At 71.6% G+C, this 113,442-nt stretch carries 107 protein-coding genes (1 of these 107 running past the window's edge); 65 read left to right on the top strand and 42 right to left on the bottom strand.

Translation table 11 applies throughout. The features are described 5' to 3' along the window. Positions 1-56: 56 nt before the first annotated feature. The 15 genes from uraD to ASC77_RS21460 all read left to right on the top strand — a co-directional run bounded on the left by uraD (position 57) and on the right by ASC77_RS21460 (position 16,276). A complete protein-coding gene (gene uraD / locus ASC77_RS21530; protein ID WP_082575160.1) occupies positions 57-551 on the top strand; it encodes a 2-oxo-4-hydroxy-4-carboxy-5-ureidoimidazoline decarboxylase in 495 nt (164 codons plus the stop codon). Beyond that, complete coding sequence (gene uraH, locus ASC77_RS21525) at positions 548-865, top strand: hydroxyisourate hydrolase (RefSeq protein ID WP_056157700.1); 318 nt, start codon at positions 548-550, stop codon at positions 863-865. The genes uraD and uraH overlap by 4 nt, the downstream gene beginning before the upstream one ends. 1 nt (position 866) lies before the next feature. Beyond that, a complete protein-coding gene (gene pucL, locus ASC77_RS21520) occupies positions 867-1,709 on the top strand; it encodes a factor-independent urate hydroxylase (RefSeq protein ID WP_056157696.1) in 843 nt (280 codons plus the stop codon). Further along, positions 1,710-3,047, top strand: a complete 1,338-nt coding sequence (gene allB, locus ASC77_RS21515) for an allantoinase AllB (RefSeq protein ID WP_056157695.1) — start codon at positions 1,710-1,712, stop codon at positions 3,045-3,047. Then, positions 3,044-4,249, top strand: a complete 1,206-nt coding sequence (locus tag ASC77_RS21510) for a pyridoxal-phosphate-dependent aminotransferase family protein (RefSeq protein ID WP_056157691.1) — start codon at positions 3,044-3,046, stop codon at positions 4,247-4,249. The genes allB and ASC77_RS21510 overlap by 4 nt, the downstream gene beginning before the upstream one ends. Continuing rightward, entirely contained in the window at positions 4,246-5,478 is a 1,233-nt protein-coding gene (locus ASC77_RS21505; RefSeq protein WP_056157688.1) for an allantoate amidohydrolase, read from the top strand. The genes ASC77_RS21510 and ASC77_RS21505 overlap by 4 nt, the downstream gene beginning before the upstream one ends. Beyond that, positions 5,475-6,287, top strand: coding sequence for a MurR/RpiR family transcriptional regulator (locus ASC77_RS21500; protein WP_056157684.1), 813 nt, complete (start codon positions 5,475-5,477; stop codon positions 6,285-6,287). The genes ASC77_RS21505 and ASC77_RS21500 overlap by 4 nt, the downstream gene beginning before the upstream one ends. Continuing rightward, a complete protein-coding gene (locus ASC77_RS21495) occupies positions 6,287-7,048 on the top strand; it encodes an FAD binding domain-containing protein (protein ID WP_056157682.1) in 762 nt (253 codons plus the stop codon). The genes ASC77_RS21500 and ASC77_RS21495 overlap by 1 nt, the downstream gene beginning before the upstream one ends. A gap of 94 nt (positions 7,049-7,142) precedes the next feature. Further along, entirely contained in the window at positions 7,143-9,734 is a 2,592-nt protein-coding gene (locus ASC77_RS21490) for a molybdopterin-dependent oxidoreductase (protein WP_056157814.1), read from the top strand. Next, positions 9,731-10,198, top strand: a complete 468-nt coding sequence (locus ASC77_RS21485) for a nucleoside deaminase (RefSeq protein WP_056157679.1) — start codon at positions 9,731-9,733, stop codon at positions 10,196-10,198. Before ASC77_RS21490 ends, ASC77_RS21485 begins: the two co-directional genes overlap by 4 nt. 73 nt (positions 10,199-10,271) lie before the next feature. Continuing rightward, positions 10,272-12,461 carry an RNA polymerase recycling motor ATPase HelR gene (gene helR / locus ASC77_RS21480; RefSeq protein WP_200945083.1) on the top strand — a complete coding sequence of 730 codons (2,190 nt, stop codon included), beginning with the start codon at positions 10,272-10,274 and terminating at the stop codon, positions 12,459-12,461. A 260-nt stretch (positions 12,462-12,721) separates the two neighbouring features. Continuing rightward, positions 12,722-13,840 (top strand): ABC transporter substrate-binding protein, encoded by a 1,119-nt coding sequence (locus ASC77_RS21475; protein WP_056157673.1) that lies wholly within the window; start codon positions 12,722-12,724, stop codon positions 13,838-13,840. A gap of 32 nt (positions 13,841-13,872) precedes the next feature. After that, a complete protein-coding gene (locus ASC77_RS21470; protein WP_056157670.1) occupies positions 13,873-14,709 on the top strand; it encodes an ABC transporter ATP-binding protein in 837 nt (278 codons plus the stop codon). Further along, positions 14,709-15,491 (top strand): ABC transporter permease, encoded by a 783-nt coding sequence (locus ASC77_RS21465; RefSeq protein WP_056157667.1) that lies wholly within the window; start codon positions 14,709-14,711, stop codon positions 15,489-15,491. The genes ASC77_RS21470 and ASC77_RS21465 overlap by 1 nt, the downstream gene beginning before the upstream one ends. Then, positions 15,488-16,276 carry an ABC transporter permease gene (locus tag ASC77_RS21460; RefSeq protein WP_056157664.1) on the top strand — a complete coding sequence of 263 codons (789 nt, stop codon included), beginning with the start codon at positions 15,488-15,490 and terminating at the stop codon, positions 16,274-16,276. Before ASC77_RS21465 ends, ASC77_RS21460 begins: the two co-directional genes overlap by 4 nt. 12 nt (positions 16,277-16,288) lie before the next feature. Here the strand turns inward: ASC77_RS21460 and ASC77_RS21455 are convergent, their stop codons facing one another. Next, positions 16,289-16,843 carry a TetR/AcrR family transcriptional regulator gene (locus ASC77_RS21455; protein ID WP_056157661.1) on the bottom strand — a complete coding sequence of 185 codons (555 nt, stop codon included), beginning with the start codon at positions 16,841-16,843 and terminating at the stop codon, positions 16,289-16,291. Between the two features lie 58 nt (positions 16,844-16,901). On the opposite strand from ASC77_RS21455, the gene ASC77_RS21450 reads away from it, so the two are divergent. Beyond that, positions 16,902-17,225 (top strand): DMT family transporter, encoded by a 324-nt coding sequence (locus ASC77_RS21450; protein ID WP_056157657.1) that lies wholly within the window; start codon positions 16,902-16,904, stop codon positions 17,223-17,225. Positions 17,226-17,266: 41 nt separating this feature from the next. On the opposite strand, the gene ASC77_RS21445 is transcribed toward ASC77_RS21450, so the two are convergent. Further along, entirely contained in the window at positions 17,267-18,067 is an 801-nt protein-coding gene (locus tag ASC77_RS21445; protein WP_056157654.1) for a sensor domain-containing diguanylate cyclase, read from the bottom strand. 242 nt (positions 18,068-18,309) lie between these two features. Here ASC77_RS21445 and ASC77_RS21440 point away from each other — a divergent pair, with 242 nt between their 5' ends. Then, positions 18,310-21,468 (top strand): EAL domain-containing protein, encoded by a 3,159-nt coding sequence (locus ASC77_RS21440; protein WP_056157651.1) that lies wholly within the window; start codon positions 18,310-18,312, stop codon positions 21,466-21,468. A gap of 21 nt (positions 21,469-21,489) precedes the next feature. On the opposite strand, the gene ASC77_RS21435 is transcribed toward ASC77_RS21440, so the two are convergent. Genes ASC77_RS21435 through pilM form a run of 7 tightly spaced genes read right to left on the bottom strand, consistent with a single transcriptional unit; the run spans position 21,490 to position 28,396 of the window. Then, on the bottom strand, positions 21,490-23,082 hold the full coding sequence (locus ASC77_RS21435) for a diguanylate cyclase domain-containing protein (RefSeq protein WP_056157648.1): 1,593 nt from the start codon (positions 23,080-23,082) through the stop codon (positions 21,490-21,492). Then, the gene (locus ASC77_RS21430; RefSeq protein ID WP_056157645.1) at positions 23,079-23,897 is read right to left on the bottom strand and encodes a prepilin peptidase; all 819 of its coding nucleotides are present in this window, start codon (positions 23,895-23,897) and stop codon (positions 23,079-23,081) included. The genes ASC77_RS21435 and ASC77_RS21430 overlap by 4 nt, the downstream gene beginning before the upstream one ends. After that, entirely contained in the window at positions 23,894-24,709 is an 816-nt protein-coding gene (locus ASC77_RS21425; protein ID WP_056157642.1) for a hypothetical protein, read from the bottom strand. Before ASC77_RS21425 ends, ASC77_RS21430 begins: the two co-directional genes overlap by 4 nt. A 19-nt stretch (positions 24,710-24,728) precedes the next feature. Then, positions 24,729-25,841 (bottom strand): hypothetical protein, encoded by a 1,113-nt coding sequence (locus ASC77_RS21420; RefSeq protein WP_056157639.1) that lies wholly within the window; start codon positions 25,839-25,841, stop codon positions 24,729-24,731. A 16-nt stretch (positions 25,842-25,857) separates the two neighbouring features. Then, positions 25,858-26,496, bottom strand: coding sequence for a hypothetical protein (locus ASC77_RS21415; RefSeq protein ID WP_056157636.1), 639 nt, complete (start codon positions 26,494-26,496; stop codon positions 25,858-25,860). Then, positions 26,496-27,272 carry a hypothetical protein gene (locus ASC77_RS21410; RefSeq protein ID WP_156391224.1) on the bottom strand — a complete coding sequence of 259 codons (777 nt, stop codon included), beginning with the start codon at positions 27,270-27,272 and terminating at the stop codon, positions 26,496-26,498. The genes ASC77_RS21415 and ASC77_RS21410 overlap by 1 nt, the downstream gene beginning before the upstream one ends. Continuing rightward, positions 27,269-28,396, bottom strand: a complete 1,128-nt coding sequence (gene pilM / locus ASC77_RS21405; protein ID WP_056157631.1) for a type IV pilus assembly protein PilM — start codon at positions 28,394-28,396, stop codon at positions 27,269-27,271. The genes ASC77_RS21410 and pilM overlap by 4 nt, the downstream gene beginning before the upstream one ends. A 160-nt stretch (positions 28,397-28,556) precedes the next feature. On the opposite strand from pilM, the gene ASC77_RS21400 reads away from it, so the two are divergent. The 5 genes from ASC77_RS21400 to ASC77_RS21380 all read left to right on the top strand — a co-directional run bounded on the left by ASC77_RS21400 (position 28,557) and on the right by ASC77_RS21380 (position 34,471). After that, positions 28,557-29,702 (top strand): PilT/PilU family type 4a pilus ATPase, encoded by a 1,146-nt coding sequence (locus ASC77_RS21400; RefSeq protein WP_321163715.1) that lies wholly within the window; start codon positions 28,557-28,559, stop codon positions 29,700-29,702. Positions 29,703-29,709: 7 nt separating this feature from the next. Beyond that, complete coding sequence (locus ASC77_RS21395) at positions 29,710-30,225, top strand: hypothetical protein (protein WP_056157626.1); 516 nt, start codon at positions 29,710-29,712, stop codon at positions 30,223-30,225. Positions 30,226-30,227: 2 nt separating this feature from the next. Continuing rightward, entirely contained in the window at positions 30,228-31,913 is a 1,686-nt protein-coding gene (locus ASC77_RS21390; protein WP_056157621.1) for a GspE/PulE family protein, read from the top strand. 82 nt (positions 31,914-31,995) lie between these two features. Further along, the gene (locus ASC77_RS21385; RefSeq protein WP_235547884.1) at positions 31,996-33,216 is read left to right on the top strand and encodes a type IV pilus twitching motility protein PilT; all 1,221 of its coding nucleotides are present in this window, start codon (positions 31,996-31,998) and stop codon (positions 33,214-33,216) included. Between the two features lie 31 nt (positions 33,217-33,247). Next, positions 33,248-34,471 carry a type II secretion system F family protein gene (locus ASC77_RS21380; RefSeq protein WP_056157618.1) on the top strand — a complete coding sequence of 408 codons (1,224 nt, stop codon included), beginning with the start codon at positions 33,248-33,250 and terminating at the stop codon, positions 34,469-34,471. 60 nt (positions 34,472-34,531) lie between these two features. Here ASC77_RS21380 and ASC77_RS21375 read toward each other — a convergent pair whose 3' ends face one another. The 4 genes from ASC77_RS21375 to ASC77_RS21360 all read right to left on the bottom strand — a co-directional run bounded on the left by ASC77_RS21375 (position 34,532) and on the right by ASC77_RS21360 (position 40,343). Further along, positions 34,532-36,457 (bottom strand): AAA family ATPase, encoded by a 1,926-nt coding sequence (locus ASC77_RS21375; RefSeq protein WP_200945081.1) that lies wholly within the window; start codon positions 36,455-36,457, stop codon positions 34,532-34,534. A gap of 159 nt (positions 36,458-36,616) precedes the next feature. Next, positions 36,617-38,320, bottom strand: a complete 1,704-nt coding sequence (locus tag ASC77_RS21370; protein ID WP_056157615.1) for a hypothetical protein — start codon at positions 38,318-38,320, stop codon at positions 36,617-36,619. 8 nt (positions 38,321-38,328) lie between these two features. Then, positions 38,329-39,063, bottom strand: a complete 735-nt coding sequence (locus ASC77_RS21365) for a hypothetical protein (RefSeq protein ID WP_056157612.1) — start codon at positions 39,061-39,063, stop codon at positions 38,329-38,331. Beyond that, positions 39,060-40,343, bottom strand: a complete 1,284-nt coding sequence (locus ASC77_RS21360) for a carboxypeptidase regulatory-like domain-containing protein (RefSeq protein WP_056157609.1) — start codon at positions 40,341-40,343, stop codon at positions 39,060-39,062. Before ASC77_RS21360 ends, ASC77_RS21365 begins: the two co-directional genes overlap by 4 nt. Positions 40,344-40,541: 198 nt before the next feature. On the opposite strand from ASC77_RS21360, the gene ASC77_RS27830 reads away from it, so the two are divergent. From ASC77_RS27830 to ASC77_RS21330, 6 genes are all read left to right on the top strand, one after another. Then, positions 40,542-41,042 carry a prepilin-type N-terminal cleavage/methylation domain-containing protein gene (locus ASC77_RS27830; RefSeq protein WP_321163714.1) on the top strand — a complete coding sequence of 167 codons (501 nt, stop codon included), beginning with the start codon at positions 40,542-40,544 and terminating at the stop codon, positions 41,040-41,042. 212 nt (positions 41,043-41,254) lie between these two features. Beyond that, positions 41,255-41,677, top strand: a complete 423-nt coding sequence (locus ASC77_RS27825) for a prepilin-type N-terminal cleavage/methylation domain-containing protein (RefSeq protein WP_082575153.1) — start codon at positions 41,255-41,257, stop codon at positions 41,675-41,677. A 171-nt stretch (positions 41,678-41,848) separates the two neighbouring features. Then, the gene (locus tag ASC77_RS21345; RefSeq protein ID WP_056157606.1) at positions 41,849-42,244 is read left to right on the top strand and encodes a hypothetical protein; all 396 of its coding nucleotides are present in this window, start codon (positions 41,849-41,851) and stop codon (positions 42,242-42,244) included. A gap of 33 nt (positions 42,245-42,277) precedes the next feature. Then, the gene (locus ASC77_RS21340) at positions 42,278-42,682 is read left to right on the top strand and encodes a hypothetical protein (RefSeq protein WP_056157603.1); all 405 of its coding nucleotides are present in this window, start codon (positions 42,278-42,280) and stop codon (positions 42,680-42,682) included. Between the two features lie 30 nt (positions 42,683-42,712). Beyond that, positions 42,713-44,776 (top strand): peptidoglycan DD-metalloendopeptidase family protein, encoded by a 2,064-nt coding sequence (locus ASC77_RS26330; protein ID WP_082575151.1) that lies wholly within the window; start codon positions 42,713-42,715, stop codon positions 44,774-44,776. A gap of 62 nt (positions 44,777-44,838) precedes the next feature. Further along, positions 44,839-45,573, top strand: a complete 735-nt coding sequence (locus ASC77_RS21330; protein WP_056157601.1) for a FliA/WhiG family RNA polymerase sigma factor — start codon at positions 44,839-44,841, stop codon at positions 45,571-45,573. A gap of 15 nt (positions 45,574-45,588) precedes the next feature. Here ASC77_RS21330 and ASC77_RS21325 read toward each other — a convergent pair whose 3' ends face one another. Then, a complete protein-coding gene (locus tag ASC77_RS21325) occupies positions 45,589-47,250 on the bottom strand; it encodes an FAD-binding dehydrogenase (RefSeq protein ID WP_235547882.1) in 1,662 nt (553 codons plus the stop codon). A gap of 143 nt (positions 47,251-47,393) precedes the next feature. Here ASC77_RS21325 and ASC77_RS21320 point away from each other — a divergent pair, with 143 nt between their 5' ends. After that, the gene (locus tag ASC77_RS21320) at positions 47,394-48,650 is read left to right on the top strand and encodes an MFS transporter (protein WP_056157595.1); all 1,257 of its coding nucleotides are present in this window, start codon (positions 47,394-47,396) and stop codon (positions 48,648-48,650) included. A 56-nt stretch (positions 48,651-48,706) separates the two neighbouring features. Beyond that, positions 48,707-51,274, top strand: a complete 2,568-nt coding sequence (locus ASC77_RS21315; RefSeq protein ID WP_156391223.1) for a response regulator — start codon at positions 48,707-48,709, stop codon at positions 51,272-51,274. A 4-nt stretch (positions 51,275-51,278) separates the two neighbouring features. Here ASC77_RS21315 and ASC77_RS21310 read toward each other — a convergent pair whose 3' ends face one another. After that, on the bottom strand, positions 51,279-52,262 hold the full coding sequence (locus ASC77_RS21310) for an alpha/beta hydrolase (RefSeq protein WP_156391222.1): 984 nt from the start codon (positions 52,260-52,262) through the stop codon (positions 51,279-51,281). A gap of 34 nt (positions 52,263-52,296) precedes the next feature. Here ASC77_RS21310 and ASC77_RS21305 point away from each other — a divergent pair, with 34 nt between their 5' ends. Continuing rightward, positions 52,297-53,247, top strand: a complete 951-nt coding sequence (locus ASC77_RS21305; RefSeq protein WP_056157586.1) for an acyl-ACP desaturase — start codon at positions 52,297-52,299, stop codon at positions 53,245-53,247. A gap of 3 nt (positions 53,248-53,250) precedes the next feature. On the opposite strand, the gene ASC77_RS21300 is transcribed toward ASC77_RS21305, so the two are convergent. Continuing rightward, positions 53,251-53,586, bottom strand: coding sequence for a YciI family protein (locus ASC77_RS21300; RefSeq protein ID WP_056157802.1), 336 nt, complete (start codon positions 53,584-53,586; stop codon positions 53,251-53,253). A gap of 86 nt (positions 53,587-53,672) precedes the next feature. Between ASC77_RS21300 and ASC77_RS21295 the strand changes: the two genes are divergently transcribed. After that, positions 53,673-54,413 (top strand): LLM class flavin-dependent oxidoreductase, encoded by a 741-nt coding sequence (locus tag ASC77_RS21295; protein WP_056157799.1) that lies wholly within the window; start codon positions 53,673-53,675, stop codon positions 54,411-54,413. 38 nt (positions 54,414-54,451) lie between these two features. Then, positions 54,452-54,658: a hypothetical protein gene (locus ASC77_RS21290; RefSeq protein WP_056157584.1), complete on the top strand. Its 207-nt coding sequence runs from the start codon at positions 54,452-54,454 to the stop codon at positions 54,656-54,658. Positions 54,659-54,678: 20 nt separating this feature from the next. On the opposite strand, the gene ASC77_RS21285 is transcribed toward ASC77_RS21290, so the two are convergent. Continuing rightward, entirely contained in the window at positions 54,679-55,080 is a 402-nt protein-coding gene (locus ASC77_RS21285; RefSeq protein ID WP_056157582.1) for a hypothetical protein, read from the bottom strand. Between the two features lie 124 nt (positions 55,081-55,204). On the opposite strand from ASC77_RS21285, the gene ASC77_RS27760 reads away from it, so the two are divergent. Next, entirely contained in the window at positions 55,205-55,330 is a 126-nt protein-coding gene (locus ASC77_RS27760; RefSeq protein ID WP_268788435.1) for a hypothetical protein, read from the top strand. Here the strand turns inward: ASC77_RS27760 and ASC77_RS21280 are convergent. The 6 genes from ASC77_RS21280 to ASC77_RS21255 form a co-directional block, all read right to left on the bottom strand. Next, complete coding sequence (locus ASC77_RS21280) at positions 55,315-55,686, bottom strand: hypothetical protein (RefSeq protein ID WP_056157578.1); 372 nt, start codon at positions 55,684-55,686, stop codon at positions 55,315-55,317. The two genes, ASC77_RS27760 and ASC77_RS21280, sit on opposite strands and share 16 nt — an antisense overlap. A gap of 157 nt (positions 55,687-55,843) precedes the next feature. After that, complete coding sequence (gene ychF / locus ASC77_RS21275) at positions 55,844-56,920, bottom strand: redox-regulated ATPase YchF (protein WP_056157575.1); 1,077 nt, start codon at positions 56,918-56,920, stop codon at positions 55,844-55,846. A gap of 52 nt (positions 56,921-56,972) precedes the next feature. Beyond that, positions 56,973-57,830 carry an MOSC domain-containing protein gene (locus ASC77_RS21270; RefSeq protein ID WP_056157571.1) on the bottom strand — a complete coding sequence of 286 codons (858 nt, stop codon included), beginning with the start codon at positions 57,828-57,830 and terminating at the stop codon, positions 56,973-56,975. 4 nt (positions 57,831-57,834) lie between these two features. After that, positions 57,835-58,251, bottom strand: a complete 417-nt coding sequence (locus ASC77_RS21265) for a hypothetical protein (RefSeq protein ID WP_056157569.1) — start codon at positions 58,249-58,251, stop codon at positions 57,835-57,837. Next, on the bottom strand, positions 58,248-59,474 hold the full coding sequence (locus tag ASC77_RS21260) for an MFS transporter (protein ID WP_056157566.1): 1,227 nt from the start codon (positions 59,472-59,474) through the stop codon (positions 58,248-58,250). The genes ASC77_RS21265 and ASC77_RS21260 overlap by 4 nt, the downstream gene beginning before the upstream one ends. Beyond that, on the bottom strand, positions 59,471-60,019 hold the full coding sequence (locus ASC77_RS21255) for an ArsR/SmtB family transcription factor (RefSeq protein ID WP_056157563.1): 549 nt from the start codon (positions 60,017-60,019) through the stop codon (positions 59,471-59,473). Before ASC77_RS21255 ends, ASC77_RS21260 begins: the two co-directional genes overlap by 4 nt. A gap of 72 nt (positions 60,020-60,091) precedes the next feature. On the opposite strand from ASC77_RS21255, the gene ASC77_RS21250 reads away from it, so the two are divergent. After that, positions 60,092-60,886, top strand: a complete 795-nt coding sequence (locus ASC77_RS21250; protein WP_056157559.1) for an exodeoxyribonuclease III — start codon at positions 60,092-60,094, stop codon at positions 60,884-60,886. Here ASC77_RS21250 and ASC77_RS21245 read toward each other — a convergent pair. Beyond that, a complete protein-coding gene (locus ASC77_RS21245; RefSeq protein WP_056157557.1) occupies positions 60,876-61,484 on the bottom strand; it encodes a dihydrofolate reductase family protein in 609 nt (202 codons plus the stop codon). The genes ASC77_RS21250 and ASC77_RS21245 overlap by 11 nt on opposite strands. An 80-nt stretch (positions 61,485-61,564) precedes the next feature. Between ASC77_RS21245 and ASC77_RS21240 the strand changes: the two genes are divergently transcribed. Beyond that, complete coding sequence (locus ASC77_RS21240; protein ID WP_056157554.1) at positions 61,565-62,614, top strand: DNA recombination protein RmuC; 1,050 nt, start codon at positions 61,565-61,567, stop codon at positions 62,612-62,614. Then, positions 62,611-63,075: a DUF6542 domain-containing protein gene (locus tag ASC77_RS21235; RefSeq protein ID WP_200945080.1), complete on the top strand. Its 465-nt coding sequence runs from the start codon at positions 62,611-62,613 to the stop codon at positions 63,073-63,075. The genes ASC77_RS21240 and ASC77_RS21235 overlap by 4 nt, the downstream gene beginning before the upstream one ends. On the opposite strand, the gene ASC77_RS21230 is transcribed toward ASC77_RS21235, so the two are convergent. Both ASC77_RS21230 and ASC77_RS21225 read right to left on the bottom strand, forming a co-directional pair. Further along, positions 63,018-63,644, bottom strand: coding sequence for an L-threonylcarbamoyladenylate synthase (locus tag ASC77_RS21230; protein WP_056157552.1), 627 nt, complete (start codon positions 63,642-63,644; stop codon positions 63,018-63,020). The genes ASC77_RS21235 and ASC77_RS21230 overlap by 58 nt on opposite strands. 9 nt (positions 63,645-63,653) lie before the next feature. After that, complete coding sequence (locus ASC77_RS21225; protein ID WP_056157549.1) at positions 63,654-64,655, bottom strand: 4-hydroxy-3-methylbut-2-enyl diphosphate reductase; 1,002 nt, start codon at positions 64,653-64,655, stop codon at positions 63,654-63,656. Positions 64,656-64,701: 46 nt separating this feature from the next. Here ASC77_RS21225 and xseA point away from each other — a divergent pair, with 46 nt between their 5' ends. The 4 genes from xseA (at position 64,702) to ASC77_RS21205 (ending at position 67,544) form a co-directional block, all read left to right on the top strand. Beyond that, positions 64,702-65,946, top strand: coding sequence for an exodeoxyribonuclease VII large subunit (xseA, locus tag ASC77_RS21220; RefSeq protein WP_056157546.1), 1,245 nt, complete (start codon positions 64,702-64,704; stop codon positions 65,944-65,946). Beyond that, entirely contained in the window at positions 65,930-66,148 is a 219-nt protein-coding gene (locus ASC77_RS21215) for an exodeoxyribonuclease VII small subunit (RefSeq protein ID WP_056157544.1), read from the top strand. Before xseA ends, ASC77_RS21215 begins: the two co-directional genes overlap by 17 nt. A 76-nt stretch (positions 66,149-66,224) precedes the next feature. Further along, positions 66,225-66,722: a SigE family RNA polymerase sigma factor gene (locus ASC77_RS21210; protein ID WP_235547879.1), complete on the top strand. Its 498-nt coding sequence runs from the start codon at positions 66,225-66,227 to the stop codon at positions 66,720-66,722. A gap of 18 nt (positions 66,723-66,740) precedes the next feature. After that, positions 66,741-67,544: a hypothetical protein gene (locus ASC77_RS21205; RefSeq protein WP_056157541.1), complete on the top strand. Its 804-nt coding sequence runs from the start codon at positions 66,741-66,743 to the stop codon at positions 67,542-67,544. On the opposite strand, the gene ASC77_RS21200 is transcribed toward ASC77_RS21205, so the two are convergent. Next, positions 67,541-68,116, bottom strand: coding sequence for a DUF4245 family protein (locus ASC77_RS21200; RefSeq protein WP_056157538.1), 576 nt, complete (start codon positions 68,114-68,116; stop codon positions 67,541-67,543). The genes ASC77_RS21205 and ASC77_RS21200 overlap by 4 nt on opposite strands. A gap of 193 nt (positions 68,117-68,309) precedes the next feature. On the opposite strand from ASC77_RS21200, the gene ASC77_RS21195 reads away from it, so the two are divergent. Genes ASC77_RS21195 through glpX form a run of 5 tightly spaced genes read left to right on the top strand, consistent with a single transcriptional unit; the run spans position 68,310 to position 73,197 of the window. Then, positions 68,310-69,545 carry an SLC13 family permease gene (locus ASC77_RS21195; RefSeq protein ID WP_056157536.1) on the top strand — a complete coding sequence of 412 codons (1,236 nt, stop codon included), beginning with the start codon at positions 68,310-68,312 and terminating at the stop codon, positions 69,543-69,545. Further along, complete coding sequence (modA, locus tag ASC77_RS21190; RefSeq protein WP_056157533.1) at positions 69,542-70,303, top strand: molybdate ABC transporter substrate-binding protein; 762 nt, start codon at positions 69,542-69,544, stop codon at positions 70,301-70,303. Before ASC77_RS21195 ends, modA begins: the two co-directional genes overlap by 4 nt. Before the next feature lie 3 nt (positions 70,304-70,306). Continuing rightward, positions 70,307-71,092 carry an ABC transporter permease gene (locus ASC77_RS21185; RefSeq protein ID WP_056157531.1) on the top strand — a complete coding sequence of 262 codons (786 nt, stop codon included), beginning with the start codon at positions 70,307-70,309 and terminating at the stop codon, positions 71,090-71,092. Continuing rightward, positions 71,089-72,144 carry a sulfate/molybdate ABC transporter ATP-binding protein gene (locus tag ASC77_RS21180; protein WP_056157528.1) on the top strand — a complete coding sequence of 352 codons (1,056 nt, stop codon included), beginning with the start codon at positions 71,089-71,091 and terminating at the stop codon, positions 72,142-72,144. The genes ASC77_RS21185 and ASC77_RS21180 overlap by 4 nt, the downstream gene beginning before the upstream one ends. Before the next feature lie 30 nt (positions 72,145-72,174). Further along, a complete protein-coding gene (gene glpX / locus ASC77_RS21175; protein ID WP_056157525.1) occupies positions 72,175-73,197 on the top strand; it encodes a class II fructose-bisphosphatase in 1,023 nt (340 codons plus the stop codon). Here glpX and ASC77_RS21170 read toward each other — a convergent pair. Continuing rightward, positions 73,162-73,995, bottom strand: coding sequence for an esterase/lipase family protein (locus ASC77_RS21170; RefSeq protein WP_156391220.1), 834 nt, complete (start codon positions 73,993-73,995; stop codon positions 73,162-73,164). The genes glpX and ASC77_RS21170 overlap by 36 nt on opposite strands. Positions 73,996-74,117: 122 nt before the next feature. On the opposite strand from ASC77_RS21170, the gene ASC77_RS21165 reads away from it, so the two are divergent. Further along, positions 74,118-75,068 (top strand): alpha/beta fold hydrolase, encoded by a 951-nt coding sequence (locus tag ASC77_RS21165; protein WP_235547877.1) that lies wholly within the window; start codon positions 74,118-74,120, stop codon positions 75,066-75,068. Positions 75,069-75,145: 77 nt separating this feature from the next. Here ASC77_RS21165 and ASC77_RS21160 read toward each other — a convergent pair whose 3' ends face one another. Further along, positions 75,146-76,228 (bottom strand): ABC transporter ATP-binding protein, encoded by a 1,083-nt coding sequence (locus ASC77_RS21160; RefSeq protein ID WP_056157514.1) that lies wholly within the window; start codon positions 76,226-76,228, stop codon positions 75,146-75,148. A 159-nt stretch (positions 76,229-76,387) separates the two neighbouring features. Here ASC77_RS21160 and ASC77_RS21155 point away from each other — a divergent pair, with 159 nt between their 5' ends. From ASC77_RS21155 to ASC77_RS21140, 4 genes are read left to right on the top strand one after another with little or no spacing between them, the layout of a single operon-like run. Beyond that, the gene (locus ASC77_RS21155) at positions 76,388-77,665 is read left to right on the top strand and encodes an extracellular solute-binding protein (RefSeq protein ID WP_056157511.1); all 1,278 of its coding nucleotides are present in this window, start codon (positions 76,388-76,390) and stop codon (positions 77,663-77,665) included. Further along, complete coding sequence (locus ASC77_RS21150; RefSeq protein ID WP_056157508.1) at positions 77,662-78,594, top strand: carbohydrate ABC transporter permease; 933 nt, start codon at positions 77,662-77,664, stop codon at positions 78,592-78,594. The genes ASC77_RS21155 and ASC77_RS21150 overlap by 4 nt, the downstream gene beginning before the upstream one ends. Further along, positions 78,594-79,466, top strand: coding sequence for a carbohydrate ABC transporter permease (locus tag ASC77_RS21145; protein ID WP_321163713.1), 873 nt, complete (start codon positions 78,594-78,596; stop codon positions 79,464-79,466). Before ASC77_RS21150 ends, ASC77_RS21145 begins: the two co-directional genes overlap by 1 nt. A 4-nt stretch (positions 79,467-79,470) precedes the next feature. Then, a complete protein-coding gene (locus ASC77_RS21140) occupies positions 79,471-80,694 on the top strand; it encodes an ABC transporter ATP-binding protein (RefSeq protein WP_056157505.1) in 1,224 nt (407 codons plus the stop codon). On the opposite strand, the gene ASC77_RS21135 is transcribed toward ASC77_RS21140, so the two are convergent. From ASC77_RS21135 to ASC77_RS21115, 5 genes are all read right to left on the bottom strand, one after another. After that, positions 80,691-81,335 carry a DUF1707 domain-containing protein gene (locus ASC77_RS21135; protein WP_056157502.1) on the bottom strand — a complete coding sequence of 215 codons (645 nt, stop codon included), beginning with the start codon at positions 81,333-81,335 and terminating at the stop codon, positions 80,691-80,693. The genes ASC77_RS21140 and ASC77_RS21135 overlap by 4 nt on opposite strands. A gap of 27 nt (positions 81,336-81,362) precedes the next feature. Next, complete coding sequence (locus tag ASC77_RS21130; RefSeq protein ID WP_056157499.1) at positions 81,363-82,409, bottom strand: ABC transporter ATP-binding protein; 1,047 nt, start codon at positions 82,407-82,409, stop codon at positions 81,363-81,365. After that, a complete protein-coding gene (locus ASC77_RS21125) occupies positions 82,406-83,185 on the bottom strand; it encodes an ABC transporter permease (protein WP_235547875.1) in 780 nt (259 codons plus the stop codon). Before ASC77_RS21125 ends, ASC77_RS21130 begins: the two co-directional genes overlap by 4 nt. Continuing rightward, positions 83,182-83,868, bottom strand: a complete 687-nt coding sequence (locus ASC77_RS21120; protein ID WP_235547873.1) for an ABC transporter permease — start codon at positions 83,866-83,868, stop codon at positions 83,182-83,184. Before ASC77_RS21120 ends, ASC77_RS21125 begins: the two co-directional genes overlap by 4 nt. Positions 83,869-84,056: 188 nt before the next feature. Further along, positions 84,057-85,190, bottom strand: coding sequence for an ABC transporter substrate-binding protein (locus tag ASC77_RS21115; protein WP_056157490.1), 1,134 nt, complete (start codon positions 85,188-85,190; stop codon positions 84,057-84,059). 127 nt (positions 85,191-85,317) lie between these two features. Here ASC77_RS21115 and ASC77_RS21110 point away from each other — a divergent pair, with 127 nt between their 5' ends. Beyond that, on the top strand, positions 85,318-87,006 hold the full coding sequence (locus ASC77_RS21110; protein ID WP_056157487.1) for a fumarate hydratase: 1,689 nt from the start codon (positions 85,318-85,320) through the stop codon (positions 87,004-87,006). Positions 87,007-87,062: 56 nt separating this feature from the next. Here ASC77_RS21110 and ASC77_RS21105 read toward each other — a convergent pair whose 3' ends face one another. After that, positions 87,063-87,992 carry a DUF559 domain-containing protein gene (locus ASC77_RS21105; RefSeq protein WP_056157484.1) on the bottom strand — a complete coding sequence of 310 codons (930 nt, stop codon included), beginning with the start codon at positions 87,990-87,992 and terminating at the stop codon, positions 87,063-87,065. 227 nt (positions 87,993-88,219) lie between these two features. On the opposite strand from ASC77_RS21105, the gene ASC77_RS21100 reads away from it, so the two are divergent. Genes ASC77_RS21100 through ASC77_RS21090 form a run of 3 tightly spaced genes read left to right on the top strand, consistent with a single transcriptional unit; the run spans position 88,220 to position 90,583 of the window. Next, positions 88,220-88,468, top strand: a complete 249-nt coding sequence (locus ASC77_RS21100) for a zf-TFIIB domain-containing protein (protein ID WP_056157482.1) — start codon at positions 88,220-88,222, stop codon at positions 88,466-88,468. A gap of 28 nt (positions 88,469-88,496) precedes the next feature. Next, positions 88,497-89,195, top strand: coding sequence for a spermidine synthase (locus tag ASC77_RS21095; protein WP_235547871.1), 699 nt, complete (start codon positions 88,497-88,499; stop codon positions 89,193-89,195). Then, positions 89,192-90,583: a class II fumarate hydratase gene (locus tag ASC77_RS21090; RefSeq protein WP_056157477.1), complete on the top strand. Its 1,392-nt coding sequence runs from the start codon at positions 89,192-89,194 to the stop codon at positions 90,581-90,583. The genes ASC77_RS21095 and ASC77_RS21090 overlap by 4 nt, the downstream gene beginning before the upstream one ends. A gap of 119 nt (positions 90,584-90,702) precedes the next feature. On the opposite strand, the gene ASC77_RS21085 is transcribed toward ASC77_RS21090, so the two are convergent. From ASC77_RS21085 to ASC77_RS21075, 3 genes are all read right to left on the bottom strand, one after another. Further along, on the bottom strand, positions 90,703-91,362 hold the full coding sequence (locus ASC77_RS21085) for a lytic transglycosylase domain-containing protein (protein WP_056157474.1): 660 nt from the start codon (positions 91,360-91,362) through the stop codon (positions 90,703-90,705). A gap of 189 nt (positions 91,363-91,551) precedes the next feature. Then, a complete protein-coding gene (locus tag ASC77_RS21080) occupies positions 91,552-92,973 on the bottom strand; it encodes a PhoH family protein (protein WP_414813203.1) in 1,422 nt (473 codons plus the stop codon). 269 nt (positions 92,974-93,242) lie between these two features. Continuing rightward, a complete protein-coding gene (locus ASC77_RS21075; protein ID WP_268788434.1) occupies positions 93,243-94,016 on the bottom strand; it encodes an isoprenyl transferase in 774 nt (257 codons plus the stop codon). 98 nt (positions 94,017-94,114) lie between these two features. Between ASC77_RS21075 and trhA the strand changes: the two genes are divergently transcribed. After that, complete coding sequence (gene trhA, locus ASC77_RS21070) at positions 94,115-94,846, top strand: PAQR family membrane homeostasis protein TrhA (RefSeq protein ID WP_056157471.1); 732 nt, start codon at positions 94,115-94,117, stop codon at positions 94,844-94,846. A 24-nt stretch (positions 94,847-94,870) separates the two neighbouring features. On the opposite strand, the gene ASC77_RS21065 is transcribed toward trhA, so the two are convergent. From ASC77_RS21065 to ASC77_RS21055, 3 genes are read right to left on the bottom strand one after another with little or no spacing between them, the layout of a single operon-like run. Then, on the bottom strand, positions 94,871-101,494 hold the full coding sequence (locus tag ASC77_RS21065) for a carboxypeptidase-like regulatory domain-containing protein (RefSeq protein WP_235547903.1): 6,624 nt from the start codon (positions 101,492-101,494) through the stop codon (positions 94,871-94,873). A 5-nt stretch (positions 101,495-101,499) separates the two neighbouring features. Beyond that, positions 101,500-104,106, bottom strand: a complete 2,607-nt coding sequence (locus tag ASC77_RS21060; protein ID WP_056157464.1) for a carboxypeptidase regulatory-like domain-containing protein — start codon at positions 104,104-104,106, stop codon at positions 101,500-101,502. Between the two features lies 1 nt (position 104,107). Continuing rightward, on the bottom strand, positions 104,108-106,417 hold the full coding sequence (locus ASC77_RS21055; RefSeq protein WP_056157461.1) for a carboxypeptidase-like regulatory domain-containing protein: 2,310 nt from the start codon (positions 106,415-106,417) through the stop codon (positions 104,108-104,110). Between the two features lie 201 nt (positions 106,418-106,618). Here ASC77_RS21055 and ASC77_RS21050 point away from each other — a divergent pair, with 201 nt between their 5' ends. Genes ASC77_RS21050 through ASC77_RS21040 form a run of 3 tightly spaced genes read left to right on the top strand, consistent with a single transcriptional unit; the run spans position 106,619 to position 108,075 of the window. Beyond that, on the top strand, positions 106,619-107,185 hold the full coding sequence (locus ASC77_RS21050) for a DUF4255 domain-containing protein (protein ID WP_056157457.1): 567 nt from the start codon (positions 106,619-106,621) through the stop codon (positions 107,183-107,185). Then, positions 107,178-107,669: a septum formation family protein gene (locus tag ASC77_RS21045; protein WP_056157455.1), complete on the top strand. Its 492-nt coding sequence runs from the start codon at positions 107,178-107,180 to the stop codon at positions 107,667-107,669. Before ASC77_RS21050 ends, ASC77_RS21045 begins: the two co-directional genes overlap by 8 nt. 16 nt (positions 107,670-107,685) lie before the next feature. After that, positions 107,686-108,075 carry a DUF4280 domain-containing protein gene (locus ASC77_RS21040; RefSeq protein ID WP_056157452.1) on the top strand — a complete coding sequence of 130 codons (390 nt, stop codon included), beginning with the start codon at positions 107,686-107,688 and terminating at the stop codon, positions 108,073-108,075. Between the two features lie 35 nt (positions 108,076-108,110). Here ASC77_RS21040 and ASC77_RS26325 read toward each other — a convergent pair whose 3' ends face one another. Continuing rightward, entirely contained in the window at positions 108,111-109,112 is a 1,002-nt protein-coding gene (locus ASC77_RS26325; protein ID WP_082575145.1) for a helix-turn-helix domain-containing protein, read from the bottom strand. A gap of 156 nt (positions 109,113-109,268) precedes the next feature. Here ASC77_RS26325 and ASC77_RS21030 point away from each other — a divergent pair, with 156 nt between their 5' ends. The 6 genes in view from ASC77_RS21030 to ASC77_RS21005 are tightly spaced (at most 53 nt apart) and all read left to right on the top strand, a layout consistent with a single transcriptional unit that may run on beyond the window. Beyond that, positions 109,269-110,843: a phage tail sheath family protein gene (locus tag ASC77_RS21030; RefSeq protein WP_056157448.1), complete on the top strand. Its 1,575-nt coding sequence runs from the start codon at positions 109,269-109,271 to the stop codon at positions 110,841-110,843. 53 nt (positions 110,844-110,896) lie between these two features. After that, positions 110,897-111,370 (top strand): phage tail protein, encoded by a 474-nt coding sequence (locus ASC77_RS21025; RefSeq protein WP_056157446.1) that lies wholly within the window; start codon positions 110,897-110,899, stop codon positions 111,368-111,370. Positions 111,371-111,384: 14 nt separating this feature from the next. Continuing rightward, positions 111,385-111,891, top strand: coding sequence for a hypothetical protein (locus tag ASC77_RS21020; RefSeq protein WP_235547869.1), 507 nt, complete (start codon positions 111,385-111,387; stop codon positions 111,889-111,891). Positions 111,892-111,932: 41 nt separating this feature from the next. After that, positions 111,933-112,112, top strand: coding sequence for a DUF6760 family protein (locus ASC77_RS21015; RefSeq protein WP_028644986.1), 180 nt, complete (start codon positions 111,933-111,935; stop codon positions 112,110-112,112). Then, positions 112,099-112,581, top strand: coding sequence for a phage tail protein (locus tag ASC77_RS21010; RefSeq protein ID WP_056157443.1), 483 nt, complete (start codon positions 112,099-112,101; stop codon positions 112,579-112,581). Before ASC77_RS21015 ends, ASC77_RS21010 begins: the two co-directional genes overlap by 14 nt. Continuing rightward, a protein-coding gene (locus ASC77_RS21005) for a hypothetical protein (RefSeq protein ID WP_056157441.1) crosses the window boundary here: on the top strand, positions 112,578-113,442 show its beginning. 2,450 nt of this gene lie beyond the right edge of the window; the window shows 865 of its 3,315 coding nt (coding positions 1-865); it begins with the start codon at positions 112,578-112,580; its stop codon lies off the right edge, out of view. The genes ASC77_RS21010 and ASC77_RS21005 overlap by 4 nt, the downstream gene beginning before the upstream one ends.

The following is a 113,442-nucleotide window of genomic DNA, read 5'->3' as shown; positions in this document are numbered from 1 at the left end:
GCCTTTACATCGGATCCCTAGTGTCACGACGCAGTGTCATCGCCGGAGGAGGAACGTTGCAGCTGGAGGAGTTCAACGCGATGACGGCCGCGGATGCCGGCGACGCGGTGCGCCCGTGCGTCGACATCGATTCCTGGGTGAGCGGCGTCGTCGCGGGCCGCCCGTACGCCGGACTCACCGACCTGCTGGGCAACGCCGACGCGCTGGCCCGCGCATGGTCGCCGGCCGAGGTCGAGCAGGCGCTCGCGGACCACCCCCGGATCGGTGAGCGACACGCCGGCTCCGGCACCAGCGCGCAGATGTCCGGCAGCGAGCAGGCCGGGGTCGACCCGCACGACGCCGACGTCCAGCGGCGCCTGGCCGCGGGCAACGCGGCGTACGAGGAGAGGTTCGACCGGATCTACCTGGTCCGCGCGGCCGGGCGCAGCGCCGAGGAGATCCTGGCGCTGCTCGAGGAGCGACTCACCCACGACCCGGACACCGAGCTCGCCGTCACCACGGAGCAGCTGCGCGAGATCGCCCTGCTCCGCCTGGAAGGACTTCTCTCATGAGCACCTTGTCAACGCACGTTCTCGACGCTGCGTACGGCGTGCCTGCGGGCGGCCTCGTCGTCGCACTCATCGGTCCCGAGGCCGAGGAGCTCGCCGTCGCGGCGACCGACGCCGACGGCCGGGTCCGCTTCGAGCCACAGCTGGCCCCGGGCGGCTACGGCCTCTACTTCGACACCGGCCCGTGGTTCGCGGCGGCGGGTCGCGACACGTTCTTCCCCGGGGTCTCGCTCGGCTTCGCCGTCGGCGACAACGAGCACTACCACGTGGCGCTGCTGCTGAGCCCGTACTCGTACACCACCTACAAGGGGAGCTGACGTGAGCGGACGCATCGTGCTGGGACCCAACCAGTACGGCAAGGCCGAGTGCCGCCTGGTGAAGGTCACCCGCGACACCGAGCGCCACGTCATCGAGGACCTCAACGTCACCAGCCAGCTGCGCGGCGACTTCGAGGCGTGCCACACCGAGGGCGACAACAGCCAGGTCGTCGCCACCGACACCCAGAAGAACACGATCTACGCCTTCGCCCGCGACGGCGTCGGCTCGCCCGAGGAGCTGCTGCTCCGGCTGGGGCGGCACTTCACGACCGAGTTCGCGTGGGTGAGCGGCGGTCGCTGGGCCGCGGAGCAGTACGCGTGGGAGCGGATCGCGGACGGCGACCACTCGTTCGTGCGCACCGGTCGCGAGACCCGCACCGCCGTCGTCGAGCGGGACGGCGACGAGACGACCGTGACGGCCGGGCTGAAGGACTGCACCGTCCTCAAGTCGACCGGCTCGGAGTTCCACGGCTTCCCGCGCGACCGCTACACGACGCTGCAGGAGACGACGGACCGCATCCTCGCCACCAGCGTCACCGCGTCGTGGCGCTACGCCGGCACGGAGCTCGACTTCAACGCTGCGTACGACGGCATCCGCGACCTGCTCCTGCAGACCTTCGCCGACGTCCACTCGCTGGCGCTCCAGCAGACCATCTTTGAGATGGGCCGGGCCGTGCTCGAGAAGTACGACGAGGTCGTCGAGATCAGCCTCTCCTGCCCCAACAAGCACCACTTCCTGGTCGACCTCGAGCCGTTCGGGCTCGACAACCCCGGCGAGGTCTTCTTCGCGGCGGACCGCCCCTACGGGCTGATCGAGGCCACCGTGCTGCGAGAGGACTCCTGAGTGCGCGTCGACGCCGTGCAGGCGCAGCGGGTGCTGCTCGACGGAGACCTGAAGCCGGCCACGATCGTGGTCGAGCACGGCCGGATCGCGGCCATCGAGGCCGTCGACCACCCCGTCGACGGCGTGGTGCTGCGCGCCCCGGACACGGCGTACGTCGTGCCCGGCGTCGTCGACACGCACGTGCACATCAACGAGCCCGGGCGCACCGAGTGGGAGGGGTTCGTGTCGGCGACCGAGGCCGCGGCGCTCGGCGGTGCGACGACGCTCATCGACATGCCCCTCAACTCCATCCCGCCGACGACGACCGTCGAGCACCTGCGGCGCAAGCAGGAGGCGGCGAGGGACGAGCTGATGGTCGACGTCGGCTTCTGGGGCGGCGCCGTGCCGGGCAACCTGTCCGACCTCGAGCCGCTGTGGGACGCCGGGGTCTTCGGCTTCAAGTGCTTCCTCGCGCCGAGCGGCGTGGACGAGTTCCCGCCGCTCGACGCCGACCAGCTCCACGACGCACTCCGGGAGATCGCGCGCTTCGACGGGCTGATGGTCGTGCACGCCGAGGACGCCGCCGTACTCGACGAGGCGCCGTCACCGCCGAGCCGCGCCTACCAGGACTTCCTGCTGTCCCGGCCCGACGCGGCGGAGACGACCGCGATCGGGCGGGTCCTCGACGGGGCCCGTGAGACCGGCGCGCGGGTGCACGTCCTGCACCTCTCCAGCGCGCGTGCCCTGGGTGCGATCGCGGACGCGAAGGCCGAGGGGCTGCGCGTCACCGTCGAGACCTGCCCGCACTACCTGTGCTTCGCGGCCGAGACGATCCCGGACGGGTCGTCGCAGTTCAAGTGCTGCCCGCCGATCCGCGACGCGGGCAACCGCGAGGAGCTCTGGCAGGGGCTGCGGTCCGGCGTCATCGACATGGTCGTCAGCGACCACTCCCCCGCGACGGCCGAGGAGAAGGGCCGCGGCGACGGCGACCTGCAGCAGGCGTGGGGCGGCGTGTCCGGGCTCCAGGTCGGCTTCAGCGCGGTCGTCCAGGAGGCCCGTCGCCGCAACATCGGCGTCGAGCAGGTCAGCCGGTGGATGTCGCGCAGCACCGCCGACTTGGTGGGCCTGACCACCAAGGGCCGGATCGAGGTCGGCGCCGACGCCGACCTCGCCGTCTACGACACCGGCGTCGAGTTCCGCATCGAGGCCACCCGGCTCGCGCACCGCAACCCGATCTCGGCGTACGACGGGTTGCGCTACGGCGGCCGCGTCACCCGGTCGGTCGTGCGCGGCAACGCCATCGACATCGAGCACCCCGATCACCGGTGGGGTCAGCAGCTGAGGAGGCCCGGCTCATGACGGCACCAGGGATCGGTCCGATCGATCCGCCGCCACGACTGCTGATGGGCCCGGGCCCGATCAACGCCGACCCGCGCGTGCTGCGGGCCATGTCGGCGCAGCTGGTCGGCCAGTACGACCCGTGGATGACCGCCACCATGAACGAGACGATGGCGCTCTACCGCGAGGTCTTCCGCACCGCCAACGAGCAGACGTTCCTCGTCGACGGCACCTCGCGCGCGGGCATCGAGGCGGCGCTGGTCTCGCTGCTCGAGCCGGGCGACCGGGTGCTGGTGCCGGTCTTCGGCCGGTTCGGCCACCTGCTCACCGAGATCGCCGCACGGTGCCGCGCCGAGGTGCACACGATCGAGGTGCCCTGGGGTGAGGTCTTCGAGCCCGAGCAGGTCGAGGACGCCGTACGCCGTGTGCAGCCGAAGGTCCTCGCGATCGTCCAGGGCGACACGTCCACCACGATGTGCCAGCCGCTCGCCGACCTCGGGGAGATCTGCCGGCGCCACGACGTGCTGCTCTACTGCGACGCCACCGCATCGCTCGGCGGCAACGCGTTCGAGGCGGACGCGTGGGGGCTGGACGTCACGACCGCCGGCCTGCAGAAGTGCCTCGGCGGCCCCTCGGGCAGCGCGCCGATCACGATCTCCGACCGGGCCGCCGCGGTCATCGACGCCCGCAAGCACGTCGAGGCCGGCATCCGCTCAGCGGACGACGTCGACCACGGCGAGCGGATCGCCAGCAACTACCTCGACCTGGCGCAGGTCATGGACTACTGGGGCCCGCGGCGGCTCAACCACCACACCGAGGCGACCACGATGCTGTACGGCGCCCGCGAGTGCGCCCGGCTGCTCGTCGAGGAGGGGCTGGACGCCGCGGTCGAGCGGCACGCCCGGCACGGCCGCGCGATGCTCGAGGGCGTCCGCGGCCTCGGGCTCGGCGTCTTCGGCGACGTGGCCCACAAGATGCATAACGTCGTCGCCGTGGAGATCCCCGACGGCGTCGACGGCGACCGCACCCGCGGCGTGCTGCTCGACGACTTCGGGATCGAGATCGGCACCTCCTTCGGACCGCTCCACGGCAAGGTCTGGCGGATCGGGACGATGGGCTACAACGCCCGTACCGACGCCGTCCTGACCACGCTCGCCGCCCTCGAGCAGGTGCTCCGCACGACGGGCGGCGTCGCCGCCGCGCAGGAGGTGTACGCGTCATGACCACCGCCCGCGACGTCCTCGACCGGTGCGCCGAGCTGGACCGGTTCACTGCCACCCCGCCGCAGCTGGAGCGGGTCTACCTCTCCCGCGAGCACGCGAGCGCGAACGCCGTCGCCGGGCGCTGGATGGAGGAGGCGGGGCTGCGCACCTGGCAGGACGCGGCCGGCAACCAGTGCGGCCGCCGCGAGGGTGCCGCGCCGGGGCTGCCCGCCCTGCTCGTCGGCTCCCACCTCGACACGGTGCCCGACGCCGGCTCGTACGACGGGATGCTCGGCGTCGTGATGGCGATCGCCGTCGCCCAGCGACTGCGCGACCGCGAGCTGCCGTTCGCGCTGGAGGTCATCGGCTTCAGCGACGAGGAGGGCACCCGCTTCGGCAAGGCGCTGCTCGGCAGCCAGGCGCTCGCGGGCGTCTGGGAGGAGGACTGGTGGGACCTGCGGGACCGCGACGGGGTCACGCTGCACCAGGCGTTCCTGGAGTTCGGGCTCGACCCACGACGCGTCGGCGAGGCCGCCCGGCGACCCGACGAGCTGGTCGGCTACCTCGAGGCGCACATCGAGCAGGGCCCCTACCTCGAGGCCGAGGACCGTTCCCTCGGCTACGTCACCACGATCGCCGGGGCGCGTCGGTTCCGCCTCTCGTTCATCGGGGAGGCGCGGCACGCCGGCGGCACGCCGTACTCGCGCCGGCGCGACGCGCTCGTCGGCGCCAGCGAGGCCATCGTGCTGATCGAGCGGCGGGCGCGGGCGTCGGACTGCATCGCCACGGTCGGCCGGATCGAGGTCCAGCCCGGCGCCATCAACGTGATCCCCGGTCGCGCCGACATCAGCCTCGACCTGCGGGCCGCCACCGACGACGAGCGCGATCTGATGTGGACGATGCTGCGCAGCGAGATCGAGCGGGCCTGCGCACAGCGCGGGCTGCGGCTCGAGGTGCGCGAGACCCACCACGCGTCGGCGATGCCGTGCGCACCGTGGCTGCAGGAGGCCGTGATGGCGGGCATCCGCAGCACCGGCGACGACGATCCCGTGGGGCTGTGGAGCCGGGCCGGGCACGACGCGATGGCGGTCGGGCTGACCACCGACGTCGGCATGCTCTTCCTGCGCTGCCACGACGGCATCAGCCACCACCCCGAGGAGGACGTCCGCGAGCTCGACGTCTCCGCCGGGCTGGACGCACTGGAGCGTGCGGTCCTGGAGGTCGCGGCACGGATCGAGGTGTCCGCATGAGCGAACGTATCGACGAGCGGATCACCCAGCGGTACGCCGTGCTCTCGCCCCAGGAGCGCCGGGCCGCCGAGACGCTGATGGAGCACCTCGACGACCTCGCGACCTACCGCTCCGCGGAGCTCGCGGACCTCGCCGGGGTCTCGAAGGCCACGATGAGCCGGCTCTTCCGGAGCCTGGGCTTCACCGACTTCGACGAGGTGCGCGACCACCTGCGGGCCCTGCGCACGGCCGGGGAGCCACGGCGGGTCGACGGGGCGTCGACGATGCTCGACCACCTCGCGCACGAGCAGGAGTCGCTGCGGCACGCGCTGGAGAGCCCGGTGCTCGACGACGTCATCACGTTGCTCGCCCAGGCCCCACGGGTGCTGGTCGTCGGGTGGCGCAACAGCCACCCGGTGGCGCTGCACCTGCGACAGCAGCTCGCCCACGCCCGTGGCGACGTCCGGCTCGCCCCGCTGCCGGGGCAGGTGATCGGCGAGGAGCTGGCCGACCTCGGCTCCGGCGACGCCGTCGTGGTCGTCGGCTTCCGGCGCCGGCCCGCGGACTTCGGCGCCTTCCTGGAGGAGGCCGGTCGCTGCGGTGCCACCGTCGTGCTGGTCGCCGACCCGACCGCGCGGCGGCACGCTGCTGCTGCGGCGTACTGGCTGGAGTGCCCGGTCAGCAGCACCCTCGCCTTCGACAGCTATGCCGCCGCGATGAGCCTGGTGAGCGTGGTCGCCGACGGCGTGCTCTCGACGCTCGGGCGGCCGGCCCGCAACCGGGTCGCCGAGATCAGCGCGTCGTACACCCGGCTCGCCGAGGTCGAGTGATGGACCTGGCCACCGTCACCAGCCACCGGCTGGCGCGCGGGCGCGACGACCTGGCGCTCGCGCCGGGCGAGACGCTGCTCGCCGGCGGCACCTGGCTGTTCTCCGAGCCGCAGCCGGAGGTCAGCGGGCTGGTGGACCTGACGACGCTCGGCTGGCCGGACTGGGAGTCCGAGCCGGACGCGCTCCGGATCGGCGCGACCTGCACGGTCGAGCGGGCCCTCGGTGCTCCGTGGGGTCCGGCGGCGTCGTTGGTGTCGGCGGCCGCGGACTCGTTCCTGATGTCGTGGAAGGTGCAGCACGTCGCGACCGTCGGCGGCAACCTGGCCCTGGCGCTGCCCGCCGGCGCGATGGTCTCGCTCTCCGCCGGCCTGGGTGCGTCGGTCGTCATCTGGACGCCCGACGGCGGCACCCGCGAGCAGCCCGTCGTGGACTTCGTGACCGGCGCCGGCACGACCACGCTGGCGCCCGGCGAGGTGATCCGCGCGGTCGACGTGCCCGTGGCCGCCCTCTCGCTCCCGCTCGCCTTCCGACGTACGTCGCTCACCCCGCTCGGCCGGGCCGCGGCCGTCGTCGTCGGCTGCGGGCGCACCATCACCCTGACGGCGTCGACCACCCGCCCCGTCGTGCTCGACGCCGACGACCTCGACGCCGGCCTGGCCGAGGTCGACTGCTGGTACGACGACCCCCACGGCCCCGCCGACTGGCGCGCCCACGTCACCGGCGTGCTGGCCCGCGAGGTGCGCTCGGATCTGGCGCGATGAGCGCGCGTACGCCGGGGAGCGGTGAGCCAGCAACCGTTTCCGCCCGAGGCCGCCGCCGATTCGGTTGCCTGCTCACCGCCGCCCGGTGGCGACCATGAGGATCAACGGCGAGCCGGCCGAGAGCACCCCCGCGCCGGGCCAGTGCCTGCGGACGTTCCTGCGCGACGCCGGTCGCCTCGACGTGAAGAAGGGCTGCGACGCCGGCGACTGCGGCGCCTGCACGGTGCACGTGGACGGCGCGCCGGTGCACTCCTGCCTCTACCCGGCGGCACGGGCGCTCGAGCACGACGTGACCACCCTGGCCGGGCTCGGCACCCCCGAGGACCCGCACCCGGTGCAGCAGGCGTTCGCCGATGCCGCCGGCTTCCAGTGCGGCTTCTGCACGGCCGGGTTCGTGATGACCGCCGCCGGTGCACCGGAGGGGGCCGATGTCGAGCGCTGCTTCAAGGGCAACCTGTGCCGCTGCACCGGCTACCGCTCGATCCGCGACGCGCTGGCCGGGCGCGTCAACGTGGGGCCGGCGACCGCCGACGGCGCGGCCTTCGGGGCGTCGCTCGGCGCCCCTGCCGCGCCGCGCGTCGTCACCGGCACGGAGGCCTACACGCTCGACCTGCCCGCGACCGGCGTGCTCCACATGGCGCTGGTGCAGAGCCCGCACGCCCACGCCCGGATCACCCGCATCGACACCAGCAGGGCGGAGGCGGCCCCCGGCGTACGCCTCGTCCTCACGCACCTCGACGTCCCCGACGTCCTCTACTCCACGGCTCGCCACGAGAGCCGCCTCGACGACCCCGACGACACCCGGATGCTCGACGACGTCGTCCGCTACCGGGGACAGCGCGTGGCCGCCGTCGTCGCCGGGTCCGTGCGCGAGGCGCAGCTCGCGGCGGCACTGGTCGAGATCGAGTACGACGTGCTGCCGGCCGTCCTCGACCCCGAGGCCGCCCGCGCGTCGGGCGCACCGCTGCTGCACGCCGACAAGGGCCCCGAGTCCCGGATCGCCGAGACCCGCCGCAACGTGGTGGCCCAGACCCACGGCGAGGTCGGGGACGTCGCCGCCGGGCTGGCCACCGCGGCCGCGACGGTCAGCGGGACGTGGCGGACGGCGCGCGTCACCCACGCCGCGATGGAGACCCACGGTGCGCGCGGGTGGATCGACGAGGACGGGCGCCTGGTGGTCCGCAGCAGCACCCAGGTGCCGTTCCTGGTGCGCGACGAGCTCGCGCACGTGCTCGGCCTCGAGCCCGACCGGGTGCGCGTGGTCGCGGGTCGCGTCGGCGGCGGCTTCGGCGGCAAGCAGGAGATGCTGGTCGAGGACCTGGTCGCCCTCGCCGTGCTCACGATCGGCGAACCCGTGCAGCTCGAGCTGACCCGCGAGCAGCAGTTCACCCTGGCGCCCTGCCGGCACCCGATGCGGATCTCGGTGACGGCGGCGGCCGATGCCGACGGCGTCCTCACCGCGCTGGTCGTCGACGTCCTCAGCGACGCCGGCGCCTACGGCAACCACTCGATCGGGGTGCTCTTCCACGGCTGCCACGAGTCCGTCGCGCTCTACCGCTGCGCCAACAAGCGCGTCGACGCCGAGGCCGTCTACACCAACAACGTGCCGTCGGGAGCGTTCCGCGGCTACGGCCTGGGCCAGGTCATCTTCGCGATCGAGTCGGCCCTCGACGACCTGGCCCGAGAGCTCGGCCTCTCCCCCGTCGAGCTGCGGCGTCGCAACGTCGTGCGCCCCGGCGACGACTTCGTCGTCAACGACGCCCCCGACATCGACCTGGTCTTCGGCAGCTACGGCCTCGACCAGTGCCTCGACCTCGTCGAGCAGGCGCTCGCCACCGTAGGCGAGGAGGCGCCGGAGGGCTGGGCGGTCGGCGAGGGCATGGCGGCCTCGATGATCGCCACCATCCCCCCGCGCGGGCACCACAGCGAGGCGACGGTCGCGATCGACGACGACGACGACGGCACGGTCACGGTCGGCGTCGGCAGCGCGGAGTTCGGCAACGGCACCGCGACCGTGCACGTCCAGATCGTCGCCGAGGAGCTCGGCGTCGACCCCGCCCGCATCCGGCTTCACTCCTCCGACACCGACGCGGCGGCGTACGACACGGGCGCCTTCGGCTCGACCGGCTCGGTGGTCGCCGGGATGGCCGTCGCGCAGGCGGCCCGCGAGCTGCGGTCGGCCCTGGACGCCGGTGGCGAGCCGCCGCTCTCGTGCACCGGCCGGCACTCCGGGACCCCCCGATCCGTCGCGTTCAACGTGCACGGCGTGCGGGTCGCCGTCGACCCGGTGACCGGCGAGCTGCGGGTGCTGCGCTCGGTGCACGCCGTCGACGCCGGCCGCGTCATCAATCCCGAGCAGCTGCGCGGGCAGGTCGAGGGCGGCGTCGCGCAGGGCCTCGGCAGCGCGCTGCAGGAGGAGCTGCTCGTCCGCGACGGCGAGGTCGTGACCCGGGCGTTCCGCCACTACCGGGTGCCGCAGATCGCGGACGTCCCGCCGACCGAGGTGCTCTTCGCCGACACGTACGACGAGCTCGGCCCGCGTGGCGCGAAGTCGATGAGCGAGGCGCCGTACAACCCGGTCGCCCCGGCGATCGCCAACGCCGTGCGCGATGCCCTCGGCGTCCGCCCCTACGAGCTGCCGATGAGCCGGGACCGGCTCTGGCGACTAGCACAGGAGACCCGATGACCGACGAACCCTGGCTCGCCCGCGCCCTCGACCTCGCCGTGGCCAACGTCGCCGAGGGTGGTGGCCCCTTCGGCGCCGTGATCGTCCGCGACGGCGCCCTGATCGCGACGGGTCAGAACCGCGTCACCCGCGACAACGACCCGACTGCGCACGCCGAGGTGCTCGCGATCCGCGCCGCCTGCGCCGACCTCGGGGACTTCTCGCTGGCCGGCTGCGTGCTCTACACGTCGTGCGAGCCCTGCCCGCTGTGCGTCTCCGCAGCCTTGTGGGCCCGCCTCGACCGGGTCGTCTACGCCGCCGACCGCCACGACGCCGCACGCGGAGGCTTCGACGACCGCGAGTTCTACGAGCTCTTCGCGCGGGACCGGGCGACCTGGCCCACCATCGTGCACGCCGGTCGGCACGCCGACTCGTTCGCGCCGTTCGACGCCTGGCTCAAGAAGCCCGACCGGGTCGACTACTGACCCCTCCCTTCCAAGGTATAGCCGACCCCCGGGCTTGCGGCAAGGCCCCGGGGAGCCCCCAGAATCTCCTGTCGTGACCAGCGCCTTCGCCCTGCCCGACGACCTCGCCGCCAAGGCCGACCCCCGCCTGATCGCGGCCGACGAGGAGCACTTCGCGGCCATCGCGGACTCGCTCGCCAGGTCGATCGCGGACCTCTCCGAACGCCTCGACACGGCCCGCCGCGACCCCGGCGCGCCCGAGGGCGCCCGCGACGGCGAGGCCGGAGGAGCCGGCCAGGTGGCCCTGGACCGCGACCAGGAGGTGCACCGGCTGACGGCCCGCCTGCGCACGCTGCGCCGCTTCGGGCTCGACCTCTGCCTCGGGCACGTGGTCAGCGAGGACGGCGAGGCGGTGTACGTCGGTCGGCTCGGTCTCACCGACAGCACCGGTCGCCGGCTGCTCGTCGACTGGCGCTCGCCGGTCGCCGAGCCGTTCTTCGGCGCCACCCACGCGCACCCGATGGGGTTGGCGAGCCGACGCCGCTACCGCTGGACCCGCGGCCGGATCAGCGACTACTGGGACGAGGTGTTCACCGACGACGGCCTCGACGGCCTCGACGGGCACGCCGCCGCGCTCGACGACCAGTCGGCGTTCATCGCGAGCCTGGGGGGCAGCCGCTCGTCGCGGATGCGCGACGTGCTCGGCACCATCCAGTCCGACCAGGACGCCATCATCCGCGCCGGGTCGCGCGGCGCGCTGGTGGTCGACGGCGGCCCGGGCACCGGCAAGACGGTCGTCGCGCTGCACCGCACGGCGTACCTCCTCTACGCCGACCCGCGCCTCGGCCACCGACGGGGTGGCGTGCTGTTCGTCGGACCGCACCAGCCCTACCTGTCGTACGTCGGCGACGTGCTCCCCAGCCTGGGCGAGGAGGGCGTGCAGACCTGCACGCTGCGCGACCTCGTCCCCGTCACCGGGACCGTCCCGCCGGAGCCGGACCCTGCGATCGCCCGGCTGAAGGCGACCGCGGCGATGGTGCGGGCGATCGAGCCGGCGGTCGGGCTCTACGAGGAGCCGCCGACCGAGGGCATGGAGGTGGACACGGCGTACGCCGACCTGTGGCTGAGCACCGACGACTGGCGCGACGCCTTCGACGCGGTCGCCGGCACGCCCCACAACGAGGCTCGCGACGACGTCTGGGAGGAGCTCGTCACGATCCTCCTCGAGAAGTACGACGACCTCGACGGCGCCGACGCCACCCACGACCAGGTCCGCCGGGCGCTCAACCAGCACACCGGGCTGCGCTCGACGCTGACCCGCGCCTGGCCGCTGCTCGAGCCGACCGACCTGGTCGGCGACCTGTGGGACGTGCCGGCCTACCTGCGTCGGTGCGCGCCCTGGCTCGAGCCCGAGGAAGTGAGCGCCCTCCAGCGCGACGATCCGCAGGCCTGGACCGTCTCGGACCTGCCGCTGCTCGACGCGGCCCGCCGTCGGCTGGGCGACCCGGAGACGTCGCGGATCCGGCGCGAGCGCGCAGCCGACATCGCCGCCCAGCGCGAGCAGATGGCCGACGTGGTCGACCACCTCATCGCCGCTGACGACGACGGCGGCATCGTCACGAGCCTGCGCCAGGACGGCCTGCGCGACGCACTCGTCGACGAGAGCGGCCTCCGCACCGTGGAGACCGACCCGCTCGACGGGCCGTTCGCGCACGTGGTCGTCGACGAGGCGCAGGAGCTGACCGACGCCGAGTGGCAGATGCTGCTGGCGCGCTGCCCGTCGCGGAGCCTCACCATCGTCGGCGACCGCGCCCAGGCCCGGCACGGCTTCACCGAGACGTGGGAGGAGCGGCTGCAGCGGATCGGCCTCGAGCACGTCGAGATCGCGTCGCTGAGCATCAACTACCGCACGCCGGCCGAGGTGATGACCGAAGCGGAGCCGGTCATCCGGGCCGCCCTGCCCGACGCGAACGTGCCGACCTCGATCCGCAGCAGCGGCCTCCCCGTCGGCCACGGCCCGGCCTCCGACCTCGAGCAGGTCCTCGAGACGTGGCTCGCCGCAAACGCCGACGGCATCGCCTGCGTCATCAGCACCGACGGCGCAGCGGTCCCGGGGACCGCGCGGGTGCGGTCGCTGACCCCGGAGCTGTCCAAGGGCCTCGAGTTCGACCTCGTCGTGCTCATCGACCCTACGAGCTTCGGCACCGGCATCGAAGGGGCCGTCGACCACTACGTCGCGATGACGCGGGCGACCCAGCAGCTGGTGGTCCTGACCACCGCCTGAACGCGCGACACGCCGTACGGGGTTTGGCGGCCAGCCGGTGAAACCCGCACGACACGCCGTACCCACCCGGCGCGTCGTGCCGGATTCGGCGGCCAGCCGGTGAAACCCGCAGCCGGCGAGTCGGACTTTTCCTCAGCGAGGCCCGGTGAAACGAGCGTTTTAACGCTCGCGTTACGTCGGCCGCGAAGTCCGGCAACGTGGCGCTCCTACGTTCGGGCCGTCTCGGACACCCGTGATCCGCCGTACCTAGGAGAAGCCCCATGACCTTGTCGTTCCGGTCGCGCCGGTTGTCGCGCAAGGGTGCCCGACGCACCGCGCTCCAGCTCACCGCCGTCCTCGCCGTCGCCACGCTGTCCCTCGCAGCGTGCGGGTCCGACTCCGAGGGCTCGTCGTCCGACGGCACCTCCCCCAGCGCCGGAGCCGAGGGCGGGGACTACGGCGACGTCAGCGTCCAGCTGTCCTGGATCAAGAACTCCGAGTTCGCCGGCGAGTTCATCGCCGACTCGAAGGGCTACTACTCCGACGCCGGCTTCTCCTCGGTCAACCTGCTCGCCGGGCCGGTCGCCCAGGAGGAGATCGTGGCCACGGGCAAGGCGGAGTTCGGGCTGAGCAACGCGGTCTCCACCGCGGCCGCCGTCGCCAACTCGGGCTTCCCGCTGAAGATCGTCGGCGCGACGTACCAGAAGAACCCGTTCAGCATCCTGTCGCTCGCCGACAAGGGCAACATCGCGACGCCCGCAGACCTGTGTGGCAAGAAGATCGGCGTCCAGGACCCGAACCTCAGCCTGTTCAACGCCTTCCTCAAGGCCAACGACATCGACCCGGGCTGCCTGACGATCGTGCCGAACTCGTTCGACATCTCGCCCCTGGAGGACAAGCAGATCGACGGCCTCGTCGCCTACCTCACCAACGAGTCGCTGCTGGTGAAGGGCGACGGCTTCGACACCGTCGACCTGCCGTTCGCCGACAACGGGCTGCCGTTCGTCGCCGAGACCGTGATCACGACCGACGACATGATCAAGAACAACCCCGACGAGGTGAAGGCGTTCCTCAAGGCCGAGATCCAGGGCTGGACCGACGCCTGCAACGGAGACACGGGCTACGAGGAGGGCGCCAAGCTCGCCGTCGACGACTACGGCAAGGACATCGACCCGCCGCTCGAGCTCGACAAGGAGATCGAGCAGTCCAAGCAGCAGTGCGAGCTGCTCGTCCAGAGCGACGAGACCAAGGCCAACGGCCTGTTCACGATGAGCCCCGAGATGATCGACGCCAACATCGCCTCGATCAAGGAGGCCGGCATCGACATCACCGCCGACGACCTCTTCGACAGCTCCCTCGTCGACGAGGTGTACGCCGACAACCCGGACCTCAAGGGCTGAGGCTCGACGGCAGGCTTCGAGAAGCGCGACTCGTGACCGACGCACCAAGGCCGGCCGGAGGCAAGCACGCCCTCAAGGGCGAGCTCGCCTCCGGCACCGGCATCCACATCCAGGACCTGACCAAGACCTTCTCCTCAGGTCGGCGGCAGGTCACCGCCCTCCAGGACGCCACGCTCCACACCGACCGCGGGAGCTTCCTGTCGCTGCTCGGCCCGTCCGGGTGCGGCAAGTCCACGATCCTGCGCATCCTCGCGGGCCTGGAGACCGCCACCAGCGGCCGGGCGCTGGTCGACGGCAAGACCCCGGCCGAGCTGCGTCGCGACCACGAGCTCGGGATCGCCTTCCAGGACTCCGCGCTGCTGCCGTGGCGCAGCGTCGAGTCCAACATCCGCCTGCCGTTCCAGGTCTCGGGAGAGAAGGCCGACGACGCGCTGGTCCGGGAGCTGATCAAGCTCGTCGGTCTCGAGGGCTTCGAGAAGTCGCGACCCGCCCAGCTCTCGGGCGGCATGCGGCAGCGCGTCTCGATCGCCCGCGCCCTGGTCGTGAAGCCCAGCGTGCTGCTGCTCGACGAGCCTTTCGGCGCGCTCGACGACATGACCCGCCAGCGCCTCAACCTGGAGCTGCTGCGGATCTGGACCGAGAAGCCGGCGACCACGCTGATGGTGACCCACGGCATCGCGGAGGCGATCTTCCTCTCCGACCAGGTCGCCGTGATGAGCCCGCGTCCGGGTCGGGTCAAGGAGGTCATCGCCGTCGACCTGCCCCGCCCGCGCACCCCGGAGATGATGCGCACGCCGGAGTTCCACGCCCTGCACGACCACGCCTCCGAGCTGCTCTTCGGCTCCGACGGCGCCGCGATGGGCGACTGATGGCGGCCCGGCTGCGCCGCCTGGTCCCGGGTGCCCTCGGGATCGTGTCGGTCCTCGCGCTGTGGTGGGTCCTGGCCGAGCTGTTCTTCACGCCCAAGCAGGTCCCGCCGCCCCCGGACGTCCTGGCCGTCTTCCGCGACCGCGGCTTCGACTACTACCGCGAGATCTTCTCGGTGACCCTCCGGGAGGCCGCCACGGGCTACGCCTGGGGCGTCAGCATCGCGCTCGTGCTGGCCGTGCTGGTGCTGCTGCTGCCCTTCCTCGAGCCCGTGGTCATGCAGTTCGCGGTGATCACCTACTGCCTGCCGATCGTGGTGCTCGCGCCGATCCTGATCGTCGCCCACGAGATCCCGGTCAAGGGCGGCACGTCCCCCACCGCCATCGACCTGGCCGCGATCTCGGTCATCTTCACCACGGTGGTCGGTGCGGTGCTCGGCTTCCGCAACGTCGACCAGGCGAGCCTCGACGTCGTCGAGGTGTACGGCGGCGGGCGGGTCCAGCAGCTCCGCCGGGTGCGCCTCGTGTCCGCCCTGCCCGCGCTCTTCGCCACCTTGCAGATCGCGGCGCCGGCGGCGTACCTCGGCGCGCTCCTGGGCGAGTGGTTCGACAAGCACCTCGAGATCGGCGTCGGTCCGTCGCTCTACCTGGCCCAGAACAACCGCGAGACGGCGCTGGCCTGGTCGCTCGGGCTCGGCTGCGCGCTGGTGTCAGGCCTGGCCTACCTCGCGATCGGCTGGATCGGGAAGAGCATCACCCCTTGGGCGAAGGGGACCGCGCCGTGACCGCGCTCAAGGCGGTCGGGCGCCCGGTCTTCAACCTGCTCTTCGTCCTGGTCTGTCTCGTGATCGCCTGGCAGGTGCTGCTGAACGTCGGCGGCGTCAACGAGCTCGTCGCGCGTACGCCGGAGCAGGTCCTCACCTGGCTCTTCAACGACGACTCCGCTCGCGAGAACCGGTCGGCGGTGCTCCACCCCCTCGGGCAGACCCTGATCGACGCCGGGATCGGCTTCGCCGCCGGGCTGCTCGCCGCGACGGCGGTCGCGACCGCGACGTACCTCTGGAAGGGCGTCGAGGCGGCGACCATGCCGGTGGCCATGATCGTGCGGACCGTGCCGCTGGTCGCGCTCGCACCGATCATCACGCTCGTGGTCGGCAACGGCTTCTGGACGGTTGCCGCGATGAGCGGGATCGTCGTCTTCTTCCCGGCGCTGGTGACGATCTCCTTCGGGCTCCGCTCGGTGACCCAGCAGATGGTCGACGTCGTGCACGTGTACGGCGGCTCCGAGTCCGCCGTGCTGCGCCGCGTGGCGTTCCCGCACGCCCTGCCGAGCTTCTTCGCCGCGATCCGGATCTCGGTGCCGGGCGCGGTGACGGGCGCGCTGATCGCGGAGTTCTACACGACGCCGGACAGCGTCGGGAAGGCCGTCAACCAGGCCCTCGCGCTCTACCAGTACGACACCGTCTGGGCGCTGCTGGTCGTCACGACGCTCGCCTCGATCCTGCTCTACATGGTCGCGCAGCTGCTCGAGCGGCTGGTGCTCACCCGCTACGGGCACGTCGCCGGCTGAGGGTGCTGCTCCCTACGGCGGGCCGGCGAGCGCCTGGGCCGCGCGGGCGAGGTCGTCGACGCCGCGGGCGAGCTCGTCGGACGGGTCGGTGGCGAGGTCGAGGTGGAAGCCGTAGAGGGCCGAGTCGACGAGCGTGACGATCCGGCGGGCGCGCCGGGCAGGGGCACCGCTGCGGACCAGGTAGGCACGCAGCGCGGCGGACCAGCGCTCGTTGCTGGCCTGGGCCTCGCTCAGGTAGGGCTCGCTCCCGAACAGCCCCGTCGCGGCGGCCTGCACGTACACGTCCATGCAGCGGTTGAGCGGCTCGACGTCGTACGCCGCCCAGAGCCGGTTGACGGCGGTCCGGACGTTCGGCGCCGCCGGCAGCGCGTCGACGGCCACGACGCTGCGCTCGCCCGCACGGGCGACGACGGCGGAGACCAGGCCGTCGCGGCTGCCGAAGTGATAGATCAGCATCCGGTCGCTGGTGCCGATGGCGGCCGCGACCGGGCGCAGCGTCAGGCCGACCAAACCGTGCTCCAGCACGTGGTCGGTGACCTGGTCCAGCAGGTCGTCGCGGCGGCTCACGCCCCTAGCGTAGCGAGTGCTACAGTTGTAGCAGTCGCTACATTCGAAAGGAACGACCATGCTCGCCGCGATCCTGCTCGCCGTCGCCATCGCCCTGGAGGTGACGTCGAGCGCCCTGCTGCCGAAGGCCGAGGGCTTCACGGACGTCCCCTGGACGATCGTGGTGATGGCCGGGTACGCCGCCGCGATCTGGCTGCTCACGATCATCGTGAAGACGGTCCCGGTGTCGGTCGCCTACGCCATCTGGGCGGGCACCGGCACCGCACTGGTCGCCGTCGTCGGCTACCTGTTCCTCGGCGAGTCGCTCGGCTGGGTCAAGGCCGCGTCCCTGGCGATGATCGTCGTCGGCGTGGTCGGCCTCAACCTCACCGGCGCGCACTGAGCGCCTCATACTGAGCGCCTCCCACGGAGCGCCTCAGACCGTCAGCGCGGCGGCCAGTCCGCTTCCAGCGCGACGTCCACCCGCGCGCCGCCGGCCCACTTGGCACGGTAGAGCGCGCGGTCGGCCGCCGCGGCGGCCCTCGTCGGCCCGCGCTCGTCCACGAGGGCGACCCCGACCGAGACCCCGACGCCGGGCCCCTTCTCGGCCCAGACCCTCACCAGGCCCTGCATGCGTTGCTCGGCGATCGACAGCGGGGTGCCGGCGAACACCACGAGGAACTCGTCCCCGCCGTACCGCCCGACGAAGTCAACGTCGCGGACGCTGGCCCGCAGCAGCGCTCCGAAGGTCCGTAGCGCCCGGTCGCCGGCCGGGTGCCCGTGCGTGTCGTTCAGGCTCTTGAAGCCGTCGAGGTCCAGCAGGCACACGACGTCCCCGGAGCTGGCCGCGGCGAGCCTCGTGTCGGTCTCGCCACGGTCGGCCAGCCCGGTGAGCGCGTCGGTGCGCGCCCGGGCCTCCTGCCTCAGATCGTGGTCGCACCGCGCCGCCGCGGCACGCGCGTCCTCCAGCAGGAGAGGGAGCTGCTCCACCAGGAGCTCCCGAGCCGAGTCATCCCCGTTCACGGGGACCACCACCACCGCTTCGCCGACGCCGAGCGACACATCGTCCGGGAGGGCGGCCGGACCAGCGTCGCGGACCTCGACGATCCGGCCACCGAGGTCGCGGAGCGCGTCGTGCAGCGCGGCTGCCGCTTCCGTCCGGGTGGTCACGCGGAGCAGCCTGCGGGCCGCGATCAACGCGACGGCATCACCGACCGTGCCTGCGCGCTCCTCGTTGTCCGTCATCGCACCCCCACTGTCACATCCCTCGGGTGACAGCATGCCTCGTGGCGTGCCGGTCCCGCGAGGCTGCCGGAGGCATCGCGCCACCTACGGACCCGGATGGACGTGGCGGTCTATACACCTGCCTCGCTCCGGCACGCGGACCGCGTCAGGCGTTTTCCCCGATTTGGGCACGACATCGACCCGTCATCCCTAGGGTGTCTCTGGGCCCGGGCCCACAGGATCCCGGCACGAGGGGTGATCCGATGCGCGCACCTGACCCGAGCGCCGCAACGTCGACGCCTCCGAGCAGTGACTCGGGTGTCGTCGAGACCGACGTCCCTGCGGCGTGCGTCGACATAGACGGACGCTTCACCGAGGTCAACAGCGGGCTCTGCCGTCTCGTCGGCCTCTCGACCGACGAGCTGGTCGGCACGCACCTGAACGCGCTCGCCGACTACCCGACCGACGTCCGACGGGGACGGCGCGCGCTCGTCTCGGCCGCCGCCGGCACACCGTGCGGCGGCTTCACCCAGCACTGGACCCTCGAGGACCGGACGTCACGCCGGGTGCGTCTGGTGTGGACGCTGAACCGCGACGCCCACGGCGCGCCGGCCTCGCTCAACGTCTTCTGCCTCGACGAGGCCCGTCCGTCCGCGGGCGAGCGGTTCTGGGAGGCGCTGCTCACCGAGTCCGCCGACATCACCTGGACCGCCGACGCCGACGGCGTGCTGACGACGGCGACCGCCGGGGTCGAGCACCAGACGGGCCTGTCCGCCGCCGAGCTGGTCGGTACGCCGTTGCTGGACCTGGCCCACCCGGACGACCAGGACGTCCTGCGCGAGGCGTGGGACCGCCTGCTCCGCGGCACGGGCCGCGAGGTCGTCGAGTACCGGTTGACCCATCCCGCGCACGGCTGGCGGCTCGTCCGGCAGGTACTGACCGACCACCGCGGCAACCCCGACGTGCGGGCGGTCGTCGGCAACGCGGTCGACGTGCACGAGCTGCGCCGGCTGGAGGCGGCACTCGGCGAGGCGACGACGCTCGGACGGGCGCAGTTCCAGCTGTCGCCCGTGCCGCAGGTCCAGTGGGATGCCAGGGGTCGGGTGACCGACGTCAACACGGCGTTCTGCGAGCTCGTGGGATGGTCCGCCGCGTCGCTCGTCGGCCGGCCGACGGAGGACCTCCTGCACAGCTCCGCCCCCGGGTACGGCGGTGCCTTCGACGGACTGCTCCCTCTCGACGGCGCGGGCGTCGCCGACCAGGTGCTGACCGGTCCGGACGGGCAGCCGGTGCCGGTCGCAGTCACCGGCACCGTGCTCTACGACGAGGACGGCAACCAGACCGGCGTCTTCGCCTCGGTCCAGGACGTCAGCGGCGTGCGCCGGCTGGCCCGCCGCCGCGAACGACAGGAGAGCTTCTTCCTCTCCCTGGCCCAGCGGGCCGGCGACCTGTCGATGGTCACGGACGCGACCGGGCTGGTCCTCTACATCTCTCCGGCGCTGACCGATCTCGTCGACTGGCGGGTGGAGGACCTGATCGAGCTCGCCGGGACCGATCGGGTCCACGCGGACGACAAGCAGGCCGCCCTCGACGCGTTCGACCGGGTGGTGGAGGCGAGCATCACGGAGACCGTCGCGCTGCGCATCCGGGGCGTGGACGACCGGTGGCGGTGGACGGAGGCGACGGCGACGAACCTGCTCGACACCGCCGTGGGGGGCGTCCTCTGGAACCTGCGCGACATCGACGACCGGGTGCGTGCCGAGGCCGCGCTCCGCGCCTCGGAGGCGAGGTACCGCGCGATCGCCGACAACGCCGAGGAGGGGTTGGCGGTCTTCGGGCCGGACGGTCGCATGGTCTACGCCAACCACCGGCTGCTCGAGATCCTCGGGGCCGAGGCGGGGGCGCTCCCCCGGCTCTCGCTGCACGAGCTGCTGCCACCCATGCACGTGGTGGGACTGGACGGACCGGCCTCGTCCGAGCGGCACCCCGAGCGCTACGAGGTCGACTACCGACACCCGGACGGGCGCCGGCGGACGTTGCGCGTCTCCGCAGCCCCTCTCGACGACATCGGCGGCAACGTCGAGGGCTCGCTCGCCATGATCTCCGACGTCACGGACGCACGGCTGCTCGAGCAGCAGCTCCGCCGCGCGGCCCTGCACGACACGCTGACCGGCCTCCCCAACCGTGCGCTGCTCTTCGACCGCCTGGAGCACGCCCTGGTCCGCGGGGCCGACGCCACGGCCGTCCTGTTCGTCGACCTGGACCTGTTCAAGAGCGTCAACGACGGGTGGGGACACGCCGTCGGCGACGAGCTGCTCGTCCTGGTGGCCGGACGCCTGGTCGCTGCCGCCCGCCCGGGAGACACGGTCGGCCGGTTCGCCGGGGACCAGTTCCTGGTCGTCTGCGAGGACGTGGACGAGGCGGCGGCCCGGCAGCTCGCAGCCGACCTGCTGACCGCGCTCGACGGCCCCTACGACGTCTCGGAGGGCCAGGTACCCCTGACCGTGTCGATCGGCGTCGCGACCTCGCCGACGCCGTCGGCGGAGGAGCTGGTCCACCGCACGGACGCCGCGATGCACGCAGCCAAGGCGGCCGGGCGCCACCGGGTCCGCTTCTTCGACGCCAGCCTCGCCGACACCGACGACCACCACCTCGGTGCGGACCTGCGTCGGGCCCTCGAGCGTGACGAGCTCCGCCTCCACCACCAGCCGGTCGTCGACCTCGGCACCGGTCGGGTGCTCGGCACCGAGGCACTGGCCCGGTGGCACCACCCCGTGCACGGTGACGTCGCGCCCAGCCGGTTCGTCGCGCTCGCCGAGCACCTCGGCCTGGTGCCCGAGCTCGACCGATGGGCGTTGCGCCGGGCGCTCGCCGACGCGCGTTCGCTGCGCGAGGACGGAGCCATGGCACCCTCGGCGTACGTCGCGGTGAACATGTCCGTCTACACGCTCGGCGACCCGGACGTCGACAGCTGGATCGCCGACGCCGTCGAGGCGGCAGGGTTCGCACCCACCGAGGTCCTCCTCGAGGTCACCGAGAGCGCGATCATGGCGGACGCACCGACCGCGGTCGGGGTGCTGACCCGGCTGCGCGAGCGCGGGTTCGCGATCGCCGTCGACGACTTCGGGACCGGCCACAGCTCGCTCGCGTACCTCCACCACCTTCCCGTGACGGTGCTGAAGATCGACCGCAGCTTCGTGACGGACGTCGTCTCGGACCCGAGCGCGCTCGCCATCGCGGCGTCGATCGTGGAGCTCGCGCGGGCCGTGGGCCTGAGCGTCGTCGCGGAGGGCGTCGAGACCCAGGAGCAGGCCGACCTGCTGCGCGGTCTGGGCTGCGACGCGGCCCAGGGCTGGCTGTGGAGTCGCGCGGTCTCGCCGGACGAGGCCCGGACGACCGGCGCCCTCACGTCCGGCTACTGACCGGGGCCCGGTCCGCCGACCTCACGGCTGCGCGACGGTCGTCGCGCCCCCACCGGCCCGCTTCGAGCGGTACATCGCGGCGTCGGCCTCCTGGACCAGCTGCTCGACGGGGAACGGCGGTGAGACGGCGACCCCGACGCTCGCGTCGATCCCCACGTGCTCGTGCCCCAGGTCGAACGGCCGCTTGAGGGTCGCCTGGACCCGAGCCGCCACGACCGAGGTGCTCGCGTCGTCGACGTCCTCGCAGACCACGACGAACTCGTCGCCGCCCATCCGGCCGACCGTGTCGGTCGTCCGCACCGCCGCCACGAGGCGACCCGCGACCTGGCGGAGCAGCTCGTCGCCGGCCTCGTGGCCGTGGGTGTCGTTGACCGGCTTGAACCCGTCGAGGTCGATGAAGAGGACCGCGGTCCCCCCGCTGTCGGCGCGCTGCTGACGCGCAGCGGCCATCTCGAGGCGATCGCGGACCAGATAGCGGTTGGGCAGCCCGGTGAGCGAGTCGTAGAGGGCGCGCTGACGCAGGTCGCGCTCCGAGAGACGGGTCTCGGTCACGTCGGTGACGGTCAGCAACGATCCCAGGCCGGCCCCGTCCTCGCCCAGCGGGCTGCTGGTGACGGCCAGGATCCGATCGAGACCTTCCGGGTGCGCGTACACGATCTCCTGGCGTGCCTGCACGCCGACCGCCCGGTCGCCCCCGCCGAGCAGCGCCGGCAGGTCCAGGCCGTAGAGCTCGTCGGAGGAACGGCCCAGGATGCGGGTGGTGGCGACGTTCACGTAGCGGGTGGCACCGTCCTCGCCGATGACCGCGATGCCCTCCTCCGAGGTCTCGACCATCGCCCGGTGCAGCGCCGCGGACAGGTGCGCCTCCTCCTGCGTGCGGATCTGGTCGGTCACGTCGTGGAGCCTCGCCACCAGGCCACGGAGGTCGGGATCGCCGAGGCAGTTGGACAGGGTGACCTCGATCGACCGCCACCGGCCGTCGGCGTCGCGCAGGCGGGTCGTCAGGCGCTCGACGTGCTGCGGGTCGGCCAGGAGCCGGTGCGCCGCCTCACCGACGGCGACCCGGTCGTCCGGGTGGACGATGCGACCGCTCCCCCGCGGGAACAGGTCGGCGGCCGCCAGGCCGAGCAGTGCCGTCGCGGCCGGCGTCGCGTGCCGGATCGCCAGGTCGTACCCCAGGATCAGCACGGACTCCCGGTCCCGCGCCAGGCGACGAGACCGTCGCGAGTGCAGCTCGGCCGTGGCGTCGCGGACGATGGCCGTCGCCCCGGTCACCTCACCGCCGGTGGACAGCTTCGCCGCCAGGTCGACGAAGGCCTCGAACGCGTCCCCGTCGCGACGCACCGCGACGTCCACGACGGTCGTCCCGGCCGCTCCCGCCCGCAGCAGCCAGGCCCGGCCGGCCCGGTCGAGTGCCCTCCCCAGCTGGGGCGCGACGACGGAGACGTGCCGACCCGACAGCTCCGCCGGCGGCCAGCCCAGGACGTCGAGCGAGGTCGGCGCGACCCAGACGATGGTTCCCTCGAGGTCGAGCGAGAGACAGCAGCCCGTGCGTGACGAGCCGACCGGTCGGGACGCTTCCCGGACGGCTGACGGCTCGTCCTCGGGCCTCACCCCAGACCCACCACTCGCAGGTACCCGTCCCACAGCGGGGCGCCCGCGAACAGGCCGACGGCCGCGCCGCTGAGCAGGAACGGCCCGTGCGGGACCCTGGCCCCGCGCTGGTGGCGGCCCGAGGCGATGAGCAGCACCCCGACGACCGCGCCGATCACGAAGCCCATGACGAGGCCGACGACGCTGGTGCCCCAGCCGAGCCAGCCGAGCGCGAGGCCCAGCACCGGGGCGAGGGCGACGTCGCCGAGACCCATCCCCCGCCCGGCCGTGAAGAACCAGATCCCGCCGTACACCGCCAGCCAGATCGCGGTGGACAGGAGTGCCGTCGGCACGGCCGCCGGACCACGCACCACGACGTCGACGACGAGCGCCAGCACGGTGCCGACCGCCGCGGCCCCGGTGACCGCGAACGGCAGCCTCAGGTGGTCGAGGTCGATCATGAACAGGGCGACGCCGGCCGCCATCACGACCAGGGCGGCCGCCGTGTACGGCGACGAGCCGAAGCGCCACGCCGTCAGGGCGAACAGCAGTCCCGTCGCGAGCTCCACCATCGGGTAGCGCAGGGAGATCGGGGCGTCGCAGTCGCGGCAGGAGCCGCCCAGCAGCAGCCAGGACAGCACCGGGACGTTGTCACGCGGCCGGACCGGGTGAGCGCAGGCCGGGCACGCGGACCCGGGCGACACCAACGACAGGCCGGCCGGGACCCGGTGGACGACGACGTTCAGGAACGAGCCGATCAGCAGGCCCAGCAGCCCGAGCAGTACCGGCAGGAAGGCCGGCGGCAGGGCGCTCGTCGCGGCGACGTACCCGGTCATGCTCCTGCGTCCGCGGACTCGAAGGCACGCCAGAGGCTCTCCATCTCGGCGGAGCCGACCAGGGCGATCAGCTCGCGGCGCAGCGTCGCGAAGGGACTCCGCCCCGCGCCGTCGCTCGCCACCTCGGTCGGCCGCAGGCCGCGGGCGAGCTCCCACCTCAGGTCGACCGACGCCATCTGGGCGTCCCCTGCGTGCGCGGCGGCGGCGATCAGGTAGGCCTCGAACGTGGCGACGTCGGCCTGGTGCGACATCCGGTCCGCGGCGGTGAGCTCGCCCTCCACGTCCATCACCTCGCCGACGTGCAGGCAGTCCGTGGCCACCTGACGCAGCTCCGACACCAGCTCCCCGACGGTGAGGTCGCCCAGCCGTTCGCGCACGGGAGCCTCCCGCGCCCGCTCGGGGTCCGTCACCGCGTCGGGCTCGCACGCGTCGAGGTGGTCGAGCGACGGGAGCTGCTCCCTGAGCATCTCGTGCACGGACTCGTCGAACGTCAGGATCATGGCGCGACGGGCTTCCTCGACCACGGCGCGCGGCAGCACCTCGCCGCTGACCCCCGCCGCGAGCGCCTCCAGGGCCCGGGCCACGGACTCACCGACGTCGGCGAGCTGGGCGACCGGGTCCGGCACCTCGGCGAGACCGTGCTCCCAGAGCAGCTCCTCGAGCACGTAGACGTCGGCCGTCCACGACGCCAGCTGCGAGCGGCGTACGTCGCCCTCGGCGGCGTACCGGCTCGCGAGTCGCACGAGCTGTGCCGGCACGCTCAGGCGCTCGGCCGCGTCGTTGGTCCGGTGGTGTTCGGTGACGGTGGTCATGGTCCGACTCCCTCCGGGATCAGCGGGGCTTGCGCGAGAGACCGCGCCGCCGGCCGGGGATCTCCGAAGCGGCGGGCGGGGGCACGGGCAGGACCGCCTCCGCGAGCTGGTACGCCGCGAGGCCGCCGTCCGGGTCCGGCTCGACCGCCTCCGGGTACAGCGCCGTGAGCACGGCCTGGGCCGGAGCCGACACGGCGCCGTAGCCGGCGCCGGACACGTCGCCGGACACGTCGCCGGAGAGGTCGGGCGCCTCGACCGGCGCAGCCACGGGGTGCGCGGCCAGCCCGGCGAAGACGTCCGCAGCGGGAGCCGGCGCTACCGGCGCCGCACCCGCCGCCGACCCGAGCTCGAGCTCCTCGCGACGGTGGCTGGGGTTCGTCGAGCCCTCCTGGTGCGCACGCGCCGACAGCTCCCTGGTCATCGGAAGGATCGGGCGCTCCATCTGGTTCGGGACGCCCAGTCGCTCGACGGCGGCGGCGACCCGGGCCAGGGTGCGGCGGGGGTTCTCGTCCTCGCTGGTGTGGGCGGCGAGGCCGCGCACGACGAGCGAGACCTGGCGCAGGTAGGCCTCCGACTGCTGGGCCGCGACCTCCTCGACCCGGGCGAGGGCAGCGGTCGGGTGGTCGGCCGCCTGCTGCTGGACCACCTGCTCGAGCTCCCGCAGCTGCTCACGCAGGGCCCGCAGCTCCGCCTGGTCCCCGGTCCCGGCACCGGGCTCGACGCCCTCGGCCTCGACCGGTGGGGCCGCGACGTCGTCACGACGGGCGCGGCGGCGGAGCCCGCGGCGCCGGGCGACGACCGGTGCGGCGGTCTCTGCCGGCGCCTCGACCTCCGCCTCGACCTCCGCCTCGACCTCCGCCTCGACCTCCGCCTCGACCTCCGCTGCGACCTCCGCCGCGACCTCCACCGGGACGTCGGGCTCGACCTGCACCGGAGCCTCCGGCTCCGGCTCGACCACGACCTCGGCCTGGGCCTCTGCCTTTGCCTCGACCACGGCCGCGGCCTCGGGTGTCGCGGCGGCCTCCGCCGTCGCACCGCGAGACCGTCGGCGCCCGACGGCTCGGACGAGGAGGAGCAGCGCCAGGAGGGCTACCAGCCCCAGAAGCAACATGGTCTGCGTGGTGGGTTCCATGGTCAACACTCCTCGCTCACTGCTGTGCGGTCGTGACGTCGTCATCGGATGGATCGGCGACCGGGGGCATCACGAACATGCGCCCCGTGATCGACGTGGTGAAGGTGCCGGTGCTGTCGTCGCCCGACCCGGCCAGGTCGACGGACGTGATCAGGTAGGCACGCGCCAGGTGCTCGAGGTTCTCGAGCAGCCGCTGGGTCTGGTCGTAGGTGCCGGTGACCGAGACGGAGACGTCCTGGGTCGCCAGGGTTCCGGTCCCGGCCGCCGGTGGATCGGCGGTGACGCCGTCAGTGCCGGCGCCGATCACGGGCGGCGTCGGCGCCAGGGTGGTCACACCCTGCGGACCGATGCCGGCGTCCACCGCGGCCGCCGTGACCTGCTCGAACAGGCCCGGCTGGTCGGCGGTCGGCGGGAACTTGGTCGCGAGCTCCGCAGCGACGACACGCGTCCTCCTCAGCTCGGTCTTCTGCTGCTGGAGCTGGCCGAGCTGCTGCAGGAGCAGCGTGTTCTGCTCGCGTGTGGAGTCGACCTGGACGCGCGTGTCCGACAGGGCACTGGTCTCCGGTCCGACCACGAAGGTCCAGCCGAGGGCGACCAGGGCGAGCAGGCACAGGGTGCCGACGACCTTGCTGGTGGTGGGGCTGCCGAGGTCCATCAGGACTCTCCTCCCGTGGCGGCGGACGCCTGGTCCGCGCCGTCGTCGGACGTCCCCGATTCCGGGGTGTCGCTCGTCTGGGCGGCCGGGACCGTGCCGTAGCGGTGGCTGTAGACCTTCTCCGAGAGGCCGACGGAGCCACTGAACGCCACGGTCTGGGCGTCGCCGGTCGTCGTCGTCGAGATGAACGGCTCGACGAAGAGGCCCATGCTGCCGAGCCTCGTCACGAGCTCACCGACCTCGGCACGCGACACCGCCGTACCGGACAGCGTCACGCACCCGACGACCGCCTCGGTCTGGAACGGGTCGGGTCCGGGGCACACCGAGGCACCCGCGTCTCCGGCAGCGGCGGAGGAGCCCGCGGCGTCCGCCGCCAGGGTCACGGCGATCGACTGGAGGGTCGTGCCGATCGGGCTGGCGCCGCGGATCCCCGACAGGACCCGCGAGAAGTAGATCTCCTGGCCCATGGTCGCGGCCACGGTCTGCTTCTGGCCGTCGACGCCGGCCACGAAGGTCTTGATGTCCGTCAGCTCCTTGGCCTCGCCACTGAGCCGGTCGGTCTCGGCCTTCTCGACGGTCACGAGCTTCTTCGCGTCGTTGACCCGCTGGTGCTGGACGAACCAGCCCGCGCCGACGAGCAGGGCGAGCGCCACGCCGCCGGCGACGAATCGGGTGCGGAGCCGGCGGACCGCGATCCGGTCCAGGTCCGACTGCGAGAGCAGGTTGACGCGGGGCAGGCCCGGGCGCGGGTGGCTGCCCCCACGGCGGCCCATCATCGTGCCGCTCCTGCGCAGAGGCCGGCCGCGACGGTGAGGGCCGACTCGTCCGCGCGCGTCAGCCTCGAGGTGCGGGATCCCTTCAGGGACGGCTTGACGTCGAAGTGGCTGACCGGCTTGCCGAGGCGGTCCTCGAGCAGCTCGCGGAAGCCCCCGAGCTGCGCCGCACCTCCCGACAGCACGACCCGGGCGACCTCGGCGCGGCTCGGGTCGTTGGTCGCGGCCTCGGCTGCCGATGCCCTGAAGAAGTCGAGTGTGGTGCCGATCTCCCCGACGAGGGCGGTCGCCGACTCGACGACGACCTTCTGTGCGGGGTGCTCGAACCCATCGGTGGGGCCTGTCGTCGCCATGCGCTGCGAGTCGTCGAGCGTCGCGTGCCCCGGCAGCCCGACGAACAGCTTCGTGCGCTCTGCGTCGTCCCAGCTCCACCCGAACGCCTGCTGGACCGCCTGCGTGATCGAACCGCCGCCCATGCCCGGGATGATGCGGACGTAGCGCGGCACGCCTCCGCTGTGGACGACGACCGTCACGACATCGGCGCCGATGTCGACGATCGCCTCCGTTTCCGACGTGGGGCTCAGGCCGCCGGGCGTCCGGGCCCGCACCAGCGCGAAGGGCATCAGGTCGACGGCGGTCGTACGCAGGCCGGCGCGGCGGACCGCCTCGACGAACGGGTCGACGACCTCGCGGGCCGCGGCCACCAGCACGATCCGGACCATCCGTTGCGGGTCCTTGCCGTCCTCACCCAGCTCGAGCTCCTCGATCAGGTGGTAGTCGAGGTTGGCGTCGTCGACCGGCATCGGCAGCGCGTCCTGCACCTGGTAGCGCAGCGCCTGGCGGAAGTCGGCGGGAGGCATCCAGTCGAGGACCATCTGCCGCACCATCACGGCCGAGTTCGCCACCCCGAGCCGGACGTCCTTGCAGCCGAACTTGCCGATCGACCACAGCTCGCGCAGGGCCGCTGTCAGCGCCTCGCCGTCGAGGACGACGCCCGCACGGACGACGTCGGGGCCGAGCGGTACGGCGGCGAAGCGGCGCAGGGATGCGCGGCGCCGGCCCGGAACGAGCTCGGCTGCGCGGACACCGGTGCTACCGATGTCGAGACCGACCAGGGTGCGTGCCATGGAGTCCTCGCGGTGCCTAGAGAGTGAGGGGTTCACAGGGATCTTCGGTGCCGGCGGAGCCCGACTTGACGGGCACGACGGGATTTCCTGGAGCCCGCCCCGAGCACATACCGGCGCTGGATGACATCGACCGCGTTCCGCCACACGACCGAGTGGGGCCGTGGTACACAAACCCGTGTCGACTGCGAGACGGGGAGGCACGGCGTTGACACTTCAGATCGCTCCATTCCTTCAGGCCGTGGTGGTCAACAACGGGTCGGACCTCCACATCAAGGTCGGCGCGCCGCCGAAGATCCGGATCTCGGGCGACCTGGTCCCCCTCGAGGTGGACCCGCTCACCGTCGACGGCATCGAGGCGATGATCCGCGAGACCATGCCTCCCGGGGTCCGCGCGACCTTCGACGAGACCAACGAGGCCGACTACGCGCTGTCGGTGCCCGGCATCGGGAGGTTCCGCGTCAACGCCTTCCGGGCCCGGGGCGCGGCCGCGTGCGTGCTCCGGCTGGTCCGCATGGAGCCGATGTCGCTGGACGACCTCGGCCTGCCCGACGTCATCCGCAGGCTGGCGCTCGAGCCCCGCGGCCTGGTCATCGTGACCGGCCCGACCGGGTCCGGGAAGAGCACGACCCTGTCGGCGATGGTGGACGCGATCAACGAGGCGCGTCCTGTCCACATCCTCACCATCGAGGACCCGATCGAGGTCGTGCACCACGACAAGCTCGCCAGCGTCACCCAGCGCGAGCTCGGCACCGACACCGCTGACTGGACGGTCGCCGTACGAGCAGCGATGCGTCAGGACCCCGACGTGATCCTGATCGGGGAGATGCGTGACGCCGAGACCGTGCGGGCCTGCCTCTCGGCCGCCGAGACCGGCCACCTCGTGATGTCGACCCTGCACACCACCGACGCGAAGGAGACGGTCAACCGGCTGATCGACTTCTTCCCGCCGCACGAGCAGAAGCAGGTACGGCTCGGGCTGGCGACGACGCTGCGCGGGATCGTCTGCCAGCGACTCGTGCCGCGCGCGGACGGTGAGGGCAGGGCGGTGGCGATGGAGATCGCGGTCAACAACTCCCGCCTCACCGAGGCCGTCGCCGACCCCGACAAGACCGACACGATCGAGGACATCATCGCCGCGAGCGGCTTCGACGGCACCCAGACCTTCGACCAGCACCTGGTGCGCATGGTGCTCGACCGCACGGTGTCGATCGCCGACGCCAAGCTGCACAGCTCCAACACCCACGACATGTCGGTCATGCTCAAGCGCGCGGGCATCGACCCCGGCTTGGTCGACCAGGCGGGATGACGAGACCATGAGCCCAGCTGAGGAAGCAACGCCCCGCCGCCGCACGCTCGTGTCGACCGTGCCGTCCGAGGAGCTCGCCGGCCTCGACCTCGACCAGCTGCGTGCCTACCGGCACGAGCTCGAGGCCGAGGAGGACCGGGTGTCCTACTGGCGGCGCCTGGTGCACGCGCGGATCGACGTGCTGGAGGCCGAGTCGGGCACCGGCCAGCCCCTCGCCATGGACGATCTCGTCCGTGCGCTCGGGGACACCGGGTCCGGACGCACCCGCCGCGCGCTGGTCCGCTTCCGGGCTGCCGACCCGTTGCCGGACCTGCCGATCCTCAGCGAGATGTGGGTGGTCGAGGTCGACCCCCACGACGCTGCCCAGGTGGAGGACGCCCTCGGGCGGCTCCGCACCGCCGAGCAGCAGCTGACGACGTACCGGCGGGCGCTGCACGGCCACATCGACGAGGCCACTCGGGAGCTCATCCTGCGCTACCGGGAGAACCCTCTCGCCGCGCTGTCAGTGATCCCACAGGAGTGATCATGAAGTCCCAGACCGATCAGCAGACAGTCAGCGCCCTCCTCTCGGCCGGGCTCGTCACGACCGCCGACCTCGACGAGGCCGACCGGCTCGCGACCGGGGAGTCGCGCAACGTCCTCGAGGTCCTCCTCGACAACGGCGTCGTCGAGCGCGGCGACATGCTCCGCACGGCGGCGTCGAGCGCCGGGCTCGAGTACGTCGACCTGACCGAGTACGCCGTCGACATGAGCGCGGCCGCGCTGCTGCCGGCCGAGTTCGTGCGGCACGCCAGCGTGCTGCCCCTGCGGCTGGAGCACGGCGAGCTGGTGGTGGCCGTGACGGTCCGCCAGGCCGGCAACATCGAGCTCAAGGACGACCTCAGCCGGATGGCCAACCGTCGGGTGCGCTTCGCCATCGCGAACCGCGGCGACATCGACCTGAAGCTCAACCAGGTCTACCGCGCCGAGGGCGAGCTCAACGACCTCTCCCACGACCTCACCGCGGACGAGGAGTCCGCGGACCTGTCCGGGCTCACGGAGGTCTCGGACGAGGCGCCGGTCGTGCGCTTCGTGAACCTGCTCATCAGCCAGGCGATCGCGGACCGCGCCTCCGACATCCACATCGAGCCGACCGAGCGCGACCTCCGCGTCCGCTACCGCATCGACGGTGTGCTGAAAGATGCGCACCACTCCCCCAAGAACATCCAGAACGGCGTGGTCTCCCGCTTCAAGATCATGGCCGACATGAACATCGCCGAACGCCGGGTCCCCCAGGACGGCCGGCTCTCGGTCAACCACGACGGGCGCCGGATCGACCTGCGGGTCGCGACGCTCCCGACCGTCTGGGGCGAGAAGGTCGTGGCGCGCATCCTGGACAACAGCAACACCCAGCTCGCGCTGCCCGACCTCGGCTTCAGCGAGGACAACCTGCGACGCTTCGAGGAGTCGTACACCAAGCCCTACGGCATGATCCTCGCGACCGGCCCGACCGGCTCCGGCAAGTCGACCACGCTGTACGCGACCCTCAACCAGCTCAACCGACCCGACGTCAACGTCATCACCGTCGAGGACCCGGTGGAGTACCGGCTGGCCGGGATCAACCAGGTGCAGGTGAACGTGAAGGCGGGACTGACGTTCGCCTCCGCGCTCCGCTCGATCCTGCGCTCCGACCCGGACATCGTCCTGATCGGCGAGATCCGGGACCACGAGACCGCCCAGATCGCCGTGGAGGCCGCCCTGACGGGCCACCTGGTGCTCTCCACGCTGCACACCAACGACGCGCCGTCGGCGGCGACGCGCCTGGTCGAGATGGGCATCGAGCCGTTCCTGGTCGGCTCGGCACTGGACGTCGTGGTCGCGCAGCGGCTGTGCCGCTCGCTGTGCGAGCGCTGCAAGGAGGAGTACCGCCCGGAGCCCGCCGACCTCCTGCGGGTCGACTACCCCTGGTCGGACGGTGAGCCCTTGCCCGTGCTCTACCGCCCCGTGGGCTGCTCGACGTGCTCGCAGACGGGCTACCGCGGGCGGCTCGCGCTGCACGAGGTGATGACCGTCAGCGAGGAGATCGCCCGGCTCACCGTCGCCCGGGCGGCCACCGACGAGATCACCCGGAGCGCGGTGCAGCAGGGTATGTCGGAGCTCAAGCAGGACGGCTGGCTGAAGGTCGCGCAGGGCCGGACGTCGATCGCGGAGGTCCTGCGCGTCGTCGTCTGACGGGCACGGACTCAAGTCACGGCGCTGAGCCACCGATCACCTAGGTGGCCCATCCCTTGACTGGCAGCTCGGAGGAGCATCCGTGAACGACGTCCTCAGGAACGGCTTCGGCCTGACCCTCGGCACGATGCCGGAGCCCCCGCAGCCCGCCGCGCCGGCCGCACCGCTGGTCGCGGCACCGGCGTACCCGGAGTACCCGACGGCTCCGAGCAACCTCATCATCGACGAGCTGCTGATCTCGGTGCTGCGGCTCAACGGCTCGGACCTCCACCTCACGTCGGGCGCTCCCCCGACCGTCCGGATCCGCGGCGACATGGAGCGGCTGCCGGGCTACCCGGAGCTGACCGGTGAGCAGCTGCGCCGCACGCTCTACAACGTGATGACCGAGCGGCAGCGCAAGGTCTTCGAGGAGGAGCTCGAGCTCGACTTCGCGTACGCCGTGCCGGGTCACGCGCGGTTCCGCGTCAACGTGTTCCAGCAGCGGGAGGACATCGGGGCCGTGATGCGGGTGATCCCGTGGGAGATCGTCCCCCTCGAGGACCTCGGCATGCCCGAGGTGCTCGGCACCTTCGCCGACCTGCCGCGAGGCCTGGTGCTGGTCACCGGCCCGACCGGCTCGGGCAAGTCGACGACGCTCGCCGCGATCATCGACAAGATCAACCAGTCCCGGCGCGGGCACATCATCACCATCGAGGACCCGATCGAGTTCCTCCACGAGCACCGCGGGTGCCTCGTCAACCAGCGCGAGGTGGGCGCCGACACCCACGGGTTCCGCGCGGCCCTCAAACACGCCCTGCGGCAGGACCCCGACGTGATCCTGGTCGGCGAGCTCCGCGACCTCGACACGATCTCGGTCGCGCTCACGGCCGCGGAGACCGGCCACCTGGTGCTGGCCACCCTGCACACGCAGTCGGCCCAGGACACCATCACCCGTGTCGTGGACGTCTTCCCGTCCGAGCAGCAGCAGCAGGTCCGCACCCAGCTGGCCGCGACGCTGCAGGGCGTCGTCTGCCAGACCCTCGTGAAGACCGCGGACGGACAGGGCCGGACGGCGGCCGTCGAGGTCATGGTCTGCAACACCGGCATCCGCGCCATGATCCGCGACAACAAGCTGCAGCAGATCCAGGGCTCCCTGCAGGCCGGCGCACGCGACGGCATGCAGACCCTGAACGCACACCTCGCGGCGCTCGTGAAGGCGGGCCGGATCACCTATGCGGCGGGCGCCGAGGCGTGCACCAACCGGGCCGACTTCGAGACGCTCGCCGGACCGGGCCACACCCGCGCCGTCGCGTCCTGGCAGTGACCACCACCCACCACGATCCGAGGACAGACAGATGACCGTCACCGCGACGCAGTACTCCTACAAGGTCCGTGACACCCAGGGTCGCCTGAGCGAGGGGAAGGTCGAGGCCGCGTCGGAGGGCGCGGTCGCCGACAAGCTGCGCGCGATGGGCTACGTGCCGCTCGAGGTGCGACCGGCGAACGTCGGCATGCAGCGCGAGATCAAGCTCGGCTTCAAGAAGCGGGTCAAGACCCGCGACCTCGCGGTCTTCTCCCGCCAGTTCGCGACCATGATCGACGCCGGCCTGACCATGACCCGTGCGCTCACGATCATGGCGGAGCAGTCGGAGAACGAGGCGCTGCGCGCCGTCCTGCGCGCGGTCAAGCAGGAGGTCGAGTCCGGCCTGAGCCTGTCCGCCGCGTTCGCCCGGCACCCCGACGCGTTCCCGCCGCTGATGGTCAGCATGACCCGAGCGGGCGAGGCAGGCGGCTTCCTCGATCGCGCCATGCGACAGATCGCCGACAACTTCGAGGCCGAGGTGAAGCTGCGCGGGAAGATCAAGGCAGCGCTGACCTATCCGGTCGTCGTCTTCGTGCTGGCGATGCTGATGTGCGTCGCGATGCTGATCTTCGTCGTGCCGGTCTTCCGGGACATGTTCGCGAACCTCGGTGGTGAGCTGCCGTTGCCGACCCGGGTCCTCGTGTGGCTCTCCGACGCCATGAAGTTCCTCCTCCCGCTGGGGGTCGTGGCCGGCATCGCGTTCACCATCTGGTGGCGGCGGTACGGCCGGACCGAGCGGGTCCGCAACGTCGTCGACCCGGCCAAGCTCAAGCTCCCGGTGTTCGGGAAGCTGTTCCAGAAGCTCGCGCTGACCCGCTTCGCCCGCAACCTCGGCACCCTGCTGTCCTCGGGGGTCCCGATCCTGCAGTCCATCGACATCGTCTCCGAGACGACCGGGTCGATCGTGATCTCGCGGGCGCTCAAGGAGGTCCAGGAGTCGGTACGCCGTGGCGAGTCCGTCGCGGGGCCGCTCGCCGCGCACGAGGTCTTCCCGCCGATGGTGGTGCAGATGATCGCGTCCGGCGAGGAGGCCGGCGCCACCGACCAGATGCTGATGAAGGTGGCCGACTTCTACGACAGCGAGGTCGAGGCCATGACCGAGTCGCTCACCGCTCTCATCGAACCGTTGATGATCGCGTTCCTCGGCCTGCTGGTCGGGTCGATGATCGTCGCGCTGTACATGCCGATCTTCAAGGTCTTCGACATGATCGGCTGAGCACGTCGGCGCCGGGGGGGCGCCAGGACACATGGGGGTCCTGGCGCCGCGCCCGGACGGTCAGATCCGCTCCTTGTGCCGACTGGCTGCGGCCTCGAGCACGGAGGTGATCTCGGCGCCGATCAGCTCGTGACGGCTCACCAGCGCATCCCGCAGCGCCGCGACCAGGTGCATGTTCTCGGCCAGCAGGTCGTGGACCTGCTGCTTCTGCTCGTGCAGCAGGCGTTCGACGGCCGCCCGCCCCTGGGGGTCGCCGAGGACCCGGCCGACGATGTTGGTGTCCGAGAGCGCCGCGCCCTGGACGGCCTGGAAGGACACCAGGCTGTCATCCATGCCGCACACCCCGACCATCTGTGCCGCCACCGTGGTGGCTGCGACCAGGTCGCCGCCGGGACCGGTCGAGACGTCGGACACGAACAGCTCCTCGGCGACCATGCCACCCATCGCGATCCGGATCAGGTTGAGCATCTCGTGACGGGACCGGGTGAAGACCTCGTCCCGGTCGCCATGTGCCAGCAGCCCCAGCGCGTCACGGCGCTTGATGATCGTGAGGACCTCCAGGCGCCGCTCGGGTGCGATCAGCCACGCCGTGGTGGCGTGCCCGGCCTCGTGGGTGGCGATCAGGGTCCGCTCCTGGTCGGTGTACTGCACCGGCTGGCCCAGACCGATCTCCTCGGTCAGCCGGGCGCGTTCGATGTCGCGGACGGTCATCGCGCGGTCCCCGCGCCGCAGCGCGTTGACCAGGGCCTCGTCGAAGAGGTGCTCGATCATGACGGGCGTGTAGCCCTGGGTCAGCGCCGCCAGGTGCTCCCGTACGGCGTCGTCGTCCAGCTCGGGGACGTGTGCCTTGCGGGCCAGGAAGTGGTCGACGAGCTCACGGCGGCCCACCCGACCGGGTGGGTCGAACGTCAGCCGGCGGTCGAAGCGGCCCGGGCGCAGCAGTGCCGGGTCGAGGTTGTCGGCGCGGTTCGTCGCCGCGATGACCAGCACGTTCGTCGGCACGGGCGCCGGCCGCCGCAGCTGACGGTGGGCCGGCAGCAGCGCGTTGAGCTGCTCGATCAGCCAGGCCTGGGCCTTCTGGGAGCCGCTCGGCTCGTTGAACGACTGCATCTGGACGAGGAGCTCGTTGACCACGCCGCCGGTGCCCTCACTGATGGTCGAGCGGTTGATCGCCGGGGCCCGGTCGACGGTGAACACCGTGGCCGGCGGGTGCCACCCGCACGAGGTGTGTCCGATGAGGGACGAGTCGTAGGGCAGCACGGGGTCGAGGCTCGGCGCGGGTACGGCGGACATGCCTCGCCGGGTCACCGCGATCGCGTCGATCTCCTCGATGAAGCCGATGGCGCCCCCGTCGCGTCGGGCGGCCTTGCGCAGCTCTCGGAAGTAGGAACGGATCTTGCGTGCGGTGGCGCCGTAGTACATCGACTGGAACGAGGTCGCGGACACGAAGAGGAACGGGACGCCGGCCTCGCGGGCCATCGCCTTGGCCATGTGGGTCTTCCCGGTCCCCGGCAGCCCTTCGAAGAGCAGTCCGCGCCGCGGCGTACCACCCATCTCCTCGGTGAACGCGCGATGGGCGAGGAACAGGTTGAGGGAGCGGACGACGTCCTCCTTGACGGCGTCGACCCCCCTGACGTCGTCGAGGGTGACGTCGATCTGCTCCGGCCTGAAGAGGACGTGTGGCGAGCGGCCTGCCCCGATCGTCGTGGCGAGCAGCACGCCCACCATCGTGAGCAGCAGCAGCGACGCCATGAACAGGAACGGATCGAACGTCGGGAGGTGCCACGAGCGCACGTCGATCGGGTCGCCGTGGAGCAGGCGCCACCACAGCCACGCCATCAGCACGGCCAGGACGAGCGCGAGCCGGCGGAGGGCGAGCTGCCTGCGCCGCTCACGGGCAGCGCCGACATCGGCCTCGGAGGCGACCAGGCGCCCGACCCCCGCATCGGTCAGCAGTGATGGTCCGTTATCGAGCCTCTTGGTCACCCGTCCACCCCCGCCGGCCACGCCCCTGGCCCTCTGGTCCCGCCGTCGTCGCCATCCTCGACGAGGAAGGCGACCTCGGCAGGCAACCGTGGGTCCAGTCCCCAACTCAGGTGACCACCCGGACCAGGGCGGGTGTCGCCGGGTGCGCTGCCCCGGGCGTCAGTACGCCGGCGTGGACTCGCCGTACGCCTTGACCCCCCACGACGACCGGACGGGGTCGAGGAAGAACGGCGGCGGCGAGTAGCGCAGGCGGGTGTCGTACTCGTAGCTCTTGGTGAAGCCGGTGCCGCCGGCCAGTCCGACCGGGCCACGGAAGCGCTGGGCGATGGTCCCGAAGACCGAGAGCGTCCCCAGGTTCGACGCCTGGTCGTACATCTGGACCGTGAAGCTGTGCTGCAAGGTCAGGATCGCGGCGTAGACCTTGGCGTTCTTGAAGATGCCGGCGCTGTTCGGTCGGGACAGCTCGGTGTAGTTCGAGCAGCTCGAGCTGAAGGGGTTGCTGCAGGTCGACTTCACGGGGTGGTAGATCTTCACCGAGTTCTCGGCGATCAGGCCCAGTGCGTCCAGGCCGGTCTTCCCACCGGAGTAGGTCAGGTCTCCCGTGATGACGATGTTGTTCGCCGCCGAGAACGTCAGGCGACCGGCGAGCTGACCCTCGACGTAGAGCGTTCCGTAGCCGCAGCTCGCCTCGTTGAGCTTGCGGTTGATGTCGTCGGTCAGCGGGTACCCGTCGCCGATCGCACCACCGGTGCACGCGACCGACGTGGCCGCGGTGGCCTCGTTCGAGGGCACGTTGCGCACCATGACCAGGTTGTTGTTCGGGATGGTGACGGTGACGCCGTTGGGCCGCGTGCCCCCACAGCCCGAGTTGACCCCCGAGACGGTGAAGGGGCTCCACACCTTCATCTTCGAGTACGTGCTGCCGTCGTCGATGAGCTTGATCCGCGTCGGCCCGGTGTAGAGGCACCCCGGTGTCGAGGTCTTGGTCGGGTCGACGTGCTGGGAGAGGTCGCCGATGCTGGTCGGCAGCTCGACCTCGGCCCGGTAGTTGATGCCCTTGTCGAACTGCGGGTTCGACGTGCCGTTCTTGGTGTAGCAGGAGGTCGCCGGGCGCGCCACGCCGTTCACGGGCTGGCACGCGGGGTCGGACGTCGTCACCGTCCCCTGGAACAGCGGGTTCCCGCCCGTCAGCATGGTGTCGTTGGTGTGCAGCGGCCCGTTGATCTTGTCGTTGTCACCGAACTGGATGTTCACGCACCCGGTGACGCCGCCGATGCTCTGGTTCTTGGGTCGGGGCGTCGTGGGGTCCCAGGCGTAGTGCGAGCACTTGTCCTGGGCGGTGGCATTGTTGAGCCCGTAGACCGCCTCGTTCGCCGGGTCGATCGTCTCGTAGACGGTGTAGTAGAGGAACTCCCCGAACCCGCCGCGGCGCAGGACGGTCGAGACCGTGCGCGTCACGCTGCCGACGCGTCCGGTCGCCGTGAGCTTGATGGTGCCGTTCACCGGCGTGCTGGTCGTGACGACGTCGTAGTGGAACTGAGCACGGTCGCCCTGCGGGACATCGGCCCACCCGATGGTGGTCGACGCGCCCCAGGAGCACCTGCTCACGTTCGGCTTCCGCATCGCGACGTTGGTGCAGTCCGGGCTGGTGACCCAGTAGTTGTCGTCGCGGTTGAGCCGGGCCAGGTAGTCGTCGACGCCGGCCTCGGCAGCGGCGAGCGCGGCGTTCCAGTCGTTGGAGTGCCGGGCGAAGGCCGCCGTCTTCATGGCCAGCGTCGCGGCGACGGTGACGATGAGGGTCAGGACCATCATCATGCCGAGCACCACCAGGAGGGCCGAGCCCTCGTCGTCACGTGTGCGCATCTTCCACCTCACGGCGATGGTTGGACGAGGACGTTGATGTCCGAGTTGGGCAGCCGGACCCGCTTGACCACGGTCGTCGCCGGGTACCTGGTCTGGCCCTGGACGGTCTGGACCGTGAGGGTCACCTCGACGCTGGCCACCGACGCCAGGTCGGCGCTGCTGAAGGTGGCGGACGTGATCTGGGCGCCTGCGAAGTTGTAGTACGCGAGCAGGTTCGCCGCAGGCCACGCGAGACCTCGGGCGAGCACCCTCGTCTGCACCACGCAGCCTGCGTTGGCCGGGTTGCAGAAGGTGTACTTCCCACTGCCGAGGTCGGTCGGCGGCTGCAAGGTCTGGACCAGCTGGCCGGAGGTCTGGGTCGCACGGGGGTCCTGGACGACCCGCAGCGTGACCAGGCTCGGTCCGACGACGCTGGTGGCGCCGAGGTTGGCGTAGAAGGAGACCTGCGTGCGCGTCGCCTGCACGATCGCGGTGTCGGCGCAGTCCACGCACGACACCTCGGTCAGCTGGTCGGGCAGGATCGCGGTGCGCAGGACCTTGCTCACCGCGTCGGTGGCGAGCTGCCCTTGCGTCGCGTTGTCGGTGCGGTTGCCGAGGTTGGCCGCGACCCGGTAGCCGAGGACGGACGTCACGGTGAGCATCACGGTGAGGAGGACGAAGAGCCCCATGGCCACCACCAGCTCGGCCATGCTGCCGCCCTCGTCGTCCAGCCGGGCCTCGGGGTCTCGTGGTCGGATCGTCATGGCAGGTTCACCGATCGCGGGCTGTCGCCGCTGGCGACGGTCACGCTCGCCGTCTTGGTGCCGGACTTGATCGTCCAGGTGCCGAACGGGACGCTGGTCTTCAGCTTGCCGCTCGCGGCGGTCGTGCCGAGGGTGATCGTCAGCCCCGAGGCGCAGGCCGAGTCCGCGGCGTGCACGGCGGTGATCGCCGCGTTGGCGGGACCCTGGACGTCGATGGCGCCGAGCGGGACGTTGACCGGGACCGTGGTGCCCGGGTCGGTCGTGATCGGGAGCCCGCGGTCCTGGTCCGTGAACTGCGGGTCGTTGTCGAGGCAGGACCCGGCCCACACCTGGTAGCCGGAGGGGTAGGGCCAGAGGTTGGCCACCGTCCGGGTGTTGCCGGACCCGGCGACGCTCTTCGACCCCGACGGGAGCAGGGCGCTGTTGCCGAGCGCGATCGGGATGGCGTTCGTGGTCGGGAGCGCGTAGCCGCTCGCGGTGGTGAAGGTCGCCGTCAGTGCCGCCGCCTGGTCGTACTCGATCGTGGTGCGCCACAGCTGCCCGACCTGGACCTGCGCGGTGGCCGTGCCGGCCGGGTCGCCGTTGCGGTTGACGTAGCCGACCGACTGCACCTTCACCTGGTAGGTCCCGGGCGCGAGGAACGCGAACAACGCGCAGCCGTCGTCGGAGGTCGTCTCGGTGTAGGTGCCGGAGGCACCGGTCGCCGTCACCGTGCGGCCGCCGAACGGGGCACCCGACGCGTCGATGACCTTGACCCCGATGTGGCCGGTCAGCGCCGAGTAGGTGCCCTTGGGCGGGGTCATGACGGTCGACATGGTCACCGGCGGCCGGTCACCCAGCCCCGGCCACGACACGTCCACCTGGACGCGCAGGTAGGCCAGCTCGATGGACCCGCCCTCGTCGCAGGTCGACGCCGCGGTCTGACCCATCTCGGACCACTGCGCCGTACGCGTCACGGTGTAGGGGACGTTGTCCACGACCAGCGGCTGGCCGGCGGTGCCTCCCGCGAGAGGCGACGGGTTGACCGCCTGGTTCACGTCGATGGTCGTCGGTCCGCGCACGCCCGAGGCGAACGCGTCCCGCGTGATCTCGAGCTCGCGGCTGGCGAGGATCGAGGCCTCCATGTGGAAGCGGTCGTCGCGGGTGAGCCGGATCGCCCCTGCCAGCAGCGCGAGGATCGAGCCGGCCATCACCGCGAAGAGCGTGATCGCGACGACCACCTCGACGAGGGTCATGCCCTCGTCGGCCGGACGTCGCCCGTCCCCCACGGCACTCTTCACAGCACTCTCCATCACGACGAAAGATCTGGCTGCCAAGGTTGTCGGCGCGCGCCACCCGTGACTTGACGGTGAGTCGCTCCGGATGTGCCCGCTCTCAAGTGGCCGGTCGCCGGGCCCGAAGAAATCGTCGACAAGGCGCGCGCCGGGACATCCCGTGCGACATCGCGCTCGGCTGCTCAATCACTGTGGGGGAATCAGATGCTTGCTCGACTCAAGAAGTCCATGGACGAGAAGGATGACCAGGGCTTCACCCTGATCGAGCTCCTCGTCGTCATCATCATCATCGGCATCCTCGCCGCGATCGCCATCCCGGTCTTCCTCAACCAGCGCCAGAAGGGCGTCGACGCGGGGATCAAGTCGGATCTCAAGAACGCGGCGACCGTGCTCGAGACGATCACGACCGACGACCCGACCGGCAAGCCGGCCAACGCGACCACCGCGTACTGGACGGCGGCGAACGTGACGACCGCGGGGTTCAAGAAGAGCTCGGGCAACGTCGTCACGGTCACCGGCGGCCCGGCCGTCGGCTACTGCATCAAGGGCTCGAACTCGGGTGGCACGGGCGGCACGACCAGCTTCTTCTGGTACGACTCCGCGCTCGGCGGACTGCAGCCCGGAGCGGCCACGGCGACGGCGCCGACCGGCGGCTCGTGCGCGACCGCGGCGGCCACCATGGGGCCGGCCGTGACGCTCAGCTGAGCCATCGGGGTCGCCGACCTCGGCGATCCCACCAGGCAGCTGGGGTGGGTGCCCGTGCGGGCGCCCACCCCGGTGTCATTTCAGGCGGCGGAAAAAAGTTCTCGATCGCTCTCAAGGGGCGGTTTCGCCGCACCGACGATCTCCATGACAGTCAGGCGCTCGAGCCACACGGCCGGCGCACATTGATCCCGAAAACGCACAGGAGAAACGTCATGCTCGCTCGGCTCAAGAAGTCCATGAAGGAGACGGACCAGGGCTTCACCCTGATCGAGCTCCTGGTCGTCATCATCATCATCGGCATCCTCGCCGCGATCGCCATCCCGGTGTTCCTCAACCAGCGCCAGAAGGGCGTCGACGCGTCGATCAAGTCCGACCTCAAGAACGCGGCGACCGTCGCCGCCACGATCACGACCGACGGTCCCACCAGCACGACCGCCTTCACGCAGACCATCCTCGAGGGCGCCGGCTGGAAGCACGACTCCTCGACCACCTTCAAGGTCACCGGAACGCCCGCGGGTGGCGACTTCTGCATCTCGGGCTACAACTCGGGCGCCAGCGCCAACGCCGCCGCGAACGAGTGGAAGTACGTCGAGAACGGCGGCGGCCTCCAGGCCGCCAAGGGCGCCGGCTGCTGATCCAGCCGCGGGACGGGGGGCAGCGCTCGGGGGGGCGCTGTCACCACCAGGCAGTACTCGGGGGGGGTACCGCCGTCACCGCAGGGGGCAGTACTCGGGTGAGTACTGCCCCCTGTTCCTTCTTCTTCCGAGATCGAAGCTCGACCACTCCGAGACCAGGGGGGACCGGCCATGCGTGGACTGCTCCGCATCTTCAGCGTCCGCGGCCTGATCGCGGCCGCTGCGCTCGTTCTCGTGGTCCTCGCGATCGACACCGGATCGGTGGTGCTGACCAAGATGTCGTCGCACGACGACGTCCAGCAGGCCGGCTACCAGGCGGCCGCCATCGCCAAGCAGGGACCGGCCAGCCGCCAGACCGCGGTCGTCGCCCTGGCGGCCGCCGAGCGCGATGCCGAGCCGCACGGGATCACGGTGGCCAGCAAGGGCTTCACCATCTACCCGGACGGCAGCGTCACGCTGACCGGCACGAAGACCGCACCGACGCTGCTGATGAAGCACGTGGGGGCGTTCGACCGCGTGATCCACGTGAGCACCACGTTGACCGTGGCGCCTCTCCCGTTCGACTGACCGGCCGCTCCACTCCCTCTCCAGGAGGACATCATGACGATGACCGCTGACAGCAGCACCGCCGCCCAGCTGACCCCGGGCCCCGCCCGAGACACGCTCCTCGAGATGGCGGCCGTGGTCCGCACCGTCTTCGGCGCCGGTCTCGAGGCCACGCGCCGGGCCACCGAGACGGTCACCGTCGAGGTCGAGGCGCCGCAGGAGCGCGTGGTCGCGACGACCACCTCGTCGGCGGGCTCAGCTCCGACGAGCATCCCCGTGCCCGGGCTGTCGAGCGTGGCGCCGCCACAGCCGCTGCCGTCGGTCCCGGAGGCGCCGACGCCGTACACGGGCGAGGTGCCCGCCCTGCGCGTCGTGCCGGGCTCACCGGCCCCGGCGGACGACGTGCCGGCCGAGCGCCGACAGGCCGTGCTGCGCGAAGTCGCGTTCCTCGACGACTGACGCCCACCGATCATCCAGGCGAGGACCCTCATGGCCGACGGCAGCCAGCACACCCCGGACCCGCGCGGGTCCGGGGTCGCGGCCGTCGTCGCCCTGGTCGTCGCGGCGGTGCTCGTGCTCGTGCCGCTCACGACTGCCCCGGCGGACGCGGAGCGGGCGGCGGTCCGTGACAGTGCCGGCACGCGTGGCCGCACCGCGCAGGAGCTGGTCGACGAGGCAGCCGCGGCGTACGCGGCCTCGCGGCTCCGGGTCGAGGGCCTGAGCGCACAGGCCGAGCGCCTGAACGACGCCGCCGACGTGGCCGAGTCGACCGCAGCCGCGCTGGGCGACGAGGTCGCCGACGAGAAGGGCGGCGCCCTGCACGCCCTCGGGGACTTCTTCTCCGGCGGTCAGTCCGACGTCGACCGGGCCGCCGAGGCCGCGTCGAACGCCGAGGACGTCCGCCGGCTCGCGGACCTCGTGCAGGGGGTGCTCGACGACGCCATCGCGCGCGCCGAGGAGGACCGCCAGCGGTGGGAGACCGCGCAGGCCCGGTTGGAGCGGGTCGAGGCGACCTGGTCGGCCGGTCAGGTCGTCGACTCGGCGATCCGTCGCTCGCAGCCTCCGTCCGGCTACGCGGCGGCCGACCCCGCCCAGCGGCGCCGGGACCGGCAGGCGCTGCGCTCCTGGGAGCGCTACCTGCACCAGGTGGCGCGGGCGGGCGTCGTCCCGCCGGCCGCCCGGGACCTGCTGGATCCCGAGCACCTCGCACCCGGCCTGGAGCAGGTGCGGGTCGCCGGCTTCCGGCCCGTACGGGGCGTCGCGGCCGCGCGGCTCCCCGACGGCCGACCGGTGACCGTGCTGCCCGCCGAGGCCGTCCGGGCCGTGTCGGACGCGTTCCACCGCCTCGGCCTCGCCGAGGTGCCCGGCGGGATCGATCCGACGACCTACGCGTGCGGCGGCCTGGTCGCCAACACGTGGGGCACGATCACCCTCCCGGCCGGCGCCGGCGACCAGCTCAGCGACCTCCCCCCGGTGCCGCGGCGGGTCGTCCAGGTCGGCGACCTCGTCGTGCTCGGCAGCAGCCGCGCCGGACTCGGCGAGACCGGCGTGTACGTCGGGCCCGGCCTCGCCATCGTCGCCGATCCCACGACCGGCACCGCCGGCGTCCGCAGGGTCGACGACCACGCCCTGCTGGCGATCCGCCGCCCCAGCCTCCTGAAGGACCGGTCGTGGAGTCCTTCGGGTGAGAATGTCGACCCCCCGGCGTACGGCGTCTGCGGGGGAGACTCCGACGCCGAGGGGTCGGCCGGCGACGGTCCGTTCGTGCTGCCGGTCGCCCCGGGCAGCTACACGCTGTCGGCCGGCTTCGGCAGCGCAGGCGAGCTCTGGTCGTCCGGCGAGCACACCGGTCAGGACTTCGCCGCACCGATCGGGACTCCGGTCGTCGCTGCCGGCCCCGGCGTCGTCACCATCCAGCACCCCTCCTGGGCGGGCAACCTGGTCCGTGTCGACCACGGCGGCGGCGTCGAGACGCTCTACGCCCACCTGTCCCGCGTCGACGTGACCGACGGACAGAGCGTGGTCGCCGGTCAGCAGGTCGGCGCGGTCGGCAGCCGTGGCAACACCACGGGCCCGCACCTGCACTTCGAGGTCCGGCTCGACGGTGTGCCCGTCGACCCTGTCCAGGTGCTCGAGGTGCCCGAGGCGCCGCGCCCGTCGTACCCGAACGGCGAGATGCCGGGCGACGCGCTCTGTGCCGCCACTCCCGACGGCGCGCAGCAGCTGCGCTGCGACGCCGCCGTCGCCTACCGGCTGATGGGCGCCGCGTTCGAGCGGGACAACGGCGAGACCCTGTGCATCACCGACTCCTACCGGTCCCGGGCGGGACAGGAGGACGCGCACGTCCGCAAGCCGACGATCACGGCGCAGCCCGGAACGTCGGTGCACGGCCTGGGGCTGGCCGTCGATCTCTGCGGCGGCATCGAGACCTTCTCGGGCAGCGAGCACGCCTGGATGGTCGACCACGGGCCGACGTACGGCTGGATCCATCCGTCCTGGGCGGCCGCAGGCGGCAGCCGCCCCGAACCCTGGCACTTCGAGTACGAGGGCTGAGGCGATCGACTATGGTGCCGCCAGGATTCCGCCCGGCGACGGGCGCGACCGAGGGGGATGGCATGGACGACCCTGAGAGCTCCGTGGACCTGCTGTGGCGCCGGTTCAAGGAGACCGGCGACACCGAAGCTCGCGACCGCCTGGTGCTCCAGTACTCGCCCCTGGTGAAGTACGTCGCGGGCCGCGTCCGCTCCGGGCTGCCGTCCTCGGTCGACCAGGCCGACCTGGTCTCCGACGGCGTCATCGGCCTGATGGACGCGATCGAGAAGTTCGACCCGGGCCGGGGGCTCCAGTTCCAGACCTATGCCGTCTCGCGGATCCGCGGCGCGATCGTCGACGGCCTGCGGGCCTCCGACTGGGTGCCGCGCTCGATCCGCGAGAAGGTCCGCGCCATCGACGCCGCCCAGGCGCGGCTCGAGGCACGGCTCGGGCGTGCTCCCGACGACGAGGAGGTCGCGGCAGAGCTCTCGGTGCCCGTGGCCGAGCTGCGCACCATGTACTCCCAGACGGCGCACACCACGGTGGTCAGCTTCGAGAGCGCGGCCGTCGGCGACGAGGAGACGCCGCGGAGCGAGATCGACCTCCCGGGCGCCGACGACGACATCCCGGCCGGCTTCCTGACCGCGGTCCGCGAGCTCGCCGAGCGCGACCAGGTGGTGATCGCCCTCTACTACTGGGACCGGCTCACCCTGGCAGAGATCGGTCAGGTCCTGGGCGTGACCGAGTCGCGCGTCAGCCAGCTGCACAGCCGGGCCACCATGACCCTGCGCCGCAAGCTGCTCGAGGCTGCGAGCTGACCTGCCGCTCCCCCGTCAGACCGCGCGAGCGGCGGCCCGGCCCGCCGTACGGCCGGAGAAGAGGCAGCCGCCGAGGAACGTGCCCTCGAGCGCGTTGTAGCCCATCATCCCGCCGCCACCGAAGCCGTTGACCTCGCCCGCGGCGTACAGCCCGGGCAGCGGGGTGCCGTCCGAGGTCAGGCAGCGGCCGTCGAGGTCGGTCTCCAGGCCGCCGAGCGTCTTGCGGGTCAGGACGTTGAGACGTACGGCGATGAGCGGGCCGGCCTTGGGGTCGAGGATCTTGTGCGGCGTGGCGACCCGGATCAGCTTGTCGCCGCGATAGGTGCGGGCGCCGCGGATCGCGGTGACCTGGGCGTCCTTGGTGAACGAGTTGTCGATCTCGCGGTCGCGGGCCTCGATCAGCTCGCGCAGCTCGGCCTCGACGATGAGAGGCTTGTCGCCGACCTGGTTCATGCCCTTCACGAGGGTGGAGAGGTCGTCGGCCACGACGAAGTCGTCGCCGTGCTGCTTGAACGCCTCGATCGGGCCGGGCGCGCCGGACTTCACCCGGCTCAGCAGGAGCTTGATGTCCTTGCCGGTGAGGTCGGGGTTCTGCTCGGAGCCCGAGAGCGCGAACTCCTTCTCGATGATCTTCTGGGTGAGCACGAACCACGAGTAGTCGTAGCCGGTCGTGCGCAGGTGCGTCAGGGTGCCGAGGGTGTCGAAGCCCGGGAAGTACGGCGCGGGCAGCCGCTTGCCGGTCGCGTCCAGCCACAGCGACGACGGGCCGGGCAGGATCCGGATGCCGTGGTTGTCCCAGATCGGGTCCCAGTTGCGGATGCCCTCGACGTAGTGCCACATCCGATCGGGGTTGATGACCCGGGCCCCGGCCGCCTCGGTGATGCCGAGCATCCGGCCGTCGACGTGCGCGGGGACGCCGGCCACCATCGTCTTCGGGGGTGTGCCGAGCCGCTTCGGCCAGGTCTTGCGGACCAGGTCGTGGTTGCCGCCGATGCCGCCGCTGGTCACGATCACGGCCTGGGCGCGCAGCTCGAACTCGCCGACCGCCACCCGGCTCGAGGCCTTGCCGCGCTCGATCGCGCTGGGCTCGAGGAGGGTGCCACGGACGCCGACGACCGCGCCGTCCTCGACGACGAGGTCGTCGACCTGGTGCCGGAAGCCGAACGTCAGCCGGCCGGTGGCGGCGTGCTCGCGCACGCGGCGCTCGAACGGGTCGACGACCCCCGGACCGGTCCCCCAGGTGATGTGGAAGCGCGGGACCGAGTTGCCGTGGCCGTCGGCGCGGCCGTCGCCACGCTCGGCCCAGCCCACGATCGGGAAGGTGCGGTGGCCCATCTCGCGCAGCCACGCGCGCTTCTCGCCCGACGCGAAGTCGACGTACGCCTCGGCCCAGCGCCGCGGCCAGCGGTCCTCCTCGCGGTCGAACTGTGCGCTGCCGAGCCAGTCCTGCATGGCCAGGTCGCGCGAGTCCTTGATGCCCATCCGGCGCTGCTCGGGGCTGTCCACGAAGAACAGGCCGCCGAGGCTCCAGAACGCCTGACCACCCAGCGACTGCTCGGGCTCCTGGTCGAGCAGCAGCACCCGCTTCCCGGCGTCGGCGACCTCGGCCGCGGCCGCCAGGCCGGCCAGGCCGGCGCCCACCACGATGACGTCACTGGTCTCCACACTCGTGCTCACGGGCGCGATCCTCGCACGTCACCGAGGAGATCCGTGGCGAAGGTTACCCATCGGTCACCACTTCCGGTCAGCGGAAGCCCGAGGTGTGAGCGCCGTCTCCACCGGGTCACCGTGTGGGCACACCTCTCGGGAAAGGCTCGACCATGACCACGACCATCGACTCCGGCCGCCGTACGCCGACCGCCACCGGGCTCTGGCCCGTGGTGCTGTGCTGGCTCGCCGTGGCGCTCGAGGGCTTCGACCTCGTCGTCATCGGCGCGGTCATCCCCGTCATCAGCAAGTCCGGCGACCTCGGCTTCACCGACGCCTCGCTCACCACGGCGGCCACGGTGGGCCTGGTCGGCGTCGGCATCGGCGCCGCGGTGATCGGGCCCGTGACCGACGCGTTCGGGCGGCGCCGCACCCTGATCGCCTGCGTCGCCTGGTTCTCCGTGCTCACGATCGCGGTCGCGTTCGCCCCGAGCGTGGCCGCCTTCACGACGCTGCGCTTCCTCGGCGGCCTCGGGATGGGCGCCTGCCTGCCGATCGCCCTGGCCTTCATGTCCGAGCACGCGCCCGACTCGCGCAACGGCAGCGCGATGACCCGGGTGATGACCGGCTACCACGTCGGCGCGGTGCTCACCGCGCTGCTGGCGCTCTGGGTGATCGACGCGTGGGGCTGGGAGGCCATGTTCGTGATCGGCGGCGTCGCCGGCCTCCTCTTCCTGCCGGTCTTCTGGCTCAAGCTGCCCGAGTCGGAGTCCTACCTCCGCTCCCGCGAGCAGGCCCCCGAGACGCGGCGCCCGAGCCGCGCCGCTGACGTCGTCCGGGGCTCCTACCTCCGCATCAGCCTCGGCCTGTGGGTCGCGTCGTTCATGGGGCTGCTGCTCGTCTACGGCCTCAACACCTGGCTGCCCAAGATCATGGGCGAGGCCGGCTACTCGATCGAGGCCGGCACGACGCTGCTGCTGGTCCTCAACCTCGGCGCGGTCACCGGCCTGCTGGTCGCCGGGCGGATCTCCGACTCGCGCGGCAACAAGCCCACGGTGCTGGTGTGGTTCGGGATCGCGGCGCTCTGCCTGGCACTGCTGTCGATCAAGCTGGAGAGCACGGCCCTGGTGTACGTCGCCGTGCTGGTCACCGGCGTCTTCGTGTTCAGCGCCCAGGTCCTCGTGTACGCGTTCGTGGGACACCTCTACCCCGACTACCTCAAGGGCACCGCGCTCGGGCTCTCGGCCGGCATCGGCCGGGTCGGCGCCATCGTCGGCCCCTCGATCACCGGCGCGCTCGTCACGGCTGGCATCGCCTACCCGTGGGGCTTCTACGTGTTCGCGCTCGCGGCCGTCCTCGCGGTGGCGGCCCTCGCACTCGTGCCCGCGCACGCGCCGAAATCCGAAGGTCTCGCCCTTCCCGGCCGATAGGAACGACCTGGCGCAGGTGGGGGGCACCGACGCCGCGAGATCGCGCAGGGGGGCCGGTGGAAGCGAGTCGACGCACCATGGTCGTGCGCGCCCTCTGGACGATCGAGGTCGTGATCGTCGCGATCCACCTGGCGGGGCCGAGCGGCCGGGCCGGCGACGCGACGTACCTCCTCGGCAACGCCGTCCCGGTGGCCCTGGCCGGTCTCGGCCTCCTCGGTGCGGTCCGCGGCCGTCGCCTCGTCCCGGCCCTGATCACCGCCAGCATCACGCTGGCCGCGGCCGGCGACCTCGTGCTCGTCGCCCACGCCTGGAGCACCGGCGAGGCGGACCGGTCGGTCGCCGACGCGCCGTACCTGATCGGCTACCTGTGCCTGGTCGGGGCGCTGGTGGTGGTCACCGTCGCCCGGAGCGACGGCCGTCGGTTCGCGGGCGACGCGCTGCTCGACGTGGTGACCGTCGCCGTCGTGAGCGTGCTGGTCGTGTGGACCTGCACGGTCGACCAGCTCGCCACCGAGGACACGTCCGGGGAGTTCGCGCGGCTGGTGTGGGTGGCCTTCCCGGTCCTCGACGCCGTGCTGATCGGGCTGGCGCTGCGCGCCCTCGTGCACGGCCGGACCCGGCGTGCCGTCGGGACGCCGCTCGCGGTCGGCATCTGGTGCTGGCTCTTCGCCGACATCGGCTTCTACGTGCTCGCCATCGAGGAGGCGCGCTCGGCGCTCCCCGAGGCGGGCTGGATGCTCAGCTCGATGGCGCTGGCGACGGCGACGCTCCGCCAGCCCACCGCGGTGGCCGCCGTGCACCACGACCTCGACGACCGGCGCACGCACGGCAAGCTGCTGATCGCGATCGTCCCGCTACTGGTGCCCACCGCCCTGTGGGCGCTCGGCAGCCGCCTCGGCATGGTCATCGACCCGTCGACCATGCTGCTGGGCAACCTGTCCCTGATCGCCCTCGCCTTCGTCCGCACCGCGCGGCTGCTCCGCTCCGAGAGCGCGTCCCGCGCCGAGCTCGCGGCTGCGCGGGACGCGGCGCTCGAGGGCTCCCGTGCCAAGTCGGAGTTCCTGGCGACGATGAGCCACGAGATCCGCACGCCGATGAACGGCGTCATCGGGCTGACCGGCCTGCTGCTCGCCTCCGAGCTGGACGACCGCCAGCGCACGTACGCGGAGGGCGTGCGCACGGCGGGCGACGCGCTGCTCATGATCATCAACGACATCCTCGACTTCTCGAAGGTCGAGGCCGGCCACCTCGAGCTCGAGACCATCGAGTTCGACCCGGTCCGGATGGTCGACGAGGTCGCCGAGCTCGTCGCCGAGTCGGCGGGCGAGAAGCGGCTCGAGCTGCTCGCCTCCTGCACGCCCGGGATGCCGGCGCGTCTCCAGGGCGATCCCGCCCGGCTGCGCCAGGTGCTGCTCAACCTGGCGAGCAACGCGGTGAAGTTCACCGAGGCGGGCGAGGTCGTGGTCCGCGCCGAGCACACCGGACGCACGACCGAGTGGGACGGGTCGGGTCGCCGGACCAGCATCGCAACCGTGCGGTTCGAGGTGCGCGACACCGGGATCGGCGTCGACACCACGGACCTGACCCGTCTCTTCGACCCCTTCTCGCAGGCGGACTCCTCGACCACCCGGCGGTACGGCGGCACCGGCCTCGGGCTCGCGATCTGCCGTCAGCTCGTCGAGGCCATGGGCGGCGAGATCGGCGTCGACAGCGAGCTCGGGCAGGGCAGCACGTTCTGGTTCTCGGTGCCGCTCGGCGTCGTCGACGAGCCGACCGCCGCAGCCGCGCCGACGCCCGACGTGCTCGTCGGCCGGCGGGTGCTGGTCGTCGACGACAACGCGACCAACCGGATGATCCTCGAGGACCAGCTCACGGCCTGGGGCATGACCGTCGACGTGGTGCCCGACGCGCCCTCCGGCCTGGAGGCCCTGAAGCGGGCGGCGGCCGCGAGCGCGCCGTACGACCTGGGGGTGCTGGACCTGTGCATGCCGGGCATGAACGGGCTCGACCTCGCGCGGGCCGTCGGTGCGACCCCCGAGCTCGACGGCACCGTGCTGGTGCTGCTGACCTCGAGCCCGGCCGTCGGCCCGGCCGAGGCGGAGGAGGCGGGCTTCGCCGCGCTGCTCTCCAAGCCGGTCCCGCTGTCGCGGCTGCGCAGCATGCTGCTCGACGTGATCACCCCGGCGGTGCGCGCGCCCGCCCCGCCGCCGAGCGAGCCCGAGCCGGTCGAGGCACCGTCCCGCGGCCGGGTCCTGGTGGTCGAGGACGGCGAGATCAACCAGATCGTCGCCGAGGGCATCGTCACCGCGTGCGGCTTCGAGGTCGACCTCGCTGACGACGGTGTAGAAGGCCTGGCGGCGATGGCGGACCGGGACTACGACCTCGTCTTCATGGACGTGCAGATGCCGGTCATGGACGGGTTCGCCGCGACCCGCGAGATCCGCCTCCGGGAGGCCGACGGGCGGCATACGCCGGTGATCGCGATGACCGCGAGCGCGATCGACGGCGACCGCGAGCGCTGCCTGGACGCCGGCATGGACGACTACCTGACGAAGCCCATCTCCCCCGCGGCGGTGGCCGCCGCCCTCGAGCGGTGGGTCGCCCCGCTCGGCGTACGCCGGTAGGGCCTCAGTAGAGCGCGGCGCGCTGCGACGCGACGATCGCGGCCATCGCAGGACGGGCGGCGTGCGAGAAGTACGGGAAGCTCAGGAAGCCGTGCGGCATCTGGTGGAAGTCCTCCACCGTCACCTCGTTGCCGGCGTCGGCGAGGGCCTGCGCGTAGCGGACGCCGCTGTCGTGCAGCGGGTCGAGGCCGGCGACGACCACCACCGCCGGCGGCAGGCCCGAGAGGTCCGGGGCGAGGATCGGCGAGAGCCGGAAGTCGGTCCGGTCGACCTCCTCGCTGAGGTAGTGGTCGCGGAAGACCTCGATGTCGTCGTTGCTGAGCACGATGCCCAGGACGTTGCCCAGGAACGACTCGTCCTCGCGCGACGTGTCGGTCATGTCGGTGGCCGGGTAGACCAGGGCCTGGTGCGCGACGGCCGGGCCGTGCTCGTCACGCGCGAGGATCGACACCACCGCCGCGAGGTTGCCGCCGGCGCTGTCGCCGAGGACCCCGAGCCGCGCCGGGTCGCCCCCGAGGTCGGCCGCGTGGGCGGCCGTCCAGAGCAGGGCGTCGTAGGAGTCCTCCACGGCTGCCGGGAACTTGTGGGCCGGCGCGAGGCGGTAGTCGACCGAGACCACGACGGCATCCAGGTCCGCGGCCACGGTGCTGCAGATCCAGTCGCACTGGCGCGCGCTGCCGAGCACGAAGCCTCCGCCGTGGATGTTGAGCACCACCGGTCGCGGGGTCCGCGACCAGGCGTCGGGCGTGTAGATCCGCAGCGGCAGGTCGCCGCCCCGCGCGGTGAAGCTGTCGGTGCGCACGGTGACGCCCTTGCGCAGCCGCCCGAGGAACAGTCCCGCGACGCCGCCGTCAGGGATGACGGTCGTCTGCACCTTCTCGAGCTGCTCCGGCGTCATCCTGGCCACCGACATCGAGGGCATCGACTTCATCAGCCTGTCGAGGGCCCGGACACCGGGGCGCAGCCTCGTGCTCTGCTTCGTGGTCATGGTGCTGCCAGTGTAGAAGTGGTTCGATGGCACGGTGACCGCACCGGAGCACCTGCTCGAGGCACTCGAGCCCGTCGTCGCCGAGAACCTCGACCGCCACCTGGGCGTCGCCCAGGAGTGGCACCCCCACGACTACGTCCCCTGGAGCCAGGGCCGCGACTTCGCGTTCCTCGGCGGCGAGGACTGGGCGCCGGAGCAGTCGCAGCTCTCGGAGACGGCGAAGGCCGCGATGTTCACCAACCTCCTGACCGAGGACAACCTGCCGTCGTACCACCGCGAGATCGCGACCCGCTTCGGCCGGGACGGGGCGTGGGGCACGTGGGTGGGTCGCTGGACCGCTGAGGAGAACCGGCACGGCATCGCCATGCGCGACTACCTCGTCGTGACCCGCGGCGTCGACCCGGTCGAGCTGGAGCGGGCCCGGATGGACTACATGACGTCCGGCTACGACTCGGGCGACAAGACCGCGCTCGAGGCGGTCGCCTACGTGTCCTTCCAGGAGCTCGCGACCCGGGTCTCCCACCGCAACACCGGCAAGGTGACCAACGACCCGATCGCCGACAAGATGCTCGCCAGGATCTCCAAGGACGAGAACCTGCACATGATCTTCTACCGCAACATCGTGGCCGCGGCGATGGAGATCGCGCCCGACGCCACGATGCAGGCGATCGCCAAGGAGGTCATCGGCTTCGAGATGCCCGGTGCCACCATGGCCGGCTTCCGGCGCAGCTCGATGATCATCGCGAAGGCCGGCATCTACGACCTGCGCCTGCACCACGACGAGGTGATCATGCCGGTGCTGCGCGCGTGGAACGTGTTCGACCGGACCGACCTCGGCCCCGAGGGCGAGCAGGCCCGCGAGCAGCTGGGCGCCTTCCTCGAGGCCCTCGACGCGCAGGCGACGAAGTTCGTCGACCGGCGCGCCGAGAACCGGGCCCGGGTCGCCGCCCGCGACGACGGCGTCAGCCCCGACATCGCCTCCTGAGGCTCAGTCCTCCCAGAAGGCGCGGAGCTCCAGCCGGCCGGACGCGGCCATCGGGTGCGCGGCCGCGATCTCGATCGCCTCGTCGAGGTCGGCGCACTCCAGGACGTCGAAGCCGACGATCCACTCGTGCGTCTCGGCGAACGGCCCCTCGGTCACGCTGACCTTGCCGCCCCGACGGCGTACGACGACGGCCTGCTCGGCAGGCCGGAGCCGTTCGCCGAGCAGGCGCGTGCCGGCTGCGTCGTTCTTCTCCACCCACTCCTCGATGGGCATGGTGCCGGTCTCGTCGATCTCGGTGGGCCGGTCGGGGTCGGTCGCGACGAACATCAGGTACTTCACGGTCACTCCTCGGTGGTGGGACTTCATCCTCGTACACCGCGATGACGGACGAGCGGACGCCGGATCGACATGAGAGCGTGGTCCGCATGAGTCCGGTCGTCGGTGTCGTCTTCCGTCCGCAGTCGCCGTCCGAGGAGCTGCGCGCCGTCGTCGAGCACGCCGAGTCCGCCGGTCTCGCGGAGCTCTGGCTGTGGGAGGACTGCTTCCTCGAGGGCGGGCTGACCACCGCGGCGGCCGCCCTGGCGTGGTCGACCCGGTTGCGGGTGGGCATCGGACTGCTGCCGGTGCCACTGCGCAACCCGGCCCTGGCCGCGATGGAGATCGCCACGCTGGCCCGCCTCTTCCCGGGCCGCCTCACGGTCGCGCTCGGGCACGGCGTCCAGGACTGGATGGTGCAGGTCGGCGCGGCCGCCGCGTCGCCGATGACGCTGCTGCGCGAGCACACCGAGGCGGTCCGCTCGCTGCTCGCCGGGGAGACCGTCACCGTCTCCGGGCGCTACGTCAATCTCGACGCGGTCGCGCTGGACTGGCCGCCCGAGGTCCCGCCGACGCTGCTGATCGGGGCGCGCGGGCCACGCACCGTCGCCCTGGCCGGCGAGGTCTCGGACGGCGTGCTGCTCGACTCGGTGGTCGACCCGGACGTCGTACGACGGGCGCGGGACGTCGTGGGCCCGGACCGCCGGGTCGTCGTCTACACCGAACGCGCCGACACCGCCGAGCTCGGCGCCTGGGTGGCCGAGCTCGGTGACGCCGGGGCCGACTCGGTGGTCCTGCAGGCCACCGAGGCCACCCCCGACCCGCGGCCGCTCATCGACGCGCTGTCCTGAAGCCTCAGACAGGGCCCCGTCCGGCCGATGGTGGAGGCATGACGAACTCCGCCGACCCCGAGAACTGGGTCGCCGGCTGGCTCGACGACTTCCGTCTCTGCCTGCACGGCGCCCACGGCACCGCCTGGCGCGCCCGCGCCGAGCAGGAGCTGCGCGCGACCAACTCCGCGCTGGCCAGCGACCGCCAACGGGCGACCGCGTGGCGGCGTACGCGCGAGGAGATCCTCGGCGTCTCCGCCGCCTGACCGCTGACGACCGGACGGGGTCAGCCGCGGCAGGCGGCCATGTCCACCCGGTAGGGCTTCGCGGCGGTGCGACCGTCGGCGGCGTACTTCACGACCCCGCCCTTCACGGCCCAGTACTGGTCGCCGTACAGCACGAACGTCTGACCGGACGAGCAGCCGACCTTGTTGGGCGCCACCAGGCCGGTGTCGTCGACGCAGCCGGTGTACTTCCGGTCCAGCGTGGCGCCCTCGACCCAGATGGTCGAGCACGCGGGGCCTTCGGGAGCCGCGCTGCTCTCGACGTCCGTCGGGCTGGCGGCCGGCGTGGTGGGCTCGTCGGTGGCGCTCGAGCCGCCCGAGTCGGAGCCGCAGGCCGTCACGAGGAGCAGCATCGCGCCGGCGAGCAGGCCCGTGCAGGTACGGCGGATCGTCGCGGCGCTCATGCAGGGAGTGTAGGCCGCACCTCCGGGTGGTGTGGTCCACCCCACGCAGAGGTTTCGCCGTCCGCCGTACGGGACACCTACTGACGGATTCTCGGAGTCATGTCGTCAGTAGGAGCACAGCACCATGGACACCTGCCCGATCTTCACCGCTGTCGCCCGCGACCTGCAGCTCGACCCCGAGCTGTTGCTCGCGCCGCCCGAGGCGGATGCGCCGGCAGCGGTCGCCACCGGCCCTCAGGCGCGGCGGTAGTCCTCGAGCGCCCGGTCCATCACGCCAGCCGGCAGCGGGACGCGGGCGCCTCCGGGCTCGACGAGCTCCAGCCGGTCGAGGACCACCTGGAGCTGGGACTGCAGGTCGCGCACTCCCCCGGACCACAGGCTCGACCCGTCGTCCGTGAGCTCGAAGGTCCACCCCTCGTAGACGCGGACCAGGTCGGCTGCCGTGAGCTTGCCGAGCGCGCTCTCGACCTCGGTCTCGAGGAGCACGGCGTGGTTGATCCAGTCGGCCGCGCCGATCAGCTCGACGAGGCTGCACGGGCGGTCGTAGACGGCGATCGCCGCGAACACCCAGGCGTCGGTGAACTCCCAGGGCGTAGCGGACGTCATGCGGACAGTGTGACCGCCTGCTCCGACGGTATGACGTCCTGGGGGCCGCTCCGGCTTCGCCGGTGACTCAGGTTTCGAGCCGCCCGTCGCGGCCTCGCAGGCTCGGCCGCGGGGCTCCCTCAACCTCTTCGGGTCGCTCCGGCTCCGCCGGAGCGCCTCAGACGTTGAAGCGGAACTCGACCACGTCGCCGTCGGCCATGACGTAGTCCTTGCCCTCCATGCGCACCTTGCCGGCCTCCTTGGCCTTCTGCATGGAGCCCAGTCCGATCAGGTCGTCGAAGGAGACGATCTCGGCCTTGATGAAGCCGCGCTGGAAGTCGGTGTGGATGACACCGGCGGCCTCGGGAGCGGTCGCGCCCTGCGGGATCGTCCAGGCGCGGGTCTCCTTGGGGCCGGCGGTCAGGTAGGTCTGCAGGCCCAGGGTCTCGAAGCCGACCCGGGCCAGCACCTCGAGGCCCGGCTCCTCGACGCCCATCTCGGCGAGCATCTCGCGGGCCTCGGCGTCGTCGTCGAGCTCGACCAGCTCGGACTCGAACTTGGCGTCCAGGAAGATCGCCTCGGACGGCGCGACCAGCGCGCGCATCTTGTCCTTGAGGGACTCGTCGGAGAGCTCGTCGGCGTCGCAGTTGAAGACGTAGATGAAGGGCTTCGCGGTGAGCAGGGAGAGCTCGCGGATCAGGGAGCGGTCCACCTTCGTGGCGATGATCGGCGTACCGGCCTCGAGGTGGCCGAGCGCCTCCTTCACGACGTCGAGGACGGCGGCCTGGGACTTGTTCATCCGGGCCTCCTTCTCCAGCCGCGGGATCGCCTTCTCGACGGTCTGCAGGTCGGCGAGGATCAGCTCGGTCTGGATCGTCGAGATGTCGTTGCCGGGGTTGACCTCGCCGTCGACGTGGGTGACGTCCTCGTCGCGGAAGACCCGGGTCACCTGGCAGATCGCCGACGACTCCCGGATGTGGGAGAGGAACTTGTTGCCCAGGCCCTCACCCTCGGAGGCACCCCGCACGATGCCGGCGATGTCGACGAACTCGACGGTCGCCGGGAGGATCTTGGCCGACCCGAAGAGCTCGGCCAGCTGCGGGAGCCGCCCGTCCGGGACGCCCACGACGCCGACGTTGGGCTCGATGGTCGCGAACGGGTAGTTCGCGGCGAGCACGTCGTTCTTGGTCAGTGCGTTGAAGAGGGTCGACTTGCCCGCGTTGGGGAGCCCGACGATGCCGATGGTGAGTGCCACGGGCGGTCACTTTACGGGCGTACGACGACCGCGCCCCAATCCGAGCTGACGATCAGCCGGCGGGCCGGATCGGACCGCCGCCCGGCGCCACCCGGTCGAGGATCTCGACCTCGTCGCCGACGCGGATCGTGACGCCCGGGGTGTCGGGCACCAGGTTGACCCCGAACCAGGTCGCGCCGTCCCACCGGCGGATCCGGGCGAGCGAGGCGATCGGCTCCTTCCCGCGGGCAGCGGTGTCCGGGTCGATCGTGGTGAGCACGCAGCGGGCGCAGCCCTTGACCGCGCGGAAGACGGCGTCGCCGATCCGGATCCGGCGCCAGTCGTCCTCCTCCCAGGCCTCGGTCCCGGCGATCACGACGTTGGGTCGGAAGCGGGTCATCGGCAGCGGTGGGTGAACGCCCTCGGACCGCTCGAGGACCACGTCGTTCAGGGCCGCGAGGGACGCCTCGGTCGCGACGAGCAGCGGGTAGCCGTCGGCGAACGACACCCGGTCGTCGGGCTCGCTGAACTCGATGCTGGTGGGACGGCGGGTCGGGTCGTCGAGGTGCACGAGGCGCGCCGTACGCCCGAGCGCCTTGCTGAACCACGCGTCGGCCTCCTGGCCCGCAGGCGCGGCGGTGAGCGTGGAGTGCCAGATGGTGACGCCGGTCTGGGTGCCCGGGTCGGGGGTCCGCACCTCGAGCGGCGGGAGCTCGGGCGCCGTCAACGCGAGCCCGTCGGGGGTGATCGTCGGGTCGATCAGCACCAGGCCGTTGGCCTCGCGCGCGGTGATGACGGCGCCGTCCTCGTCGACGACCATCCAGCGCCGGTCACCGGCAAGCCCCCAGGGCTCCACGACCGCGGCGTCGAGGTCCTCTCCCCGGCAGGACTTGACCGGGAAGCGGTGGATCGAGGACAGGCTCAGGGGCACGGGATCACGGTACGGCGAGCTGCCGCTGCCACGCGAACCGCAGCACCGTCACCGAGAAGACCAGGGTGAGCGCGACGATGACCGCCTCGACGACCCCGCCACCGCCGGAGGTGAAGATGCCGTTCTCCACGTCGTACAGGAAGTCCATGCCGAAGAGGTAGAGACCGGCGGACCCGGCGCAGGTGAGCCAGAACGTCGCCGACGGACGTTCGCGGGACAGGGCGACCAGCGCCAGGACGCACGCGACGCCGAGCCAGAGGTCGGCGAGCGGGAAGGCGTTCTCGAACTCGTAGTAGGCCTGCGTGTGCTCGCTGGCCAGCACGTCACGGTCGATGAACCAGATCGCCCAGTAGGCGATGTCGATGACGACCGCGATCACGAGCATGACCTGCACGCTCTGCCTGATCGGGGGGAGCCTCATGGTCGCGATCCAACCAGTTCCTCCTCGGGGCGGAGGCTGATCGCGCGGATCGCCGGGCGCGACAGCGGGACGAGCATCAGCAGCGCCATCGCGAGGCCGAAGCCGGCGCAGGCCCACGCCACGCCGGCGCCCGAGGCGAAGAGGCCGAAGACGACCATCCCCAGTGGCATGAGCACGTCGTCGCCGAGCATCTGGATGGACGCCATCCGGCCGAGGTAGGCACCGTCGACCGTGCCGACGAAGACCGCGGACAGCAGCGCCGAGGCGGCGCCCGAGGTCGCCCCGATCACCGCGCACGCCAGAGCGGTCGTGACGAGCGGGCCGGCGGCCAGCACGGCGATCGCGCCGCCCTGCAGCACCAGGAACCAGAAGCCGGTGGTCGCCTCGTGCCGCGGCCGCCAACGGAAGAGCGCCAGCGCGCCGAGGGCGGCGCTGAGGCCGACGGTGGCGTTGAGCAGGCCGAGGGTGTGTGCACCCCAGTCGGCCTCGCGGACGTGCAGCGCCAGGCCCAGCGAGAGCGCCGGGGAGACCGCGAGGTTGAGCCCCGACAGGGTCAGCACCAGCGTCCGGGTCGCGGGCACGTCCCGCAGGTGGGCGAAGCCGCGCGCGATCCCGCGGATCGCCGGCTCCGACTCGGCTCTCGGGAGCGGGTAGCGCGGACGCAGGGCGAGCGCGAGGTAGCCCACCACGACGCCGAAAGTGACGGCGTTGGCGACCGCGCTGCCGCCGATCCCCCACGTCGCGACGACGGCCCCGCCGAGCGCCGCCCCGGCCATGCCGCCCAGGCGGTTGGCCGTCTGGCTGGCCCCGGCGTACTCGGGGAGGGTCTCGGGCGGCACCAGCTGCCGGCCGATCGTGGCGGCCGAGGGGATGTAGATGGCGTCGCAGATCCCGAAGCCTGCGGCGGCCAGGGCCAGCAGCGGCACCGACGCGCCGTGGACCGCGACCAGGACGGCCGTGACGACCAGCACCACCACGCGCACGGCGTTGACGAGCAGCATCACCCAGCGGGTCTGCAGCCGGTCGGCCAGGATCCCGCCCACCAGCAGCACCACGGCGCGTGGCAGCGTCCCGGCGGCGACCACCAGGCCGGCGACGGCCGGGGACGCCACCTGCACCGCCGTCCACGCCAGCGCGACCGTCCACACCGCGTCGCCCGCGGCGGAGAGGCCCTGGAGGCCGATCCAGCCCAGGACCAGCCGGTCGCCGCGCAGGCCGCTCACGGGCGCGTGGGGAAGCCGTAGGAGAAGACGAACACCGGGCGGCGCTCCGTGCCGTCGTCGAGGTCGATGCGATCGCGCCACTCGCGCGTCGCCACCCGGAGGGCCTCCGAGAGCTCCTCGAGCTCCTGCGGGCTCGCCATCGCCAGCGCGTCCGAGCTGAACGCCGCGTGCCGCCAGGCCGGGTCCGCGCGCTCCGTCTCCCGCATCCACGCCGAGAGCTTGGCCAGGTGGTGGTCGGTGTTCAGCCGCTGCGCCGCCTTGGCCTGCATCCGCTCGGCGGCGTCGGCGAAGTCGTCGACCGACCACGACACGCTGTCCTGGTCGAGGCGCCACCAGCTGGTCCGCCCGTCGGTCGCGAGCTCCGGTGCCGGCGCCACCACCCCCGCGCGCTGCAGCATCCGCAGGTGGTGGCTGATGCTGCCGACCTGCTGCCCGAGCTCCCGCGCCAGCGTGCCGACCTGCGTCGGACCGTGCAGGAAGAGGTAGTCGACCATCCGTCGCCGCGTCGGGTGGTGGAAGGCCCGGAGGGTCTCGATCGAGGTCATGCCAGGGACGCTAGGGGCGTCCTCCGGAACCTACAAGAGTTCTTGTACATCTCCGGCCGTAGGGTGACGCCCGTGCGCATCGCGACCTGGAACGTCAACTCCCTCCGGACCCGGATCGACCGTGTCGAGGCCTTCCTCGACCAGCACGAGATCGACGTGCTGGCCCTGCAGGAGACGAAGGCGCGCGAGGAGCAGCTGCCGCTGATGGGACTCCAGGCCCGGGGGTACGAGGTCGCCGCAGCCGGCACCAACCAGTGGAACGGCGTCGCGATCCTCAGCAGGGTCGGGCTGGAGGACGTCGAGATCGGCTTCCCCGGCCAGCCCGGCTTCACCAAGGAGCTGGACACCCCCGCCGAGGCGGAGTCGCGGGCGATCGGCGCTACCTGCGGCGGCGTACGCCTGTGGTCGCTGTACGTGCCCAACGGCCGCAAGCCCGACGACCCGCACTACGTCTACAAGCTGGACTGGTACGCCGCGCTGCGCGAGGCCGCCCGCGGCTGGCTCGACGGCGACGCCGTGCTGGTCGGCGACTGGAACGTCTGCCCGACCGACGACGACGTCTTCGACGTCACGCAGTTCAAGAACTCCACCCACGTGACGCCCGCCGAGCGCGCGGCGTTCTTCGCGTTCCTCGAGGACGGCTGGGTCGACACGGTGAAGCCGTACGACGCCGGCTACACCTACTGGGACTACTACCGGCAGCGCTTCGAGCGCAACCGCGGCCTGCGCATCGACTTCCTGCTCGGCTCGCCGTCCCTGGTCGGCCGGGTGAGCGGCGCCTTCGTGGACCGCGACGCCCGCGACCCCGCCCAGGGCACCGGCGCCCCGTCCGACCACGCCCCGGTGATCGTGGACCTCAGCGACTGACCCGGTAGCGCACGTGGGTCGCGTACGGCGAGTGCTCCGCCTCGACCGGCTCCAGGCGGGCCACGACCGTGCCGTCGAAGATCCGCTCGCCCGCGTCGAGCAGGATCGGCGCGATGTCGAGGGTCAGCTCGTCCAGCTCCCCCGCAGCCAGCGCCTGCCGGACGACCGAGGCGCCGCCGGCGATCGACACGTCGCCGTTGCCCGAGGCGCGAGCGCGGGCCAGTGCCGCGGCGAAGCCGTCGGTCACGAAGTGGAAGGTCGTGCCACCCTCCATCGTGATCGGCTCGTGGCCGTGGTGGGTGAGCACGAAGACGTCGGCGTGGTACGGCGGGTCCTCGCCCCACCAGCCACGCCACTCCTCGCCGTACGACTCCCACGGGCCGCGCACCGGGCCGTACATGTTGCGGCCCATCACGTAGGCGCCGCCCGGCACCAGCACGCGGTCCCGCCACCGGCGGTCGACCGCCGTCGCGTCGTCGGCGAACATCCACCGGTGCAGGTCCTCCCCGCCGACGCCGAGTGGCTGCTCCAGCCGCTGGTCGGGACCGGCGACGAAGCCGTCCAACGAGATGCTCAGGTGTGCCTGGGTGATCGCCATGTGTGCTCAGACCCGCTCACGGCGCGCAGCTCATCGGTCGGGTCCCCGTCACTGTCGGTGGTCGCCGCCATGCTGGCCGCATGGACCTCCTGACGCTCTTCCTCACGCTCCTGGTCGGCCTGGCCATCGGTGCGGTCGTCGGCATGCTCTGGTCGCGGTCCCGCCCGTCCTACACCGGCGGCGTCGTCGACCAGGCCGAGGTGATGCAGGGGCTGGACCGGCTGAGCGACCAGATGCACCACCTCGACCGGGCTCGCGCGACCTGGCAGGGGCAGTTCGACGCGCAGGTCGGACAGCTGCAGCGCGAGACCCACTCCCTGGCGACGGCGCTGCGCAAGCCGCAGGTCCGGGGCCGCTGGGGCGAGCTGCACCTGCGGCGGGCCGTCGAGCTCGCCGGTCTCGTGGACCGGTGCGACTTCGCCGAGCAGGTGCGACTCGACGACGGGGCGCTCCGGCCCGACCTGGTGGTCAACCTGGTCGGCGGGCGGCAGGTCGTGGTCGACGCCAAGGTGCCCCTCGACGCCTACCTCGACGCGACGAGCACCGACGACGAGGACGAGCGCGAGCACCACCTCCGCCGTCACGCCGGTCAGCTGCGCACCCACGTCGACACGCTCGGCGCGAAGCGCTACTGGCGCTCGTTGGAGGAGAGCCCGGAGTTCGTGGTGCTGTTCGTGCCGGCCGAGTCGTTCCTGGCCTCGGCGCTCGAGACCGACGGCTCGCTGATCGAGTACGCCGCGGCGCGGCAGGTCGTGCTCGCCACCCCGACCACGCTGATCGCCCTGCTGCGCACGGTCGCGCACGGCTGGAGCCACGAGGCGCTGGCCGACCAGGCCCGCGACATCCACCGCCTCGGGCGCGAGCTGCACGAGCGGCTCGCGAGCATGAACGGTCACCTCGACCAGCTCGGCCGCTCGCTCAACGCGGCCGTCGGCCACTACAACCAGACCGTGGGCTCCCTGGAGTCGCGGGTGCTGGTCTCCGCACGCCGGTTCGGCGACCTGCCGGCACCCCGCCAGGTGGAGTCCACGACCCGCTCGGTGGACGGTGCGGGCGCCCCGGGGCTGCACGCGGTCGACCGGCGCGGCGCCGACGACGAAGGTCCCGCGGGCCATAGCGTGGCCCTGTGAGCCAGAGGACCCTCTGGGAAGAGGGGCACGAACCTGCCCGTCAGGTGGTCGTGCTCGGAGTCGCGCTCGCCCTCACGATCACCGCGCTGGACCTGCTCGTCTTCGGGCACCTCACGGTCCTCTTCGACATCTGCTTCGTGCTGGTCTGCGTGCTGCTGGCGCTGCTGGTGCGACCGCGCGACTTCTTCACCGTGGGCGTGCTGCCCCCGCTGCTGATGGTCGGCGTCTTCCTGCTGATCGGGGTCACCCGGCCCGACGTGATCGCCGACGACACCGACGGCGCCGTCCAGGCGGTCGTGAGCGGACTGTCCCACCACGCCGGCTCGCTGATCATCGGGTACGCCGCCGCGCTGGGTGTCCTCGCCCTGCGCCACCGCGTGCTGCGCCAGAGGGCGCAGGACGCTCAGGCCGCCTCGAACCTGCTCGGGTCCCCGGCGCCGACGCGCACCACCTCGGGGTAGCCCTCCGACCAGTCGATGACCGTCGTCGGCTCGGCGAGGGTCTCCCCCGCCTCGACCACGACGTCGACCTGGTGGTCGAGCTCCTCCTTGATCTCCCAGCCCAGGCTGCGCGGCTCCGTCTCGTCGGGGAGGATCAGCGTGCTCGTCAGCAGCGGCTCACCGAAGGTGTCCAGCAGCGCCTGCACGAAGACGTGGTCGGGGATGCGGACGCCGACGGTCTTCTTCTTCGGGTGCATCAGCCGCCGCGGCACCTCCTGGGTGGCCGGCAGGATGAACGTGTACGGCCCCGGGGTCGCCGCCTTGATCGCCCGGAACGCCGAGTTGGCGACCTGCACGAACTGGCCGAGCTGGGCGAAGTCCTTGCACATCAGCGTGAAGTGGTGCCGGTCGTCGAGGCCGCGGATGCGCAGGATCCGGTCGCGACCGTCGCGGTTGCCGAGCCGGCAGCCCAGCGCGTAGCCGGAGTCGGTCGGGTAGGCGATCAGCTGGTCGTCGCGCAGCGCGTCGGCGATCTGGTCGAGCAGCCGCTGCTGCGGGTTGTCCGGGTGGACGTCGAGATAGCGGGCCATCGGATCGGCTCAGACCCGGCCGGCGGCCTTGAGGTCGCGCCGCAGCTCCGGCGGGAGCGCGAAGATCAGCGACTCCTCGGCACTGTGCACGGCCTGGGCGTCCGGGTAGCCGCGCTCGGCCAGGAAGGCGAGCACGCCGTCGACGAGGGCCTCCGGGACGCTCGCGCCCGACGTCACGCTGACGGTGCGGACTCCGTCCAGCCACGCCTCGTCGATCTCGGACGCGTCGTCGACGCGGTAGGACGCCTTCGCGCCGGCCTCGAGGGCGACCTCGACCAGGCGCACGGAGTTGGACGAGTTGCCCGAGCCCACGACGATCACCAGGTCGGCGGCTGAGGAGATCTCCTTGACGGCGAGCTGGCGGTTCTGGGTGGCGTAGCAGATGTCGTCGCTCGGCGGGTCGAGCAGGTCGGGGAACCGCTCGCGGATCGCGGCCACGGTCTCCAACGTCTCGTCGACCGAGAGCGTGGTCTGCGAGAGCCAGGCGACCCGCTTCGGGTCCCGGACCACGATGCCGGGCACGTCGGCGGGGCTCTGCACCAGCTGGATGTGCTCGGGCGCCTCGCCCGCCGTGCCCTCGACCTCCTCGTGGCCGGCGTGCCCGATCAGCAGGATGTCGTAGTCCTCGCCGGCGAAGCGCTTCGCCTCGTGGTGGACCTTGGTGACGAGCGGGCAGGTCGCGTCGATCGTCTTGAGCGAGCGCTCCCCGGCCTGGCGGTGCACCTCGGGCGAGACGCCGTGGGCCGAGAACACGACGGTCTGGCCGGCCGGCACCTCGTCGAGCTCCTCGACGAAGATCGCGCCGCGCGACTCCAGGTCGGCGACCACGTGCTTGTTGTGGACGATCTGCTTGCGGACGTAGACGGGCGCGCCGTACAGGTCGAGCGCCTTCTCGACGGTGATGACCGCCCGGTCGACGCCGGCGCAGTAGCCCCGCGGGGCCGCCAGCAGGACCGCCTTCTCGGCGTCCTCCGGCGACAGGATCGGGGGCATGCCCATGTCGGTCGTCATGGTGTCCAGTCTAGGAGTGTCGGCCTGATCCCCTAATCTCGCGGGCATGGCCATGGAGACGTCGCTCGAGTCCCCGGCCCCGGTGCGCCAGGTCGCCAACGCGATCGCCGGCTGGGTGGACCGGCTCGGCGCGGTGTGGGTCGAGGGACAGGTCGCGCAGGTCAACCGCCGCCCGGGCATGAGCACCGTCTTCATGACCCTGCGCGACGCGGTGGCCGACATCTCGGTCACGGTGACCTGCTCCCGCACGCTCTTCGACGGCCTGAACCCGCCCGTCGTCGAGGGCGCCAGCATCGTGGTGCACGCGAAGCCGTCGTACTACGCCAACCGCGGCACCCTGTCGCTCTACGCCCGTGACATCCGGATGGTCGGCCTCGGCGAGCTGCTGGCGCGCCTCGAGCGCCGTCGCCAGCTGCTCGCGGCCGAGGGGCTGTTCGCGCGGGAGCTGAAGCGGCCGCTGCCGTTCCTGCCCGGCACCGTCGGGCTGGTGACCGCGCCCAACAGCGCCGCCGAGCGCGACGTGCTCGAGAACGCGAGGCGGCGGTGGCCGGCCGTCACCTTCGAGGTCGCGTACGCCGCGATGCAGGGCCAGCGCTCCGCCGCCGAGGTGATCGAGGCCGTGGAGCGCCTCGACCGCAACCCGGCAGTCGACGTCATCGTGGTCGCCCGCGGTGGCGGCTCCGTCGAGGACCTGCTGCCGTTCTCCGACGAGGCGCTGATCCGCGCCGTGGCCGCCGTGCGTACGCCGGTGGTGAGCGCGATCGGCCACGAGCCCGACCAGCCCCTGCTCGACCTGGTCGCGGACGTCCGAGCCTCCACCCCGACCGACGCCGCCAAGCTGGTCGTGCCCGACGTCGCCGAGGAGCAGCGCGGCGTCACCCACGCCCGCGACCGCGTCCGGGGCGCCGTGCGGGCCTGGCTGGCCCGCGAGCAGGCCGGCCTCGACGCGCTCCGCTCGCGCCCGGCGCTGGCCGATCCGCGCACCCTCCTCGACGCCCGCCTCGACGAGGTCGCCCAGCTCCGCGACCGGGCCCGGCGCACCCTGGGCCACGCCCTCGACCGGGCGGCCGACGACATCGGGCACCACCGGGCGCGGGCCCGGGCGCTCTCGCCACTCGCGACCCTGCAGCGCGGGTACGCCGTGCTGCAGGACGCCGACGGCCACGTCGTCACCTCGGTCGCCGGCGTCGCGGCCGAGCAGCAGATCAGCGTGCGCGTCGCCGACGGCCGCATCCACGCCACGACCACCACCACCGAGACGCTCGAGGAGACCCATGCCGAAGAAGGCTGAGCAGCCCGCGGACACGCCGTCCTACGAGGCCGCCCGGGAGGAGCTCATCGACGTGGTGCGCCGCCTCGAGGCCGGCGGCACGACGCTGGAGGAGTCGCTCGCCCTGTGGGAGCGCGGCGAGGCGCTGGCGAAGATCTGCCAGGACTGGCTCGACGGCGCCCGGCAGCGGCTCGACGCCGCGATCGAGACCGAGGACGAGTAGGGACGAGTAGGACTGCAACACTTCCGGCCCGGCGCCCCTCTAGACGGGTGTGACGACCGATGTGGTGGATGAACCGGTGACGACAGCCCGCCGAGCGGCGAGCTTCGAGGAGTTCGTCGTCGCGACCGGCGACCGGATGCTGCGGACGGCGGTGCTGCTGACCGGCGACCGCCACGCGGCCGAGGACCTGGTGCAGAGCGCCTACGCACAGGCGTTCGCCCGGTGGCGCCTGGTGGCCCGGGCGGACAACCCGACGGCGTACACCCGGGCGATCCTGACCCGGCTCTTCCTCTCCGACCGTCGCCGCAAGCGGGTGCGTGAGCTCCCGCTGCTCGCCGGGGCCGACGCTCCCGCGACGACCACCGATCCCGCCCTCCGGCTGTCCCTCGTGGAGGCGCTGGCCACGCTGCCGCCGACCGATCGCGCGGTGCTGGTGCTCCGCTACTTCCACGACCTCCCGGTGGCCGAGGTCGCCGACCAGGTCGGGCTCTCGGAGTCCGCCTGCCGCACCCGCGCCTCCCGCGCACTCGCCCGACTCCGCACCCACTTCCCCGACCTGGCCGACCAGGCCTGACCGAGACGAGGACCGACCATGAAGCTGCACGACTCCCTCGACCACGCCGTCGCCGACGTCTCCGCCGACCTGCCCGCGCTCGTCGCCGGCTCCCGCCGGCAGGGCCTCTCGATCCGCCGGCGCCGCCGGGCCCTCGCCACCGTCGGGACCGCCGCCGCGGTGTCCGTCCTCGCTCTCGGCGCCTACGCGCTGGTGCCGGGCGACCAGGGTCCGAGCGACACCGGCGTCGCCACCGACATCGCCTCGCCGGTGCCGGTCGGCGCGCTGAGCGGGCGGACCGCACCGATCACCAGCGGCGGGGTCGCCGCCGCGCTGGCCGCGACGGTGGAGGACGTCGCGGACGGCACCTTCGGCCGGTTCCAGGGCGACGCCTCGAACCGCGAGGGCTCCGCGGCTCTCCTGTTCGAACCCGAGAACGGCTCCGGGCCCGCGGGGCAGGTGTTCATCAACCTCCAGCCGCTCGCCATGGCCGGTCAGGCGCCCTACACGTGCGAGGGCTACCTCGAGGACTACCTGACGGACTGCACGGTCCGACAGCTCCCGAACGGCGACACCCTGCGCACCTACCGCGAGGACGACGACACCGAGGTCGGCGCTGGGTCCCAGCGCGTGGTCGCAGAGGTGCTCCGCCCGGAGCAGCGGCTCCGCATCCTCGTGTTCGCCAGGAACAGCAACCCCTGGGCGATCGGTGAGCTCCGCGCTCGACCGGTGCTCACCACCGAGCAGCTGATCGAGATCGCGACCCAGCCGTGGTGGAGCCGCACCGAGCTGCCGGTGGAGTACGTCGAGGCCGGCAACGACCTCGAGCTCTACCAGAACTAGGGGGTCAGCGGGGCGTCGGTCAGCGACTCGACCAACGTCCGCAGCGCCTCCGGGTCGCCGGAGCTGTAGACCAGCACCGTGTCGTCACCGTGCTCGGCGGTGTAGGCGTGGTCGCCGTCGGTGTCGACCCAGGCGGTCCACGTCCCGATGTCGGTCGTCAGGGTGCCGTCGTCGTCCTCGGTCACACCGTCGCCGACGTACGTCGACAGCAGGTCGTGCTCCGACGCGTCCTCCTGGTGGATGCCGGCGGTGTGGGCGTCGTCGGTGGTGAACACGACGTCGAGGGCGGGACGGTCGCCCTGGGTGAACAGGGCGTCCTTCACCGACCAGCCGTCGGGGAGCTCCGGCGCGTAGACGGGCTTCAGGCCCAGCTGCTGGACGCTGGTGACCAGCTCGCGGTAGTCGATCTTCTCGGGCTCGTACTCCGGGGTGTCGCGGAACGCGCCGCGGAAGACCACGATGCCGAGGACCACCAGCACCAGGACGATCATCGAGCCGATCAGGCCGCCGGTGGACCGGTTGTAGCGGCCCGCCTTCTCCGGCTGGCTCGGCGCGGTCGTCGGCTCACTCACCGGAGCAGTTTCCCAGGTGGCCTGGACGGGGGATTTCCTGGGGTCGTGCAAGCGAGCGGCGCTCAGCGCCGCGCTGGCCAGGCGGCGAGCGAAGGCAGACCCGAGTCCGTCGAGCGCTGGCAACGCAGCCAGCGCGGATGCTGAGCGTCGCGCAGCGTGCGAGACCAGGGAATCCGTCGTCTAGGGTCGCGTCGTGGCGGCCCTCGATCTCATCCCGGTGGCCGCCCTGCTCGGACTCCTCGCGACGGCGTACGCCCACCCGTCGGGCCGCGTGGAGGCGGGCGTGGGCCTGGTCGCCGCGCTCGCGACCCTCGCGACCGGGATCCTGACGTGGTCCGACGTCGAGGACACGGTGCGGCACCTCGGACCGGTCGTGCTCTTCCTGGTCACGATCCTGGTCGTCGCCGACGTGTGCGCGCGGGCCGGCCTGTTCGCGGCCGCCGCGGCTCGGGTCCGCGACGCCGGCGGCGGTCGCGCGGTCCCGATCTTCACCGGCGTCTTCCTGCTGGCCGCCGCCGTCACGGCGGCGCTCAGCCTGGACGCGACCGTCGTCCTGCTGACCCCGGTCGTCGTCGCCGCGGCCGTCAGCAGCGGCACGTCGTCGCGCCCCGGCGCCTACGCCTGCCTGCGGATGGCCAACTCGGCGTCGCTGCTGCTGCCCGTCTCCAACCTCACGAACCTGCTCGCCATGCCGCACCTCGACCTCACGTTCGGCGGGTTCGCGGTCGTGATGGCGCCGGTGCTCGCGGTCGTCCTGGTCGTGGAGTACGTCGGGCTGCGGTTGCTCTTCCGCCGCGACCTCGCCGCACCGCCGGGTCCGTCGTACGCCGAGGAGACGCCGCCGCTCCCCCGCTTGCCGCTCGCGGTCGTGCTGCTGATGCTGGTCGGCTTCGGGGTCGGCTCCCCGCTGGGGATCGAGCCGTTCTGGGTCTCCGGCGCCGCCGCGCTGGTCCTGGTCCTCTGGGCCCGACGGCGCGGGCTGCTGGCCGTCCCCGACGCCGTCCGGGCAGCGCACCCGGCGTTCGCGCTCTTCGTCCTCTCCCTCGGCATCGTCGTCGCGGCCCTGGCCACCGGCTTCCTGGGCGACTGGGTGAGCGACGTGCTGCCCGACGGGACCGACTTCGCGAGCCTGCTGCTCATCGCCGTGCTGGCGACGGTGCTCGCCAACCTGCTCACGAACCTGTCGGCGACGCTGCTGCTCGTGCCGCTGCTGGCGTCGCTGGGCGACACCGCCATCCTCGCCGCGCTGCTCGGCCTCAACATCGGCTCCGGGCTCAGCTACACCGGCTCGCTCGCCAACCTGCTGTGGCGGCGCGGCATGGTCCGGCTCGGGCACCCGCCCTCGCTGCGGGAGTTCCACCGGGTCTCGCTGCTGGTGACGCCGGTCAGCCTGGTCGCCGCGGTCGCTGTGCTTTCCTTGGTCGCGTGAAGCTGCTCGGACTCGCCGCTGCCCTCGTCCTGCTCCTCGCCGCCTGTGGCAGCGACTCCGACGGAGGTGGCGGCAGCAGCGGCACCACGACCCTCACCGTGTACGCCGCCGCCTCGCTCACGTCGACCTTCGAGCAGATCGGCAAGGAGTTCGAGGCCGAGCACGACGGCGTGAAGGTCGAGTTCGACTTCGGCGGCTCCTCCGACCTCGTCACCCAGATCACCGAGGGCGCGCCGGCCGACGTCTTCGCCTCCGCCGACACCGCCAACATGGACAAGCTCGTGGACGGCGACCTCGCCGACGGCGACCCGCAGGACTTCGCGACCAACACCCTCGAGATCGCCACCCCGCCCGACAACCCGGCGGGCGTCACGAGCTTCCAGGACCTGGCGAAGAAGGGTCTCCAGCTGGTGATCTGCGCGCCCGAGGTGCCGTGCGGCGCCGCGACGCAGACGATGGCCGACAACCTCGGGGTCACGCTGAGCCCGGTCAGCGAGGAGCAATCGGTCACCGACGTGCTCGCCAAGGTCACCTCGGGCGAGGCGGACGCCGGCGTCGTCTACGTGACCGACGTGAAGGCAGCCGGGGACGCGGTCACGGGGGTCACCTTCCCGGAGTCGGGGGACGTCGTGAACACCTACCCGATCGTGCCGGTCGCCGACAGCAAGGAATCCGACCTCGCGAGCCAGTTCGTCGACTTCGTGCTCGGCGACACGGGCCAGGGCATCCTCCAGGACGCCGGCTTCGGGCAGCCTTAGGGCGTGAAGCAGCGGCAGGTCGGCCTCCCCGGCTGGATCTTCGTCCCCGCCGCGCTGGGCGCCGCCCTGGTGCTGCTCCCGCTGGTCGGGATGGCGTCGCGGGTCGAGTGGGGCAGCTTCGTCGAGCTGGTCACGTCCGACTCCGCGCTGACCGCGCTCTGGCTGAGCCTGAAGACCTCGCTGGTCGCCACCCTGCTCTGCCTGCTGCTCGGCGTGCCGATGGCGCTCGTGCTTGCGCGGACGAGCTTCCGCGGCCAGGGCGTCGTGCGCTCGCTCGTCCTGCTGCCGCTGGTGCTGCCGCCGGTGGTCGGGGGCATCGCGCTGCTCTACACGTTCGGCCGGCGCGGGCTGCTCGGCGAGGAGCTCGACGCACTCGGCCTCCAGGTCGCGTTCTCGACCTCCGCGGTCGTGCTGGCGCAGACGTTCGTCTCCCTGCCGTTCCTGGTGGTCAGCCTCGAGGGATCGCTGCGCAGCGCGGGCGCTCGCTACGAGGAGGTCGCCGCGTCGCTCGGCGCGCGGCCGACGACGGTGTTCCGCCGGGTCACCCTCCCCCTGGTGCTGCCCGGCCTGGTCTCGGGCGCGGTGCTGTCGTTCGCCCGGGCCTTGGGCGAGTTCGGAGCGACGATCACCTTCGCGGGCAGCCTCGAGGGCACGACCCGGACCCTGCCGCTCTTCATCTACAACCTCCGGGTCGTCGACCCCGACGCCGCCGTCGCGATGTCGCTGGTGCTCGTCGCGGTCGCCGTCCTCGTGATCGCGTTCGCCCGCCCGGGACGGAGCACCTGGTGAGCCTCGAGCTGGACGCCCAGGTCGCCCAGCGCGACGTCGACGTCGCGCTCGAGGCCGCCGACGGCGAGACGGTCGCCGTGCTCGGCCCCAACGGCGCCGGCAAGTCGACGCTGCTCGCCGTGGCCGCCGGGCTGCTCCGGCCCGACACCGGGCGGGTCGTCCTGGACGGCGTCGAGCTCACGGGCCCCGGTGTCTGGGTCGCCCCGCACGCGCGACGGATCGCGCTGCTGGCCCAGGACCCCCTGCTCTTCCCGCACCTGAGCTCGCTCGAGAACGTCGCGTTCGGCCCCCGCAGCCGCGGCGTACGACGTCGCCCGGCTCGCGAGCAGGCGCGGTCGTGGCTCGAGGAGGTGGGCGTCGCCGACCTCGCCGACCGGCCACCCGGTGAGCTGTCCGGCGGGCAGGCGCAGCGGGTCGCGGTGGCCCGCGCGCTCGCCGCCGACCCCCGGCTGCTGCTGCTCGACGAGCCGATGGCCGCACTCGACGTCGCCGTACGCCCGGCGCTGCGGCAGTCGCTGCGTCGCGTGCTCGCCGACCGGACCGTCGTGCTGGTCACCCACGACGTCCTGGACGCCCTCCTGCTGGCCGACCGCGTGGTCGTGGTCGACGCCGGACGCGTCGTCGAGGCCGGACCGACGACGGACGTGCTCACCCGGCCCCGCAGCGCGTTCACCGCCCGGATCGCCGGCCTCAACATGGTCCGCGGCGCCTGGCGTGACGGGGCGGTGGTGGCTCCGGACGGCCACGTCGTCCGGGGTCTCACGGCCGACCCCGCACCCGCGGACGGGGACACCGTCGTGGCGGTCTTCCGGCCCAACGCCGTCTCCGTCTTCCGGGAGCCGCCCGGCGGCAGTCCCCGCAACACCATCGACGCGACGGTGACGGACCTGGAGCCGTTCGGCGACCAGGTCCGGGTCCGGGCGGCGACCGCGAGCGGGCACAGCCTCGCCGCCGACGTCACCTCGCTCGCGACCGCCGAGCTCGACCTGGTCCCGGGCGCTCCGGTGGTCTTCAGCATCAAGGCGACCGAAGTGTCGATCTATCGCACCTGAAGGGGATTCCGGGCCCGATAGAGTTCGGTCATGCCCGAGCCTGAGAGCCTCACCGTCGCTCCCGAGTCGCCCGATCGCAACCTCGCCCTCGAGCTGGTCCGGGTGACCGAGGCGGCCGCGATGGCCGCCGGTCGCTGGGTCGGGCGCGGCGACAAGAACGGCGCCGACGGGGTCGCGGTCAACGCCATGCGCGTGATGATCTCGACCATCGGCATGAACGGCGTCGTCGTCATCGGCGAGGGCGAGAAGGACAACGCCCCGATGCTCTACAACGGCGAGCGCGTGGGCGACGGCAGCGGTCCCGAGTGCGACGTGGCGGTCGACCCGATCGACGGGACGACCCTGACCGCCAAGGGCATGAGCAACGCGGTCGCCGTGCTCGCGGTCGCACCACGGGGCTCGATGTACGACCCGTCCGCGGTCTTCTACATGGACAAGCTCGCCACCGGCCCCGAGGCGGCCGACGTCGTCGACATCCGCTACCCGGTCGCCGAGAACATCCACCAGGTCGCGAAGGCCAAGGGCGGCAAGGCCGAGGACGTCACGGTGGTCCTGCTGGACCGCCCCCGTCACGCCGCGCTCGCGGAGGAGATCCGCACGACCGGGGCCCGGATCAAGTTCATCGTCGACGGCGACGTCGCGGGCGCGATCTCGGCGGCCCGCCCCGACAGCGGGGTCGACCTGCTGCTCGGTGTCGGCGGCACCCCGGAGGCGATCATCACCGCCTGCGCGATGAAGGCGATGGGCGGCGTCATCCAGGGCCAGCTCTGGCCCCAGGACGACGACGAGCGGCAGAAGGCGCTGGATGCCGGCCACAACCTCGACAGCGACTTCGTGCTCGGCACCGACGACCTGGTCACCGGCGACGACTGCTTCTTCGTGGCCACCGGCATCACCGACGGTGACCTGATGCGCGGCGTGCGCTACTACGCCGGCGGGTGCACGACGGAGTCGCTGGTGATGCGCTCGCGCAGCGGCACGATCCGCAAGATCAGCTCGGAGCACCAGCTCCAGAAGCTACGCGCTTTTGCCGCGATCGACTTCGACGGCTGAGGCGCTGGTCCGCAGCAGGCTGTCACCGACGATGTCGATCACGCGCGGGTCGAAGGCCATGCCCAGGTGGGAGGCGGTGACCTCGACCTCGCGGGCCACGGGGTCGATGCACGCCCGCCAGTCGACGATCCCGTCGCGGCGCGAGTAGACCGACGTGAAGCCGATGCCCGCAGGCATCGGCGCCCGACACTCCTCGAAGCTCTGGCGGGCGCACGCTCCGGCGACGCAGTCCTCGGCCATCAGGCCGGGGACGCCGGCCTTGCTCAGCCGCACCAGCATCTCCACGCTGGCGCTCAGCGAGCGGTGGTGCGCACCCGGCGCCAGCATCGGGCTGCCCAGGGTGACGACGTTGGAGACCAGGTCGGGCCGGCGTACGGCGACGCCGCGGGCGAGCATGCCGCCCAGGCTGTGGCCGACCAGCTGCACGCGCGTGCCGCGCCGGATCGAGATCGACTCCAGCCGCGCCTCGAGCTGGGCGGCGGCGTTGAGCGTGCAGCCGATGTTGGCGTGGATGTGGGAGCGGTAGGTCCGGAACCCCTGGGCGCGCAGCGAGCGGGACATCAGGGCCAGGGTGCCGTCACCGGCGAGGAAGCCGGGGACGAGCAGCACCGGGTCGCCGAGCCGGGAGACCCCACGCTGGGCGTACGGCGTGTCGCGGCGGGTCCGGCGGTCACCCGCGGCGCGGAGCGCGAACCGGCCGATCTCGACGACGGCGCTGCTCTCGCGCAGCACCGCACCCACCGCGGGGGCGGCGAAGCCCTCCGGCAGCAGGAAGTCGGCCAGCGCGTTGCTCGGCATGCTCTCCACGGTACGGCGCAGCGTCGACACATCGGCGCTTTTCGGCCGGAACGTGTCCCAAGTTCGGTATCGCACGTCACCTCCCTCGTGGCACCGGGACCGATGGATGGTTGACTGGTCAAGTGCCTCCCGGAACACGACGTACCCGCGCCGCGGCCTCCGAAACGCCGGTCCAGGCCACCGTGCCCGCGGCCGAGGAGCTCTTCGCCCCCGTCGGTCGCGGCATCGAGCTCTGCTACCAGACCTTCGGCGACGCCGACGGCGACCCGCTGCTGCTGGTGATGGGCCTCGGCGGCCCGATGACCTGGTGGGACACCGAGCTCTGCGAGGCCCTGGCGCGCGCCGGGTTCTTCGTGATCCGCTACGACAACCGCGACACCGGCCGCTCGACGGTCCTCGATGCCCGTGTCTCGCGGGCGACGCTGGTCCGCGCGTTCGCCGGTGTCCGGGTGCGGGCGCCGTACGCCATCGCCGACCTGGCCGACGACGCCTTCGGCCTGCTCGACCACCTGGGCCTCGACTCCGCGCACGTCGTCGGGGTCTCGATGGGCGGGATGATCGTCCAGACGATGGCGATCTCGCACCCGGCGCGGGTCCGGTCGCTGACCAGCATCATGTCGACGACCGGCAAGCGCACCGTCGGCTGGCAGGACCCGACCGTCCTCCCCCGGCTGCTCGCCCCGACGAAGCCCGGTCGCGCGGCGTACGTCGCGAGCAGCCTGGCCTTCACACGGCTGATCGGCTCACCGGCCTACCCCGACACCGACGAGCGGATCCGCGGACGCGCGGAGACGACGTACGACCGCGGGCTGCACCCCGCGGGCACCGTGCGCCAGATGCTCGCCGTGCTGACCCAGCCCAACCGGGGCAGCCGGCTGCGCGGCGTCCGCGTCCCGGCCCTGGTGGTCCACGGGCTCGCCGACAAGATGGTGCACGTCTCGGGCGGGCGGGCCACCGCGGCCGCGATCCCCGGCGCCGAGCTGCTGCTCATCGACGGCATGGGCCACGACCTGCCGCCCGCGCTCTTCGAGACCTTCGTGGCCGGCATCCGGCGTACCGCTGACCGAGCCTGAAACGCCGACCCGGCGCCAGTTTTCACCCTCACGGTGAAAGCTGGCGCCGGGTCGACTGAAAACTGGCCCGGGGTCGGCTAGTCGGAGAGGCGCTCGCCCGTGTCGGTGTCGAACACGTGCACGTTCTGCGGGTCGGTCGTCACGTAGACCGTCTCGCCCTTCTGCACGTGGTCGCGCCCGTTGACGCGGATGATGATGTTGTTGGGCGTGCCCTCGACACCGCTGGTGCCGTAGACGAAGGCGTCGGAGCCGAGGTCCTCGACCACGGTCACCCGGACCGGCATGCCGGCCTCGCTGTTGCCGACGATCCGCCACGCCTCGGGGCGTACGCCGACGGTGATGTTGCCCTGCATCTTCGCGGCCGCGGCCGGGTCGACCGGCACGAGGTAGTCGCCGATCTGGGCCTTGCCGTCCTGCGCCTGGGCCTCGAGGAGGTTCATCGCCGGCGAGCCGATGAAGCCGGCCACGAACAGGTTGACGGGCTTGTCGTAGAGACCCAGCGGGGTGTCGACCTGCTGCAGGTAGCCGTCCTTCATGACCGCGACGCGATCACCCATCGTCATCGCCTCGACCTGGTCGTGGGTGACGTAGACGGTCGTGACGCCCAGGTCGGCCTGGAGCTTCGCGATGTCCGTGCGGGTCTGCACGCGCATCTTCGCGTCGAGGTTCGACAGCGGCTCGTCCATGCAGAAGACCTGCGGCTGACGGACGATCGCGCGCCCCATCGCGACGCGCTGGCGCTGACCACCGGAGAGCGCCTTCGGCTTGCGGTCGAGGTACTCGGTGAGGCCGAGGATCGTCGCCGCCTCCTGGACGCGCTTGTTGCGCTCGTCGGTCGGGACCTTCGCCATCTTCAGCGCGAAGCCCATGTTGTCGGCGACCGACATGTGCGGGTAGAGCGCGTAGTTCTGGAACACCATCGCGATGTCCCGGTCCTTCGGCGGGATGTTGGTGATCTCCCGGTCCCCGATGAAGATCTTCCCCTTGTTGACCTCCTCGAGCCCCGCGAGCATCCGCAGGGTCGTGGACTTGCCGCAACCGGAGGGGCCGACGAGGACCATGAACTCCCCGTCACCGATCTCGAGACTGATGCCCGGGACTGCGGGCTTGTCGGCGCCGGGATACCACCGCTGCGCCTCTTCGAACCTGACTGTGGCCATGCTTCAACAACTCCTTCACCGGCAGGTACGTGCCGGACGATCCGTCGTAAAGGTGAGCGCGCTCACAGTAGCGGGTGCCCCTGATCGAAGAAATGTCAACGTTTACATCGCGACGAAAGGGGGCTACATGTGATCTAGACCACTGGGGAGGTGGAGCGCATGGATCGAGTACGTCGCGGAGTCGCCGCGGCCGCAGCGCTGATCACGGCTTCCGGGCTGCTCGCCGCCTGTTCGGCCAACGCGGACTCGGGCAAGCCCGAGCTCATCTGGTACATCAACCCCGACAGCGGCGGACAGGCCGCCGTCGCCAAGAACTGCTCCAACGACGACTACACGATCAGCACGCAGGTGCTGCCCCAGGACGCGAACGAGCAGCGGATCCAGCTGGCCCGCCGGCTCGCCGCCCGGGACTCGGGCATCGACATCATGAGCATCGACCCGCCCTTCACGGCCGAGTTCTCCAACGCCGGCTTCCTGGCGCAGATCCCGCAGGACCTCCAGGACAAGCTCAAGGACCAGTCCTTCCAGGGAGCGACGGACGCCGCCACCTGGAACGACCAGATGGTGGTGGCCCCGTTCTGGTCCAACACCCAGGTGCTCTGGTACCGCAAGTCCTTCGTCGAGAAGGCCGGCATCGACATGACCAAGCCGGTCACCTGGGACCAGATCATCGACGCCGCCTCCAAGAACGGCGGCAAGGTGGCCGTGCAGGCCAACAAGTACGAGGGGTACGTCGTCTGGATCAACGCCCTGATCTCCGGCGCCGGCGGCGAGCTCGCCACCGACACCGACAAGGGCATCGACCTCAAGCTCGAGATCGACTCCCCCGCCGGAGAGGCGGCGGCCGGCGTGATCGAGAAGCTCGCCCACTCGAAGGCCGCACCCGCCGACCTGTCGGTCGCCCAGGAGGGCCAGGCCGGCAGCACCTTCGGCGGGCCGCAGGGCGCGTTCATGGTCAACTGGACCTACATCTTCAACAGCTACGAGGGCACCGACCCCGGTTTCAACAAGGACATCGGCTACACGCGCTACCCGCAGACGACCGAGGGCGACGAGTCGCGACCGCCGTACGGCGGCATCGGGCTCGGCGTGAGCAAGTACTCCAAGCACGTCGACGACGCCATGAAGGCCATCGAGTGCATCACCAGCCCGGAGAACCAAGAGGTCAACGCGGAGATCACCGGCAACATGCCGGCGAGCGAGGCGGGCTACGCGGCCAACGACGACGCGCTGCAGAAGACCTACCCCGCCGACCTGCTCCAGCTCTTCCAGGACAGCCTGGACGCCGCGGCCCCGCGCACCGTGACGCCGTACTGGAGCGACATCTCCGGCGGGCTCCAGTCGACCTGGCACCCGCCCGCCGACGTCAACAAGTCCACCCCGGCGGACTCGCAGAAGTTCATCGACGACGTCCTGCACGGAAGGAGCCTGCTGTGAGCACCGTGGCGAAGGCACCGGGCAAGCCGGTGGTGAGCGACCGGGCCCGGGCCGAGAACCGGCTGGGCCAGAAGCTCGTGCTCCCTGCCGTCATCGTGATGCTGGTCGTCACGGCGTGGCCGATGATCCAGGCGATCTACCTCTCGCTCTTCCGCTACCGGCTGACCACGCCGGACGACAAGTCGTTCGTGGGCCTGTCCAACTACGGGACCGTCCTCACCGACTCGCTCTTCTGGCAGGACACCCTCAACACCGTGATCATCATGGTGGTGACGGTGGCCATCGAGCTGGTCATCGGCTTCGCGTTCGCGATGGTGATGCACCGCATCGTCTTCGCCCGCGGCGCGATCCGGACGTCGATCCTGATCCCCTACGGCATCATCACCGTGGTCTCGGCGTACGCCTGGCAGTTCGCGTTCAGCCTCAACAACGGGTTCGTGAACGCCTGGTTCTCGTGGCTGCCGTGGATCGAGCCGGACACGAACTGGTTCGGCAGCCACTGGCCGGCGATGTTCGCGATCATGGTCTCCGAGATCTGGAAGACGACGCCCTTCATGGCGCTGCTCCTGCTCGCCGGTCTCTCGCAGGTGTCCGAGGACATGATCGAGGCCGCCGAGGTCGACGGAGCCACCTGGTGGCAGCGGCTGTGGAAGGTGATCCTGCCCAACATGAGGGCGGCGATCATGGTCGCGGTGCTCTTCCGGGCACTCGACGCGTTCCGCATCTTCGACAACATCTACGTGATGACCCGAGGGGCCCAGGACACCGAGTCCTCGTCCTTCCTGACCTACCGCCAGGTCATCCAACAGTTCCAGCTCGGCCTGGGCTCGGCGCTCTCGGTGCTGCTGTTCCTGACCGTGCTGCTGCTGGCCTGGCTGATCGTCAAGCTCTTCCGCGTTGACCTCGCGCAGGCGAGAGGAGAGGCGTGATGGCCATGTCGAGGACGCGCAACAAGATCGGCACGTGGGTCGGCTTCATCGTCATCCTGGTGTGGTGCCTGCTGCCGGTCGCCTGGATCGTGTCGCTGTCGTTCAAGGGACCCGGTGAGACCGCCTCCGGCAGCCCGCAGTTCCTGCCCAAGAACCCGACCCTCCAGAACTTCCGGGACATCCTCGGCATCGGCTCCGTGACGCCGGGCCAGGAGAACACGCACGCCGACTTCCTCGACGCGCTGCGCAACTCGTTCGGCATCGCCGCGATCGCGACGGTCCTGGCGGTCATCTTCGCGACGCTCGCGGCGTACGCGATCGCCCGGCTGGAGTTCAAGGGCAAGCGCCTCGTGCTCTCGCTCGCGCTGGCCATCGCCATGTTCCCGGTGGTCGCCCTGGTCGGACCGCTGTTCGACCTGTGGCGCACGCTGCACCTCTTCAACACCTGGCCGGGCCTGATCATCCCCTACATGTCGTTCACCCTGCCGCTGGCGATCTGGACGCTGTCGGCGTTCTTCCGGGAGATCCCCTGGGAGATGGAGCAGGCCGCACAGGTCGACGGTGCGACGTCGTGGCAGGCCTTCCGCAAGGTGATCGTCCCGCTCGCCGCGCCCGGCGTGTTCACCGCGGCGATCCTCACGTTCTTCTTCGCGTGGAACGAGTTCGTGCTCGCGATCTCGCTGACGTCCACCACCGAGTCGCGCACCGTGCCCGCACAGCTGTCGTTCTTCGTGGGACCGGACCCGTTCAACCCGCCGTACGGACTGCTCGCCGCCGCCTCCGTGGTGGTCACCGTCCCGATCATCATCATCGTCCTGCTGTTCCAGCGAAAGATCGTCGCCGGCCTCACCTCCGGCGCAGTGAAGGGGTGACCTCATGGCTGCCATCGACATGAAGAACATCGTCAAGAAGTACGGCGACGGCTTCCCGGCTGTGAACGACGTCAGCATCGACGTGGCCGACGGGGAGTTCATGATCCTTGTCGGGCCGTCCGGGTGCGGGAAGTCGACGCTGCTGCGGATGATCGTCGGCCTGGAGGACATCACCTCCGGCGACATGATGATCGGCGACAAGAGGGTCAACGACCTGGCGCCTCGCGACCGCAACCTCGCCATGGTGTTCCAGAACTACGCGCTCTACCCGCACCTCACCGTTTACGAGAACATCGCGTTCCCACTGCGGCTCGCGAAAGCTCCCGACGCCGAGGTCGACGAGAAGGTCCGGGCCGCGTCGAAGACCCTCGAGCTCGACGAGCACCTCGAGCGCAAGCCGGGCAACCTCTCGGGTGGCCAGCGGCAGCGCGTCGCGATGGGCCGGGCGATCGTGCGCGAGGCCGACGCGTTCCTGTTCGACGAGCCGCTGTCCAACCTCGATGCCAAGCTCCGCGGCCAGATGCGCACCGAGATCTCCCGGCTCCAGAAGCGGCTCGGCATCACCACGGTCTACGTCACCCACGACCAGACCGAGGCGATGACGCTGGGCGACCGGGTCGCCGTGCTGAAGCGCGGCGTCCTGCAGCAGCTGGCGACACCGCGGGAGCTGTACGAGAACCCCGGCAACCTCTTCGTGGCCGGCTTCATCGGCTCCCCGCCGATGAACTTCCTGCCGGCGACCGTCGAGGGCACCACCGTGAAGCTGCCGTTCGGGACCGTCGAGATCCCGGCGGAGAAGGCCGCGAAGGCCGAGGGCAAGGGCCTGCTGATGGCGGGCATCCGGCCGGAGTACTTCGAGGACGCGAGCGTGAAGACCGACCCCGGCAACGGGTCGACCTTCCGCGCGAAGGTCGACGTCGTCGAGTGGCTCGGCAACGAGACCTACGCCTACATCCCGTTCGAGGCGCCGCCCGAGGTCGAGGAGCAGCTGCGCCAGCTCGAGCGCGACCTCGACGGCGAGGCGCTGCACACCCAGCTGGTCGTCTCGCTCGACGGGGCCAGCCGGATCACCGAGGGCGAGGAGGCGGAGATCTGGGTCGACGGCAGCAAGATCCACCTCTTCGACCCGGCCTCGGGCGACAACCTCACGGTCGACCGGGAGCGCGCCGGCCGGATCCCGGGTGGTGCGATGGAGGACGCGGCCGAGCAGCCGGCGGCCGCCGGTTAGCGGCGGGCGCGCCGGCGGCGCTTCTCGCCCGGCATCGGCTTGCGGTCGACCGAGACGCCGCCCCAGATGGCGACGCCGCGGATGCGCACGGTCGGCGAGTTGGCGTCCAGCTCGGCAGGCACCTTCTCGCTCGGCCCCGAGTAGCCACCCATGATCCCGGTGCCCTCCATCACCACGTGGGTGTGCGGACCGACGGTGATCTGAGCGCCGCCCATGAAGGCGTTGACGGTGATCACGACCTCCTGCGCGGCGAACTTCGCCTGACGAAGGTCCAGGTCGGCGCCGCCCATCATCGCGAACACCGACATCCGCCGCGGCACGACCCAGACCCCCTTGCGATCGAGGCCGTTGAGGATCGCGAGGTGGCTCTCGCTCGCCGGCCCCTGGACGACGGGCGAGGGCAGCGCGGGAGGCTGCCAGGGCAGCTGGTCGCCGGTCGGCAGGTCGGACGTGATGGGGACCAGGTCGGCGTACGTGCGCGCGGCGTACGCCGCCTCGAGGCGCTCGTCGAGCTCGTCCATGTCGATCCGGCCGTCGCCGGCGGCAGTGCGGAGGATCTCGGCGACCTGGTGCCGCTCGGCGTCCGAGATGCGCATCAGCGTCGGGTCCGGGGTCGCGCGGGGCTGGAGGTCTCCTTCCATGCGACCAACCTACTGTCGTGTCGGCTGTCAGTCAGCGACGACCAGCACCGGCACCGGATCGACCTCGACCCGCACGCGCTCGCCGACGGCGAGCCGGGACGCGACGCTGCTCGGCAGCTGGGCGACGACGAGCGTCCCGTCCGCCAGGGTCACCGTCGCGCGGGAGACCGGGCCGAGGAAGGCGACGGAGGCGACGGTCGCCTCGCCCTCCCCGTCGGCCGTCAGGCGCACGGACTCCGGCCGCACCAGGGCGACCCCGGACGTCTCGGCCGACCCGGGCAGCACCGGGACGGTCGTGCCGAGCACGTCGGCGCGCTCGGCGGCGACCTGCGTGGGGATCCGGTTGCTGAGACCGACGAACTGACCCACGAACGGCGTCGCGGGCGCGTCGTACAGCTCGGCGGGCGGCGCGATCTGGTCGAGCCGGCCGGCGTTCATCACGCCGACCCGGTCGGCGACGGCGAGCGCCTCCTCCTGGTCGTGCGTCACGAACAGCGTGGTCGTGCCGACCTCGATCTGGACCCGCCGGATCTCGTCGCGCAGCTGGACCCGGACCTTGGCGTCGAGCGCGGAGAGCGGCTCGTCGAGCAGGAGCACCGCGGGCTCGATCGCCAGCGCCCGCGCGAGCGCCACCCGCTGCTGCTGACCGCCGGAGAGCTGGTGCGCGTAGCGGTCGTGGTGCTGGCCGAGCCCGACCAGGTCGAGCATGTCGCCGGCGCGCTGGCGACGCTCGGCGCGGGACCGGCCGCGGAGCTTGAGGCCGAAGGCGACGTTGTCGACGACCGTGAGGTGCGGGAAGAGGCTGTAGGCCTGGAACACCATGCCCATGTCGCGCTTGTTGGGCGGCACCCGGGTGACGTCCTTCCCACCGACCAGGACGGTCCCCTGGTCGGGCCGCTCGAGGCCGGCGAGGATCCGGAGCGCCGTGGTCTTGCCGCAGCCCGACGGGCCGAGCAGCACGACCATCTCGCCGGGCGCCAGGCTCAGGTCGAGGCCGTCGAGGGCATGGACGTCGCCGTACGAACGGCGCAGCCCGGCCAGCTCGACGGCGGTGCCCGGGGACGAGGTGGTCATGGGTTCCTCCGGGTGGATCGGCGGCGGTCGAGCAGGGACAGCCCGACGAGCAGGACGAACGCGAGCATGATCGAAGCGAGGGCGGCCGCCATCGACGTGGGCGCGTCGCTCTTGCCGAGCAGCACGATCGCGACGGGGAGCGTGTCGTAGTGCAGCAGCGAGGCGATGGTGTACTCCCCCAGCACCAGGGCCACCGAGATGAACGCCGCGCCCAGCACGCCCGGCCAGATGTTCGGCACGATCACGCGGGTGATCACCGTGATCCACCCGGCGCCGAGCGACCGTGCGGCCTCGGCGAGCGTGGTCGCGTCCAGGCCCGAGAGCGAGGCGTCGATCGCCCGGTAGGCGAAGGGCAGCACCAGGACGACGTACACGAAGGCGAGCGTCAGGGGCGAGTCGCCGACCAGGTAGTCGACCCAGGCGTAGACGTTGCTGAGCCCGACCACGACGACGAGCGCGGGGATCGTCAGCGGGAGCAGGCACAGGAACTCGATCAGGCGGGTGGCGCGGGGGACCCGCAGCCGGACCCAGATCATCGTCGGCACCAGCAGCACGACCATCCCGACCACCGTGATCAGCGCGAGCAGCAGCGACGTGCGGATCGCCTCGCTCATCGTCGGGTCGTTGACGAGCTGCCGCCACGCGTCGCCGGTGCGGGACTTGGTGATGACGTCCTTGGTGCTGAAGTTGAGCAGCGCGAGGAGCGGCAGCAGGAAGAACCCGGCGAACAGCAGCAGCAGGAGCGTGCGGGCGACCCGCCACAGCGCGGTGCTCACCGCATCCACCTCGACGAGCGCCGCAGCATCAGGGAGTAGACCCCCATGACGATCGAGACGACCACGACCATCTCGAGGGCCAGGGCGTAGCCGAAGTCCTGCTGCCCGAGGACGACCTCGCTGGTCAGCGCGGACCTGATGAGGAGCGGGGTGATCAGGGCGCCCTGGCTGATCAGCGCGGCCGCGGTGGCGTACGCCGCGAAGGCGTTCGCGAACAGCAGCAGGGCCGACCCGAGGAACGCCGGGCGGAGCAGGGGGAACGCGACCTGGGTCCAGTACTGGAAGGTCGTCGCGCCGAGGTTGACCGCAGCCTCGCGCCACTGCGGCCGCAGGCTCTCCAGTGCCGGCAGGAAGACGATCACCATCAGCGGGATCTGGAAGTACGTGTAGACGAGCACCAGGCCCGGGAGCTCGTAGAGCCACGAGTAGCCGGTGTCGGACGCGCCGAACAGGTCCGCGAGCAGGTTGGTGAGCAGGCCGCCGAAGCCGAGGGTCGCCATCCAGGCGAACGCGAGGGTGACGCCACCGAACTGCGCGAGCACACCACACACGGCCGTGGTCACCCGGCGCATCAGGCTCGTGGGCGGCGAGGCCACCACGAGGTAGGCGAGCAGGGCGCCGAGCACGGCACCGATGGCTGCCGAGCTGAAGGAGAGGATCAGGCTCTCCCGGAGCGCCCGCATCGGCGTCTCCTCGGTGAGCGCCCGGACCCGCTCGAGCGTGAAGCCCCCGTCGTCACCCTGGAACGCGCCGACGACGACCGTGATCGTCGGGACGATCAGGAAGATCGTGACGTAGACGAGGAACGGCAGCAGACCGAGGGACGGCCCGACGCGCAGGCGCCGGACCGTCCTCGCAGGCGTGGTGGCGCTCAGCCGACTGCCTTGGCCCAGTTGTCGGCCAGGTAGGCCGCCATCTTCTCGGTCTGGTCGTTCGTCGGGATCACCGGCTCACCGTTGACGGCGGGGAGGGCGTCGTACTTCTCCTGGTCGATCGTCCCGGCCTCCACCATGGCGTCAGCGAGGACCGGACGCGCGCCGCCGGCGAGCCAGAGGTTCTGGCCGTCGTCGCTGTAGAGGAACTCCTGCCACAGCCGCGCGGCGGCCGGGTGCGGGGCGTCCTTGTTGATCGCCTGGAAGTAGTAGCCCGCCACCGGGTCGGCGTCAGCCGGTACGACGACCTTCCACGAGGGCAGCTTGGCGGTCTCCGCCGCGTTCAGGTAGTCCCAGTCGATGACGACCGGGGTCTGGCCCGACTCGATGGTCGCGGCGGTCGGGTCCACGGGCAGGAAGTTGCCCGCGTCCTTGAGCTTCTTGAAGAAGTCGACGCCGGGGGCGATGTCGTCGGCCGACCCGCCGTTGGCCAGCGAGGCCATCACGACCCCGCTGAACGCCGCTCCGGCCTGGGTCGGGTCGCCGTTGAGCGCGACCTTCCCCTTGAAGTCGGAGCCGAGGAGGTCGGAGACGTTGGCGACGTCCGGGACCTTGCTCGAGTCGTAGCCGATCGACATGTAGCCGCCGTAGTCGTTGACCCAGGTGCCGTCGGGATCCTTGAACTCGGCCGGGATGTCCGCGAAGTTCTCGGTCTGGTAGGGCGCGAAGAGGTCCGTGTTCGCCAGCGCGACGGACTGACCGAGGTCGAAGACGTCCGGGGCCCGGTCGCTGCCCGCCAGCTGCTTGGCGGCGTTGATCTCGTCCTGGCTCGCGGCGTCCGGCTGGTCGGACTTCACCGTGATGTCGTACTTGTCCTGGAACGCCTTGATGATGTTGCCGTAGTTGGCCCAGTCGGGGGGCAGCGCGATGACGTTGAGCGTCCCCTCCTTCTGGGCGGCCTTCACCAGGGCGTCCATGCCGCCGAAGTCATCGGCGGACGTCGCCGTCTTGGCGTCCGTCCCGCCGCTCGAGCCGTCACTGCTGTTGTCGTCGGACGAGGGCGGAGCACACGCCGCGAGCGCGGTGGTGGCCGCAAGCGCGACCCCGGCGACGACCCATCTACGAACCTTCACGAGACCTCCTGAGTAGGGCGCCCGAATTCGCGCCTCGCGAACCCTCACGGGTGCGGTTGTCCGGGACGTTACTCCCAGTTGGACCCGTCCCGGCGCCATTGTGAACCTGGGCGTAGTCTCAGCGGCCGTGGCGAACGATGCAGAGTTCCGTTATTCCGACCTCCTGCCGACGGGCCCGGACAGCACGCCGTACCGGCTGCTGACCACCGAGGGCGTCTCGACGTACGAGGTCGACGGTCAGACCTTCCTCCGGGTCTCCCCCGAGGCGATCCAGCGGCTGACGGCCGAGGCGATGCACGACATCAGCCACTACCTGCGACCGGCGCACCTCGCCCAGCTGCGCAAGATCATCGACGACCCGGAGGCGTCGGGCAACGACCGCTTCGTCGCGCTCGACCTGCTCAAGAACGTCAACATCTCCGCCGGCGGCGTGCTGCCGATGTGCCAGGACACCGGCACCGCGATCGTCATGGGCAAGAAGTCCGAGGGCGTGCTCACCGGCATCGACGACGGCGAGGCGATCTCGCGCGGTGTGTACGACGCCTACACGAAGCTCAACCTGCGCTACTCGCAGCTCGCCCCGCTGACGACGTACGAGGAGAAGAACACCGGCACCAACCTGCCCGCGCAGATCGAGATCTACTCGACGCCGCAGACCAGCGGAAAGCCGGAGTACAAGTTCCTCTTCATGGCCAAGGGCGGCGGCTCGGCCAACAAGTCGTTCCTCTTCCAGGAGACCAAGGCGGTGCTCAACCCGCAGCGTCTCCTCACGTTCCTGGACGAGAAGATCCGCTCGCTCGGCACGGCCGCCTGCCCGCCGTACCACCTGGCGGTCGTCATCGGCGGCACCTCGGCGGAGTTCGCGCTGAAGACCGCGAAGTACGCCTCTGCGCACTACCTCGACACCCTCCCGACCGAAGGCTCCATGTCGGCCCACGGCTTCCGCGACGTCGAGCTGGAGGAGGAGGTCTTCAAGCTGACGCAGTCGTTCGGGATCGGCGCACAGTTCGGCGGCAAGTACTTCTGCCACGACGTACGCGTGGTCCGGCTCCCCCGCCACGGCGCCTCCTGCCCCGTCGCCATCGCGGTGTCCTGCTCCGCCGACCGCCAGGCGCTCGGCAAGATCACGCCCGACGGCGTCTTCCTCGAGCAGCTCGAGATGGACCCGGCGCAGTACATGCCCGACGCCGGCGTGGCCGAGGACATCTCGGGCGGCGAGGTCGTCGCCATCGACCTCAACCAGCCGATGGCCGACATCCTCGACGAGCTCTCGAAGCACCCGGTGAAGACCCGCCTCTCGCTGACCGGCCCGCTCGTCGTCGCCCGCGACATCGCGCACGCCAAGATCCAGGAGCGGCTCGACGCCGGCGAGGAGATGCCGGCGTACCTCAAGGACCACCCGGTCTACTACGCCGGGCCGGCGAAGACGCCCGAGGGCATGGCCTCCGGCTCCTTCGGCCCGACGACCGCCGGCCGGATGGACTCCTACGTGAAGTCGTTCCAGGCCGCCGGCGGCTCGATGGTGATGCTCGCCAAGGGCAACCGGTCGAAGCAGGTCACCGAGGCGTGCGACGCGTACGGCGGCTTCTACCTCGGCTCCATCGGCGGCCCGGCGGCCCGCCTCGCCCAGGACTGCATCAGGAGCCAGGAGGTCATCGAGTACCCCGAGCTCGGCATGGAGGCCGTCTGGAAGATCGAGGTCGAGGACTTCCCGGCGTTCATCGTCGTCGACGACAAGGGCAACGACTTCTTCACCGACCCCTCCGGCACCGTCACCGTGCCCGTCACCGGGATCCGGGTGCGCTCGGCGGAGTGACGCTGCGGGCGTCCCGGCCGGGACGCTGCCGGCGGACGTCATACGAATCGAGGTCCCTAGGCCACGATCTTGATGACGTCCGGGGTCCAACCCGCCGCCCGCAGGGCCTGCTCGATCTGGACCATGAAGTCGTGCGGCTCCAGGCGCAGTCCGAGCAACGGCAACCGGAGCATAGTGTCGCCGTCGAGGGCGAGAGCGTTCTGCCGGAGGGCATCCCCGACCACGTTCTCCGCCCAGGTGTGGTGGATGCCGTCGATCTCGACGACCAGCTTCCACTGCGGCCAGTACAGGTCGAGGTAGTAGCGGCCGCGATCGTCCTTGCGGAGCACCTGACGCTGGGGTCGGGGCAGGTTGCGACGGGCGAGCTCGTCACCTATCTCGAGCTCGCCCAACGAGCGAGCGCCGTCGAGCAGGTCGTTGACGAGGACATGCAGCAGCCCTCGCCGACGATCGCGCTTGACCCGGAGCAGCTGCCGCCCGATCTCCTCCGCCGTCGTGATGCCCTGCTGGACAGACATCGTCACGACCAACGCGGCCTGACGGTCGCTCCGAGCCCAGAGACCGGCGCGCACCGCCGCCGCAGCCGGCCGCACGCGGGGCACGCCGCTCGCCGCGAGGTCGGCTGCGCTCCACCGACGGGTCTGTCGGATGTCGAAGCGCCGGTTGCGACGGACCTTCGCTCCGCGCGGGACCGACACCCGCACCCGATCGACCGCGAACCTCTCGAGACCTGCCTCGACCAGGGCAGACGCGCCATCGAGCTGTGCGCGCGGACCACCCTGGAAGACCGCGGCCCAGTGCTCTCCCCGCTGCGACAGGCTGCCCGTGTGGGTACAGATCGACTGGTCGCCGATCGCCTGCCACCGTCGTGCGCGCAGGTTCGCCGTGACCTGCCAGCGCGTGACCCCGAGCGCGTACAGGCGTCGTCGCGAGATGACGCCGTCCTGGTCGTCAGCCTCCTGCAGCGCCTGCTCGATGGGTGTCATCCGTCCACGGTGCGTCCGGACGCGGACCAGGTCGACGCCGGTGCTCCCGACCTGGGGAGACAGCTTCCGCCAGGGCCCTTGTGGACGGTTTGTGGTCGCACGCGGCGCACAGACGTCATACGAATAGTGGGCTCCCAGCCACGCTTCGTACGACGTCCCGCTCGCGCGTCACGGAACCCTCGCACGCTCCCACCCGTTCGACGAGGTGAGCGACGAGAGGACTCCCCATGCTCTGTCCCACCGACGGCGCCACCCTCGTGATGAGCGAGCGCAGCGGGATCGAGATCGACTACTGCCCGACCTGCCGGGGGGTGTGGCTGGACCGCGGCGAGCTCGACAAGATCATCGACCGGTCCGTGACGCGGCCCGCGCCCGCCCCGGCGCCCGCGTACGGCGAGGGCCCGCAGGGCTACCAGCAGCAGGGCTACGCCAAGAAGAAGCGCAAGGAGAGCTGGCTCAGCGAGCTCTTCGACTGATCCTTTCCTCGTCGGGAAGACTGGCCGCGTGGAGGCAGATCACGTGGAGTACGGCGAGATCGCTCGGGCCGAGTCGGAGCGCGGCGAGCTGGTGCTGCGCGAGCGCCGCCCCGAGGGTGGGCCGACGTCTCTCGAGCTGCGCGCCAACGGGGTGTTCGTAATGGACACCCTCGAGGTGGCCACTGAGCGCGCCCTGGCGAGCGCCGCGCTGGCGGCGGTCGACGATCCCGCCGCGGTGGTGGTCGGCGGCCTCGGGCTGGGCTTCACGATGCACGAGGTGCTCGCCGACTCGCGGGTGGAGAAGGTCGCGGTCGTCGAGATCGAGCAGGCGCTCGTCGACTGGATGCGCGACGGCACGGTCCCGCACGGGCCGGCGCTGCTGGCCGACGAACGGGTCAGCGTGGTGGTCGCCGATGTCGCGATCGCCCTCGCCGAGGCGAAGCCGGCGTCGTACGACCTGGTGCTGCTCGACGTGGACAACGGCCCGGGCTACCTCGTCCACGAGAGCAACGCGGCGATCTACGAGGCGCCGTTCCTCGAGTCCGCGCGACAGGCGCTGCGCACCGGCGGCGTCCTCGCGATCTGGTCGGCTGCACCCGCGCCCGCGCTGCTGGAGAGCATGTCCACCGTGTTCGGCGACGCGCACGGCCACGGGCACGACGTACTGCTCCAGGACCGCGAGGAGACGTACTGGCTCTACGTCGCGCGGGTAACGTCCGAGGCATGACCTCCGGAGACGAGTTCCGCACCGAGCACGACAGCATGGGCGAGGTCCGCGTGCCACGCGACGCCCTGTGGCGGGCCCAGACCCAGCGCGCGGTCGAGAACTTCCCGATCAGCGGTACGCCGATCGAGCCGGCGCTCATCCACGCGATCGGCCGGGTGAAGTCGGCGGCCGCGACCGTCAACGCCGAGCTCGGCGTCCTGGACGCCGACCGGGCGGCGGCCGTCGTGGCGGCCGCCGACGCCGTCGTCGCCGGCGAGCACGACGCCGAGTTCCCGATCGACGTCTTCCAGACCGGCTCGGGCACCAGCTCCAACATGAACGCCAACGAGGTCATCGCCACCCTGGCCGGCCGCGCCGGCACGGACGTCCACCCCAACGACCACGTCAACGCCAGCCAGTCGAGCAACGACACCTTCCCGACCGCGATCCACGTCGCCGCCGCCCTCGCCGTGTCCGACGACCTGCTGCCCGCCCTCGACGTGCTCGCCGCGAGCCTGGGCCGCAAGGCCGAGGAGTTCACGGGAGTGGTGAAGTCGGGGCGCACCCACCTGATGGACGCCACGCCGGTGATGCTCGGCCAGGAGCTCGGCGGCTACGCCGCCACCGTGCGGTACGCCGGTGAGCGGCTCGAGTCGGTCCTCCCCCGGGTCCGCGAGCTGCCGCTGGGCGGCACTGCGGTCGGCACCGGCATCAACACCCCGCCCGGCTTCGCCGAGCGCGTCATCGCCGTGCTGTCGGAGCAGGCCGGCCAGCCCTTCACGGAGGCGCGCGACCACTTCGAGGCGCAGGGCACCCGCGACTCGCTGGTCGAGCTCAGCGGAGTCCTCCGGACGTACGCCGTCGGCCTGATCAAGATCTGCAACGACCTGCGCTGGATGTCCTCGGGGCCGACGACCGGACTCGCGGAGATCCACCTGCCCGACCTCCAGCCCGGGTCGAGCATCATGCCGGGGAAGGTCAACCCGGTGCTCCCGGAGGCCACCTTGATGGTCTGCTTCCAGGTCATCGGCAACGACGCCGCCGTCACCGCAGCGGGCGCCAGCGGCAGCTTCGAGCTCAACGTCGCGATGCCCGTCATCGCCCGCAACGTGCTGGAGTCCGTCCGCCTGCTCGCGGCCGCCTCCCGGCTGCTCGCCGAGCGCTGCGTCGACGGCATCACCGCGAACGCGGAGCGGATGCGCCAGTACGCCGAGTCCTCGCCCTCCGTCGTCACGCCGCTCAACAAGTACGTCGGCTACGAGGCCGCCGCGAAGATCGCCAAGCAGGCGCTCGCGCGCGGTGCCACGATCCGGGAGACGGTGATCGAGATGGGCTACGTCGAGCGCGGCGAGCTCACCGAGGCGCAGCTGGACGAGGCCCTCGACGTGGAGAGCATGACCCACCCCTGAGGCGCCCCCCGGCTGCCTCTCAGCTCACCCGGTCTCGACACGCCGGTCGCGGCCTCGCAAGCCCGCCCGCGCGGCTCGCTCGACCACCATCACTGACCGGTCCCGCTACGCGGTCCCGATCAGTAGAACCCGTGCGACTCCGAGTGCGCCCACGCGCCGCAGGGGCTGCCGTAGCGGTCCTGGATGTAGCCCAGGCCCCAGGTGATCTGGGTGGCCGCGTTGTGCTCCCAGTCGGGGCCCGCGGAGGCCATCTTGGAGCCCGGGAGCGCCTGCGGGATGCCGTAGGCCGAGGACGACGGGTTGTCGGCGCTGACGTTCCAGCCGCTCTCCCGCGTCCAGAGTGAGTCGAGGCAGCCGAACTGGTCGGCACCGAAGCCGAACTGACCCATCAGCGCGCGGGCGATGTCTCGGGGATCGCCGTCGCTGAGGTCGACCGAGCTGGTGCGCGCCGGACCGCTGGTGGCCGACAGCGCGCTCACCTTCGCCGGGTCCGCCTCACGACGGCGGTCGGCCGAGCGCGAGGTCGTCGTCCGGTCGATCGTGGCGGCGGCACCGGCGGCGGCCGCGTCACCGTCGCCGAGCGTCGAGCCGAGGTCCTGCGCCGTCGTCGCCACCTGCGCCGGCGAGCCGAGCATGCCGCCGGACACGGCTATGCCGGTGACCGCCACGGCGACGGAGGTCATCACGACCCCGGTGCGGAGCGCCTTCTTGGGCGCCTCACGCAGGGTCGGCTCAGCGACGTGGCGGTGCTTGGGGACGTACTTCTTGTGCTTCGACAAGGCCTCGGGGCTCGGGTAGACGACTCGGGGAGACCAACGACGGCGTTGTCAGAGGTCACGAAAAGATCACGGCCACCCTGCCTGACGAGGGAGGTGGTTGCAAACCGAACGGCCCAACCGGTCGGACAAAATGGCCGGTTGGCCACCTCCCCCGTCACAGCAGTCACAGGGGGCGCAGGAGCACCAGGATCAGAGCGCCACGTTCTCCAGCATCTCGGTCACCAGGGCCGCGATCGGCGAGCGCTCGGACCGGGTGAGGGTCACGTGGGCGAAGAGCGGGTGCCCCTTGAGCTTCTCGATCACGGCCACCACGCCGTCGTGCCGACCGACGCGCAGGTTGTCGCGCTGGGCGACGTCGTGGGTCAGCACCACCTTGGAGTTGGCACCGATCCGGGACAGCACCGTGAGCAGCACGTTGCGCTCCAGCGACTGGGCCTCGTCGACGATCACGAAGGCGTCGTGCAGCGAGCGGCCCCGGATGTGGGTCAGCGGCAGCACCTCGAGCATCCCGCGGTCGAGGATCTCGTCGATGACCTCCTTGGACGTCATCGCCCCGAGGGTGTCGAACACGGCCTGGCCCCAGGGCGACATCTTCTCGCTCTCCGAGCCCGGCAGGTAGCCGAGCTCCTGGCCGCCGACGGCGAACAGCGGACGGAAGACGACGACCTTCTTGTGCTGGCCGCGTTCCATCACCGCCTCGAGGCCGGCGCAGAGGGCCATCGCCGACTTGCCGGTGCCGGCCCGGCCGCCGAGCGAGACGATGCCGACCTCGGGGTCGAGCAGCATCTCCAGGGCGACCCGCTGCTCGGCGGAGCGGCCGTGGATGCCGAACGCCTCACGGTCGCCGCGGACCAGGTGGACCTGCTTGTCGGGGCCGACCCGACCGAGCGCCGTGCCCCGGTCCGAGAGCAGCACGAGGCCCTGGTGGCAGGGCAGCTGGCGGGCGGCCTCGAGGTCGATCACGCCGTCGTCGTACAGCTCGTCCAGGTCGGCCGCCGCGACCTCGAGCTCGGCCATGCCGGAGTAGCCGGTGTCGGAGTCGCTGACCGCCTCCGCGCGGTACTCCTGGGCGTCGAGCCCGACCGCGGACGCCTTGATCCGCAGCGGCAGGTCCTTGGAGACCAGCGTGACGTCGAAGCCGTCGTTGGCGAGGTTGCGCGCCACGGCCAGGATCCGGGTGTCGTTGTCCCCGAGTCGGAAGCCGGACGGCAGCGACTCGGGATCGGTGTGGTTGAGCTCGACGCGCAGCGTCCCGCCCTCCTCGCCGACCGGCACCGGCTCGTCCAGGCGGCCGTGCACGACGCGCAGCTCGTCGAGCGAGCGCAGCGCGGTGCGGGCGAAGAAGCCCAGCTCGGGGTGGTGCCGCTTGCCCTCCAGCTCGGTGATCACCACGACCGGGAGCACGACCTCGTGCTCCGCGAAGCGCCCCAGCGCCCCTGGGTCGGCCAGCAGCACGCTGGTGTCCAGGACGTAGGTGCGGACGCCGGGCGTCGGCACCGCGGTGGCTTTGGCGCGGGTCTTGGCAGTGGAGGCGGAGCGCTGTGACTTCTGAGCCTGGGTCGGCACGATGACACCCCTTCGCAGGCCGGCGGGCACTCCGCGTCCGGCCATCTAGCTCACACTGATGGACCGGAACGAGCCCGAGCGCCGGAGTGCCGGCTCCCGGTCGCGCACCAGCAACGCTGCTGCTGCGCTGTGCAGTCGTGAATACTCACGAACGGGCCTCCCGATACGGCGAGCTTCCCCACTCCCCGATACCTCGGAAAGTACGCCGCTGGGGGGCACGTTCCGGGGCGACACGCCCGACCGTTGGGTGAACGTCACGTAGCGGAAATACGGACAGGGTCAGGCCTGTATCGCCGCGGATCGGCGGAGGCAGGCTAGGAGCCGAAACGGCGCTCGCGCTGGGCGTACGCGCGGATGGCGCGCAGGAAGTCCACGCGCCGGAAGTCGGGCCAGTAGGCCTCGCAGAAGTAGAACTCCGACTTGGCGCTCTGCCACAGCAGGAAGCCGCCCAGCCGCTGCTCCCCGGAGGTGCGGATCACCAGGTCCGGGTCGGGCTGGCCCTTGGTGTAGAGGTGCTCGGCGATGTGCTCGACGTCGATGACGGTCGCGAGGTCCTCGAGCGACATCCCCTTGGCCGCCGACTCGTGCAGCAGGGCCCGCACGGCGTCGGCGATCTCCCGGCGGCCGCCGTACGGCACCGCGACGTTGACGAGCATCCCGTCGACGTCACGCGTCGCCTCCTCGGCGGCCTTGAGCCGCTGGGCGATCGACGCCGGGAGCAGGTCGAGCGCGCCGACCGGGTGGATCCGCCACCGCTGCTGGTCGGCGAGCGAGGCCACCGCCTCGGCGATGATGTCGAGCAGGGGTGCGAGCTCACGCTCCGGGCGCGTGTCCAGGTTGTCGGTCGACAGCAGCCACAGGGTGACGACCTCGATGCCGACCTCGTCGCACCAGCCGAGCAGCGGCTCGATGTTGGCGGCCCCGGCCCGGTGGCCGTGGGCGGTGTCGCGGCCGACGGCCTTCGCCCACCGGCGGTTGCCGTCGAGCATCACGCCCACGTGCTTGGGCACGTCGGCGGGCATCCGCCGCAGCATCCGGGCCTCGTAGGCGGGGTAGAGCACCCGGCGAGCTCCCCGCTTCCAGTCCACCCGTCGATGGTACGGCGTCGGTGCGCGTGTCGGAGACGTTGACGTGACGTTCACCGCCTGTGGCGTTTCCGTGCCCTACCTGCGGGTAGGTTCTGTCCATGGACCAGTCCGTGAACCAGACGATGCGCGCAGGGATCGACCACCTGCAGGATGCCGTCGCCGACCTCGCGGCGGACATCAAGCCCAAGCTCCGTGGCTGGCTGCACCTCGGCACCGCTCCGCTGACCCTCGCGGCCGGCATCGTGCTCATCGCGCTCTCGCCGAACAGCACCACCCGGATCGGCTCGGCGGCCTTCACCGGCACCGCGCTGATCCTCTTCACCGTGTCGGCGATCTACCACACCGGCACGTGGTCACCACGCACGTGGGCGTTCCTGCGGCGCTTCGACCACGCCAACATCTTCCTGCTGATCGCCGGCTCCTACACCGCATTCAGCCTGCTCCTCCTCGACGGCGCCACGCGCTGGATCCTGCTCGCCACCGTGTGGGGCGGCGCGATCCTCGGCGTGCTGTTCCGGATCTTCTGGACCGACGCCCCGCGCTGGCTCTACGTGCCCCTCTACATCGCGATGGGCTGGGCGGCGGTCTTCTTCCTGCCGTCGTTCCTCGACGGGGCCACCCGCCTGGGCGTGGGCATCGGCATCGCGACGTTCACGATGATCGTGGTCGGCGGCGCGCTCTACACCTTCGGCGGCGCCGTCTACGGCTTCAAGCGGCCCAACCCGTGGCCTCGGTGGTTCGGCTTCCACGAGGTGTTCCACACCTTCACGATCCTCGCGTTCGTGGCCCACTACGTCGGCGTCTCGCTCGCGACATACTCGCTGCGCTGACCGCTCCGCGCTGGTCCCGGCGGGCTACGGCGCAGCGCCGGCCGCCCAGGCCGTCCCGGTCCAGTACGCCGAGGAGCCGTTGCCGAGCACGACCTTCTTGCCGGTGGCCCACGCCGCGGCGGGGGTCGCGGTCACCCCGGACAGAGCCGCCAGGTTGAAGGGGATCGGTGAGGCCGCCGGAGTGAACGTCCCGTCGTCCTTGGCCCCGGTGACCGGCCCGGGCGACTTGCCGCTCTGCCAGGCCGAGCCGTCCCAGTACGCGTTGTTGCCGTCGCCGAGCACGACGTAGTCGTTCTTGGCCCAGATCGCGGCCGAACCCAGGTCGAAGTGGCTGTCGGCGTTGATGGCCGCCAGGTTGGTCGGCTTCACCGACCCCGCCGGGGTGAACGATCCGGGGTTGCCGGCCGTCACTCCGGTGGCCGGCGGCCCGGGCGACTTGCCGCTCTGCCAGGCCGAGCCGTCCCAGTACGCGTTGTTGCCGTTGCCCAGCACGACGTAGTCGTTCTTGGCCCAGATGGCGGCCGAACCCAGGTCGAAGTGGCTGTCGGCGTTGATGGCCGCCAGGTCGGCCGGCTTCACCGCTCCCGTGGGCGAGAACGCTCCCGGGTTGCCGGCCGTGACACTGGTGGCCGGCGGCAGGGGCACCGTGACCGTCATCGCGTACGTGCCGCCCGCGTCCGGCCCGACCGGGTCGTCGATCACCACGGTGTCGTCTCCCGGGCGCCCGTCGACGGTCGCCGACACGGTCCAGCTGCCGGCGGGCAACTGGAACGTGTAGGTGTAGCCCGTGGTGCTGACCGGGTCGGTGTAGTCGCGCGGGCTGGTGTCCGGCAGCGGGGTCGCGAGGGACGTGAGCGTCAGCAGCGCCTGCGGGTCGCTCGGGATGTGGCCGTTCACGGTGACCACGAGGGTCGCGTACTCGCCGTCGAGGCTCAGCGACACCGGGAGCGCGCCGCCGGCCGGCTCGGTGTCCGGCACCGCGGCGGTGGTGGTCTGGTCGGAGCCGAAGAACGCGTTGGCGGGCGACGGCACCCCCTTGACCACGTAGCCATTGCCCCCGGTGGGGAGCCAGACGAGCGTGGGCGAGGCCGAGCCGACGCTGACGTCGACGGGAGTCACACCCGGGTCGTCGCCGGCGCGGGTGATGGAGACCTTCGCCGTACCCGGGAAGCCGCTGCCCGCGAACCCCGGGACGATGCTCTTGCCGGCGCTGATCGCGACGGCGCCCTCGTGGATGGTGACGTCGCCGGTGGCGCGGTCGGCGTCGTCCTCGTCGCCGGAGAGGACCAGGCCCGTGCAGGTGCCGACCTGGTCGTCACCGTTTCCGGTGTCGACGACCGCGCTCGCGCGCCCGTAGTGGTGGTGGGCGGTGTCCGGGGTGACGCTGACCTGCCAGCACCCCCACGGCACCGACTCGAAGGTCGCTTCTCCCCCCGTGACCGTGGCGGGAGAGATCGGCGGACCACCCGCGCGGCTGATGGTCACCGTGGCGCCATCGGTGCTGCCGCTCGTCCAGCTGGGTGACACGTCGAGCGTGATGCCGCGGGTCACGCCGACCAGTGTCGGGTTGATGTTGGTGAAGCCCGCGGCGACGTAGCTGAAGGCGAAGCTGCCGAGGGGCTGGGTGAGGTAGCCGTGCTTGCTGAACACGAGGTACCAGGTGCCGTCGGGGACGGTGGTGAAGCTGAAGTGCCCGGTGGCGTCGGTCTTCGTCCGCATCGGCTGGCGATCGGTGCCCTTCGCCGCCCCGGAGCCGTCCTCGTGGACGTCGGCGGCACAGGCGTCGTCGGGGCAGATCCGGACCAGCACGTCCTTGATCCCGCCGGCGACCACACCGCTGGCGATGCTGGACCCTCGGACGATGCCCAGGTCCCGCGTGAAGGTGGGCGTGCCCTCCTCGAAGGTCGTCGAGCTCGCCGTCGAGATGTAGCCCGACTTCGAGACCGCGATCTTGTACGAGCCCGGCACGACATTGGTGAAGACGTAGGACCCCGAGTCGGCCGGCGTCTCGGTCGGCACGTTCGGGAGCGTCGTCAGGCCGTCGGGGGTCTGCAGTCGCACGGTGGCGCCCGAGACGGCGCCGACCTGGTCGGTCACCTTGACCGTCACCTGGGTCAGGTCGACCCACATGTTGACGGTCTTGGACACGGTGGTGCCGTTCAGGCCCTCGATCAGGACGCCCGGCAGGGCCCCGCTGGGGGTCGCTCCGGGCAGGTGGAAGCCGGGGGCAGATGCGGTCAGCAGCCAGTTGCCCGAGTCGATGCCCTGCTGCGAGGTGGAGCCGGTCAGGGTGAACTGACCGAGGTCGTTGACCGACGCGGTGAACCGCTTCGACGTGTCCGCGTGCGCGCAGTAGTGGGTGCCGGCCGGGACGTTGTCGCAGAAGGTGAGCTGCACCTCGGCACTGGCGAGTGCCCGGACCGGGGTGTCCGGATCGTCCGGGTCCGCCGACGCGGGCGCGATGATGCCCTTCACCGTGCCGGTCACCGTGCCGAGTCGGGTGAGGGTCACGGTGCAGGACTGCCCGGCGCCGGGCGGGATGTTCGTCGTCGTCCTGCTGGACACCGGGGTCGGCGCGTCGCAGGTCATCGGCAGGGAGCCCGCGCCACCGCCGGCGACGCCGAACGCGTGCGACGCGGCGCGGATCCGCACCTTGTAGTCGGTGGCGTTGGGCTTCAGCCCGGAGAACGTGACCGAGTTCGACGACGCCGCGGCGGTCACGGTCTGGAGCTCGGTGGTGCCCTTGAAGAGCGTGAACTGCGCGCCGTTCACGCTCCCGCCCGCGTCGACCGTCGAGACCGTGAGCGAGCCCTGCTTGACCAGGGTCAACGGGTCGCCGCCGTCCCAGACGCAGGACGTGGCGCCGACGTCACAGGTCACCCCGAGCGGCACGGACTCGTAGCCCGCGAGCGTCGCGGTCACCTTGTAGTGGCCGGGGCGGGCCATGCCCGCAGGCAGGCGGGAGTCGTTCCAGTTCAGGTGGGCGTGCCCGTCGACGGCGGGGACGTCCGGGCTGGCCGTCAGGGACACGAAGGTGCCGCCACCGGTGATGTCGACGCTGAACGTCACGTTCGCCCAGCTGATGCCGCTGTCGGTCGGGTTGGAGAGCAGGGGGAGGGAGTTGCCGTCGATGGCGGTCGGGTTGAGCGTGAACGCGTTCAGGCCGCTCGTCAGGAGCTGACGGTTGGTGATGAGCAGCGGGTCGTAGCCGTCCTTGTCGATCTCGATCGACGAGGCCGCGCTGGAGCGGAAGGTCTGCACGGCGAGCGAGCCCGCGGTCCAGGCCCCCGCCGAGGGGCACTCGCCCGCGCTGGGCTGGGTGGTCGTCACGTCGGTCGGGTTCGGCTGGATCGCGAAGCAGCCGAGCTGGTCGGTCGTCATCTCCGCGGTGCCGAGCACGGTCGAGCCGGTGTTGTAGGTGCTCGGCGCGACGACCTTCACCGACGCGCCGTCGATCTTCTTCGCCGTGCCGTCGATGTTGGCGGTCACCTGCCCGACGACGTTGCCGATCGGGAGGGTGAGCGTGAGGTCGACCGCGATGTCCTGGTCGAGACCGATGAAGACGCCGCTGCGCGAGTCCTTGAGACCGGCGGAGTCGGTCGCCGAGATCGTGTAGGTGGCGTCCTTGATCTTGGTCAGGGAGACGCGTCCGGTGCCGTCGGTGGTCCCGACGATGTCGTCCGTGGTGTCGGTGGGTGTGCCGGGGTCGAGCCGCACCGGCACCAGCGTCGCCGGGACGAGGTTGCCCGAGGTCCCGGGCTTGCGGACCGTCACCGTCAGGCGGCCCTTGCGGTGCAGCGGCACGCTGAAGTTCTGGGTGTCCCCGACACCGAGGACCTTGACCGCCGGATCGGCCGCCTCGTACTCGGGGTCCGACGGCTTCACGTAGACCGTGTACGAGCCGTGCTTGAGGACCTCGACCGAGTAGGTCCCCCGGCCGTTGACGAAGGCGCAGACCGGCTGCGGCTCCGTCGAGTCGAGGGCGAAGGTGCCGGACGTGGGCGTGCAGGTCGGGTCGGCACCGGTCGTCGCCTGCGTACAGGTCTCGCTCGGCTCGTCGTCGCCGGTCGGCACGACCCAGATGCAGGTCGGGCCGGAGGGGGTGCCGACGACCGAGGTGATCGTGCCGGTGACCTTCGGAGCCGGGTAGAGGCCCAGAGTGCCGATGTTGACTGTGCCGTCGGCCGGGACCTGGACCCGGGTCGTGGCCAGCTCGTAGCTGGGCGCGGTGACCTCGACGGTGTGCAGGCCCGGGAGGAGGCCGGTGCTCGTGTCCTCCGGGAGCGTGAACGTGTCGCCGGGGAGGAACGTCGTCGGGTAGGTGACCCCGCCGGCGCCGCTCGGGTCGGCGGTCGCTCCGTCGGTGTCGATGTCGGGCTCGAAGACGCGCGCCGTCAGGCACTCGGAGCCGGCCGGGGTGCAGGTGATCGCCAGGCCGGTGCCCGCGTCCACGACCTGGCCCTGGATCTTCGACCGGCCCGCGAGAACGCCGCCGGCGAGCTCGTCGACGACCCGGTCGAGGTTCGTGGTGCGTCCGGCGCGGACGGTGACGGTGACGTGGTCGGTCACGAACCCGAAGAACTGCGTCGTCAGCGCGTAGGTGCCGGGCGCGACCCCGTCGAGGAGGTAGCTGCCGGCGGGCTGCGACGTCGACATCGTCTTGTACGTGTTGTCGGCGTTGGTGAGGGTGAGTCCGGCACCGATGACCGGGTCCGTGTCACCCGAGGTCGCCTTGCTGGTGACCGTCCCGCTGACCGAGCCGGTCGACGGGACCAGGTCGGCGCTCGTCGCGGCCCGGGACTGCCCGGGCTTCAGCGTGACCTTGCTCGTCTGCGTCTGCATGCCGGGACCGGTCAGGGTCACGACGTACGTCCCCGGGGCCGGGAGGCCTGGCACCGTGTAGGTGCCGACGAAGTCGGCGGAGACCCGGGCGCTGCTGCCCGCGACCTTGTCGCCCTGCGTCAGCGTGGTCGCCGTGCGGACCTCGCCGGACTCGCTGGTGACCGTGACCGTGGCGCCGCCGACCCCGGTGAGCTCGCCCGACTCGTTGACCGAGCGGACCCGGCCGGTGAGGCTCGCGACGCCGGCCTTGAGGACGAGGTCGGCGGTCGCGGTCCCGCCTGCGGCCAGGCCGACCATGCGGGACTCGCTCGAGAAGCCCGGCTTCGAGGCCTGTACGACGTACGAGCCGGGGGTCGAGAGTCCCTTCACCGACCAGTGCCCGATGTCGCCGCGCGAGTTGGTGCTCGTGGTGAGGGTGGTGGTGCCGTCGGAGATCGTCACCGTCGCCGCGCCGACGCGGCCGCTCGGGCCGACGACCGTGCCCGAGAGCGCGCCCTCGCCGGCGGCGAGGTCGACCTCGAGCGGCTCGGCCGAGGCATCGCTCGTCGAGTCGATGACGTAGGACTGCTTCTGGAAGCCGGGCTTGCTGAAGGTGAGGAGGTAGTAGCCGGGCTTCTTCACCTTCGCGAAGGCCCACGACCCGTCCGCGGTGGTCGTCGCCGTACGGTCCGACGGCGTCGTCGGCAGCGACCGGTTCAGGAACGCCGACGCGAGGCTCATCCCCGTGCTGCCCAGCTGTGACCTCGAGACGCCGACGCCGACGCCGCCCTGCGCCTTCTCGTCGACGAGCGAGGTCGGCTCCAGGCTGACCCGGACGCCACCGGGCTGGTCTCCGGCCACGGTGCCGGTCAGCGTGAGCTCGGAGTCGTCGGCGTCTGCGGCCGCGGACTTCGCGCCGCCCTTGCCGCCGCTGCCACCGCCGGTCCCGGCGGTGCCGCCCGACCCGCCCGAGGAGCCCGACCCGTCGCCGCCGCCGTCCTTGCCGCTGCCGCCCGGGGCGCCGTCGGCAGTCGTCGTGGTGGTCGACGAGCCGCTGCCGATCCGGTCGGCCAGGTTCGGGATGAAGATCACGGCCGCGCCGATCCAGATCGCGAGGACCGAGAGCAGGGCCACGGTCTTCATCAGCACCGTGCCCACCAGCGGGTGCTGGGTCACCGAGCCGTCGACGTGCCGCAACGACTCGGTGCCGCTCGCACTGACCGTGAAGGTGTGGTGCTCGCTGCCGCCGAAGAGCCGGCGCCGGGACACCGTCGCCCGCCCGCGCACCAGCTCCGTGGCACCGGGCAGCACCTCGACGACCTTCTTGCGGAACCGGACCCGCAGGCGAGGGGAGGTCTGCACGCCGAGGGTCACCCGGGCCGGCTCGTTGCCGCTGTTGCGCAGCGCGAGCTTCATCCGGCGCGAGTTGACCGTGGACAGCGACCGGGGCCGGAGCTCGAGGGTGAGCTGGTTGCGCGGGTTGACCACCAGCGTGCTGTCGACCATGACCGCGCCGCCACCGGTGGAGCGGCCGGTCGCCGGGTCGAGGGCCTGCACCGTGAACGCGAACGGATAGTGCGCAGGCACCGTCCCCTGGGCCGGCGACATCTCGAGCGTGACCATGACGCTCTGGCCCGGCTCCAGCACGGCGGTGCGGATCGGCGCGGGCAGCCACGCGGAGTCCACGCCGAGCGCGCCGACCGCGAGGACCCGCGGCGACGTCGCGTTGTTGGTCAGCGTGACCTCGACCGGGAGCGGTGACCCCGCAGCGGTACGCAGGTGGCTCGCGACCAGCAGGCCGGGTGCCGGTTCGGCGTTCGGGAACATCGACGTCACTGCTCTGCCCTCAGGGTGATGGTCCGCTGCTCGCTGGCGCCGAGCTGGACGGTCCGCGAGCCCTGCGGCGCGCTGCCGCGGGTCGGGCGGACCTCGATCACGTAGACCTCGGGCGCGTCGACGTCCTCGAAGTCGAAGTGGCCGCTCGCGTTGGTGCGGACCGTCCGGTAGGGATCGTCGGGGTAGTCGGACGACCGGTAGATGTCGACGTACCACCCTGCAGGCACCGTCGAGCCGCCCTGGGTGACCGTGCCGGAGATCGAGGCCGCGGCGGCGAGCACCGGGCTGTAGTCGCGCACCTGCCCGGCGGTCAGCTGCATGATCGTCGACGTCGGGCTGACGCCGTTGCGGCTGACGCTGACGGTGTAGGTGCCGGGAGGGATGTTCTCGATGCGGTAGGCGCCGAGGTCGGCGGCGGGCACCGTGGCGGTGATGACGGTGTACGTCGCGCTGCCGGAGCTGAGCTGGACCGTCACCTCACCGACGGGCACGTTCGTCGACGACCCACCGGAGACGGGCTGCTTGATGACGCCCTTCACGACGGCGGCCGACGGCTGCATCGACACCTCGATGCCCTCCGAGGAGACCGTCGCGCCCTGGGATCCGGGCGTGATCTGGCCGGAGGCGTCGAGCGACACCGACAGGGTCTGCGAGGCGAGGTCCGCGCGGGTGAACGTGACGGTGTAGGTGCCCGGGATGGCCAGGCCGCCGACCTTCCAGCTGCCGATGTCGCCCGCGCTCTGCGTCGCGGTGATGATCGTCTGCTCGCCGTCCGTCACGGTCACCGCCACCCCGCCGGCCGGATCCCGGTCTGGCAGCAGGGTGACGGACCCGTTGAGGGAGCCGGACGACTTGCCGAGCGTCAGCGCGACGCCGGTCAGCTTCTGCCCCTTGGCCAGGGTCAGCGTCATCGTCTGCGTCGCGAACCCGGGCTTGCTGGCGACCACGGTGTAGCTCGCCGGGGTGGGGAGACCGCGCAGCGTGAAGCTCCCGACGTCCCCACTGGTCAACGAGATCGTGGTGACCTCGGTCTGCCCCGAGGAGGCGGTGATGGTGACCCCGCCGAGAGCCCCGGCCGCGGAGCTGACGGTCCCCGAGATCACACCGTCGCCCTTGCGCAGGGTGATCTCGACGCCGTCGCGCTCCTCGCCCGCACCCACGTCGACGCGTTGGGTCGCGGTGGCGTAGCCGGTCTTGGTCACGACGAGGTCGTAGACGCTGGGCGACGGCACGTTGGTGAGCTCGAACGACCCGTCGGAGCCGATCGGGACGGTCTGGACGACGGCGCCCGTGGTGGAGTCGGAGCCGCTGGTGACGGCGCCTCCGGCCACTGGCACCGTGAGCGCGAGCGACGCGGCCGAGACGTCGTCGCCGAGCACCGTGCCCTTGATGGAGGCGGGGACACCGCCGAGGGAGACGTCGAGGCCGGCCTTCTTGCTGTTGGCCTCGAGCGTGACCGTCTTCGAGTTGTCGGCCGACAGGGCCTGCGGGTACCAGAGCTGGACGAAACCGGCGCCGCGGAAGGTGAGCTTGTAGTCGCCGGCAGGCAGGTCGGAGACCGACCAGGTGCCGGCCTTGTTGGTCGCCGTGTTGGCGATGGGCTCCGAGGTGTCGTCGGCCGGGAAGACGTCGACGGCGACACCGGGCACGGGCTTGCCCGAGGTCAGCAGCAGGACGGTGCCCGACATCCCGCTGCTGCCCGAGGTCGCGGCCGCGTTGCGCGCCTGCGCGATCTCCAGGGCGAGGTTGCGGTCGGCTGCCGACTGGCCGACGATCCGCGAGAGAGCGAGCGTGATGACGACCGCGAAGACGGAGAGGGCGAAGAGCAGCCCGAAGAGGGACAGCAGGCCCCGGCCGAGCAGGGCCTTCTGCACGAACGAGGCGTTCGCGAGCGGCGCGTCCTCCGAGCCGGGGCGCGGTGCGGCGCGGTTCTTCTTCTTGGGCTTCTTGACGGTGAGCTTCTGGTCGACCGACTCTGCCGCCGGCGGTGCGACGGGCACGGGAACGCCCGCGGGCAGCGGGTCCTCCATGCCGATGTCGAGCACGCGGACGAACGGGCCACCGACCAGCGGCCGCTTGGACTTCGCCTTGATCTCGACGACCGCGTGCTCACCCGGCTGGAGGTCGAGCACGGGCGGGTCGAACTCGAACTGGACCTTGCCCTCGGCGTCCGTCCCCGTCAGCCGGCCGCTCACGTTCGTGTTGCCGGTGTTGTCGACGAGCAGGCCGAAGCGACCGACCTTGCCCGCCGTCAGCGCCATCGGGTCGACCCGCATCTGCACCGAGCGGGTGCCGGGGACGACGAGCACGATCTCCTCGACGCTGGTCGCCTCCGGCGGGGTCAGCTCGCGCACCTGCACAGTGATCCGCCGGTCGCCGGCGACCATCCCGTCGGGAATGGTGATCATCGCGGTGATCGTCCGGGTCTCGTCGGGGAAGAGCGAGATCTCGGTCTCGTCGATCTCGATCCAGCTCGGGTCGGCACCCAGGAATCGGAGCGTGTAGCCGCCGATCACGTCGCTGGTGTTGCTGATCGTGATCTCGATCGGCTCCGGCCGCCGGGGTACGGCGATGATGCGGCGCTGGCTCAGCTCGACGTACACGTCAGCCCGCCGCCTTCATCACGAAGCCCTGGACCGAGGTCGCCCCGGACTTCACCGTGACGATGCCGGTCTGCTGCTTGAGACCGTCGGCCGTGACGGTGACGCTGTAGGTGCCGGGCAGCAGCGAGCTGAACAGGTAGCCGCCGTTGGCGAGGGTGCCGCCGGCCGAGCTGCTCGTGGTCACCCAGGAGCGGGCCCCGTTGGTGGCGGTCACGGTCGCGCCGACGAGCACGCCCCCGCCCGGCCCGGTGACGGTGCCCCGGATGCCTCCGAGCTGCGTGTCGAGCGTGACGGCGACCTTCGGCGGCGTGCCGTTGGCGCCCAGGCTGATCGGCACCGTCTCCGAGGCGTAGCCGTCGGCGACGAACGTCAGGGTGTAGTCGCCAGGTGCGCTCAGCCCGCAGATCGAGAAGCTGCCGACCGCCCCCTCGGTGAGGGTGGTCGTCGAGGGGACCGTGCTCGGGTCGGCGGTGCTGCCGCTCTGCACGGAGCCACCCTGGAGGACGTTGACGCCCCCGAGCAGGTTGCCGTCGGCGTCCTTGACGGTGCCGACGGCACACCCGCTGCCCGACGCCAGCTTGACGTTGACCCCCGCCTTGCTCTGCCCGGCCTCGAGGTCGACGATCACCGCCCGGGAGCCGTGGTCCTCGCTGGTGAACGTGAGCATGTAGGTGCCGGGGGTCGCGAGGTGGTCGAGGGTGTAGGCGCCGACCTGGCCCGTGGTCGGCGTGATGACCGAGACCTCCTGGCCCGCGACCGTGCTGGTGATCTTCACGTTGCCCAGCGGGTTCGTCCCGTCCGTGACGACGCCGCTGATCTGACCGCTGCCGGAGCTGAGCACGACGGTCGGCTGGATCCGGGACTCGCCACCGCCGACGGTCGTGACCACCTTCGTCGCCTGGTAGCCGGGCGCGCTGAAGCTCAGCTCGTACGTCGCCGGCGCAGGCAGGTTGGTGAGCGAGTAGCTCGCGCCGTGGGCGACCGTCTGGGCCACCGGCGCGGTGCCGCCGGCCGCGGAGGTCGACCGCGCGACGACCTTGGTGGTGACGGGGACCAGCGAGGCGCCGGGGTCGATGTCGCCCGTGATGCTGCCGGGCTTGCCCTGGATGACGACGTTGATGCCCTCGGACTTGCCCTGGGCAGCGACGGTGACCTGTTTGGCACCTGCCTTCGACGGGGCGTTGGGGTACCAGACGGGTCGGTAGCCGTCGGCGCTGAACTTCAGCCGGTACGACGTCGGGTACAGCCCGGCGAGGCTGTAGGTGCCGTCGGACTGGGTCGCCGCCGAGCTCACCTCCAGGAGCTTGGCGCGACCCTGGCGGTAGGCCTGGACGGTGATCCGTCCCGCGGGCAGCTGGTCGCTGGCCGCGGTGACCGTGCCGCTGATCTCGCCGCCGACGCCCGCAGGCAGCAGGCCGGTCTTGGGCATCGCGCCCGCGGGCGCGGGCCCGGTGGTCGCCGCGGACGGATCGAGGTCGCCGGAGGCGTCGTCGGCCGACACCGGGAAGAACGACGCGGGCGCGGTCTTGGTCATCGGGTCGCCGGCCAGCACCTGGGTGAGGCCGAGCAGGAAGATCGCAGCCCAGAGGACGACGATGCTCAGCAGGATCAGCGCGGTCAGCAGACCCCGACTGACCAGCGGCTTCTGCCGGAGCCGGACGACGGTCTCGCGCTCGAGCTCGGGGATGGTCTCGGTCTCGTCCATCGCCGGGATCGTGTGCGCCCGCTTGGCGACGAGTCCGACGGTCACCATCCGGTCGGTCTCGGAGCCGGTGAACATCCGGGGGCCCTTGACCGCCAGGATCACCGGGGTCGAGGCGCCGGGCTCGACGTGCACGGTCTCGGGCGTGAACCTCGTCTTGGTGCGCTTGTCCTCCTGGGTCGAGGACAGCACGGCGTCGAGCGCCACGTTGCCGCTGTTCTCGATGTTCAGGACGAAGCGGCCGGTGCGCTTGGACCGGATGGTCTGCGGGTCCGGCGCCAGCTTGATGTCCGGGCGGGCCGACACGGACAGGTCGATGTCGACGTGCTGGGTCGGCGAGCCCGAGCCGTGCGAGACGACGGCGACGGTGAGGGGGTGCATCCCGGCCGGCTGGTGCGTCGGCACGCCGATGGTCAGCGTGATCTGTCCCTGCGCGTCGGGGAACAGCGGCAGCAGCTGCGGCTCGACGCTGATCTGCCCGTCGGGGAGCCCGATCAGGTGGGCGGTCACGCCCTCGATCAGCTCGCCGGTGTTGACGACGTCGACGCAGACCTCGACGGTCTCTCCCGGGTTGGCGGTGACCAGTCGGTGCTCGGTTGCTACGCGCACGACTGTCCTCCCCGGGCGACTTGGCTGACCGTCCGATCCTAGGAATCGAAGGCGCGTGCGCGTGGCCGAATGCGGAAACCCGATCGGGTCAATCCCCTGGCCCGTTCGGGCGGTGTCAACCACCCCGGAAGGGGACGGTCACCCGAGGGGCGATCTGGGCGATTTCATGTGGCCCCACGGGATGCGTGCCAGACTCGCCGCGTGTTCATCAGCCACGTGGACTCGAGCCTCGAGAAGCTGCTCCGCGCACGGCTTCCGCTCCCGGAGGAGATGGGCGACGTCTCGTTCGACCCACCGAGCGGCACGTGGTCGGCGCAGCTGTCGCGGATCACCGTCAACCTCTTCCTGTACGACGTCCAGCGCAGCAACCAGCCGTCCGCGCCGGCCACACGCAACCCCGAGGGCGGCCCCGCCCAGCGCCGCCGGCCGCAGCCGATGATGCAGCTCGGCTACCTGGTCAGCGCCTGGGCCGGCAGCCCCCGCGACGAGCACCAGCTGCTCGGCGACGTCGTGAGCATCTTCGCGGGCGTCGAGGCGATCCCCGAGGACCTGCTCCCGGCCGAGCTCTCCTCGACGGTGCGGCTCGGCCTGGGCGACAGCGACAACAAGGTCCGCGAGATCTGGGCGGCGTCGGGCGGCTCGCTCAAGGCGTCGTTCAGCCTGATGGTGACCGTAGCCGCCGACACCTTCGACTGGGAGCTCACTCCCCCGTCGGTGGAGCGGATCAGCGGCATGGCTTCGAGGATGGACGACGGTCCGCATGCCTGATCGCTCCTTCCTCGGGCGGTGCGCGGTGACCGCGGGGTCCGTCGTGCTCGCCCTGCCTCTACTCAGCGGCTGCGGGTACTTCGGCGGCGGCGACGACAGCAAGGGCGTGTCCGTCTTCAAGATCGAGCCCGGCCAGTGCTTCGAGGCCCAGAGCGAGGTCAAGGCGCAGCTCAGCGAGCTCACCGCTGTGGGCTGCGACCAGGACCACGCGCAGGAGTCGTACGCCGTGGTCCCCTACGTCTCCGCCGGTGGCGACGCCGGCGACACCTACCCGGGGGACGACGCCCTCGCGAAGTTCGCCAACGGCGCCTGCGCCGGCCAGTACGGCAAGTACGTCGGGGTCGACTACCTCGACTCGAAGCTCTTCTACACCTACCTGCTGCCCTCGGCCCGCAGCTGGGAGGACGACGACCGCAGCGTCATCTGCTTCGTGACGAGTGCGGGCGAGCCGTTGCAGGGCTCCGTCAAGGGCTCCAAGCGCTAGACACCAGGAGGACGTCATGGGTCAGAACGCAGTGATGGGTGCGATGCTCCAGTGCTCCTTCGGGCTCGCCCCGTCGACGCTGGTGCCCAAGGGCCTCAGCAAGGTGATGATCGAGGGGCGGCCGGCGGCGACGACGATGGACAACATCGGCGGCGCGAACATCCCGCCGTTCGGCATGTGCAACAGCCTGGCCAACCCGACCGTCGCCGCGGCGACGGCGGCCGCGCTCGGCGTGCTCACCCCGATGCCGTGCGTCCCCGTCGTCCCCGGCCCGTGGGCGCCCGGCGCCATCAAGACGATGCTCGGCAACCAGCCTGCGCTGGTCTCGGGGTCGACGTGCCAGTGCGTGTACGGCGGCGTCATCCAGATGACGATGCCCGGCGCGATGCGGACCCAGTCCAGCTAGGGCCGACCCCAGCCGACCACCAGGTGGCCCTGAAGTCACTTGACGATTGGCCGGGCGGGCATCAGCCGCCACGGCTCGGCGCCGGTCGACCTCGCCCCCAGCGACCAGGCGAACACCTCGCCCGGCGCGAGTCCGCGTCGGACCCGCTCGAGCTCCGTGACGATGGAGCCCGCGTCGGCGTCGCCGTACGCCGCCATCGACAGCCACGCGGCGGCCATGTCGGGCCACCGGGCGGGGTCCCGCACGGTGTGGACCGTGATCCGCGACCGCACCGCCAGCGCCTCCCGCAGCGCGGGAAGGGCGACCGGCCCGCGACCGTCGGTGACCAGGTGCAGCCGTGACGCCGTCGGCCAGTGGGCGCGTGACCGGTTGACCTCGTCCAGGAAGCCGAGCAGGGCGCTCGCGGCGTCGACGGGCGCCGGCGGCAGGTCGGCGCGCAGCGCGGCGTCGAGCTCGCGCAGCGCGTCGTCGGAGCCGGACTCGTCGGTCCGGTCACCGGCGCGGGACGGCTCGCGGACGTCGAGCACCGCGAAGCTCTCCGGAGGCCCCATCCGCAGCGCCAGCACGGCGGCCACGCGGCCGGTGAGGCTCGGGGCGACCGCGAGCCGGAAGCCACCCCGCACCGGCTGCAGCCCGTAGGTGTGCCAGGCCCGCACCACCGCGCCGCGGCCGACGCCGAGCTCGTCCCCGAGCAGCCGCGACGACCAGTGGCTGACCGCCAGCCGACGTGGTGGGGTCGCGAGCGAGGCGGCCAGCAGGTCGGGCGCGGCGACCTGCGGACGGCGACCCGGCCGCGACCGGTCGTCGAGCCCGTCGATCCCGGCGTCGACGTACCGCTGCCGCCACACCAGGACCGTCGGGCGCGACACCCCGACCTTGTCCGCGATCTCGGTGTTCGACAGCCCGTCGGCAGCGAGCAGCAGGATCCTGGCCCGCTGCGCGAGGCCGGCGCGCACCGTCGGGCTGCGGGTCATCGCCGCCAGGCGGGGCTGGTCGCCCTCGCGGAGCTCGAGCGCGGCGGCGGGGCGGTTGGCCATGCCCGATCATCGGGACGGCCGCCGCCAACCGTCAAGACATCTTCGCGCCATCGGCATAGTCATTTCGGGCCATGTGTCGCTGTTCCCGGTGCAGCGCTCCCGGGGCGGGAGCAGTCTGCCGATGTCCTTCCACCTGTCGCGAGAGCGGATCAAGAGATGCCCACTTACACCGCACCCGGCGTCTACGTCGAAGAGGTCCCGTCGTCCCAGAAGGTTCTGTCCGCCGCGCCGACCGCGGTGGCTGCCTTCGTCGGGTTCACGGCGACCGCCCCGACCGACGACCCCAACGACCCCCAGGGTCTTGCGCCCCGGCTCGTCACGAGCTGGACCCAGTTCGAGTCGCTCTACGGCGGCTTCTCCGAGGGCTGCGTGCTGCCGCTCTCGGTCTACGGCTACTTCGCCAACGGCGGCAGCATCGCCTACATCTGCCGCGTCCCGAACACCGAGCCCGCCGGCCAGCCGGCCACCCTGGCCCTCCCGGCCGCGGACCGCGCGCTGGGCCTGCCCGTGGCCGTCGAGAGCCTCGAGCCCGACGCCAACATCACCCTGCAGGTCACCACCGACGACGGCGGCGACGACGAGACCGACGGCCCCGCGAGCTTCACCATCACCGTCCTCGAGGGCGGTGAGGCGGTGGAGTCCTTCTCCGGCCTCGGCTTCGGCAGTGGCGACTCCAACGTCGCGACCGCCGTCAACGCCACCTCGACGAAGATCAAGATCGAGCTCAACCTGGACGACAGCGTCGACCTGGCCTCGCAGCTCGAGCTGGTCAAGCCCGGCCTCTACCCGCTGGAGAAGGCCGAGCCCGTCCCGGTGCCCGTCACCGGCGCCAAGTTCGCCGGCTCCGAGTCGGCCCGCAAGGGCATCAACGGCCTGGCCGTCGCCGAGGACGTCACGATGGTGATCGTCCCCGACCTGGTCACCGCCGCCACGGGCGAGGACGGCACGATCGACCTCAACCTCTGGAAGGCCGTGCAGACGGCGCTGATCTCGCACTGCGAGCAGAACGGCAACCGGATGGCGGTCCTCGACGCGCCTCCCGGGATGTCGGCCCAGCAGATCAAGGAGTGGCGCAGCGACGTCGCCATGTACGACTCGGCGTACGCCGCGCTGTACTACCCCTGGGTCAAGGTCGACAACCCGACCGGCGTCAACGGCAACAGCGAGATCCTGATCCCGCCGTCGGGCCACGTGGCCGGCGTCTGGGCCCGGACCGACGACACCCGCGGCGTGTGGAAGGCCCCGGCCAACGACACGATGCGCGGCGTCCTCGACATCGAGCGCACCGTCACCCAGAACGAGCAGTCGCTGCTCAACCCGATCGGCATCAACTGCATCCGTCCGTTCGGCACCCGCGGCATCCGGATCTGGGGTGCGCGCACCCTCTCGTCGGACACCGACTGGAACTACATCAACGTCCGCCGCCTGTTCAACATGGTCGAGGCGACCATCCTCACCGGCACCCAGTGGGCGGTCTTCGAGCCCAACGACATGGCGCTGTGGGAGGGCGTGAAGCGCACCGTCGGTGCGTTCCTCCGCGGCCTGTGGTCGGCCGGTGCGCTCTTCGGCACCTCCGCCGACGAGGCCTTCTACGTCAAGTGCGACGCCGAGACGAACCCGCCGGAGTCGATCGACCAGGGCCTCCTGGTCGTCGAGGTCGGGATCGCCCCGGTGAAGCCTGCGGAGTTCGTGGTGTTCCGCATCAGCCAGAAGAAGCAGGTCGCCGGCTGACGCCGGGACCCCGTCAACCCACTAGCACGCACTAGAGACCGGAGTCCCCAGTCATGCCCAACGACCTCATCTCAACCGACCCGATCGTCGCCCAGAACTTCTACCTGGAGATCGACGGCGAGAACATCATCCTGTCCGGCGTCTCGGGCCTCGACGTCGAGCACGACGTCGTCACCATCCAGCAGAACGGCCCCACGGGTCGCATGCAGGTGGTCAAGACCCGCGGCAACACGCAGAAGGCACCGGACCTGACCATCACCCGGATGGCGCCCTCGGACGCCATGGCCGACCCGATCTGGAAGTGGTTCATCGCGATCCGCGACAAGGGCCTCACGATGGACCGGGCCAGCGCCCGCAAGAACGGCTCGATCGTCCTCTACGACACCTCGTTCGTGGAGATCGGCCGCTTCAACTTCCTCAAGGGCTGGCCGAGCAAGATCGCGACCGACGCCGTGAGCACGGAGTCCAGCGAGGCCGTCAAGGAGACGATCACTCTGGTGATTGAGCGCCTCGACCGCGTCAAGTAGGGCAAAGTAGGAGCGTGAGCTCTCTGCGTACGTCGTACGAATTCACCCTTCCGCGTGGCTACGTGGACGGGCAGGGTCGTCTGCACAAGACGGGCACGATGCGGCTGGCGACAGCCCGCGACGAGCTCGAGCCGCTGCGCGACCCGACAGTGCAAGGCCCCGACGACCCGCGTCTCACCATCCTGGTGCTGACGCGGGTCGTGGAGGAGCTCGGCAGCCTCGACCTGGTCACCTCGTTCGACATCGAGGGCCTGTTCGCGGTCGACCTGGCGTTCCTCCAGGACTTCTACGGGGTGATCAACTTCGGCAGCCAGGAGGAGTACGACGCGCTGGTCAACGCCCAGGCGTCGTCCTCGCTCCTCGGCGTCGGCTCCGCCGCCGCTCCCGCTCCGACCGCCGATACGGCGGACCCGGAGTCGGGCGCGGCGGCCGAGCCGGCCGCGTCTGCTGCCTCGACGGATCCGGGTCCGCGACCGAACCTGCGTCGAGCGGTCGAGGAGATCCCGCGCAAGGCCCAGTGATGGGCCCCGTGAACGGCCCGGTGAGCTGAGGTGACGACGCAATGATGCGTTACCCCACGGAAGCCCTGTGGCAGGAGATAGCGTTTCTCGCGTACCACCTGCACTGGCGCCTCGACGAGCTGCTCGACCTCGAGCACATGGACCGGGTGCGCATGGTGCGGGCGGTGGTCTCGCTGAACGATCGAGCCTGGCAGGCGGTGCGTGAATATGGGCAGCAGTGACATCACTACGCCCCTCGGGGGCGACCTGCCCATCGCCAACCGGTTCCTCTTCGAGCTGGACGGCGTCGAGCTCGGCGTCTTCAAGGAGGTCACCGGCCTCAACGTCTCGGTGCAGGTCGACGAGGTCCGCGAGGGCGGCCAGAACGGCTTCGTCCACCAGCTGCCCGGCCGGATGACCTGGCCCAACCTGGTCTTCCGCCGCGGCGTCACCAACGGCAACGCGCTCTTCGACTGGTTCAACAAGACCTCGGGTGAGGGCTTCGCGAGCAGCGACAACAAGCTCACCCGGTCGACCGGTGCCGTCACCGTGATCGACCCCGTCGGCGAGCGGCTCCGATCCTGGGAGTTCATCGACGTCTTCCCGGTGCGGTGGAAGGGGCCCGACTTCTCGGTCGAGAGCCGCGACCCGCTCGAGGAGGAGCTCGAGGTCGCCCACCACGGCTTCCGGGCGGTCACGCAGGCGTCATGACGACCACGTCCCCTGCGTCCGCGGAGACCCTCGCCGCACCCGACCTGCGGCTGGGACGAGACGTCGTACGCCGGATGCGGCTGCCCGGTCCGCCCCTCGGCCAGCCGCTGCCGAGCCGGATCGGCAGCCTCGCGTCGTCCGTGTCGCGTTTCGCGGCGGCGACGTCACGACCGATCGACGTGCGCCGTGCGCTGATCGGGCCGGGTCCCGGAGGCCTCGCCGGTAGCTCGGCCCCGCCACGGTGGTGGACCCCCGTGCACACCGAGCCCGCGACCGAGGCGCCCGCCCCGACCGCCGAGGCGGCACCCGTGCGGCGCCGTACGACCGACGCGGCGACGGCCGACTCCGCCGTCCCTGCGACGCTCGGCTCCCCGGACGCGACGACGCCTGCGTGGCTCGCCCCGGCCCGACCGGTCGCCATCCGTCGCCTGCCCGAGCGCGGTCTGCCCCGTGCGGCCCGCGAGGTGCCCGACGAGTCCAGCTGGACCCCCGGCGGCATCCTCGGCGGGCTGCGCGGCGAGGTCGCCCGGATCCGCCGTCTCGACGAGGTCACCGCCGTCGGCCCGATGCTCACCCAGAACGACCGGACCAAGCTCAACGCCGGGCTCGCGGCCCGGGGCGCGCAGCAGGCCGCCGCGACCCAGCAGGCGGCCGCCCAGCAGGCGAGGCAGGCGCAGCCGGCGGTCGCCCGACGCGCGACCACGCGTACGCCGCGCCAGAGCGCCACGGCCACGCCGCCGACCCCCTCCGCATCGGAGCCCCCGACAGCACCCCCCAGCCCCTCCGCGACGGCGTCGACGCCGGGCGGCGGTGGCCCAGCAACCGTTCCTGCGGTCTCCGGATCCGGTTCGGTTGCCAGCG

Origin of the sequence: Nocardioides sp. Root1257 (genome assembly GCF_001425175.1) — a bacterium.
In the GTDB taxonomy this organism is placed as follows: Bacteria; Actinomycetota; Actinomycetes; order Propionibacteriales; family Nocardioidaceae; genus Nocardioides.
The sequence above is the reverse complement of the archived record's forward strand: the minus strand, read 5'-3'. Positions and strand labels throughout refer to the sequence as shown.

What these genes read in the sequence shown, in the direction of transcription:
- uraH (WP_056157700.1), top strand. Translation starts at nt 548, where the DNA reads ATGAGCACCTTGTCAACGCACGTTCTCGACGCTGCGTACGGCGTGCCT.
- ASC77_RS21510 (WP_056157691.1), top strand. Translation starts at nt 3,044, where the DNA reads ATGACGGCACCAGGGATCGGTCCGATCGATCCGCCGCCACGACTGCTG.
- ASC77_RS21505 (WP_056157688.1), top strand. Translation starts at nt 4,246, where the DNA reads ATGACCACCGCCCGCGACGTCCTCGACCGGTGCGCCGAGCTGGACCGG.
- ASC77_RS21500 (WP_056157684.1), top strand. Translation starts at nt 5,475, where the DNA reads ATGAGCGAACGTATCGACGAGCGGATCACCCAGCGGTACGCCGTGCTC.
- ASC77_RS21495 (WP_056157682.1), top strand. Translation starts at nt 6,287, where the DNA reads ATGGACCTGGCCACCGTCACCAGCCACCGGCTGGCGCGCGGGCGCGAC.
- ASC77_RS21490 (WP_056157814.1), top strand. Translation starts at nt 7,143, where the DNA reads ATGAGGATCAACGGCGAGCCGGCCGAGAGCACCCCCGCGCCGGGCCAG.
- ASC77_RS21485 (WP_056157679.1), top strand. Translation starts at nt 9,731, where the DNA reads ATGACCGACGAACCCTGGCTCGCCCGCGCCCTCGACCTCGCCGTGGCC.
- ASC77_RS21475 (WP_056157673.1), top strand. Translation starts at nt 12,722, where the DNA reads ATGACCTTGTCGTTCCGGTCGCGCCGGTTGTCGCGCAAGGGTGCCCGA.
- ASC77_RS21465 (WP_056157667.1), top strand. Translation starts at nt 14,709, where the DNA reads ATGGCGGCCCGGCTGCGCCGCCTGGTCCCGGGTGCCCTCGGGATCGTG.
- ASC77_RS21450 (WP_056157657.1), top strand. Translation starts at nt 16,902, where the DNA reads ATGCTCGCCGCGATCCTGCTCGCCGTCGCCATCGCCCTGGAGGTGACG.
- ASC77_RS21445 (WP_056157654.1), bottom strand. Translation starts at nt 18,067, where the DNA reads ATGACGGACAACGAGGAGCGCGCAGGCACGGTCGGTGATGCCGTCGCG.
- ASC77_RS21440 (WP_056157651.1), top strand. Translation starts at nt 18,310, where the DNA reads ATGCGCGCACCTGACCCGAGCGCCGCAACGTCGACGCCTCCGAGCAGT.
- ASC77_RS21430 (WP_056157645.1), bottom strand. Translation starts at nt 23,897, where the DNA reads ATGACCGGGTACGTCGCCGCGACGAGCGCCCTGCCGCCGGCCTTCCTG.
- ASC77_RS21425 (WP_056157642.1), bottom strand. Translation starts at nt 24,709, where the DNA reads ATGACCACCGTCACCGAACACCACCGGACCAACGACGCGGCCGAGCGC.
- ASC77_RS21420 (WP_056157639.1), bottom strand. Translation starts at nt 25,841, where the DNA reads ATGGAACCCACCACGCAGACCATGTTGCTTCTGGGGCTGGTAGCCCTC.
- ASC77_RS21415 (WP_056157636.1), bottom strand. Translation starts at nt 26,496, where the DNA reads ATGGACCTCGGCAGCCCCACCACCAGCAAGGTCGTCGGCACCCTGTGC.
- ASC77_RS21410 (WP_156391224.1), bottom strand. Translation starts at nt 27,272, where the DNA reads ATGATGGGCCGCCGTGGGGGCAGCCACCCGCGCCCGGGCCTGCCCCGC.
- pilM (WP_056157631.1), bottom strand. Translation starts at nt 28,396, where the DNA reads ATGGCACGCACCCTGGTCGGTCTCGACATCGGTAGCACCGGTGTCCGC.
- ASC77_RS21395 (WP_056157626.1), top strand. Translation starts at nt 29,710, where the DNA reads ATGAGCCCAGCTGAGGAAGCAACGCCCCGCCGCCGCACGCTCGTGTCG.
- ASC77_RS21390 (WP_056157621.1), top strand. Translation starts at nt 30,228, where the DNA reads ATGAAGTCCCAGACCGATCAGCAGACAGTCAGCGCCCTCCTCTCGGCC.
- ASC77_RS21380 (WP_056157618.1), top strand. Translation starts at nt 33,248, where the DNA reads ATGACCGTCACCGCGACGCAGTACTCCTACAAGGTCCGTGACACCCAG.
- ASC77_RS21370 (WP_056157615.1), bottom strand. Translation starts at nt 38,320, where the DNA reads ATGCGCACACGTGACGACGAGGGCTCGGCCCTCCTGGTGGTGCTCGGC.
- ASC77_RS21365 (WP_056157612.1), bottom strand. Translation starts at nt 39,063, where the DNA reads ATGACGATCCGACCACGAGACCCCGAGGCCCGGCTGGACGACGAGGGC.
- ASC77_RS27830 (WP_321163714.1), top strand. Translation starts at nt 40,542, where the DNA reads ATGCTTGCTCGACTCAAGAAGTCCATGGACGAGAAGGATGACCAGGGC.
- ASC77_RS27825 (WP_082575153.1), top strand. Translation starts at nt 41,255, where the DNA reads ATGCTCGCTCGGCTCAAGAAGTCCATGAAGGAGACGGACCAGGGCTTC.
- ASC77_RS21345 (WP_056157606.1), top strand. Translation starts at nt 41,849, where the DNA reads ATGCGTGGACTGCTCCGCATCTTCAGCGTCCGCGGCCTGATCGCGGCC.
- ASC77_RS21340 (WP_056157603.1), top strand. Translation starts at nt 42,278, where the DNA reads ATGACGATGACCGCTGACAGCAGCACCGCCGCCCAGCTGACCCCGGGC.
- ASC77_RS26330 (WP_082575151.1), top strand. Translation starts at nt 42,713, where the DNA reads ATGGCCGACGGCAGCCAGCACACCCCGGACCCGCGCGGGTCCGGGGTC.
- ASC77_RS21330 (WP_056157601.1), top strand. Translation starts at nt 44,839, where the DNA reads ATGGACGACCCTGAGAGCTCCGTGGACCTGCTGTGGCGCCGGTTCAAG.
- ASC77_RS21320 (WP_056157595.1), top strand. Translation starts at nt 47,394, where the DNA reads ATGACCACGACCATCGACTCCGGCCGCCGTACGCCGACCGCCACCGGG.
- ASC77_RS21310 (WP_156391222.1), bottom strand. Translation starts at nt 52,262, where the DNA reads ATGACCACGAAGCAGAGCACGAGGCTGCGCCCCGGTGTCCGGGCCCTC.
- ASC77_RS21295 (WP_056157799.1), top strand. Translation starts at nt 53,673, where the DNA reads ATGAGTCCGGTCGTCGGTGTCGTCTTCCGTCCGCAGTCGCCGTCCGAG.
- ASC77_RS21290 (WP_056157584.1), top strand. Translation starts at nt 54,452, where the DNA reads ATGACGAACTCCGCCGACCCCGAGAACTGGGTCGCCGGCTGGCTCGAC.
- ASC77_RS21285 (WP_056157582.1), bottom strand. Translation starts at nt 55,080, where the DNA reads ATGAGCGCCGCGACGATCCGCCGTACCTGCACGGGCCTGCTCGCCGGC.
- ASC77_RS27760 (WP_268788435.1), top strand. Translation starts at nt 55,205, where the DNA reads ATGGACACCTGCCCGATCTTCACCGCTGTCGCCCGCGACCTGCAGCTC.
- ASC77_RS21280 (WP_056157578.1), bottom strand. Translation starts at nt 55,686, where the DNA reads ATGACGTCCGCTACGCCCTGGGAGTTCACCGACGCCTGGGTGTTCGCG.
- ASC77_RS21265 (WP_056157569.1), bottom strand. Translation starts at nt 58,251, where the DNA reads ATGAGGCTCCCCCCGATCAGGCAGAGCGTGCAGGTCATGCTCGTGATC.
- ASC77_RS21255 (WP_056157563.1), bottom strand. Translation starts at nt 60,019, where the DNA reads ATGACCTCGATCGAGACCCTCCGGGCCTTCCACCACCCGACGCGGCGA.
- ASC77_RS21245 (WP_056157557.1), bottom strand. Translation starts at nt 61,484, where the DNA reads ATGGCGATCACCCAGGCACACCTGAGCATCTCGTTGGACGGCTTCGTC.
- ASC77_RS21240 (WP_056157554.1), top strand. Translation starts at nt 61,565, where the DNA reads ATGGACCTCCTGACGCTCTTCCTCACGCTCCTGGTCGGCCTGGCCATC.
- ASC77_RS21230 (WP_056157552.1), bottom strand. Translation starts at nt 63,644, where the DNA reads ATGGCCCGCTATCTCGACGTCCACCCGGACAACCCGCAGCAGCGGCTG.
- ASC77_RS21225 (WP_056157549.1), bottom strand. Translation starts at nt 64,655, where the DNA reads ATGACGACCGACATGGGCATGCCCCCGATCCTGTCGCCGGAGGACGCC.
- xseA (WP_056157546.1), top strand. Translation starts at nt 64,702, where the DNA reads ATGGCCATGGAGACGTCGCTCGAGTCCCCGGCCCCGGTGCGCCAGGTC.
- ASC77_RS21215 (WP_056157544.1), top strand. Translation starts at nt 65,930, where the DNA reads ATGCCGAAGAAGGCTGAGCAGCCCGCGGACACGCCGTCCTACGAGGCC.
- ASC77_RS21205 (WP_056157541.1), top strand. Translation starts at nt 66,741, where the DNA reads ATGAAGCTGCACGACTCCCTCGACCACGCCGTCGCCGACGTCTCCGCC.
- glpX (WP_056157525.1), top strand. Translation starts at nt 72,175, where the DNA reads ATGCCCGAGCCTGAGAGCCTCACCGTCGCTCCCGAGTCGCCCGATCGC.
- ASC77_RS21170 (WP_156391220.1), bottom strand. Translation starts at nt 73,995, where the DNA reads ATGCCGAGCAACGCGCTGGCCGACTTCCTGCTGCCGGAGGGCTTCGCC.
- ASC77_RS21160 (WP_056157514.1), bottom strand. Translation starts at nt 76,228, where the DNA reads ATGGCCACAGTCAGGTTCGAAGAGGCGCAGCGGTGGTATCCCGGCGCC.
- ASC77_RS21155 (WP_056157511.1), top strand. Translation starts at nt 76,388, where the DNA reads ATGGATCGAGTACGTCGCGGAGTCGCCGCGGCCGCAGCGCTGATCACG.
- ASC77_RS21145 (WP_321163713.1), top strand. Translation starts at nt 78,594, where the DNA reads ATGGCCATGTCGAGGACGCGCAACAAGATCGGCACGTGGGTCGGCTTC.
- ASC77_RS21140 (WP_056157505.1), top strand. Translation starts at nt 79,471, where the DNA reads ATGGCTGCCATCGACATGAAGAACATCGTCAAGAAGTACGGCGACGGC.
- ASC77_RS21135 (WP_056157502.1), bottom strand. Translation starts at nt 81,335, where the DNA reads ATGGAAGGAGACCTCCAGCCCCGCGCGACCCCGGACCCGACGCTGATG.
- ASC77_RS21130 (WP_056157499.1), bottom strand. Translation starts at nt 82,409, where the DNA reads ATGACCACCTCGTCCCCGGGCACCGCCGTCGAGCTGGCCGGGCTGCGC.
- ASC77_RS21120 (WP_235547873.1), bottom strand. Translation starts at nt 83,868, where the DNA reads ATGCGGGCGCTCCGGGAGAGCCTGATCCTCTCCTTCAGCTCGGCAGCC.
- ASC77_RS21105 (WP_056157484.1), bottom strand. Translation starts at nt 87,992, where the DNA reads ATGACACCCATCGAGCAGGCGCTGCAGGAGGCTGACGACCAGGACGGC.
- ASC77_RS21100 (WP_056157482.1), top strand. Translation starts at nt 88,220, where the DNA reads ATGCTCTGTCCCACCGACGGCGCCACCCTCGTGATGAGCGAGCGCAGC.
- ASC77_RS21090 (WP_056157477.1), top strand. Translation starts at nt 89,192, where the DNA reads ATGACCTCCGGAGACGAGTTCCGCACCGAGCACGACAGCATGGGCGAG.
- ASC77_RS21080 (WP_414813203.1), bottom strand. Translation starts at nt 92,973, where the DNA reads ATGGCCGGACGCGGAGTGCCCGCCGGCCTGCGAAGGGGTGTCATCGTG.
- trhA (WP_056157471.1), top strand. Translation starts at nt 94,115, where the DNA reads ATGGACCAGTCCGTGAACCAGACGATGCGCGCAGGGATCGACCACCTG.
- ASC77_RS21065 (WP_235547903.1), bottom strand. Translation starts at nt 101,494, where the DNA reads ATGTTCCCGAACGCCGAACCGGCACCCGGCCTGCTGGTCGCGAGCCAC.
- ASC77_RS21045 (WP_056157455.1), top strand. Translation starts at nt 107,178, where the DNA reads ATGCCTGATCGCTCCTTCCTCGGGCGGTGCGCGGTGACCGCGGGGTCC.
- ASC77_RS21040 (WP_056157452.1), top strand. Translation starts at nt 107,686, where the DNA reads ATGGGTCAGAACGCAGTGATGGGTGCGATGCTCCAGTGCTCCTTCGGG.
- ASC77_RS26325 (WP_082575145.1), bottom strand. Translation starts at nt 109,112, where the DNA reads ATGGCCAACCGCCCCGCCGCCGCGCTCGAGCTCCGCGAGGGCGACCAG.
- ASC77_RS21030 (WP_056157448.1), top strand. Translation starts at nt 109,269, where the DNA reads ATGCCCACTTACACCGCACCCGGCGTCTACGTCGAAGAGGTCCCGTCG.
- ASC77_RS21025 (WP_056157446.1), top strand. Translation starts at nt 110,897, where the DNA reads ATGCCCAACGACCTCATCTCAACCGACCCGATCGTCGCCCAGAACTTC.
- ASC77_RS21015 (WP_028644986.1), top strand. Translation starts at nt 111,933, where the DNA reads ATGATGCGTTACCCCACGGAAGCCCTGTGGCAGGAGATAGCGTTTCTC.
- ASC77_RS21010 (WP_056157443.1), top strand. Translation starts at nt 112,099, where the DNA reads ATGGGCAGCAGTGACATCACTACGCCCCTCGGGGGCGACCTGCCCATC.